Annotated in this window: 111 protein-coding genes, 3 tRNA genes, 1 rRNA gene and 2 pseudogenes (1 of these 117 running past the window's edge); 81 read left to right on the forward strand and 36 right to left on the reverse strand. The window is 46.8% G+C overall.

From position 1 onward, the window contains the following. The 3 genes from rrf to dkgB form a co-directional block, all read left to right on the forward strand. Positions 1-108, forward strand: a 5S ribosomal RNA gene (gene rrf, locus FHD02_RS13365); the annotation flags it as partial. A gap of 54 nt (positions 109-162) precedes the next feature. Beyond that, positions 163-239: transfer RNA gene (locus FHD02_RS13370), tRNA-Asp, on the forward strand. Positions 240-403: 164 nt separating this feature from the next. Further along, positions 404-1,207: a 2,5-didehydrogluconate reductase DkgB gene (gene dkgB, locus FHD02_RS13375; protein WP_137360612.1), complete on the forward strand. Its 804-nt coding sequence runs from the start codon at positions 404-406 to the stop codon at positions 1,205-1,207. Positions 1,208-1,228: 21 nt separating this feature from the next. On the opposite strand, the gene yafC is transcribed toward dkgB, so the two are convergent. After that, positions 1,229-2,143, reverse strand: a complete 915-nt coding sequence (gene yafC, locus FHD02_RS13380) for a DNA-binding transcriptional regulator YafC (protein WP_137360613.1) — start codon at positions 2,141-2,143, stop codon at positions 1,229-1,231. Between the two features lie 104 nt (positions 2,144-2,247). On the opposite strand from yafC, the gene FHD02_RS13385 reads away from it, so the two are divergent. The 3 genes from FHD02_RS13385 to FHD02_RS13395 all read left to right on the forward strand — a co-directional run bounded on the left by FHD02_RS13385 (position 2,248) and on the right by FHD02_RS13395 (position 5,202). Then, positions 2,248-3,423 (forward strand): MFS transporter, encoded by a 1,176-nt coding sequence (locus FHD02_RS13385; RefSeq protein WP_042310505.1) that lies wholly within the window; start codon positions 2,248-2,250, stop codon positions 3,421-3,423. A gap of 131 nt (positions 3,424-3,554) precedes the next feature. Then, on the forward strand, positions 3,555-4,355 hold the full coding sequence (locus tag FHD02_RS13390) for an endonuclease/exonuclease/phosphatase family protein (RefSeq protein WP_137360614.1): 801 nt from the start codon (positions 3,555-3,557) through the stop codon (positions 4,353-4,355). Positions 4,356-4,431: 76 nt separating this feature from the next. Next, positions 4,432-5,202, forward strand: a complete 771-nt coding sequence (locus FHD02_RS13395) for a class I SAM-dependent methyltransferase (RefSeq protein ID WP_220393957.1) — start codon at positions 4,432-4,434, stop codon at positions 5,200-5,202. 49 nt (positions 5,203-5,251) lie between these two features. Here the strand turns inward: FHD02_RS13395 and mltD are convergent, their stop codons facing one another. Together mltD and gloB are read right to left on the reverse strand one after the other, a co-directional pair. Beyond that, positions 5,252-6,610: a murein transglycosylase D gene (gene mltD / locus FHD02_RS13400; protein WP_220393958.1), complete on the reverse strand. Its 1,359-nt coding sequence runs from the start codon at positions 6,608-6,610 to the stop codon at positions 5,252-5,254. 71 nt (positions 6,611-6,681) lie between these two features. Continuing rightward, on the reverse strand, positions 6,682-7,437 hold the full coding sequence (gene gloB, locus FHD02_RS13405; protein WP_123269002.1) for a hydroxyacylglutathione hydrolase: 756 nt from the start codon (positions 7,435-7,437) through the stop codon (positions 6,682-6,684). 33 nt (positions 7,438-7,470) lie between these two features. Here gloB and FHD02_RS13410 point away from each other — a divergent pair, with 33 nt between their 5' ends. Further along, on the forward strand, positions 7,471-8,193 hold the full coding sequence (locus FHD02_RS13410) for a class I SAM-dependent methyltransferase (protein ID WP_220393959.1): 723 nt from the start codon (positions 7,471-7,473) through the stop codon (positions 8,191-8,193). Here the strand turns inward: FHD02_RS13410 and rnhA are convergent. Then, a complete protein-coding gene (rnhA, locus tag FHD02_RS13415) occupies positions 8,190-8,657 on the reverse strand; it encodes a ribonuclease HI (protein ID WP_063941989.1) in 468 nt (155 codons plus the stop codon). The genes FHD02_RS13410 and rnhA overlap by 4 nt on opposite strands. A gap of 64 nt (positions 8,658-8,721) precedes the next feature. On the opposite strand from rnhA, the gene dnaQ reads away from it, so the two are divergent. Continuing rightward, complete coding sequence (gene dnaQ / locus FHD02_RS13420) at positions 8,722-9,450, forward strand: DNA polymerase III subunit epsilon (RefSeq protein ID WP_095533177.1); 729 nt, start codon at positions 8,722-8,724, stop codon at positions 9,448-9,450. 133 nt (positions 9,451-9,583) lie between these two features. Continuing rightward, positions 9,584-9,660: transfer RNA gene (locus FHD02_RS13425), tRNA-Asp, on the forward strand. Positions 9,661-9,756: 96 nt separating this feature from the next. On the opposite strand, the gene FHD02_RS13430 is transcribed toward FHD02_RS13425, so the two are convergent. The 3 genes from FHD02_RS13430 to fadE all read right to left on the reverse strand — a co-directional run bounded on the left by FHD02_RS13430 (position 9,757) and on the right by fadE (position 13,669). After that, the gene (locus tag FHD02_RS13430) at positions 9,757-10,167 is read right to left on the reverse strand and encodes a Spy/CpxP family protein refolding chaperone (RefSeq protein ID WP_220393960.1); all 411 of its coding nucleotides are present in this window, start codon (positions 10,165-10,167) and stop codon (positions 9,757-9,759) included. A gap of 179 nt (positions 10,168-10,346) precedes the next feature. Next, a complete protein-coding gene (locus FHD02_RS13435; protein ID WP_220393961.1) occupies positions 10,347-11,114 on the reverse strand; it encodes an amidohydrolase in 768 nt (255 codons plus the stop codon). 110 nt (positions 11,115-11,224) lie between these two features. Then, positions 11,225-13,669, reverse strand: a complete 2,445-nt coding sequence (gene fadE / locus FHD02_RS13440) for an acyl-CoA dehydrogenase FadE (protein WP_042310469.1) — start codon at positions 13,667-13,669, stop codon at positions 11,225-11,227. 239 nt (positions 13,670-13,908) lie between these two features. On the opposite strand from fadE, the gene lpcA reads away from it, so the two are divergent. Both lpcA and FHD02_RS13450 read left to right on the forward strand, forming a co-directional pair. Continuing rightward, positions 13,909-14,490, forward strand: coding sequence for a D-sedoheptulose 7-phosphate isomerase (gene lpcA / locus FHD02_RS13445; protein WP_016149592.1), 582 nt, complete (start codon positions 13,909-13,911; stop codon positions 14,488-14,490). A 111-nt stretch (positions 14,491-14,601) separates the two neighbouring features. Beyond that, positions 14,602-15,369, forward strand: a complete 768-nt coding sequence (locus FHD02_RS13450; RefSeq protein WP_137360623.1) for a class II glutamine amidotransferase — start codon at positions 14,602-14,604, stop codon at positions 15,367-15,369. Here the strand turns inward: FHD02_RS13450 and dpaA are convergent. Then, a complete protein-coding gene (dpaA, locus tag FHD02_RS13455; protein WP_042310464.1) occupies positions 15,340-16,080 on the reverse strand; it encodes a peptidoglycan meso-diaminopimelic acid protein amidase in 741 nt (246 codons plus the stop codon). The genes FHD02_RS13450 and dpaA overlap by 30 nt on opposite strands. 349 nt (positions 16,081-16,429) lie before the next feature. Between dpaA and FHD02_RS13460 the strand changes: the two genes are divergently transcribed. Continuing rightward, positions 16,430-17,191, forward strand: a complete 762-nt coding sequence (locus FHD02_RS13460) for a C40 family peptidase (protein ID WP_137360624.1) — start codon at positions 16,430-16,432, stop codon at positions 17,189-17,191. Positions 17,192-17,228: 37 nt separating this feature from the next. Here FHD02_RS13460 and flhA read toward each other — a convergent pair whose 3' ends face one another. From flhA to FHD02_RS13495, 7 genes are read right to left on the reverse strand one after another with little or no spacing between them, the layout of a single operon-like run. Next, positions 17,229-19,322 (reverse strand): flagellar biosynthesis protein FlhA, encoded by a 2,094-nt coding sequence (gene flhA, locus FHD02_RS13465; protein WP_220393962.1) that lies wholly within the window; start codon positions 19,320-19,322, stop codon positions 17,229-17,231. Beyond that, on the reverse strand, positions 19,306-20,445 hold the full coding sequence (gene flhB, locus FHD02_RS13470) for a flagellar biosynthesis protein FlhB (RefSeq protein ID WP_220393963.1): 1,140 nt from the start codon (positions 20,443-20,445) through the stop codon (positions 19,306-19,308). Before flhB ends, flhA begins: the two co-directional genes overlap by 17 nt. Continuing rightward, on the reverse strand, positions 20,435-21,217 hold the full coding sequence (gene fliR, locus FHD02_RS13475) for a flagellar biosynthetic protein FliR (protein WP_137349244.1): 783 nt from the start codon (positions 21,215-21,217) through the stop codon (positions 20,435-20,437). Before fliR ends, flhB begins: the two co-directional genes overlap by 11 nt. A gap of 1 nt (position 21,218) precedes the next feature. Next, positions 21,219-21,491, reverse strand: a complete 273-nt coding sequence (locus FHD02_RS13480) for a flagellar biosynthetic protein FliQ (RefSeq protein WP_003838859.1) — start codon at positions 21,489-21,491, stop codon at positions 21,219-21,221. A 12-nt stretch (positions 21,492-21,503) separates the two neighbouring features. Further along, on the reverse strand, positions 21,504-22,262 hold the full coding sequence (gene fliP, locus FHD02_RS13485; protein WP_137370326.1) for a flagellar type III secretion system pore protein FliP: 759 nt from the start codon (positions 22,260-22,262) through the stop codon (positions 21,504-21,506). Beyond that, positions 22,259-22,630 carry a FliM/FliN family flagellar motor switch protein gene (locus tag FHD02_RS13490; RefSeq protein ID WP_003838856.1) on the reverse strand — a complete coding sequence of 124 codons (372 nt, stop codon included), beginning with the start codon at positions 22,628-22,630 and terminating at the stop codon, positions 22,259-22,261. Before FHD02_RS13490 ends, fliP begins: the two co-directional genes overlap by 4 nt. Beyond that, positions 22,623-23,486 carry a FliM/FliN family flagellar motor switch protein gene (locus FHD02_RS13495; protein ID WP_220393964.1) on the reverse strand — a complete coding sequence of 288 codons (864 nt, stop codon included), beginning with the start codon at positions 23,484-23,486 and terminating at the stop codon, positions 22,623-22,625. Before FHD02_RS13495 ends, FHD02_RS13490 begins: the two co-directional genes overlap by 8 nt. Before the next feature lie 593 nt (positions 23,487-24,079). Here FHD02_RS13495 and FHD02_RS13500 point away from each other — a divergent pair. Genes FHD02_RS13500 through FHD02_RS13540 form a run of 9 tightly spaced genes read left to right on the forward strand, consistent with a single transcriptional unit; the run spans position 24,080 to position 32,307 of the window. Further along, positions 24,080-25,066, forward strand: coding sequence for a sigma-54-dependent Fis family transcriptional regulator (locus FHD02_RS13500; RefSeq protein ID WP_042310449.1), 987 nt, complete (start codon positions 24,080-24,082; stop codon positions 25,064-25,066). Between the two features lie 47 nt (positions 25,067-25,113). Then, positions 25,114-25,467: a flagellar hook-basal body complex protein FliE gene (locus FHD02_RS13505; RefSeq protein WP_042310447.1), complete on the forward strand. Its 354-nt coding sequence runs from the start codon at positions 25,114-25,116 to the stop codon at positions 25,465-25,467. A gap of 4 nt (positions 25,468-25,471) precedes the next feature. Further along, a complete protein-coding gene (fliF, locus tag FHD02_RS13510) occupies positions 25,472-27,151 on the forward strand; it encodes a flagellar basal-body MS-ring/collar protein FliF (RefSeq protein WP_137366060.1) in 1,680 nt (559 codons plus the stop codon). Continuing rightward, complete coding sequence (locus FHD02_RS13515; RefSeq protein WP_006685955.1) at positions 27,129-28,145, forward strand: flagellar motor switch protein FliG; 1,017 nt, start codon at positions 27,129-27,131, stop codon at positions 28,143-28,145. Before fliF ends, FHD02_RS13515 begins: the two co-directional genes overlap by 23 nt. Before the next feature lie 3 nt (positions 28,146-28,148). Further along, the gene (gene fliH, locus FHD02_RS13520; protein WP_137360629.1) at positions 28,149-28,859 is read left to right on the forward strand and encodes a flagellar assembly protein FliH; all 711 of its coding nucleotides are present in this window, start codon (positions 28,149-28,151) and stop codon (positions 28,857-28,859) included. Then, positions 28,852-30,192 carry a flagellar protein export ATPase FliI gene (fliI, locus tag FHD02_RS13525; protein ID WP_200008041.1) on the forward strand — a complete coding sequence of 447 codons (1,341 nt, stop codon included), beginning with the start codon at positions 28,852-28,854 and terminating at the stop codon, positions 30,190-30,192. The genes fliH and fliI overlap by 8 nt, the downstream gene beginning before the upstream one ends. 2 nt (positions 30,193-30,194) lie before the next feature. Beyond that, a complete protein-coding gene (gene fliJ, locus FHD02_RS13530; protein WP_042310438.1) occupies positions 30,195-30,638 on the forward strand; it encodes a flagellar export protein FliJ in 444 nt (147 codons plus the stop codon). Further along, positions 30,635-31,102: an adenylyltransferase/cytidyltransferase family protein gene (locus FHD02_RS13535; protein WP_249935969.1), complete on the forward strand. Its 468-nt coding sequence runs from the start codon at positions 30,635-30,637 to the stop codon at positions 31,100-31,102. The genes fliJ and FHD02_RS13535 overlap by 4 nt, the downstream gene beginning before the upstream one ends. A gap of 11 nt (positions 31,103-31,113) precedes the next feature. Next, positions 31,114-32,307, forward strand: coding sequence for a sulfatase-like hydrolase/transferase (locus tag FHD02_RS13540; protein ID WP_170972919.1), 1,194 nt, complete (start codon positions 31,114-31,116; stop codon positions 32,305-32,307). Positions 32,308-32,447: 140 nt separating this feature from the next. On the opposite strand, the gene FHD02_RS13545 is transcribed toward FHD02_RS13540, so the two are convergent. The 8 genes from FHD02_RS13545 to flgA form a co-directional block, all read right to left on the reverse strand. Further along, positions 32,448-33,716 (reverse strand): ATP-grasp domain-containing protein, encoded by a 1,269-nt coding sequence (locus FHD02_RS13545; protein WP_220393965.1) that lies wholly within the window; start codon positions 33,714-33,716, stop codon positions 32,448-32,450. Next, positions 33,713-34,828: a DegT/DnrJ/EryC1/StrS aminotransferase family protein gene (locus FHD02_RS13550; RefSeq protein ID WP_137360633.1), complete on the reverse strand. Its 1,116-nt coding sequence runs from the start codon at positions 34,826-34,828 to the stop codon at positions 33,713-33,715. The genes FHD02_RS13545 and FHD02_RS13550 overlap by 4 nt, the downstream gene beginning before the upstream one ends. After that, complete coding sequence (locus tag FHD02_RS13555; RefSeq protein WP_220393966.1) at positions 34,825-35,901, reverse strand: glycosyltransferase; 1,077 nt, start codon at positions 35,899-35,901, stop codon at positions 34,825-34,827. Before FHD02_RS13555 ends, FHD02_RS13550 begins: the two co-directional genes overlap by 4 nt. Before the next feature lie 30 nt (positions 35,902-35,931). Further along, positions 35,932-38,493, reverse strand: coding sequence for a glycosyltransferase (locus FHD02_RS13560; protein ID WP_220393967.1), 2,562 nt, complete (start codon positions 38,491-38,493; stop codon positions 35,932-35,934). Between the two features lie 56 nt (positions 38,494-38,549). Further along, positions 38,550-39,494 carry a lysine-N-methylase gene (locus FHD02_RS13565; RefSeq protein WP_137360636.1) on the reverse strand — a complete coding sequence of 315 codons (945 nt, stop codon included), beginning with the start codon at positions 39,492-39,494 and terminating at the stop codon, positions 38,550-38,552. Between the two features lie 134 nt (positions 39,495-39,628). Next, complete coding sequence (gene flgN, locus FHD02_RS13570; protein WP_137360637.1) at positions 39,629-40,057, reverse strand: flagellar protein FlgN; 429 nt, start codon at positions 40,055-40,057, stop codon at positions 39,629-39,631. A gap of 12 nt (positions 40,058-40,069) precedes the next feature. Further along, the gene (flgM, locus tag FHD02_RS13575; protein ID WP_137360638.1) at positions 40,070-40,357 is read right to left on the reverse strand and encodes a flagellar biosynthesis anti-sigma factor FlgM; all 288 of its coding nucleotides are present in this window, start codon (positions 40,355-40,357) and stop codon (positions 40,070-40,072) included. A gap of 99 nt (positions 40,358-40,456) precedes the next feature. Then, on the reverse strand, positions 40,457-41,224 hold the full coding sequence (gene flgA, locus FHD02_RS13580) for a flagellar basal body P-ring formation chaperone FlgA (RefSeq protein ID WP_220393968.1): 768 nt from the start codon (positions 41,222-41,224) through the stop codon (positions 40,457-40,459). 82 nt (positions 41,225-41,306) lie between these two features. Between flgA and FHD02_RS13585 the strand changes: the two genes are divergently transcribed. From FHD02_RS13585 to FHD02_RS13640, 12 genes are all read left to right on the forward strand, one after another. Continuing rightward, on the forward strand, positions 41,307-41,654 hold the full coding sequence (locus FHD02_RS13585) for a flagellar basal body protein (RefSeq protein WP_137360640.1): 348 nt from the start codon (positions 41,307-41,309) through the stop codon (positions 41,652-41,654). Positions 41,655-41,656: 2 nt separating this feature from the next. Continuing rightward, a complete protein-coding gene (gene flgC / locus FHD02_RS13590; protein ID WP_006685942.1) occupies positions 41,657-42,088 on the forward strand; it encodes a flagellar basal body rod protein FlgC in 432 nt (143 codons plus the stop codon). Then, entirely contained in the window at positions 42,088-42,957 is an 870-nt protein-coding gene (locus FHD02_RS13595; RefSeq protein ID WP_079225400.1) for a flagellar hook capping FlgD N-terminal domain-containing protein, read from the forward strand. Before flgC ends, FHD02_RS13595 begins: the two co-directional genes overlap by 1 nt. 26 nt (positions 42,958-42,983) lie before the next feature. Continuing rightward, positions 42,984-44,216: a flagellar hook protein FlgE gene (gene flgE / locus FHD02_RS13600; protein ID WP_137370313.1), complete on the forward strand. Its 1,233-nt coding sequence runs from the start codon at positions 42,984-42,986 to the stop codon at positions 44,214-44,216. A gap of 9 nt (positions 44,217-44,225) precedes the next feature. After that, positions 44,226-44,963, forward strand: coding sequence for a flagellar basal body rod protein FlgF (locus FHD02_RS13605; protein ID WP_042310418.1), 738 nt, complete (start codon positions 44,226-44,228; stop codon positions 44,961-44,963). A gap of 30 nt (positions 44,964-44,993) precedes the next feature. Then, positions 44,994-45,779, forward strand: coding sequence for a flagellar basal-body rod protein FlgG (gene flgG, locus FHD02_RS13610; RefSeq protein WP_042310416.1), 786 nt, complete (start codon positions 44,994-44,996; stop codon positions 45,777-45,779). A gap of 56 nt (positions 45,780-45,835) precedes the next feature. Beyond that, complete coding sequence (gene flgH, locus FHD02_RS13615) at positions 45,836-46,501, forward strand: flagellar basal body L-ring protein FlgH (RefSeq protein ID WP_038643004.1); 666 nt, start codon at positions 45,836-45,838, stop codon at positions 46,499-46,501. 14 nt (positions 46,502-46,515) lie between these two features. After that, complete coding sequence (locus FHD02_RS13620) at positions 46,516-47,637, forward strand: flagellar basal body P-ring protein FlgI (RefSeq protein WP_220393969.1); 1,122 nt, start codon at positions 46,516-46,518, stop codon at positions 47,635-47,637. An 8-nt stretch (positions 47,638-47,645) separates the two neighbouring features. Continuing rightward, positions 47,646-47,948, forward strand: coding sequence for a rod-binding protein (locus tag FHD02_RS13625; protein ID WP_094301070.1), 303 nt, complete (start codon positions 47,646-47,648; stop codon positions 47,946-47,948). Between the two features lie 98 nt (positions 47,949-48,046). Continuing rightward, positions 48,047-49,426, forward strand: coding sequence for a flagellar hook-associated protein FlgK (gene flgK / locus FHD02_RS13630; RefSeq protein ID WP_220393970.1), 1,380 nt, complete (start codon positions 48,047-48,049; stop codon positions 49,424-49,426). Positions 49,427-49,444: 18 nt separating this feature from the next. Continuing rightward, positions 49,445-50,374 (forward strand): flagellar hook-associated protein FlgL, encoded by a 930-nt coding sequence (flgL, locus tag FHD02_RS13635; protein WP_137360646.1) that lies wholly within the window; start codon positions 49,445-49,447, stop codon positions 50,372-50,374. A gap of 25 nt (positions 50,375-50,399) precedes the next feature. After that, positions 50,400-51,401 carry a flagellar hook-associated protein gene (locus tag FHD02_RS13640; protein WP_137360647.1) on the forward strand — a complete coding sequence of 334 codons (1,002 nt, stop codon included), beginning with the start codon at positions 50,400-50,402 and terminating at the stop codon, positions 51,399-51,401. Here FHD02_RS13640 and FHD02_RS13645 read toward each other — a convergent pair. Both FHD02_RS13645 and FHD02_RS13650 read right to left on the reverse strand, forming a co-directional pair. Then, the gene (locus tag FHD02_RS13645; RefSeq protein ID WP_137360648.1) at positions 51,398-51,877 is read right to left on the reverse strand and encodes a hypothetical protein; all 480 of its coding nucleotides are present in this window, start codon (positions 51,875-51,877) and stop codon (positions 51,398-51,400) included. The genes FHD02_RS13640 and FHD02_RS13645 overlap by 4 nt on opposite strands. Further along, positions 51,855-52,805 carry a transcriptional regulator gene (locus tag FHD02_RS13650; protein WP_137360649.1) on the reverse strand — a complete coding sequence of 317 codons (951 nt, stop codon included), beginning with the start codon at positions 52,803-52,805 and terminating at the stop codon, positions 51,855-51,857. Before FHD02_RS13650 ends, FHD02_RS13645 begins: the two co-directional genes overlap by 23 nt. Positions 52,806-53,357: 552 nt before the next feature. Between FHD02_RS13650 and lafA the strand changes: the two genes are divergently transcribed. The 11 genes from lafA (at position 53,358) to dinB (ending at position 62,640) form a co-directional block, all read left to right on the forward strand. Further along, positions 53,358-54,272, forward strand: coding sequence for a lateral flagellin LafA (gene lafA, locus FHD02_RS13655; RefSeq protein WP_137360650.1), 915 nt, complete (start codon positions 53,358-53,360; stop codon positions 54,270-54,272). Positions 54,273-54,467: 195 nt separating this feature from the next. Further along, positions 54,468-55,793 carry a flagellar filament capping protein FliD gene (gene fliD / locus FHD02_RS13660; protein WP_137360651.1) on the forward strand — a complete coding sequence of 442 codons (1,326 nt, stop codon included), beginning with the start codon at positions 54,468-54,470 and terminating at the stop codon, positions 55,791-55,793. A gap of 33 nt (positions 55,794-55,826) precedes the next feature. Continuing rightward, positions 55,827-56,219 carry a flagellar export chaperone FliS gene (fliS, locus tag FHD02_RS13665; protein WP_003843794.1) on the forward strand — a complete coding sequence of 131 codons (393 nt, stop codon included), beginning with the start codon at positions 55,827-55,829 and terminating at the stop codon, positions 56,217-56,219. 4 nt (positions 56,220-56,223) lie between these two features. Then, complete coding sequence (locus FHD02_RS13670) at positions 56,224-56,541, forward strand: flagellar protein FliT (protein WP_137360652.1); 318 nt, start codon at positions 56,224-56,226, stop codon at positions 56,539-56,541. Beyond that, the gene (locus tag FHD02_RS13675) at positions 56,538-57,710 is read left to right on the forward strand and encodes a flagellar hook-length control protein FliK (RefSeq protein WP_137360653.1); all 1,173 of its coding nucleotides are present in this window, start codon (positions 56,538-56,540) and stop codon (positions 57,708-57,710) included. The genes FHD02_RS13670 and FHD02_RS13675 overlap by 4 nt, the downstream gene beginning before the upstream one ends. Before the next feature lie 7 nt (positions 57,711-57,717). Next, positions 57,718-58,188: a flagellar basal body-associated protein FliL gene (gene fliL, locus FHD02_RS13680; protein ID WP_200007999.1), complete on the forward strand. Its 471-nt coding sequence runs from the start codon at positions 57,718-57,720 to the stop codon at positions 58,186-58,188. A gap of 20 nt (positions 58,189-58,208) precedes the next feature. Further along, complete coding sequence (locus FHD02_RS13685) at positions 58,209-58,925, forward strand: FliA/WhiG family RNA polymerase sigma factor (RefSeq protein ID WP_220393971.1); 717 nt, start codon at positions 58,209-58,211, stop codon at positions 58,923-58,925. Positions 58,926-58,954: 29 nt separating this feature from the next. Continuing rightward, positions 58,955-59,818, forward strand: a complete 864-nt coding sequence (gene motA / locus FHD02_RS13690; RefSeq protein ID WP_006685923.1) for a flagellar motor stator protein MotA — start codon at positions 58,955-58,957, stop codon at positions 59,816-59,818. 2 nt (positions 59,819-59,820) lie between these two features. Beyond that, positions 59,821-60,819, forward strand: a complete 999-nt coding sequence (gene lafU, locus FHD02_RS13695; protein ID WP_200007997.1) for a putative lateral flagellar export/assembly protein LafU — start codon at positions 59,821-59,823, stop codon at positions 60,817-60,819. 56 nt (positions 60,820-60,875) lie between these two features. Next, a complete protein-coding gene (locus FHD02_RS13700) occupies positions 60,876-61,517 on the forward strand; it encodes a DNA primase (RefSeq protein ID WP_220393972.1) in 642 nt (213 codons plus the stop codon). Positions 61,518-61,584: 67 nt separating this feature from the next. Continuing rightward, positions 61,585-62,640, forward strand: a complete 1,056-nt coding sequence (dinB, locus tag FHD02_RS13705) for a DNA polymerase IV (protein ID WP_137360657.1) — start codon at positions 61,585-61,587, stop codon at positions 62,638-62,640. A 102-nt stretch (positions 62,641-62,742) separates the two neighbouring features. Here dinB and pepD read toward each other — a convergent pair whose 3' ends face one another. Further along, positions 62,743-64,200 carry a cytosol nonspecific dipeptidase gene (pepD, locus tag FHD02_RS13710; protein WP_220393973.1) on the reverse strand — a complete coding sequence of 486 codons (1,458 nt, stop codon included), beginning with the start codon at positions 64,198-64,200 and terminating at the stop codon, positions 62,743-62,745. 261 nt (positions 64,201-64,461) lie between these two features. Here pepD and gpt point away from each other — a divergent pair, with 261 nt between their 5' ends. The 3 genes from gpt to crl all read left to right on the forward strand — a co-directional run bounded on the left by gpt (position 64,462) and on the right by crl (position 66,724). Continuing rightward, positions 64,462-64,920, forward strand: coding sequence for a xanthine phosphoribosyltransferase (gene gpt / locus FHD02_RS13715; RefSeq protein ID WP_003031380.1), 459 nt, complete (start codon positions 64,462-64,464; stop codon positions 64,918-64,920). A 100-nt stretch (positions 64,921-65,020) separates the two neighbouring features. Next, a complete protein-coding gene (gene frsA, locus FHD02_RS13720; RefSeq protein WP_137360659.1) occupies positions 65,021-66,265 on the forward strand; it encodes an esterase FrsA in 1,245 nt (414 codons plus the stop codon). Between the two features lie 57 nt (positions 66,266-66,322). After that, complete coding sequence (gene crl / locus FHD02_RS13725) at positions 66,323-66,724, forward strand: sigma factor-binding protein Crl (protein WP_061383058.1); 402 nt, start codon at positions 66,323-66,325, stop codon at positions 66,722-66,724. Between the two features lie 56 nt (positions 66,725-66,780). On the opposite strand, the gene phoE is transcribed toward crl, so the two are convergent. Then, positions 66,781-67,836 carry a phosphoporin PhoE gene (phoE, locus tag FHD02_RS13730; protein ID WP_042310379.1) on the reverse strand — a complete coding sequence of 352 codons (1,056 nt, stop codon included), beginning with the start codon at positions 67,834-67,836 and terminating at the stop codon, positions 66,781-66,783. A gap of 289 nt (positions 67,837-68,125) precedes the next feature. Between phoE and proB the strand changes: the two genes are divergently transcribed. The 17 genes and pseudogenes from proB to FHD02_RS13815 all read left to right on the forward strand — a co-directional run bounded on the left by proB (position 68,126) and on the right by FHD02_RS13815 (position 85,793). Continuing rightward, a complete protein-coding gene (proB, locus tag FHD02_RS13735; protein WP_003031373.1) occupies positions 68,126-69,229 on the forward strand; it encodes a glutamate 5-kinase in 1,104 nt (367 codons plus the stop codon). Between the two features lie 11 nt (positions 69,230-69,240). Next, positions 69,241-70,491: a glutamate-5-semialdehyde dehydrogenase gene (gene proA / locus FHD02_RS13740; protein ID WP_220393974.1), complete on the forward strand. Its 1,251-nt coding sequence runs from the start codon at positions 69,241-69,243 to the stop codon at positions 70,489-70,491. A gap of 280 nt (positions 70,492-70,771) precedes the next feature. After that, positions 70,772-71,491 carry a Crp/Fnr family transcriptional regulator gene (locus FHD02_RS13745; RefSeq protein ID WP_220393975.1) on the forward strand — a complete coding sequence of 240 codons (720 nt, stop codon included), beginning with the start codon at positions 70,772-70,774 and terminating at the stop codon, positions 71,489-71,491. Between the two features lie 594 nt (positions 71,492-72,085). After that, on the forward strand, positions 72,086-72,673 hold the full coding sequence (locus tag FHD02_RS13750; protein ID WP_042310373.1) for a common pilus major fimbrillin subunit EcpA: 588 nt from the start codon (positions 72,086-72,088) through the stop codon (positions 72,671-72,673). Positions 72,674-72,725: 52 nt separating this feature from the next. Continuing rightward, a complete protein-coding gene (locus FHD02_RS13755) occupies positions 72,726-73,403 on the forward strand; it encodes a hypothetical protein (protein ID WP_220393976.1) in 678 nt (225 codons plus the stop codon). Positions 73,404-73,461: 58 nt separating this feature from the next. Then, a complete protein-coding gene (locus FHD02_RS13760; RefSeq protein ID WP_220393977.1) occupies positions 73,462-75,954 on the forward strand; it encodes a CS1-pili formation C-terminal domain-containing protein in 2,493 nt (830 codons plus the stop codon). A 10-nt stretch (positions 75,955-75,964) separates the two neighbouring features. After that, on the forward strand, positions 75,965-77,572 hold the full coding sequence (locus tag FHD02_RS13765) for a hypothetical protein (RefSeq protein WP_042310368.1): 1,608 nt from the start codon (positions 75,965-75,967) through the stop codon (positions 77,570-77,572). Further along, entirely contained in the window at positions 77,569-78,264 is a 696-nt protein-coding gene (locus tag FHD02_RS13770) for a fimbria/pilus periplasmic chaperone (RefSeq protein WP_061383053.1), read from the forward strand. Before FHD02_RS13765 ends, FHD02_RS13770 begins: the two co-directional genes overlap by 4 nt. A 648-nt stretch (positions 78,265-78,912) precedes the next feature. Then, a pseudogene (locus FHD02_RS13775) lies at positions 78,913-80,360 on the forward strand (EAL domain-containing protein). 178 nt (positions 80,361-80,538) lie between these two features. Continuing rightward, positions 80,539-81,003: an isoprenylcysteine carboxylmethyltransferase family protein gene (locus tag FHD02_RS13780; protein ID WP_220394001.1), complete on the forward strand. Its 465-nt coding sequence runs from the start codon at positions 80,539-80,541 to the stop codon at positions 81,001-81,003. 165 nt (positions 81,004-81,168) lie between these two features. Next, a tRNA-Thr gene (locus FHD02_RS13785) sits at positions 81,169-81,244 on the forward strand. A 175-nt stretch (positions 81,245-81,419) separates the two neighbouring features. After that, positions 81,420-82,634, forward strand: coding sequence for an integrase arm-type DNA-binding domain-containing protein (locus FHD02_RS13790; RefSeq protein WP_129329191.1), 1,215 nt, complete (start codon positions 81,420-81,422; stop codon positions 82,632-82,634). 326 nt (positions 82,635-82,960) lie between these two features. Next, complete coding sequence (locus FHD02_RS13795; RefSeq protein ID WP_129329192.1) at positions 82,961-83,161, forward strand: AlpA family transcriptional regulator; 201 nt, start codon at positions 82,961-82,963, stop codon at positions 83,159-83,161. Positions 83,162-83,309: 148 nt separating this feature from the next. After that, a complete protein-coding gene (locus FHD02_RS13800; RefSeq protein WP_129329193.1) occupies positions 83,310-83,594 on the forward strand; it encodes a hypothetical protein in 285 nt (94 codons plus the stop codon). Positions 83,595-83,666: 72 nt separating this feature from the next. Then, positions 83,667-83,969: a hypothetical protein gene (locus tag FHD02_RS13805; protein WP_220393978.1), complete on the forward strand. Its 303-nt coding sequence runs from the start codon at positions 83,667-83,669 to the stop codon at positions 83,967-83,969. Between the two features lie 68 nt (positions 83,970-84,037). Continuing rightward, a complete protein-coding gene (locus tag FHD02_RS13810; protein ID WP_129329195.1) occupies positions 84,038-84,277 on the forward strand; it encodes a DNA-binding protein in 240 nt (79 codons plus the stop codon). Positions 84,278-85,025: 748 nt separating this feature from the next. Next, the gene (locus FHD02_RS13815; RefSeq protein WP_129329250.1) at positions 85,026-85,793 is read left to right on the forward strand and encodes a hypothetical protein; all 768 of its coding nucleotides are present in this window, start codon (positions 85,026-85,028) and stop codon (positions 85,791-85,793) included. 148 nt (positions 85,794-85,941) lie between these two features. Here the strand turns inward: FHD02_RS13815 and FHD02_RS13820 are convergent, their stop codons facing one another. Further along, positions 85,942-86,319: a hypothetical protein gene (locus tag FHD02_RS13820; RefSeq protein ID WP_129329196.1), complete on the reverse strand. Its 378-nt coding sequence runs from the start codon at positions 86,317-86,319 to the stop codon at positions 85,942-85,944. A gap of 633 nt (positions 86,320-86,952) precedes the next feature. Between FHD02_RS13820 and FHD02_RS13825 the strand changes: the two genes are divergently transcribed. From FHD02_RS13825 to FHD02_RS13840, 4 genes are all read left to right on the forward strand, one after another. Further along, the gene (locus tag FHD02_RS13825; protein WP_129329197.1) at positions 86,953-87,507 is read left to right on the forward strand and encodes a membrane lipoprotein lipid attachment site-containing protein; all 555 of its coding nucleotides are present in this window, start codon (positions 86,953-86,955) and stop codon (positions 87,505-87,507) included. Between the two features lie 16 nt (positions 87,508-87,523). Then, positions 87,524-88,174, forward strand: a complete 651-nt coding sequence (locus FHD02_RS13830) for a hypothetical protein (protein WP_220393979.1) — start codon at positions 87,524-87,526, stop codon at positions 88,172-88,174. An 872-nt stretch (positions 88,175-89,046) separates the two neighbouring features. After that, a complete protein-coding gene (locus tag FHD02_RS13835; RefSeq protein ID WP_220393980.1) occupies positions 89,047-89,991 on the forward strand; it encodes a hypothetical protein in 945 nt (314 codons plus the stop codon). 138 nt (positions 89,992-90,129) lie between these two features. Continuing rightward, positions 90,130-91,740, forward strand: coding sequence for a class I SAM-dependent methyltransferase (locus tag FHD02_RS13840; RefSeq protein ID WP_220393981.1), 1,611 nt, complete (start codon positions 90,130-90,132; stop codon positions 91,738-91,740). A gap of 129 nt (positions 91,741-91,869) precedes the next feature. On the opposite strand, the gene mobQ is transcribed toward FHD02_RS13840, so the two are convergent. Continuing rightward, a complete protein-coding gene (gene mobQ, locus FHD02_RS13845; RefSeq protein ID WP_220393982.1) occupies positions 91,870-93,285 on the reverse strand; it encodes a MobQ family relaxase in 1,416 nt (471 codons plus the stop codon). 725 nt (positions 93,286-94,010) lie between these two features. On the opposite strand from mobQ, the gene FHD02_RS13850 reads away from it, so the two are divergent. After that, a complete protein-coding gene (locus tag FHD02_RS13850; RefSeq protein WP_129329202.1) occupies positions 94,011-94,292 on the forward strand; it encodes a DUF3892 domain-containing protein in 282 nt (93 codons plus the stop codon). 26 nt (positions 94,293-94,318) lie between these two features. On the opposite strand, the gene FHD02_RS13855 is transcribed toward FHD02_RS13850, so the two are convergent. Beyond that, the gene (locus tag FHD02_RS13855; protein WP_129329203.1) at positions 94,319-94,501 is read right to left on the reverse strand and encodes a hypothetical protein; all 183 of its coding nucleotides are present in this window, start codon (positions 94,499-94,501) and stop codon (positions 94,319-94,321) included. A gap of 234 nt (positions 94,502-94,735) precedes the next feature. Between FHD02_RS13855 and FHD02_RS13860 the strand changes: the two genes are divergently transcribed. Next, positions 94,736-94,987: a hypothetical protein gene (locus tag FHD02_RS13860; RefSeq protein ID WP_220393983.1), complete on the forward strand. Its 252-nt coding sequence runs from the start codon at positions 94,736-94,738 to the stop codon at positions 94,985-94,987. Further along, positions 94,984-95,337 carry a conjugal transfer protein TraD gene (locus tag FHD02_RS13865; RefSeq protein WP_129329205.1) on the forward strand — a complete coding sequence of 118 codons (354 nt, stop codon included), beginning with the start codon at positions 94,984-94,986 and terminating at the stop codon, positions 95,335-95,337. Before FHD02_RS13860 ends, FHD02_RS13865 begins: the two co-directional genes overlap by 4 nt. 147 nt (positions 95,338-95,484) lie before the next feature. Here FHD02_RS13865 and FHD02_RS13870 read toward each other — a convergent pair whose 3' ends face one another. Then, complete coding sequence (locus FHD02_RS13870; protein ID WP_200030972.1) at positions 95,485-95,751, reverse strand: hypothetical protein; 267 nt, start codon at positions 95,749-95,751, stop codon at positions 95,485-95,487. Positions 95,752-95,809: 58 nt separating this feature from the next. Beyond that, positions 95,810-96,208 (reverse strand): H-NS family nucleoid-associated regulatory protein, encoded by a 399-nt coding sequence (locus FHD02_RS13875; protein WP_220394002.1) that lies wholly within the window; start codon positions 96,206-96,208, stop codon positions 95,810-95,812. Between the two features lie 214 nt (positions 96,209-96,422). Here FHD02_RS13875 and FHD02_RS13880 point away from each other — a divergent pair. Further along, positions 96,423-97,880 (forward strand): annotated as a pseudogene (locus tag FHD02_RS13880) (shufflon system plasmid conjugative transfer pilus tip adhesin PilV). A gap of 70 nt (positions 97,881-97,950) precedes the next feature. On the opposite strand, the gene FHD02_RS13885 reads toward FHD02_RS13880, so the two are convergent. Beyond that, entirely contained in the window at positions 97,951-100,299 is a 2,349-nt protein-coding gene (locus tag FHD02_RS13885; protein ID WP_220393984.1) for a restriction endonuclease, read from the reverse strand. A gap of 310 nt (positions 100,300-100,609) precedes the next feature. Between FHD02_RS13885 and FHD02_RS13890 the strand changes: the two genes are divergently transcribed. Next, positions 100,610-102,787 carry an AAA family ATPase gene (locus FHD02_RS13890; RefSeq protein ID WP_220393985.1) on the forward strand — a complete coding sequence of 726 codons (2,178 nt, stop codon included), beginning with the start codon at positions 100,610-100,612 and terminating at the stop codon, positions 102,785-102,787. Positions 102,788-103,450: 663 nt separating this feature from the next. On the opposite strand, the gene FHD02_RS13895 is transcribed toward FHD02_RS13890, so the two are convergent. Both FHD02_RS13895 and FHD02_RS13900 read right to left on the reverse strand, forming a co-directional pair. Beyond that, positions 103,451-103,843, reverse strand: a complete 393-nt coding sequence (locus FHD02_RS13895) for a VOC family protein (protein WP_204556056.1) — start codon at positions 103,841-103,843, stop codon at positions 103,451-103,453. Between the two features lie 82 nt (positions 103,844-103,925). Beyond that, positions 103,926-104,921 carry a LacI family DNA-binding transcriptional regulator gene (locus FHD02_RS13900; protein WP_042310361.1) on the reverse strand — a complete coding sequence of 332 codons (996 nt, stop codon included), beginning with the start codon at positions 104,919-104,921 and terminating at the stop codon, positions 103,926-103,928. Between the two features lie 265 nt (positions 104,922-105,186). Between FHD02_RS13900 and FHD02_RS13905 the strand changes: the two genes are divergently transcribed. From FHD02_RS13905 to FHD02_RS13930, 6 genes are all read left to right on the forward strand, one after another. Beyond that, a complete protein-coding gene (locus FHD02_RS13905) occupies positions 105,187-106,425 on the forward strand; it encodes an MFS transporter (RefSeq protein ID WP_042310359.1) in 1,239 nt (412 codons plus the stop codon). Between the two features lie 19 nt (positions 106,426-106,444). Then, positions 106,445-107,878: a glycoside hydrolase family 32 protein gene (locus tag FHD02_RS13910; RefSeq protein WP_220393986.1), complete on the forward strand. Its 1,434-nt coding sequence runs from the start codon at positions 106,445-106,447 to the stop codon at positions 107,876-107,878. Positions 107,879-107,976: 98 nt separating this feature from the next. Further along, positions 107,977-109,266 (forward strand): OmpG porin family protein, encoded by a 1,290-nt coding sequence (locus FHD02_RS13915; RefSeq protein WP_137349266.1) that lies wholly within the window; start codon positions 107,977-107,979, stop codon positions 109,264-109,266. Positions 109,267-109,280: 14 nt separating this feature from the next. After that, positions 109,281-110,774 (forward strand): glycoside hydrolase family 32 protein, encoded by a 1,494-nt coding sequence (locus FHD02_RS13920; RefSeq protein WP_079225365.1) that lies wholly within the window; start codon positions 109,281-109,283, stop codon positions 110,772-110,774. Between the two features lie 12 nt (positions 110,775-110,786). Then, the gene (locus FHD02_RS13925) at positions 110,787-111,800 is read left to right on the forward strand and encodes an OmpG porin family protein (protein ID WP_079225363.1); all 1,014 of its coding nucleotides are present in this window, start codon (positions 110,787-110,789) and stop codon (positions 111,798-111,800) included. Positions 111,801-111,845: 45 nt separating this feature from the next. Next, a complete protein-coding gene (locus FHD02_RS13930) occupies positions 111,846-112,796 on the forward strand; it encodes an aminoimidazole riboside kinase (protein ID WP_137371404.1) in 951 nt (316 codons plus the stop codon). Positions 112,797-113,015: 219 nt separating this feature from the next. Here the strand turns inward: FHD02_RS13930 and FHD02_RS13935 are convergent, their stop codons facing one another. Next, a complete protein-coding gene (locus FHD02_RS13935; protein ID WP_042310338.1) occupies positions 113,016-113,465 on the reverse strand; it encodes a GNAT family N-acetyltransferase in 450 nt (149 codons plus the stop codon). A gap of 124 nt (positions 113,466-113,589) precedes the next feature. On the opposite strand from FHD02_RS13935, the gene FHD02_RS13940 reads away from it, so the two are divergent. Further along, positions 113,590-115,059 (forward strand): PLP-dependent aminotransferase family protein, encoded by a 1,470-nt coding sequence (locus FHD02_RS13940; protein ID WP_220393987.1) that lies wholly within the window; start codon positions 113,590-113,592, stop codon positions 115,057-115,059. 188 nt (positions 115,060-115,247) lie between these two features. Continuing rightward, on the forward strand, positions 115,248-115,343 hold the beginning of the coding sequence (locus tag FHD02_RS13945) for a GNAT family N-acetyltransferase (protein WP_220393988.1). Its footprint extends 618 nt past the window's final position; the window shows 96 of its 714 coding nt (coding positions 1-96); the start codon lies at positions 115,248-115,250; the stop codon falls past the right edge of the window.

Below are 115,343 nucleotides of genomic sequence, written 5' to 3' on the forward strand. Positions count from 1 at the left end.
CTGTAGCGCGGTGGTCCCACCTGACCCCATGCCGAACTCAGAAGTGAAACGCCGTAGCGCCGATGGTAGTGTGGGGTCTCCCCATGCGAGAGTAGGGAACTGCCAGGCATCAAATTGCAGTAAACCGGGATGAAAATCCGGGTGGTGACAAAGAAATTCGGTGGAGCGGTAGTTCAGTTGGTTAGAATACCTGCCTGTCACGCAGGGGGTCGCGGGTTCGAGTCCCGTCCGTTCCGCCACTTATTAAGAGCCCTGAGCTAACGCTCAGGGCTTTTTTCTTTGCTTGTCATATGATTATTGCTGTTTTAGCAAAAATCCTCTGCTTTAATCGATCTTTTTCTCGATCCTCTCGTTCGTCATAATGATTCCAGTTAACCCATTTTGATAAATAAAGAGGAATTTCATGACTATCCCTGCATTCGGTTTAGGTACTTTTCGCCTGAAAGATGACGTGGTTATCGCTTCTGTTAAAACGGCGCTTGAACTGGGCTACCGTGCTGTCGACACCGCGCAAATCTATGATAATGAAGCGGCTGTTGGCCAGGCGATTGCTGAGAGCGGCGTACCACGTAGCGAGCTGTACATCACCACCAAGATTTGGATTGAAAACCTTAGCAAAGACAAGCTGATCCCAAGCCTGAAAGAGAGCCTGAAAAAACTTCGTACGGATTATGTCGATCTGACGCTGATCCACTGGCCATCTCCGGGGGATGCCGTGTCTGTCGAAGAATTTATGCAGGCATTGCTTGAAGCTAAAGAACAAGGGCTGACTCGCGAAATTGGTATTTCAAACTTCACCATTCCGCTGATGGAAAAAGCTATTGCTGCAGTGGGCGTGGAGAATATTGCCACTAACCAGATTGAACTGTCTCCATATTTGCAGAGCCGCAAGGTCGTTGACTGGGCGAAAGCGCACGGTATCCACATCACCTCTTACATGACGCTGGCTTACGGTAAAGCGCTGAAAGATGAAGTGATTGCACGCATCGCCGCAAAACACAATGCGACTCCGGCACAGGTTATCCTGGCATGGGCAATAGGTGAAGGTTACTCAGTAATTCCTTCTTCCACCAAGCGTGAAAACCTGGCAAGTAACCTACTGGCACTGGAACTGCATCTGGATGCCGAAGATAGAGCAGCGATCGCGGCACTGGATTGCAACGACCGCCTGGTTAGCCCGGAAGGCCTGGCCCCTGAGTGGGACTAATTGCCTGACCCTTTGTAGCCTTTAACCCTCTTTCACAGCTCCTTCGGGAGCTGTTTTTATATGTTCACTTAAGAAGTCGATAAATGCCCGAATACGTGTGCTGACGGCACGATCGCTGTAGTAAACGGCACTGAAAGGCATTTCTACCGGCAGACGTTTATCGGCCAGAAGTTCCACCAGTTCTCCCTGCTCGATCTCTTTGTCAATCATATAATCTGAAAGACATGCAATGCCGTTACCGCTCAGGCAAAGCTGTTTTAACGTTTCCCCGCTGTTGGACGAAATCCCACATTCGATCTCATGGAGCTGTCCGTCACTACAGGCTATCGGCCAGGTATTGAGCGAGATGGGTTCAGAAAACCCCAGGCACAGATGCTGTTTTAGCTCTTCAACGCTCTCAGGCTTGCCAAAGCGGGCAATATAGTCAGGTGAAGCGATAATCTTGCGATAGCTGGTAAATAACGGGCGTGCGCGCAGACTTGAATCTGTTAACGTGCCTGCGCGGATCGCAACATCCACTTTTCGTTCAATAAGATTGATGAACGTTTCTGAGGAGACAAGAGACAACGTCATCTCGGGATACCGCTCACGGAACGGTTTAATCAGCGGCATCAGGAAATGCAGCATTACCGGCGTTGCCGCATCGATACGCAGTAAGCCGCGCGGAGTATTACGCGACTCCATGATTTCCGTTTCTGCTGCGGCCATTTCTTGCAGTATCTGCTGCACACGCCTGAAGTATCGCTCTCCTTCTTCTGTCAGGCTCAGCTGTCGGGTCGTACGATTAAGCAGACTGACGCCGAGCTTCATCTCCAGCTTTTTAACTGCCCGACTGACAGCGGAATTGGCCTGTCCAAGCTGCTCTGCCGCCCGGCTGAAGCTGCCGCTTTCCACGACAGCGACAAAAATTGCAAGTTCTTCGGAGGTTGCTTTCATTTTTGCACCTGAAGCAAAATTAAATTGATATTTTGAATATTTTTGTCATTAAAACATCCAGGCATACTGCGTGTCATCTGATTACTGATGTTATGGAGTTATTTATGCCTCTCGCTTTATTTGCACTGACAATAAGTGCCTTCGCTATTGGCACGACTGAGTTTGTGATTGTCGGCCTGGTGCCGACCATTGCACAACAACTGGCGATCTCGTTACCTTCCGCCGGAATGTTGGTTTCAATCTATGCGCTGGGCGTGGCTATTGGCGCGCCGGTGCTGACTGCTCTGACCGGACGCCTGCCGCGTAAACAGTTACTGGTCGCGCTGATGGTCTTGTTTACGGCCGGAAATTTGCTGGCATGGCAGGCACCGGGCTATATGACATTAATCGTCGCCCGTCTGCTGACGGGGCTGGCGCACGGTGTGTTCTTCTCAATTGGCTCTACCATCGCGACAAGTCTGGTGCCGAAAGAGAAAGCGGCTTCCGCCATCGCCATTATGTTTGGCGGCTTAACGGTGGCGCTGGTAACCGGCGTACCGCTGGGTACGTTTATCGGTCAGCACTTTGGCTGGCGCGAGACTTTTCTTGCTGTATCACTGTTAGGAGTGATTGCACTGATTAGTAGCCAACTGCTGATCCCGGCCAACATCCCCGGTCGGGCTGCCGCCAGCATTCGTGACCAGGTGAAAGTGCTGACCCATCCTCGTCTGTTGCTGATTTACGCCGTTACGGCGCTGGGCTACGGCGGTGTATTCACGGCATTCACCTTCCTGGCGCCGATGATGCAGGATCTGGCTGGATTCTCCCCGGCAGCAGTGAGCTGGATCTTGCTGGGTTATGGCGTATCTGTGGCTATCGGCAATATCTGGGGCGGTAAACTGGCAGATAAGCATGGCGCCGTTCCTGCGCTGAAATTCATTTTCGCCGCGCTGTTTGTTCTGCTGATGGTCTTCCAGGTGACCGCGTCTACTCAGTACGCCGCACTGGTCACTATTCTGGTGATGGGGATCTTTGCCTTTGGCAACGTACCGGGTTTGCAGGTCTACGTTGTTCAGAAAGCCGAACAATTCACGCCTAATGCGGTAGATGTGGCATCAGGACTCAACATTGCAGCGTTTAACATTGGTATTGCATTGGGGTCAGTGATTGGCGGGCAAACGGTGGAGCATTACGGTTTGGCGCAGACGCCGTGGATTGGCGCCCTCATTGTTCTGGTGGCTTTCTTACTGATGGGCGTCAGCGGTCGTCTTGATAAACCTGTACGCATTGCTCTGGGGTAAATCATTGATGTAAGCGCCCACTTACAAAACAAACTGCAATTGTTCGTTGAAAGTGAGTGCTAAAATCCCTATAACAGAAGAACCAGTCCGGCTGCGGACTGGTTGACGTTACAGAGGTTTGAAAGTCTAAAGTGCGAAAAAACACCTATGCCATGCGTTATGTTGCCGGACAGCCGGTTGAGCGGATTTTACCGCCAGGCTCGTTTGCGCATATTGGCCAGGCATTACCCGCAGGCGCTCCGTTAAGTACTGAAGATCGTATTCGCGTGCTGGTTTGGAACATTTTTAAGCAGCAGCGTGCAGAATGGCAGTCGGTGCTGAAAAATTTTGGCAAAGACGCGCATCTGGTGTTATTGCAGGAAGCGCAAACCACGCCTGAACTGGTCCAGTTTGCGACCGCTAACTATCTCGCTGCCGACCAGGTACCCGCCTTTGTGCTGCCTCAGCACCCCTCTGGCGTTATGACGCTCTCCGCCGCCCATCCTGTTTACTGCTGTCCATTGCGCGAGCGTGAGCCTATTTTACGGCTGGCGAAATCAGCGTTGGTGACAGTTTACCCGTTGCCTGATACGCGTTTATTGATGGTGGTGAATATCCACGCGGTAAATTTCAGCCTTGGCGTTGATGTCTATAGTAAGCAGTTACTTCCTATTGGCGATCAGATTGCCCATCACAGCGGTCCGGTTATCATGGCTGGCGATTTCAATGCCTGGAGCCGTCGACGGATGAATGCGCTGTACCGCTTTGCGCGTGAAATGTCGCTGCGCCAGGTACGTTTTACTGACGATCAGCGCCGACGCGCGTTTGGTCGCCCTCTCGACTTTGTGTTCTATCGTGGTCTGAACGTGAGTGAAGCCTCTGTGCTGGTCACCCGCGCATCCGATCACAACCCGCTACTCGTTGAATTCAGTCCCGGCAAACCTGAACAATAACGGTGTGTCAGGTCTGCCGTAGGGCAGGCCTGTGATGGTTGCCCTTCCTATTTCACAACAACCGAAGGACAACACAATGACAACACGCTCTCACCATGACAACGTCGAAAAACAGTTTGGCTCTCAGGCTAATGCCTATTTAACCAGTACGGTGCACGCATCTGGCCGTGACTTGCAACGTCTGGGGGAAAGGTTGTCGGCATTTTCGCATGCCCACGTGTTAGATATGGGATGCGGAGCGGGGCACGCCAGCTTTGTCGCCGCGCAACACGTAAAGCAGGTTGTGGCTTATGATTTATCGTCGCAGATGCTTGAGGTGGTCGCAGAGGCGGCAAAAGACAGAGGCCTGGAGAATGTCGCCACACGTCAGGGGTATGCCGAAAGCCTGCCATTTGAAGATAACGAATTTGACGTGGTGATTAGCCGCTATTCTGCGCATCACTGGCATGATGTCGGGTGCGCGCTGCGGGAAGTGAACCGCGTTCTGAAGCCCGGCGGTGTATTGATTGTGATGGATGTGATGTCGCCTGGCCACCCAGTACGTGATATCTGGTTGCAAACCGTGGAGGCGTTACGCGACACCTCACACGTACGCAATTATTCCAGCGGAGAGTGGCTGTCGTTAATCAATGACGCCAATCTGATTGCTGATACCTTGTTAACCGATCGTCTGCCACTGGAGTTCAGTTCGTGGGTGGCGCGGATGCGCACGCCTGCAGCGTTGATGGACGCGATTCGTGCATACCAACAAAGTGCTTCTGCACAAGTGAAAGACTACTTTGCGTTACAGGAAGATGGCTCGTTTACCAGCGACACGATAATGGTTGAGGCACATAAAGCGGGATAAATAAAAAAGGCACTGGGGGGAAACCAGTGCCTTCATTTCTACGATGCTATCAGGAGTCCGGCATGCCGTTGTTTTTTACAAACAACGTTAGCTGATCGCCTGGCTGTAGATTGTTCGTATCGCTGTTCCAGCGCATCACATCCTTGATGTTAACCCCGTGGCGTTTGGCAATGCTCGACAGCGAGTCGCCTTTACGTACACGATAGGTGATGCTATCGCTGTTGTTCGCCAGACGCTGTGCGCTGCTACCTGCGCCCACGGTCAGATTCTGGCCTACTTTCAGCGACGACCCGCGCAGATTATTCCACTGCTTAAGGTCATTGATGCTCACGCCAAGACGTGAAGCGACGCCAGAAAGCGTATCGCCAGAGCGAACTTTGTAGCTACGGCTGTTCAGCGGCGTGTTATCCGCGACCAGCGTTGACTGCACGGCTGCAATTTCGCCTGAAGCCAGAGACTCACGCAGCTTCTCTGCATGCTTCTTTGGCACCATCACATATTGCGGGCCACTGGCACCCAACGTGGAGCCTTTCACGCCTGCATTGAAGGTCTTCAGCTTGCTGACGGAAATACCCGCCATATCGGCAACCTGAGCCATCTCAACCGGGCTACTCAGGCGAACACGTGCCAATGCGCGGCTTTCGTCTGTTGTTGGCAGACGCACGCCATAGCGTTTGCTGTTTTTGAGTATATCGCTCAATGCCAGCATTTTGGGCACGTATAGCTTCGTTTCCTGAGGCAATGGCAACGACCAGAAGTCAGTGGGTTTACCACGAGCTTTGTTCGTTTTGATTGCCTTCATGACACGACCTTCACCGCTATTATAAGCAGCAACGGTCAACAGCCAGTCGCCATCAAACATCTTGTTCAGACGCTGCATCATGTCCAGCGCGGCGGTGGTGGAAGCCACAACGTCGCGACGTGCATCATAACTGCGGGTCTGTTTTAAACCATAATTGCGCCCCGTGCTCGGAATGATCTGCCAAATACCTGCGGCATTGGCGCCAGACGTTGCGTGAGGATCAAAAGCGCTCTCCACTATGGGTAGTAGTACCAGTTCCATAGGCATGTTACGTTTCTTAACCTGCCCGGCTATCCAGTACATATACGGCTCTGCCCGTAAAGTTACATCGTGGAGATAGCTCTTATTGCGTAAATACTTCTGTTTCTGTTCGCGAATCCGGTTGTTTTCCGGAATTCCCATCTTTAGCTCGTCACCAATGAAAGCCCACAAGTCTTGATCAGCAGCGATAGATGTTCCGTCGTCCATCCATCGCGCCTGACTTGTAAACTTTCCTGCTTCCCCTTGACCAGCTGCAGAAAGGCTCTGTGCGTGTTGTTGGACGTTACCAGTATTCTGGCACCCAACAAGCAGGACAGAGGCGAGTAATATCGCTTTTGCCTTCATGTGTGTGTCAATAGTTGCTTAAAAGACGACCGATCATAACGGCGAAGTTTTCAAAAGGCAACCCGGAATTGTCAGAACGTATCTTTCTTTGACCTTAACCAGGCAAAACGCTCTTCAGGTTGTTGCAATATTGTTTCTTTGTTGATTTCATTAATTAAATCAATATCTTCCGTTCTCAAAAAAAGATTATTTCGTCGCTCATTTTTCAGAATTACGGGTAGTGTCATTTGTTTTTTTACGCGTAACTCATTAACTTTACGATAATATTCATTTATGAACGAATCGTGCGGGAGAATGCTTAAGGCAAACTTCATGTTTGCTAATGTGTACTCATGTGCGCAACAAATTAATGTATCGTCAGGAAGGGCGTTAATTTTTTTAAGTGATTGATACATTTGGGTTGCTGTGCCTTCGAAAAGTCGACCGCAACCGCCAGAAAAGAGCGTGTCACCACAGAATAAGTAAGGGTGGCTAAAGTAACAGATATGTCCTAAAGTGTGACCCGGAGTAGCAATTACCCTAAATTCATGCCCCAAAACGAGTGCAATATCGCCATCTTCGACTACGTGTGTCGTTCCCTTATCTTGCGTTTCAGCCGGTCCGTATACCACTATTTGTGGGAAATGTTGCAGAAGCTCTTTCACACCGCCCACGTGATCCTGATGATGATGGGTTAGCAGAATGGCTTCCGGCACCCAGTTATGCTCTGCAATGGCTTTCAGAACAGGAGCCGCTTCACCCGGGTCCACAATCAGACAATGTTTGTCATTATTCGACAGGACCCAGATGTAATTGTCCTGAAATGCAGGAATACTGTTAAGATTCATATATTACCTCTTAATGCGTAACGGAAGGTTGTGATGAAACCGGCAAGGATCCCTCAAACTGTCGTAGCGCCCGTTAGCTGGGATGATTTGCCCTGGGGCGAACACTATCGTGAGGCGCTGGAGCATCAGCTTAACCCGTGGTTCGCAAAAATGTACGGTTTTCATCTGCTTAAGGTTGGTAATTTAAGCGCAGAAATCGATTCTGAAGCGTGCGCGGTTTCTCATCAGGTAAATGTTTCTTTGCAGGGTTCTCCCATGCAGGTGACGGCCGATCCTTTGCATCTTCCCTTTGCCGATAAGTCTGTGGATGTTTGTTTATTGGCCCATACGTTACCGTGGTGCTTTGATCCGCATCGCCTACTGCGTGAAGCCGATCGCGTGTTGATTGATGACGGCTGGTTGATTCTGAGCGGCTTTAACCCGGTAAGCCTGATGGGATTGCGTAAGCTGGTGCCCGTATTGCGTAAGACATCGCCCTATAACAGTCGGATGTTTACCCTCATGCGTCAACTGGACTGGCTATCATTACTGAATTTTGAAGTGCTGCACTATAGCCGTTTTCATGTTCTGCCCTGGAACAAGAAGGGCGGGAAAATGTTAAGCGCCCATATTCCCGCGCTGGGCTGTTTACAGCTGGTGGTTGCGCGCAAGCGAACCATTCCGCTTACGCTCAACCCGATGAAACAAAATAAAAGCAAAACGCCTATCCGTCATGCCGTTGGCGCGACCCGGCAATACCGTAAACCGGACGCTTAAGCCTCAGCCTGATACCCAATATCATCCTGAGTCGGGCTCATTGCCGCGGTGCGCGCAAGCTCATCGCAGCGTTCGTTTTCCGGATGGCCCGCATGGCCTTTGACCCATTCCCATTTGATTTGATGCGGCCCCAGCGCGGCATCGAGACGTTTCCACAGATCGACGTTCTTCACCGGTTTTTTATCTGCTGTTTTCCAGCCGCGCTTTTTCCAGTTGTGGATCCACTGCGTTATGCCCTGGCGCACATACTGGCTGTCCGTGCTGAGTATCACTTCACACTGTTCTTTCAGGGCTTCCAGCGCAACGATTGCGGCCATTAGCTCCATGCGATTATTAGTTGTAAGGTTGTAGCCTTCGCTAAAGGTTTTTTCGCGCCCGCGATAGCGTAAAATTGCCCCGTAACCACCTGGCCCAGGATTACCCAGGCAAGAACCATCGGTGAAAATTTCTACCTGTTTAAGCATCTCTGGTAGACTTCCTGTTTTAGCAAATCGAAATCAAACGATAAGTCTGACATAAATGACCGTTATGAGCACTGGAATTACACGACAGATCGTCCTCGATACCGAAACCACCGGTATGAACCAGATTGGCGCCCACTACGAAGGCCACAAGATCATTGAGATCGGTGCGGTTGAAGTGGTGAACCGCCGCCTGACCGGCAATAACTTCCACGTTTACCTGAAGCCGGATCGGCTGGTGGACCCGGAAGCGTTCGGCGTACACGGAATCGCAGACGAATTCCTGCTCGATAAACCTACGTTTGCCGATGTAGCCGACGAGTTTCTCGACTACATTCGCGGCGCGGAACTGGTCATCCATAACGCATCGTTCGATATCGGCTTTATGGATTACGAATTCGCGAAGCTCAAGCGTGATATTCCGAAGACGAATGAATTTTGCAAAATAACCGATAGCCTGGCGCTGGCGAGGAAAATGTTTCCTGGCAAGCGAAACAGCCTTGATGCGTTATGCTCGCGCTATGAGATAGACAACAGTAAACGAACCCTGCACGGCGCATTGCTCGATGCCCAGATTCTGGCCGACGTTTATCTGATGATGACCGGCGGGCAGACCACGATGGCGTTCTCAATGGAAGGCGACAGCCAGCAGCAGAATGACACGGGGATCCAGCGTATTGTGCGACAGTCCAGCAAACTACGCGTTGTTTTCGCCACTGATGAAGAGTTAGCGGCCCATGAGTCACGCCTTGACCTGGTGCAGAAGAAAGGCGGAAGTTGCCTCTGGCGGGCATAATTTGTACGTTTACCGTATGAAAATGGCCATTCGGGTGATTTTTGCAGCAAACGATTAAAAACGTGAGAAAAAGCGTTGACGAGGCGCGAGGCAATCCGTAGTATTCACTTCGTTCCCAAGTGGAACACAACGCGGAGTGGTAGTTCAGTTGGTTAGAATACCTGCCTGTCACGCAGGGGGTCGCGGGTTCGAGTCCCGTCCATTCCGCCACTATTCAGAAAGCCTGAATCAGAAATGATTCAGGCTTTCGTCGTTTCAGCCCGTAAAAAAAAGCCTGCAATAATGTTTCATTGCAGGCTCTGGCCATTACTCGCTCAGCGTCTGTGCGATATCTTTTTGCACCTGCTGGCGCTGTTCTGGGGTCAGCACTTTGTTCAGGTCAAAATAGTATTTCACGCGATAATAACGCGCCTGTTGTTCGATGTTGCTGAACGCGGAAAGCTGTTTTTTGACGGCAGCTTCATCCCATTTCCCTGACTTGATGACGTTAATCAACGCGCCGTCTTTTACATCTTTCACTGAAATCTGGCCGACGTTGGTTTCAAGCTGTTGGTGCAGTTTTTTAATCTGCGCAACCTGGTCAGTGCTCAACTTAAGATGTTGTACTATCGGATCCTGGGCTGGAGCCGGAACATTAGATGTCGTTGCTGCAAGCGTACTAAAAGAAGCACCAGCCACGGTAACTGCCAGCAAAGTCATGCGTACGAAGTTCTTCATTATTGAAATCCTGATAAGGAAATTATCGATATTGTCTGCCACTCGCTGGTTACGAGTGATTATCCTTTGCAGAATACGATGCCCGCAGCATGTCGCCACGCGAATTTGTTTTGCGGTTGGTTACGGAGTGAAACAATCCCGCCACGAAAAACGTTGTGCAGCGGGAGGGAAGGCGATAGTTATAGCGTGAACGGGTCAGCGTCCTGCCAGGCGGGAAACTTCTCGCGATACTCGCGCAGCGCTGAGAGAGACAGCTCGGCGTCAATGCGTGTGGCTTGATGCGGCTCGGCGGTGGCAATAATCTCACCCTGCGGATTAATCACCCGGCTGTCACCGCGATAATGATGCCCGTTACCGTCAGTGCCCACGCGGTTACATCCTGCTACATAAGTCAGGTTCTCAATTGCCCGTGCGGCAAGCAGAAGCTGCCAGTGCAGTGAACGCGGCGCAGGCCAATTGGCAACATACAACGCCAGGTCGTAATCATTGCGATTGCGCGACCATACCGGAAAACGCAGGTCATAACAGATCAACGGCAGAATACGCCAGCCGCGCCATTCAACAATAACTCGCGCGTCACCTGCCTGGTAATGCTGATGCTCATCCGCCATGCGGAACAGGTGGCGCTTGTCGTAGAAATGCACATTACCTTCGGGCTCAACCAAAAAAAAGCGGTTTACCGGGCCGCGTTCAGACTGGATAGCAGCGCTGCCCGCGATCAGGGCGTTGGTCTGTTGCGCCTTGACGCGCATCCAACTTACGACTTCTTCCTGCGGCAGCGATTTGTTTGCTGCTTCCATCGCAAATCCGCTGGTAAACATCTCGGGCAACACAATTACATCACGTCCGGTGACGGTTTCCAGTTGTCGGTCGAAATGGCGCAGGTTGGCCGGGCCATCCATCCAAATCAACGGTTGTTGCAGCAGAGTAATTTTCAAACCAGGCACGATCGAGGCTCCTCGTTGAACAACATTTTGACACTGTAGCATGAGCTTTAACGAAAATGTGGCAATAAAAAGCCCCGCATTAAGCGGGGCTAAATGTTATGCGTGTGTCGTTATGCCGCTTCGACTTTACGCACTTTCTCTGGCAGCTTTACCGGCTGAGTCGCCAGCTCCTCGGGTTCAAAGTCATCCACGTTGATACTGCGCAGACGGCTCGCTTCGGCTTTCACCAGAATCGCGGCTTCGTCTTTATCAATCAACCCTTTGGCCAGCGCGTTATGCGCCAGTTCGTCCAGGCGGGTAAACGGCAGGTTTTTACCCAACTCTTTGCAGATCCGCTGGTGGATAGGGTCGGCTGCAATCACGTCCAGCAGAGCCTCTTCCAGCAAACCGACCGGATTATGCTCGCTTGGCGTCAGGTATTGACCGCGACCAAGGCGAGAACGGGTGGCGCTCGGAACCTGCAAAATCTTCGCGACCTTATGATCCAGCTTGTCGGACGGTGCATGATAGTGGCGACCGGTCGGGAAGATAACCACACTCAGCAAACCGGCAACCAAACGGTTCGGGAAGTTTTTCAGCAGATCGTCCATCGCCTGTTCGGCTTTGTACAACGCATCCTGGACGCCCCAGTGAACCAACGGCAGGTCGGCTTCATTACGGCCTTCATCGTCATAACGCTTCAGCACCGCAGAGGCCAGGTACAGCTGGCTTAACACATCCCCCAGTCGCGCCGAGATACGTTCACGACGCTTCAGGCTACCGCCCAGAACAGCCATGGACACATCCGAAAGCAGTGCCAGGTTGGCGCTCAGACGGTTCAGGTGCTGATAGTAACGTTTGGTCGCATCGGCGGTTGGCGTGCTACTGGTTAAGCCACGCGTCAGGCCCAGCCAGAAACTGCGTACTTTATTGCTGCCAACGTGACCGATGTGTTTGAACAGCAACTTGTCGAACGCATTCACATCGTTATTCTGCGCCGCAGCCATCTCTTCCAGCACATACGGATGGCAGCGAATCGCACCCTGACCGAAGATCATCATACTACGGGTCAGAATGTTAGCGCCTTCAACGGTAATGGCGATAGGCGCCCCCTGATAAGCACGGGCGAGGAAGTTGCTTTCGCCAAGCATGATGCCTTTACCGCCAGTAATATCCATGGCATCGATGATTGATTGCTGCCCACGGTGGGTACAGTGATACTTCACGATAGCCGACAGTACCGCCGGTTTTTCACCCAACATAATGCCGTAGGTAATCAGCGACGCCGCAGCATCCATCACGTAGGCGTTACCGGCAATACGCGCCAACGGCTCTTCAATACCTTCCATCTTGCCGATAGAGATTTTGAACTGGCGACGAATATGCGCATACGCGCCGGTTGCCATTGCGACCGATTTCACGCCGCCCGTGGAGTTAGACGGCAGGGTAATACCGCGCCCCACAGACAGACATTCCACCAGCATACGCCAGCCCTGACCGGCCATTTTTGGGCCACCGATAATGTAATCAATCGGCACGAAGACATCTTTGCCCAGCGTCGGACCGTTCTGGAACGGCACGTTAAGCGGGAAGTGGCGACGGCCAATCTGTACGCCCGGGGTTGAGGTTGGGATCAGCGCACAGGTAATGCCGAGTTCCTCTTCCCCACCCAGCAGTTTTTCCGGGTCGGAGAGTTTAAATGCCAGACCCAATACGGTAGCGATAGGCGCCAGCGTGATATAACGTTTGTTCCAGGTCAGGCGCATCCCCAGCACCTGCTGACCCTGCCAGTCACCCATACAGACCACGCCGGTATCAGGGATCGCGCCTGCGTCGGAACCTGCTTCCGGGCTGGTCAGGGCGAAACATGGGATCTCCTGACCACGTGCCAGACGCGGCAGGTAATGATTCTTCTGCTCTTCGGTGCCGTAGTGCTGCAGCAGTTCGCCTGGGCCTAATGAGTTAGGTACGCCGACTGTGATTGCGAGGATCCCGGAGACGCCGGAGAGTTTCTGCAATACGCGAGCCTGAGCATACGCGGAGAATTCCAGCCCGCCGTACTCTTTCTTAATGATCATCGCGAAGAAGCGGTGTTCTTTCAGATACGCCCACAGTTCCGGCGGCAGATCCGCGAGTTCGTGGGTGATCTGGAAGTCATTCGCCATGCGGCATGCTTCTTCAACCGGACCATCAATAAACGCTTGTTCTTCAGCTGTCAGATGCGGCTGAGGATAGTTATGCAGTTTTTTCCAGTCAGGTTTCCCCTGGAACAGGTCGCCTTCCCACCAGGTAGTACCGGCATCAATCGCTTCTTTCTCTGTACGCGACATTGGCGGCATGACTTTACGGAAACCGCGGAACACCGGCGCAGAGATCATGGATTTGCGCATCGGCGTAAAGTTAAACGGTACGAGAATAATGGCCAGAGGAACCAGCAGCCAGACTGACCACAGACCTGCCACGCCAAGCGCAGCCGTCCAGGCGAGCAAAATTAAGCTGCTGAGGAATAAGCTCACGCGGTGATAGAACAATACGCCGAGCAGAACAACCGTAGCGATAATACTCAAAATCATCATAACGAAAAGCTCCCTTGCTTGTAGGAGGTCTGACCACTTGTGATGATATGGTTGTAGTGGATGTAAATTCTTTTAGCAATGTGTTTACAAAATAATTACAACAAAGCTCACATTGTTGGTGTTTTAACCGGCACAAAAAATCAAAAGCCGCGGCCATTCCTGTGGCTTGTACTTCTCGCTGGTAGCGCTATCCGGTACACTGCATCTTGTCATTTACATTCATGCTGAAGGATATCCTCATGTACCAGGATCTTATTCGTAACGAACTGAGCGAAGCGGCGGAAACGCTGGCTAATTTTCTTAAAGATGACGCCAATATTCACGCCATTCAGCGCGCGGCGGTCCTGTTGGCAGACAGCTTTAAAGCCGGTGGTAAGGTACTTTCTTGCGGTAACGGCGGTTCCCATTGCGACGCGATGCACTTCGCCGAAGAGCTGACCGGGCGCTATCGTGAAAACCGCCCTGGTTATCCGGCTATTGCTATCTCTGACGTTAGCCACATCTCCTGCGTCAGCAACGATTTCGGTTACGATTATGTGTTCTCCCGCTACGTTGAAGCGGTTGGCCGTGAAGGTGATGTCCTGTTAGGCATCTCGACGTCGGGTAATTCTGGTAACGTGATTAAAGCGATTGCCGCAGCGCGTGAGAAGGGGATGAAAGTCATCACCCTGACCGGTAAAGATGGCGGCAAAATGGCGGGCAGTGCGGATATCGAAATTCGTGTGCCGCACTTTGGCTACGCTGATCGTATTCAGGAAATTCATATCAAAGTGATTCATATCCTGATTCAGTTGATCGAAAAAGAGATGGTTAAATCATAAGAAGGCGATTGCCGGATGGCGGCTGAAGCCTTATCCGGCCTACATGAGCTCCACGTAGGCCTGATAAGCGCAGCGCCATCAGGCAGTTCACGGTTTTAAGGTAGGTGATGTATGTGCGAACTGCTCGGGATGAGCGCCAATGTGCCAACCGATATCTGCTTTAGCTTCACCGGGCTGGTTCAGCGCGGCGGAGGGACCGGGCCGCACAAAGACGGCTGGGGTATTACGTTTTATGAGGGTAAGGGTTGCCGTACGTTTAAAGATCCGCAACCCAGCTTTAATTCGCCTATCGCTAAACTGGTACAAGACTATCCCATCAAATCCTGTTCCGTAATTGCCCATATTCGTCAGGCGAATCGTGGAGAAGTGGCGCTGGAAAATACCCATCCATTTACCCGTGAACTATGGGGACGCAACTGGACGTATGCCCATAACGGGCAGCTCAGCGGTTATAAATCGTTGGAGACTGGTAATTTCCGCCCGGTCGGTGAAACCGACAGCGAAAAAGCCTTCTGCTGGCTGCTGAACAAGCTGACAGAGCGTTATCCACGCATGCCAGGTAATATGACAGCGGTGTTTAAATATATCGCGGCGCTGGCAGGAGAACTGCGGGAGAAGGGCGTCTTCAACATGCTGTTGTCTGACGGTCGTTATGTGATGGCTTTCTGCTCGACCAACCTGTTTTGGATCACCCGTCGAGCGCCATTTGGCGTAGCGACGCTGCTGGATCAGGATGTGGAAATTGATTTTAGCTCAGAGACCACACCCAATGATGTGGTCACCGTGATTGCCACTCAGCCGTTAACCGGCAATGAAACCTGGCAAAAGATTATGCCAGGCGAATGGGCATTATTTTGTCTCGGGGAGCGCGTAGTTTGATGCCAGCTGCGGTTGAACGACTTCGTGACTCAATGGCTTGCTGATAACGTAACGGCCATCGACGACGGAAACGGTCGGTGGCTTACGCGTTTGTTCAAAGTAATCGTATCCTGGCTTTAACTGGGCCCAGAAATCTTTGTAATACGAAAACTTATGACGCTGCATGTTGGCATCGGTCATGCGGAACGGGTAAATGCTCACCTGTACGCTGGATTGTCCGAACACCAGAGCGCCGGTGACAAACTGGAAAATCTCATCAATACCGTTGTCGGTCATCGCATAGCAGCCGACGGAAACGCAGGCGCCGTGGATCATCAGGTATTTACCTTCATAACCGTGTGCACGGTCGTAGGCGTTAGGGAAACCGATGTTAATCGCCTTATAGAAGCGGCTATCCGGTTTGAGCTGTCCGCGTTGTACGCTGTAAAACCCTTCCGGGCTTTTGAAATCGCCCTGACGCTGTTTCGGCCCTAAACCGCCGGAATAATTACAGATCTTATAACTGTCGAGCAATTGATACTGTTCGCCCATCTTGACGTACAGATCCAGCGTTCGCTCTTCTTTGAAGATCTGGATATAGACAGGGGAGCCCATTAACTGCTGCTTATATTCTTTGCTGACAGGCGTGGTCGGGCTGCTGCTGCTCAGCAAACCAGCAAATGAAACGCACGGCAATAAAAGCATCGCAAGAAAAAATGCGATTTTACGCATACTGCTTATTCCTTGATAAAACGATTACACACGCCAGGACGGCAAAAAGAGTCCCCAAATCGGATAAATCTGGATCTGGAGCGCTCACATTAGCACCAAGAGAGTTTTTCGCAAGTCTCTCGTGCGGCGTTTACACTTTAGTTTTTCTTTATACGGAAAATTGCGCTTAAAGGCAGTCAGACACTGGCTTGTTTTGCTGGTTAGCACACTGCATTACTTCTTATTAGTGAAGAATGTCTAATGTATTGAATTTAAAAAATTAATTATTTAATAATCGAATATTAAACAGGAACGATGAGCAATAGCGGTAAACTGCGGCGAACGTGTTTGACCAGGTATTCTTCTTTTCATGTTTTTTGTCTCTGCGCCCCGTTGCTTCTTGCCGGGCCTGCTGTCTTTGTGTGTTGTACTGTCATTACCGTCTGTCGCCAAAGTTCAGACCCACTTATCTGACGCCCATTTAAGCTATGCGGCGCAATTGCGGATGCGTAACCGCGCCCGGCTGCTGAAGCAGTATCACGCCCAGGTAAAAAAACAGGCAAGCTACGTGGTGGAAGGCAACGCAGAAAGTAAACGCGCGCTGCGCCAGCAGAATCGGACGCTGATTAAACAGCACCCGGAGTGGTTCCCTGGCCCACTAAAAGCCAGCGACCATCGCTGGCAGGAACTGGCTGAGAATGATCATTTTCTCAGTAGCGATCATCTGCACAACATCACTGAAGTGGCCATCCACCGACTTGAGCAACAGCTAGGTAAACCCTACTTGTGGGGAGGTACCGATCCTGATGAAGGGTTTGACTGTAGCGGGCTGATTTTTTATGCCTACAACAAAATCCTGGCGGCAAAATTGCCCCGGACGGCGAATGAAATGTATCACTACCGGCGGGCAACGATTGTCTCAAATCGAGATCTTCGCCGTGGTGATTTAGTGTTCTTTCATATTCACAGCCGGGATATTGCCGACCATATGGGCGTCTATTTGGGGCAGGGGCAATTTATTGAATCGCCGAGGACGGGAGAAACCATTCGGGTGAGCAATTTATCCGATGACTTCTGGCGGGATCATTATCTCGGTGCCCGTCGTATTCTTACGGAAAATACGATTCTGTAATCAAAAAGGCGGTGTAAACACACCGCCTCGCCAGGCGTTAACTCAACGCCCCCATGATCTTTAATTCCAGCTCATCCGGAACTTCGTTATAAGACAACACCTGTAGGCCCGGGGCAAACAGGCGCGCATAGCGCGCGAGCAGAGGACGTAACTGCGGCGCGACCAGCAGCACCGGCTCTTTCCCCGCCGCTTTCATCTGCTCTTTTATCTGCGGCATATTGGTCTGGAACTGATTCAGCATATTGGGATCGACCGGCACACTGTCCAGCACCACTTTTCCACTTTGCTGAGCCTGATTCACCACATTCGCCAGCAGATTCTCCAGTTCACTATTCAGCGTATATACCGCCAGCTCATCTTTGCGTACAAACGGGTGGGTAATGCTGCGACGTAGCGCCAGACGCACATCCGCCGTTAACAGAATATGATCTTTGGTCACGGCGCTACTGGCGACCAGTACGGTGGCTATGGTGACGATATCGCGCAATGACACACCTTCGATAAGCAGCGCCCGGTACACTTTCAACAGTTGGCTGTAATTCAGCGCTGTGCTCAAATCTTCCGCCAGACGTGGCGCCATAGAAGAGAGACGGTTATGCAACTGCGTAATGTCATCGTAATTAAACAGCTCTGGAATATAGTTACGAATGATCTTATTCACATGCGTCGCAATGACGCTGGCGCTATCAATAACCTGATACCCCATATTTAACGCTTTCGCTTTTTGCGCTGGGACAATCCAGGTGACCGGCATTCCGTAGGCCGGATCGTGACCTAAAACACCGTCGATCTCGCCATAGGTTTCACTGGAGGGCAGCGCCATCAGCTTATCTGCGGGAATGTCGGCCTCATCAGCCTTGATCCCATTGATAAAAATGGCGTACTGGGTCGGTTTGAGGCGGAAGTTTTCACGAATGCGAATTTCCGGTAACAACACGCCGTTGCTGTCTGAGATCACCTGCCGCACACCGCGAATACGTTGAGTGAGCGGATTCCCTTTGGATTTATCGACCAACGACACCAGCTTGTATCCCAGGCTCAGGCTGATAGGTTCAATTAAAGGGATGGTTTCCCAACTGACCTGCTGCTCGGTGGTTTCTGCGATGGTTTTGGTCAGCGTTTCGAGATTTTTCTCTTCGGTCTCCGCAACCTTGGGGCGCTTGCTCATGCGCCAGGCGGTGAATCCCAGCAGGGCGCTGAAAATCAGGAAGGGGAAATGAGGCATCCCCGGCACCACTGCCAGCACAAACATAATGCTGGTGGCGGTATACAGCACGGAGGGGCTGGCCAGCAGTTGGCTACGCACGTCTGTGGCAATATCGCCGCTGTCGCTTACACGGGTGACGATGATCGCTGCCGCGGTCGACAACAGCAGAGAAGGGATCTGGGCGACCAGGCCGTCACCGATGGTCATCAGTACGTATTGCTGGAATGCGGCTTCGGCGCTTAAATCGTATTTAAAGATCCCGATACAGACGCCGCCGATCAGGTTGATAGCCAGAATCATCATCCCGGCGATGGCATCGCCGCGTACGAACTTTGACGCACCATCCATCGCGCCATAGAAATCCGCTTCCCCCGCTACGTCTTTACGTCGCGCTTGCGCCTGCGCCTGATTAATCAGTCCTGCGTTGAGATCGGCGTCGATCGCCATCTGCTTACCGGGCATGGCGTCAAGCGTAAAGCGGGCAGAAACTTCGGAGATACGCTCCGCACCTTTGGTCACCACGATAAAGTTAATGATCATCAGAATGATGAACACCACGAAACCAACGACAAAGTTACCGCCGATCACCACCTGGCCGAAGGACTCAATCACCTTACCGGCAGCGCCTGCACCCATGTGACCGTGCAGTAATACCACGCGTGTTGACGCCACGTTCAGCGTCAATCGCATCAGGGTGGTGATCAGCAGAATGGTCGGGAACAAGCTGAATTCGAGCGGGCGTTTCGCTGAAACGGCCACTAACAGCACCATCACCGCCAGCACGATGTTAAAGGTGAACAGAATATCCAGCAGGGCCGGTGGTAACGGCAGGATCACCATGGCCAGGATACACAGTATAACCAGCGGAATGCCGATGTTACCGTTACGCAGCAGCGCCAGGAATTGTTTAGTTGTTTTCGGCATCCAGTTTAAGAACCTCTTTTGGAATGGAAATATGTCTGTTCAGCGAAGGACGTGCTTGTGAACCGTCACGCCAGTGCTTCATTTGCAGTACATAGGTCAGGACGTGTGCAATCGCCCGATACAGTTGAAATGGGATCTGCTGATTCACCTGGGTGGTGTAATAAACGGAGCGTGCCAGCTTAGGAAACTCAACAACTTCAATATTGCTTTCTGCCGCCACCTGGCGGATATACAGCGCGATTTCATCAGTGCCTTTAGCAACCACGAAAGGCGCTGCGGCGCGTGACTGGTCGTACTGTAGCGCCACGGCATAGTGGGTTGGGTTGGTGATCACCACATCGGCTTTTGGCACAACTTTGCGAATTTGCCCCATAGCCATTTGCCGTTGCAGGCGACGGATCCTGGCCTTAACCTCGGGTTTACCTTCCTGATTTTTATACTCTTCTTTCACTTCCTGTTTCGTCATCTTCAGCCCTTTGGTGAACATTTTTTTTGCCAGAGGGACATCGATCAACGCAAAGAAAACAAACAGGATGACAAAGTTGCGCATGATGCTGCTGTACAGCGCCAGGCCATCGCTGATGGCCTGTTTGAAATGAAGCTCTTGTAAGCCGAGGAATGCGGCAACGTTATTGCGTACGCTGAGCCATAGCATCACCAGCAGCACTATCGCTTTGAGCGTCATCTTGCCGGTATCGACCAGATGGTCGGTGGAAAACAGGCGACTAATCCCTTTGAGCGGGCTTAATTTGCTAAAGTCCGGCAATATTTTTTTCGGCAGGAATAGCCAGCCTCCCGGAATCAGTGAGGCAAACAGCGCGGCAACCGGCATGGGTAACAGCGTCAGGATGAATTTCCCCAGAATCAGCAGATGGTGCTCAAGGAACTGACCGATGATATCCGGGTCATTAATGTTCTGCGCGTACTGATGCACGCTGATAAAGCTTTCGCGCACGAAATCTTCGTACCAGGGAAAGCTGCTGGAGATCACCATAAACGCGGCAAACAGACTGGCGGCAAGCCCCATATCTTTTGAACGCGGTATTTGCCCCTCTTGTCTGGCCTTGCGAAGTTTTTGCGCCGAGGGTTTTTCTGTTTTTTCTTCGCTACTGTTATCCGCCATAGTGCCCCTTCAACGCGTCAAGCTGCTGTAAGACGAAATTCGCCAGGTGCAAATAGTGGTCGGGCAGGTTGTAAAGCAGAGTCGCAAAGCAGATCAGGCCCGCCAGCATGTTGATGGGAAAACCTAATGAGTACAGGTTGAGCGGTGGTGCAATACGGTTTAGCAGACCAAAGCAGCCCTGAACAATCAGCATGATGAAGGTTGTCGGCAGCGCCAGCAGCGTGGCGGCGGCGAATACCCAGCCCAGCGCCAGGGAAATCGTGCGCAGAGATTGCGGATGCAGAGCATTGCCAATCGGCCAGTAAGTAAAGCCTTTGAATAAAATACTCACCAGCAACAGATGTCCGTCCATGGCAAAAAACAGTATCACCGCGTAGATGTTGATCATTTCCGCCAGCACCGTCGTTGACGCGCCGCTGCTGGGGTCGTTCATTACCGCCATGCTCATCCCCATATTAAAAGAGAGGATCTGACCCGCCAGTTGCAGCGCTAAAAATAAAAACTGCAGCATCAGGCCAAAAAGCATCCCCCACAGAAACTGCTCTGCGGTCAAAATAATGCTGTTCATCGACAGCAGGCTGGTGGGCACCGGGTGGGGGATAAGCGGCGTAATGATAAAGGCCAACGCCAGTGACAAAATAATGCGTATCCGTATGGTGAGCGCGGCATTATCCAGTACCGGCGCGTAGTGAATAAACGCCATAATGCGCACGAAGGGAAACCACATACCCAGTATCAGATTACTTAACTGCGTAATATCTGTTTCGCGCATGTCAGTGCACCAGAATGGCGGCCTGAGTGAACAGATGCACGCAGAGATCGCTCAACTGGACGATCATCCATTTTCCGCAAATACCTAATACCGCGAGGGTGACGATCAGCCTGGGTAAAAAACTAAGCGTTTGTTCGTTAATCTGCGTCACAGCCTGAAAAATGCTGACCAGCATACCGACCAGCAGGCTGGGAACGACTAACACGCAGACTAAAATGATCACAACTTTTATACCGCTGGCGACGATGTCTGCGGCTACATCAATGGTAAGCATGTCCGATCTCCGTTAGCCCAGTCCCAGACCGCGAATGCTGGAGGTCAGCGTCCCAACGGTCAGCGCCCAGCCGTCAATAAGTACAAACAGCATCAGCTTAAAGGGCAGCGAAACGATCAGCGGTGACAGCATCATCATCCCCATCGCCATCAGTACGCTGGCGACGATCAGGTCGATCACGAGGAACGGAATGTAAATCATAAAACCTATCTGGAAGGCGGTTTTGAGTTCGCTTAGTACATAGGCGGGAACGATAATGGAAAGATCCTGATCAACGGCGTTCCCTTTCGCGTTGGCGATGGTCATTATCTGCGCAATCGCTTTTTTATTGGTCTGCGCCAGCATAAAGCGTTTCAATGGCGAAGCGGCTGTACTCAGGGCGTTGGGGAGCGTGATTTGATCGTTTTCAAAAGGGACCACGGCATGATCGTAAATGTTGATCCAAATTGGGCGCATCACCAGCATGGTTAACGACAGCGCAATGCCAATCAATATGCGGTTCGGCGGCGTTTGTTGCAGCCCCAACGCCTGACGCAGCAGGGAAAGAACAATAATAAAACGGGTAAAACAGGTCATCATCAGCACCAGGGTAGGCAGAATGCCCACCAGGGTCATAAGGATCAGTACCTGGATTTTTACGCTGTATTCCTGGCTATTTCCGTGTGAAACCACATTCAGCAACGGGATATCTCCCCCTTGCGCGCAGGCAAAGGGAGAAAGGATGAGTAACGAGATACCCAGTAAGAGTGTGAGTGTTGGCGCGCGTTTCATGGTGCCAGGTCGTTGATTTCATGCGTGTTGAATTCAAGGACGCGCAGGCCATATTTTTCGTTGACCACAACCACTTCAGCCTTACCTAGCAGGATATTATTGACCTTGATATCCAGCGGTTCACCGGCGAGTTTATCCATCTCAATGACGGTGTCGTCATCGATGTTCAGCAGATCGGCCAGCATCACCTCTACGGATGAAACTTCCAGCGTTAGCGTGACCGGAATACGTTTGAGTAATGACATCGACTCGGAAAAACGGTCTTCTAAACGCGCCACCAGCTTTTCAGTGACAGACGGTGCGGGTGGCGTAGTCGCTTCGGGGGCTAACTCGAAGCCTTGCTCTAAAATATCTTCTGGCTTACTCATAGGATTTCTCCGTCTTGCTCGTTAATTCGGACAAAAACAGTTTGTCTTTATCCTCTACGATCAGGGCATTAAATAATTCGGATTTCCCGATATAAACAGGGAAAGTATCAGGCATCGCAATCGGTAAAATATCGCCGGGTTTAATCGTTGTCAGGTCGGCAACATTGAGAGGGATTTCCGCAATCTTGACGTTCATGGTTAGCGGCAACGTATGAATGATTTCTTTGATTAGCGTTTTTTTACGTGTCTCAGCGCTAACTTTATCAATCTGCTTTTTCTTCTCGCCGTGCTCGCTACGGCGGATTAAATTCAGAATGTAATCGGTATGGGAGTCATCCAGTAAGATGCGGAAACTGCAATTCTCCTCATCACCTAAAATAAACGTAAGTTGATAAGCCCAGTGGGTTTGTACGGTGCTACTGTCGGGTTTAAGCGTCAGTGGAATACCGGATATATTTTTATTAAAAATGATATTGCAAATATCCAGTGCCAGTCTGCTTCGCAGCCGGGTTTCTGTTTTGGTCGGTAAATCATCTTCTGACTTTTCGTCTGCAAGCGATGAAGTCAGACCATAAAAGTTGCCCAGCAACATTAACAATAGCGCACGATCGATATCAAAAGCCAAATGCCCAACCTGCGAGACTAATAACTCGGCACTTTTATTGATAACATCCATCTCACAGTGTATTTTTTTTAGTGTTATATTTGTGCGATGTTTTTTCAGGAAATAGTTTCCAAGATGTGATTCAATTGTATCAAAACTTCCCGTAAACATAGTCGGCAGACGATGATATGGACGTCCAAGCCGGTTTCCTTCAAGTTTAAAGATTCCGGGCGTTTGACTATATTTCAGCATGGTACGCTTTCTCAGCTGTAATTTCTGGGGCGGATGAGTTGATATCAAATTCCGCGGTTATCAAAGAAAATACAAATCCATTTAATTTACTGTTCATCCTTGACGCTATTCTCATAGTGTTGAAGTCCATTAGATACGAAATGCAGTACCTACTCACGTCTATGGAGTAGGGCTGGATATTAGATATTTTACCCCTCTCCTCTGCAAGTTATTAATGGTGATGAACTATAATTAAAAAATAATTAATTACGCATCCGTGATGTTGCCCACTTACTGCCTGTCGCTGCTTAGGCTTATCATTATGTCTGTTTTTTACGCGATTTTTCTTATATGTTGATGTTTTTAAAGGAATAATATTTTTATTATCTTTTAATTTAAGATTGTTAATGTTACTGGTGATAGTATTTTTTTAGGAAAATCCCTATATGGAAATAGTCTCCGATAGGGCTGCCCTGTGAAAGGGCGGTAAAACATGAGCAAGGATGAGATTAAGACATGGCACGGGCGATATCTATTATTCGATGATTGTGCTTTGGAATGATTTGTATATTTCTCGTAACGGATGTTAACTTTACTTCTAAGTGTAAATAATCATGTTTGAACTTATTGCCGAAGCAGCCTCCAGCATTAACGTCTTTTCAATGGCCAGGCGTATTGCTGCTTTTAATGTTCCTGTACTTATCCATGGCGAAACCGGTACTGGTAAAGAATGTATCGCCAAATTTATTCACTCGATTGCATTTGCGCAGGAGGCGTCGGCGCCTTATATCGGTGTGAACTGCGCCGCTATTCCTGAAAACATGCTTGAAGCAACGCTCTTTGGTTATGATAAAGGGGCGTTTACTGGAGCGGTGGCCACCGTACCGGGAAAGATGGAATTAGCCAATAACGGTACATTACTGCTGGATGAGATCGGCGATATGCCTTTGGCACTACAGGCCAAAATACTACGTGTATTACAGGAACAACAGGTTGAGCGTTTAGGAAGTAACCGTCTCATCAAATTAAATTTTCGTTTAATTGCCTGCACCAATAAAAATCTTGAAGAAGAGGTTGCGGCAGGACGCTTCAGAGAAGATCTCTATTATCGCATGTCAGTGATTCCATTGACCATGCCGCCTTTGCGCGAGCGTATGGAAGATATTATCCCTCTGGCGGAATCCTTTATTAAAAAATACTCCACGGTGCTGGTAAAAAATATCAAGCTTTCTGAATCGTCACGCCGGGCGTTACTGAGCTATGCGTGGCCGGGTAATGTGCGCCAACTGGAGAACGCCATTCAACGAGGAATGATCCTGAATCGTGATGGCGTCATTTATCCCGATACGTTAGGCCTGCCATCCATTGAGTCCGATTCCTGGAGCGAGCCGCAATGGCAACCTAAACCCAGCGCGCAGATCACCACCAGCGACAATCTGGGCCAGCATGGTCGCAGCGCACAGTATCAATATATCGCTGACCTGATGCGCAAATATCAGGGTAATAAAACCAAAATCGCTGATTTATTAGGAATAACCCCACGTGCGCTTCGTTATCGTCTGGCATCAATGCGAAAACAGGGAATAGAAATCTTTTCCTGAATCAGTCTGTGGTACCGAGAACGCTTTTCTAATTTTAAGAGTAGGTCATGAGCATAAATACGATAGCCCCAGCCAGTACCATGCAGACGCAAATGATGCAGGACATGCAGCAGATGAAAGCGGTCGCGCAAGCGCCCGTCCTTTCGCCGATGCAGGTAAACCCCCAGTTGGCATCATCTCCGGTTTCGTTCGACCGGGTTATGCAGGGGGCGCTGAATCATGTTGATCGGTTCCAGCAGGTTGCGGAACAAAAACAAACGGCCATTGAGATGGGGAAAAGCGACGACCTGGCGGGGGCGATGATCGCCAGTCAGCAGGCATCGTTATCGTTTTCCGCGCTGGTGCAGGTACGTAATAAAGTCGCTTCCGGATTCAATGACCTGATGAGCATGTCAGTCTAACGCTATGAATGAACTAATAAAAAAAGTAACTCAGTTTTTACCCTCGTTCTCTTTCAGGCTGGATGGTAAAAAACGCCTGGCGTTACTGGCGGCAGCGGCTATTGCGGCTACCGCCATTATTGTCAGCGTGCTGTGGAATGGCAACCACGGCTATGTTTCGCTGTACGGTAGCCAGGAGAATATCCCGGTTTCGCAGATAGTCACCGTGCTGGATGGTGAAAAACTGGAATACCGCATCGATCCGCAAAGCGGACAAATTCTGGTTCCGGAAGAGGCTTTGTCCAAAACGCGAATGACGCTGGCGGCGAAAGGCGTTCAGGCCATGCTGCCCAGCGGCTATGAGCTGATGGACAAAGATGAAGTGCTGGGTGCCAGCCAGTTTGTGCAGAACATTCGCTATAAGCGGAGCCTGGAAGGCGAACTGGCGCAAAGCATTATGACGCTGGATGCGGTTGAGAGCGCCCGCGTGCATCTGGCGCTCAATGAAGAGAGTTCTTTTGTCGTCAGCGACGAGCCGCAAAACAGCGCCTCGGTGGTGGTGCGTCTGCATTATGGCAGCAAGCTGGATCTCGATCAGGTGAATGCCATCGTGCACCTGGTATCCGGCAGTGTGCCTGATTTGAAAGCTTCGCAGGTCAGCGTTGTCGACCAGGCGGGGAATTTGCTGTCCGATGGTATTGGCGCGGGTGAAGCGGTTTCTGCGGCGACGCGTAAGCGCGACCAAATCCTCAAAGATATCCAGGATAAGACCCGCGCCAGTCTCGCAAATGTTCTCGACTCGCTGGTAGGAAGCGGTAACTACCGGGTGAGCGTGATGCCGGATCTCGATCTGAGCAATATCGACGAAACCCAGGAGCATTACGGCGATACGCCAAAGGTTAATCGTGAAGAAACGGTACTCGATAGCGATACCAACCAAATCGCCATGGGGATCCCCGGCTCGCTGAGTAACCGTCCTCCATTGGCGGCAAATCAGGTGACGAATGGTGCCAATGGAACCGCGCCAGAAGAGCCTCGCCAGCCTGCTGCGTTGTCAAAGCATAGCGAGAACAAACGCGACTACTCCTGGGACCGTAGCGTTGAACATATTCAGCATCCTGGTTTCGACATTAAACGTTTAAATGTGGCCGTGGTACTTAACCAGAGCGCGCCTGCGTTGAAGAACTGGAAACCGGAACAAACCACGCAATTGACGGCGCTGTTGAATAACGCCGCCGGGATTGATGCTAAGCGTGGCGACAATCTGTCCTTATCGCTGCTTAATTTTGTGCCGCAGTCGATCCCCGTCGAGCCGGTGGTCCCCTTATGGAAGGATGACAACATTCTGGCCTGGGTGCGTCTGATTGGTTGCGGCCTGCTGGCTCTGCTGTTGCTGCTGTTTGTTGTTCGTCCGGTCATGAAACGGCTGACCGCCGAACGTCGCCGGACGTCGACACCAGAGCTGGCGCTGGACGCCGCACCGATCGCGATTCCTGCGGACAAACCTCATTTTGCGGCCGCTGAAGATGAACGCAAAAACATTGAACTGCCTTCTTTCCCTGGTGACGACAGCCTGCCTTCGCAGAGCTCCGGTCTGGAAGTGAAGCTGGAGTTCCTGCAAAAACTGGCGATGAGCGACACCGATCGCGTAGCTGAAGTTCTCAGACAATGGATTACCAGCAATGAGCGAATTGACAATAAATAACGGCAGCAACAACAGCTACCTGGAACAGGCCGCAATTTTATTGCTGTGTCTGGGCGAGGAGGCGGCTGCCACGGTGATGCAAAAACTCAGCCGTGAAGAGGTGGTTCGTCTGAGTGAAAACATGGCGCGTCTGTCTGGGGTAAAAACCAGCATGGCAAAAAAAGTGATCAATAACTTTTTTGATGAATTCCGCGAGCAGAGCGGTATCAACGGCGCATCGCGTTCCATGCTGCAAGGGATCCTCAATAAAGCGCTGGGCACAGAAATCGCCAGCAGCGTGATCAACGGTATTTATGGCGACGAAATTCGTTCGCGGATGGCGCGTTTACAGTGGGTGGAACCGCGCCAGTTGGCGATTCTGATCTCAGAAGAGCATTTGCAGCTACAGGCCGTATTTCTTGCCTTCCTGACGCCAGAGATCTCGGCCACGGTACTGTCTTACATGAATGAGTCAGTGCAAAACGAGATCCTCTATCGGGTTGCCAAACTGAACGATGTGAACCGGGATGTGGTGGATGAGCTGGATCGTTTGATCGAGCGTGGGCTGTCAGTGCTCTCCGAACATGGTTCGAAAGTGAAAGGGATCAAGCAGGCTGCGGATATCGTTAACCGCTTCCAGGGGAACCAACAGGTGATCCTCGATCAGCTGCGCGAGCGCGATGAAGATGTGCTCGAACAGTTGCAGGATGAAATGTACGACTTCTTTATTCTGAGCCGCCAAACTGACGAAGTGCGTCGTCGACTGCTGGACGAAGTGCCGATGGAAGACTGGGCTGTGGCGCTGAAAGGTACCGAAGCGCTGTTACGCCGCTCGATTTATGCCGTGATGCCTAAGCGCCAGGTACAACAACTGGAGGCGATAACCTCACGTCTTGGTCCGGTTCCGGTGAGCCGTATTGAACAGATTCGCCGTGAAATCATGGGAATTGCCCGCGAGCTTGAGGAAGCGGGTGAAATTCAGCTACAGCTGTTTGCTGAACAGACGGCGGAGTAACACATGGCGATTGAAACCATTCGTGGTCGTTACCGGCTGCACCGTTTTCCTCCTCGCCAGCGCCATCTCCAGGCTGAACAGCTCACGCCGGGTATTACCCCGGCGGATTATCAGCGCCAGCTGATGGACGGCTTCCAGGAAGGGCTGCAAAAAGGTTTTGAGCAGGGGATGACCGAAGGCCAGGAGCAGGGCTTTCAGGAAGGTCATCAGAAGGGGCACGATGAAGGTCGTCGTCAGGGATACACTGAAGGCAGCCTGGCCGGACAGCAGGAAGGGCGCAAGCAGTTTGAACGGGCCGCGCAGCCGCTGGAAGCCATCTCTGGCAAAGTGAATGATTATCTGGCGCACATCCAGCGTAAACAGCGGGAAGACCTGTTGCAGCTGGTTGAAAAGGTGACCCGCCAGGTGATTCGTTGTGAGCTGGCGCTGCAACCGACGCAGCTATTATCGCTGGTCGAAGAGGCGATTTCGGCCTTTCCGGCGATGCCTGAATCGCTACAGGTGCTGCTGAGTAACGAAGAATTTAACCGTATCAAAGATGTCGCGCCTGAGAAGGTCACTGCATGGGGACTGACGCCATCTGCCGATCTGCAGGCGGGCGAGTGCCGGGTGATTACCGATAAATCCGAGCTGGATATTGGCTGCGAGCATCGACTCGAGCAATGTATGTCGGCACTCAAAGAGTCGCTGCTGCCGGAGCCGACGGGTGAGTGACCTTTCCAGCTTCGACAACGCGCTGCGTTCCATTGAGTCGATTCCTTTAGCCCGGGTAGCCGGGCGACTGGTGCGCGTGAACGGCATTTTGCTGGAGAGCGTGGGCTGTCCGCTGGTGACCGGCCAGTTGTGCCGCGTGGAAAGTGCCAACCATACGCTGATTGACGCGCAGGCGGTGGGATTTAATCGTGATATCACCTACCTGATGCCCTTCAAACACCCCGTCGGACTGATGGCGGGCGCGCGCGTATTCCCCGAAGAAAAAGCCCAGGAAATCCTGATTAGCGAAAGCTGGCTGGGGCGGGTGGTCAATGGTCTGGGCGAACCGCTGGATGCCAAAGGCCGTCTGACCGGCAATGATGTGCTACCGCCGCAGGCGCCGTCTATCAACCCCCTCACGCGTCGGTCGGTGAACCAACCGCTGGATGTGGGTGTAAAAGCAATCAACGGGTTGTTAACTATCGGCAAGGGCCAGCGCGTGGGATTGATGGCCGGCAGCGGCGTGGGAAAAAGCGTGCTGTTGGGGATGATCACCCGCCAGACCAAGGCCGACATCGTGGTGGTGGGGTTAATTGGCGAGCGTGGCCGCGAGGTGAAAGAGTTTATCGATCATTCACTGGGTGCGGAAGGGTTAGCAAAATCCATTATTGTGGCGGCTCCGGCGGATGAGTCGCCGTTAATGCGTTTGAAAGCCACCGAGCTGTGCCACTCTATCGCCGCCTGGTTTCGCGATCGTGGGCATCACGTTTTACTGCTGGTGGATTCGTTAACCCGTTATGCCATGGCGCAGCGTGAGATTGCGTTGTCATTGGGGGAACCTCCGGCGACGAAAGGTTATCCGCCATCGGCGTTCGGCATGATCCCTAAGCTTGTGGAAAGCGCCGGCAACAGCGAAAGCGAAGGCTCAATGACCGCCATTTACACGGTGCTGGCGGAAGGGGACGACCAACAGGATCCGATCGTCGACTGCGCGCGCGCGGTGTTGGATGGACACATCGTTCTGACCCGTAAGCTGGCGGAAGCCGGGCATTATCCAGCCATCGATATTGGGCAATCGATCAGTCGATGCATGACGCAGGTTACGCCCAATGAGCACCAACAGTCGGCCCGTCTGCTAAAACAAAACTACGCCGCCTATATGGAAATTAAGCCGCTGATCCCGTTGGGGGGCTATGTTGCCGGAGCCGATCCCAGCGTCGATAAAGCCGTCAAAGTGTTTCCCGCCATTGAGCGTTTTCTGCGTCAGGAGGTGAGTGAACCCGCCTCACTTGAGCTGGTGCAAAGTCGCTTACAGGCCCTTTTCCCACAGGCAAAGAAAGCGGAAGGTAAATAATCATGCGGCAAATTATTGATACCCTGGCGCAGTTGCAGCGCCTGCGGGATAAATCAGTAAAGGACATGACGGTCCAACTGGCTAAACAGCAGCAGGTCTGTACCGGCTTTGACAATAACATCAAAGCGCTGGGCTACCTTATTCAGAAAACTGGCACCGGCGTTGACACCCCTTCCGTTGAATCACTTAAAAACGTCACGGGTTACAAAGGTACGCTGCGCACGGTGATTGCCTGGCAAGAACAGGAAAAAACGCTGGCTAAAATCAAAGAGCAGCGTATTCAAAAAAATCTGGTTGCCGCGGCCTGCGAAGAGAAAATTGTTGCCATGACGTTGGCAGATAAGCGTTACGCGCTGAGCAATGAGGCGCAGGTAAAAGAGCAAAAAGCCGTAGATGAAATCGCCGCGCAATGCTGGCTAAGACAGAAGACGCTGGGCCTGGTATGAAAACGATCATTACTTTCGGCACATTTGATGTTTTTCATATTGGACATTTGCGTATTCTTGAACGCGCCAGGCAGTTGGGTGAGCGACTGATTGTCGGTGTCTCTTCGGATGCGCTAAATATGCAGAAAAAAGGCCGGATGCCGGTTTATAGCCAAAGCGATCGCATGGGGATTGTTGCCGGGCTGAAATGTGTGGACTGCGTGTTTCTTGAAGAGTCGCTGGAGAAAAAAGCCGACTATATTCGCCAGTTTAACGCCGATACGCTGGTGATGGGGGATGACTGGGCTGGACGCTTTGATAGTTTGTCGTACCTGTGTGAAGTGGTCTATTTTCCCCGAACACCATCGATATCCACCACCTCGATTATTGAGGTGGTAAAAAATGGGGCATGTATTACTACTAGTACTGAATGTTATGTTTTTCCTTATAATTCAGGTGTTATCGAAATACGCTTGCTTGAATAATGGGTGATTTAATGCGTAAAAATATTGTCTTCCTCCATATGGAAAGCCTTAATCAGCAGGTTTTTGCAAATAGGCAGTGGTTTCCAGCGATTAATTTAATATATGGGAGATCTCTGCGGTTGACTCGTTTTATTTCGAGCGCTACATCAACTTTTATGGCCTTGAGTGACATGTTGCATGGGGATGATATGTTGCTGGAGCATAATGAAAGCTACGATGATGATATGACTTTAAATAAAACTTGTCGAAGTATCTTTGATATACTTGAAGAGAATGGATATGAAACTCTGGGGACGGAGTCTCCTACTGGATGGGATAAGTTTAATCACATCTGGAATGATCATAACGATAAAAAACAGCAATGGGATGATGTTTGTCATGACATGATGGAGAAAATTGAAGATAAACTAAAAAATTTAAAAGCTCCATTTGGGCTTTATTTTTGGAACCCCACTAGCCATATTTGTTGTTATGATAAATATAAGTTTGCTGAACATGGTTTTGATTATTGGCGAAGAGGATGGTCTAATCTTGATCGTTCAGTAAATGAATTGATTAGACTCCTTTCAAAATACAATCAACTTTCGAATACTATTATTGTAGCATTTGGCGACCATGGCGATGATTTTTGGACACATGACAGTAATGGCGGGTTTGCTCATGCGATTGAGCCATATATACCTTTAATTCATACACCTGCATTCATTTTTGGAACAGGTATGCCGGCAAATGATATTAACCATTTGGTTAGTCTTATTGATCTAAAAAAAATAACACTTCAACTGCTTAATATACCAGATGATGATTTCGTTTCTTCTCCAACATATACATTGAGTGGTGGGCGAAAATATTGCTTTAGTAGAAATATATCTGCGGCACAAAGAGATAGCAAAAAAAATGATCTAAGAAAAGGATATAGCATAACGTCTGATTATTTTCATATGATGAAGGCAAGAGGTAAATATAAAATGTTTTCATGGACTTTAGATCCTGGTAATCATTTTAATCTCCTTGATCTTTTTTCGGAAAATAAAAGCGGTCAAATAATGTACACACCTGATAAATATATGAAAAAATCTCATTCTAATTGCCATGTACATTATAAAAGCATCATTTACCCTACTACTATAAATTTCATTATAGAGAGCTATAGTAAAATGAAGCAAGAGTTGGATTCCTTTATAGAAAGAAAAAATAAATATTAATTTGAAGATGGTGTGATGTATTTTATTGGGTGCAATGCTAATGATAAATTATGGTGAGTGCTCATAATAAAACTGGTGAATGGTAATTTATTTATGATAAACCCATCTCTCTTCACTTTGATGAGGGATGGGTTGTGATTTTATTTAAGGATGAGCATTTCAATCATGCTATTATCAAAAATAGCAATTTTTTTCCTATTAAAAACTTCTAACCTTTCTGCAAAACTATCATCAATAAATATAGCACTTATTTCGCTAATGTAATCACTTTTCTTATCATTATTATTCAAATGAAATATATTATCAAAAATATTTAAAATACGTCTTTTCTTTAATTCCTGAATTATATTTCCTGCATGACGTGTGATAAGATGTACTTTAATTCCATTGTTTATGCATTGATATAAGAAAGTGATTATTGGCAAGCATAATTTATCCTTAATAACAATGGTATCATCATAATCAATATAAACATGCTCGAATTTTATGTTGTGTGTGTATTTGTTTGACAAGCTTCGAGTTATTCTTAGATTTTTATTGGTTGGCAGGATTTTAATATCTTTCCGCATACTTTCGTAAATAGTGAGTATCGAAAAATTTATACCGGCAACCCTATTAAGAGCCATTGTTCCCGCAATACGCGGGGCTACTTCAAGTAACGTCATTACACCGCCGGAAGATCGTTTTAATTGAAAAAACCATGCCCCATACAGGTGTAAATTTTTAGCAATTGAATGAGCATAAGCTTCAACTCCAGGAATTGATACCAGCTCTGAACTCATAGCAATACCAGAGCGAATGCGTGAACGTATTCTTGGTTGACAGAATAATAGCCCTTTCTCTCTGTCAGAAAAACAATCGACAGTATATTCCTCACCACTTAAATATTCACAAATGATGAGTCCTTTTTCTTGTGCGCGTAGCGACAATAACATTTCTTGAGTATCAATACGCATGGCTCCTTGAGCTCCTTGCCCACGGTCAGGTTTTACAAATACTGGCCATTGCGTAATTTCATCTATTTCATTATATACAGTTGGAACAGGTATTATATTTTTAAGTAATTGATATGTTTTCTTTTTTGAGCGTGTAATTCTGCATGTTTGCTTAGGCGGACACAGTACTGTGGCGGATAGGTCTGTACGGTTTTCCGATAAAAACATTAATGCTTCATCATGAGCCGGAAAAATATAATCAATTTTTTCTTGCGAAATTAATAGTTGTAATTCTTTTAAGCATGAATTATCTGTTACATCAGGAAGGATAAAATACTTATTGTTATAATAGCGCGCATGGCTATCATAGTCAGAGCCTGCTAGAATAACGCTTATATTTTTTTCGTATTGCAGAGAAAGATAAATTTCTCTTCCAATTTCTGTTCCCGCAGGGAAAATTAATATTTTAATCATGCTGTGATAATCTCGATTATAGTACTGACTTCCTCAGATGTCATATCTGGATAGATAGGCAAACATAGGACTTGCTCTGAAACTAGATTCGCAACGGGGAGGTTTTCTTTATTAGCACCAACTATGTTTTGGTACATATTAAGATTGGAAAGTAATGGATAGAAATAACGGCGAGTCAATATGTTATTGCCTTTTAAATGGTTGTAAAGGCTATCACGAGTCATTTTATAATCTGGTTTTATAAGGATAGGGAAATAGCTATAATTGTTTTTTGTGTTTGTACAGTTATCAGGAATGAATATTCCTGGCGTATTTGCGAGGCGAGTACGATAAAGTTGAGCTATTTTTTTTCTTTTAGTAATGGCTTCATCAACATATTCTAATTGCAGGAGGCCAAAAGCAGCTTGAACTTCATTCATTTTTCCATTGATACCAGGGGCAACAACGGTTAACTCGTCAGCAATACCAAAGTTTTTCAGGTAATCGATTCGTTGTTTTGTTTTTTTATCGTAGCTAACAATGGCACCACCCTCAAAAGTATTGAACACTTTAGTTGCATGGAAGCTCAGTACCGAAAGATCGCCATGGCGAAGGATGCTCCCGCCACAATCTTCTACGGCAAAAGCATGTGCTGCATCATAAATAACGGGAATGCCGTAATTATTAGATATTTTTTCTATTTCATTGGTATTGCAACTTTGGCCGTAGACATGTACCGGCATGATTAACCCTGTTTTTGGAGTAATAGCAGATTCAATTAGATGCGGGTTGATGTTGAAACTGTGTGGATCAATATCAACAAATACTGGCGTTAATTGATTCCAGAGGATGCTATGCGTAGTGGCAACAAAAGAGTAAGGGGTAGTAATGACCTCACCCTTAATTCGTAGCGTTTGCATCGCAGCAATTAAAGCGATTGTCGCATTACAAAACAGCGAGATATAAGGTACGTTTAAATAAGACGCTAACCTCTCCTCTAGCAGTTGATGCATGGTGCCGTTATTTGTTAACTGCTTACTTGACCAGATCTCTCGTAGATATGGTATAAATTCTTCTAGCGGAGGCAAGAAGGGCTTAGTGACTGTGATAAGGTTGTGAGCATTATTTTTCATTGCTGAAGGTCCTGGGGGGATTTTTCACTAATCTGTTGATATTGTTCTGGTAACCTGGTTTTTAAACTGGTCAGAAGTGTGCTTCTGATCTTGTTGTCAGTAATGCTTTTTAATGCAACTAAATATAATTGAGGTAATATCTCAAGGCGACTATCACAGTAGATGATGGCCTGTACAATATGATATTTTGCTTTGCTTACATCTTTATGGTGAATGGCCACGATAAAACCCTGGAAATGTAGCAATGGGTCGGTTGGCCGTTGAAGCAACAGTTCGTCAATATCTTCTTTGATCAGCATATGATCGGGATGAGCATATTGTTTCCAGCGGTTGTTCATTGCCTCTACCCAGGCGTCTTCATGTTTCCACTGATTAAGGATCATCATCCTGTTTTGGTACATTAATTTGCTGTTATCTTTTCTGTACCAGGTGTTATTGTCATGGCGACGGTAGTAGGCAACTAAACGCTGGGATGAAATAAAATGCCCCTGGCGGGAAAGTTTCAGAAACATATCCCAGTCTTCCTGTACCAGTTCTGGCTCGGAACGCTCTATCTTCAAGTACGCCTCACGGCGGATTAACGATCCGATATAAAGACTAAGATTTCCGGAAACCAGCAGATGATGAAAAACATCGCCATCAAGAAATAAATCGCTGTAAGGAAAACGTGAGCCATCAGGCATGATGACCTCAATTGCGCTATAGCACATTACGCAATATGGATTTTTCTCCAGAATATTAACCTGATGGGAGATTTTTGTGCTGACGATAAGATCATCAGAGTCAACGACAGCAATATATTTACCCGAGGCCATATTCATTGCCTCGATGATCGGTTTATCACCAATTTTATTTTTTTGCGAATAATAGTTAGTTTCGCGTAGAATTGTTTTGCAATTATATTTCCGCTGATATTTTTTAATGATATCAACAGACCGATCGGTAGACGCATCATCGACGATAATCACTTCGATATTTTTCCACGTCTGGTTAAAGACGCTATCCAGCGCCTCTTCAAGGAAAGCATCGTGGTTATAACTGGTGACGATAATACTCACTAAAGGTGTTGGCATAGATTCATCTCTGGCGAAAATTATTTTTTATTAACTAAATAACTTCTTTTGCAGGCTAAGCAGCAGCGTATTGCTGTGCTGTTGGGATGAAGCATCGATGAGGTTCGCTATTTCCAGCGCTGCCCTTTGCCCTGCCTGTCCATCCATAAACGCATCACAATAGTGGTGGCGAATCTCAGCTAACGGCGTTTCAAGTACAGCCCAGTCAAATGTGTCGGAGAGCGCGTTGCGTAACGCCTGTATATCCTGAGCCACCGGGAGAATGTCACAGATGCGTTGATCGGCACTTTCAGGGGTAGAGAAGCTTAGATGGCCATCCAATAGCGAGGCCATATCTGGCCAGCTCAGTAAAATGACGCGTTTATTCATATGAATAGCATCAAAAATAAAGCCGCTGCTGTCCGTCAGGATGTAATCTGCTTGGGCAATAAGCGCCAGCAGATGCTGTGGGTCGTCGAGTCTGTTCTTTAAATACCGCTGCGCCAGCGCCAGAGAGGCGGTTTCTTCCGGTCTGTGAAGGGTGCCATGATGCAATTTAGTGACGATATTATATTCATGGCTTAACCGACCGAGCTGTTCCGCCCAATGGGGCAGAGAGCTTAGCGCGCCATAGGTTGGGGCATACAGAATGGTTTGTTTTTTCGCATTGAGCTTCAGGCTGTTTGGCAACGTGTTATCAAAAGTGTGGTTGTGCCACTCATCGAAGCGGGGATTGCCGACCACTTTTGCACTGCCGCCAATATCAAGCGCGTGCTGGCTATAGTGGCTGTAGCACAGGATGCGATGATAAAAAGCATTCCACCAGGCATGGTTCCACTCTTCTTTCGCCAGACCATACATGGCACGCACATGGGTATCCGCCAGTCCGTTTAGCAACGGCGTGTAGTAAGGGCTGACCAGACATTTGAAACGCTGGCGTTGCTCAATGACCGTAGAAAGACGTGTTCCACCCAGCGCGGGGTCGTTAATGGTTTTAATCGTTGCCGTCATTTCATCCAGAAACGATTTATGGATTTTGTCACTCACCAACAACGAGCAAGTATGGCCCATCGCCTGCAGTGCGGTAATGATGGGGCGGTACACCGCGTAATGCAGCGACGTTTCCATATAGAAGCCAATCCTATCGCTATTTGACAAAACTGGGAGAGCTTGTGAACTAACTGGATTTGATTGGCGTATAGGTTTTTTATTAATTTTATTGAAGTAAAAACCTATATTATCGGTCTCTTTCTTCTCTATATCACTGTAACCAGGTCGTTGATAGCAAATGCTTGGATAGCAGGCGAGCCATTTACCTTTATGTATTAATGCCTGCCATTGTTCTTCGACTACATGTGAAAGGTCGCTTTCCATTTGTTTGGACAATGTTGAATAATAATGACTATTTACCAGATATGCGCATACTTTATTACAGTCACGCGCATGAATCATGCCGTTAAGGCTTTTGAGTACATTCCCTCGCTTAATTTCCCCACCGAAAATAATAACTTCCCATGGAAAGGTAGGCAGAGCATTGAGTAGAGAATTCAGTACCCGGATATGCTTTTCTTGTTTCAGAATAACGCTATCGTCTTCCAGTAGCAGATAGTTTTTCCAGCCCTGCCGTTGAGCCAGTTTGAGTGCCTTCAGATGAGACTGACGTCGGCCTAACTGGCCATTTTCGGTTTCACATGCTGCCAGACGGGTTATTTTTTCTGCAGGAATATTGAGTTGCGCGAGTTCTTGCTGAATGAGTGTCAAGCGATCTGTGCGTGAATTCATATTCACGACTACGACTTGATCAATGTTGTCCCAGCGGATCGGTTGATTATGGGTAGCATTATGCAGACTTTGGTACCAGTTTTTCAGCATAGGATCTGCGATAGACTGGGCCAGGGTCGTTTTAAGTGGTTCACTTGCCCCCAGTACAAAATCTTTATCAAATGTATTTTGGCTGTGCGAGATACAGATGATGGTGCGCTCGCCCGGCAATTGCAGTGGATTCACGGTGAATTGATTGGTGAATCCTTCTTCTTCGCCTAAGTTACATTCATCATCGTAACGGTGCTTTTTCAAATAATTGCGATGGTAGCAAAAGGTGCCGTTGAGGATGTTTTGCGGGCCAAAGCTGCGGCTTTTAAACAAGCGGTTGATATGGCTATACCAGATGGGAATTTGATCGGAACCCGAAATTAACGCCCGGTGTCGCTGCATCATCTCAATGGTGTAAGAGATCTTATCCGCCGGATAATAGTCATCGTCATCCATACACAGAATATATTCACCTAACGCCAGCTCATTGAGCATATTGCGTTTTCTGCCCAGGTCGAGTTTTTCCGGATGATAGATATAGCGAATATTAAATTTCTCAGGGTGGTTTTGCGTCAGCCTGTCGATGATCGATTGATGGTTCTGCGGGGAATCATCGAGGATCACCAGCTCCCGACGGTCGGCAGGGTAATCCTGGTAGCGGAACATATACAGTAAATACGGTAAGAAAGCGGCGCGGTTCCATGTTGGGGTAACGACGCTGACAAACGGTTTTTCACGACCAGTATCCAGCGTTTTGACAATGCCGGTCAGGGCGGAGCGAGCTTTAGAGGTTTCAGGCATAGTGGTGTGTATTCGCGGTTTGAAAAAGGACCGGGCATTCACCCGGTCAACAGGCACTAACGTGTAATCAGGGAAAACGCCGAGAGCAGAGGCTCTCCAGGCATGATGCTCAGAATGTATTCACGTAGATATGCGGCATCATTACTGCTACGCCACTCTTCAAACACGGCAAAAAGCGCATAAATATCCTCATGGCTCAGTATGGAGTCATCCATCGTCCACAGGCAAAGCATGGTTCGGATCATAAAGAAGTCGCAGACAAGCTCGAAATAGCGCTGGATGACACCTTCGCTGTCATGTTGCGGGAACATGTCATGATAAAGTCGGTATATCAGATAGTTACTGAAAATCCATGCTTCCTGCACGAAGTACGTTTCATGCGTATTACACCACTGATCATGCAATTGCTGCTGGAGCAAGGCTTCACTGTTCGCATCCTGTAGCATCAGCAGGCTGACCTGGAGAGGTAATGTGAGTTTACGCGTACTTTCCGGCAGCAGATCCCAATTGAATTCACAACTGCCCATACGGGTAATTAATTCACGCTGTAGCTGGGGCAGGCTTGGTAATTGTGCAAACTGATCCTGCAGTTTTCCTTCCTGTACATGGCCTGCGAGGATCTGCGGCAATGATGCCAGTTTTTCCAGTACCGCTTCGCTATTGCCTGGGCATTTTTCGGAAAAAGAGAGCGTGATCCCCAGCGCATACAGGCGCAGCTCCGGCGATAAACCTGGAAGGGTGATGGTATTCAGAGCGGATTGATTCAAGACCTGATCGCGTGGGGATAACGCCGGGCTGTCAGGGTCGGCCGCACATTTTGAATGATGCAAGACAAAGGCATTGGGATCGCCTAATGCAGCCTGGCAGCTGGCTGGATCGGTTAAGACCAGACTCTGACGAACTTCCGTTTTCCAGCGCATGTTGACCAGTAAAGCGGAATCCGGGTGGTGGGATAAAAACAACCGGACAAAGTCAGGCTCATAACAATCAATCATACTCATAATGTGTTCTCAGTAATCCCAATATTCAAAATCTGGCTCTAACAGTGCAATATCCATGCCTGAATTTTAATTGTAATTATATCAATTGGTTATGCGAGGCGCGGAAAGTCGGTTTCCGCGTCAGGAAGGAAGTTTTAGCGTTGGTAAATAAAATCTGGCTCAGTGCCTAAAAAAGCCTGAATAAATTCATACTGACGGATCAGCAGATCGCCATTCTTTTCGTTGTACATCTTGCAGCGTGTCGCTTTTTGCTCAAGGCTTTGCCACCAGCCCTCTGCGGCACTTTTCTGCACGCCCGGCAGCCAGCTAAAGACCTGTTCCATTCCTGCACGATTGACGCTTACGCCCAGCAATTGCAGGATCGAGCGGCGCTGTTGGCTGCTGTTTTGCAACTGCTCATAATGCTGTTGAATAAGTTCATTGACGGCCAGTAGCTCGTCGCTGTCGCGACGGATCATACACAGACGTTGTTGTTCCAACTGGTGTCTGAGCGCGTCATACCGCGTCCCGTCCTCACGGATGCCCTGAAGCAGAGTTTTCACCTGCTGTAGCCTGGTGCTCACTGTTGTCGCCTCTTATTTCTGGAAAAAGCTGAGCATGTCCCCAGCCAATTGATCGGAATCAACCTGCAAGTCGCCTGAGGCCAGCATGGCCTGCATTTGCGCCACTTTGTCGTAATCAACGTCACTTTGCGCATCACTGTTCAGCGTTTGCTGCGCCGTTTGCAATCCCGCCTGAGTAATGTCATCAGCGGAAAGCGATGCGGAACTGGACGCGCTCGCCTGCACGCTGCTCTTGTCTGCACGCGCCTGTTCGGTTGTCGAAGCAGGGCGATTGCCTGGCAGAGTTGGGGTAATTTTCATAGCAACCTCGTACATATTTCGTTGGGTTGGTTATCTGTTATTGGCTAAAAGCGACGGCAATAGAGGAAAACTTTAATTCCATCACAAAAAATCCCCGCACTACTGCGCCATCAGCGTGGTGACCACACCGGTATCATCCACCACACCGCTAATGATCCGCTGGCTGCTGCTGTTGCGAATTTTTATCACATCCCCTTTACGACCATTTTTCAATGCCACGCCCGGCATCGAGGCGGTAATCCCAGCCGTATGGGAGACAATCATTACCGGCTGGTCGCGTTTAACCAATACGGGCTGAACCAGCTCGCTACGGGTGATCGGTTTACCCGGTTGCAGGGCGCGCTTGCTGGTGAGACCAATCGCTTCATCCATATTTGTCATCAACCCTTCCCGCTGGTTGCTGATATTAAATTTTTTAAGCAGCAGGTCGTCGGCGGTGATGACCGTATCGCGTGTAATCAACGACTTTGGCATCACTACCGGCACCGACACGTCGGGGCGCACTGCAACGTTATATTTCCAGCCGGCGCTGCCCGGACAACTCACCACAAAGTTCATTCGTGTCAGGGCCATTTCCGGGGAGGTGCTGGAGGTGATCTGTGGCGCCGACGCGCATAGCGCGCTGGTGCTCACGGCGGAGGGGATATAGATATTGAACGTGTAGCGATAGTCCTGCCACTGCTGTTTGCGCGCCAGCGCGTCAATTTCATGACTGGCGGCATCGAGAACCCGCGCGTTGATCTGTTCCCGGGCGCTGTGCTGAATGGGATGGACGGCGGCATGTACGGGTAAGCCACAGCATACAGCCAGCATCATTTCCACGGCAAAGCGGAAAGAGGACTTCCTTCTGTGAGGAGGTGTTTTCATAAAGTCATTTCTCATCAATCACTTAAAAGTTGGCATACATATTGCTAATAACAGCGATATCTACGCAGGAGTGATGCAAGAAATGGGAATCAGTTTTCAGCAGGCATTGGGTGTACATCCGCAGGCAGTGAAGTTACGTCTTGAGAGGACCGAGCTACTGACAGCGAATCTGGCAAACGTCGATACACCAAATTTCAAAGCCAAAGATATTGATTTTGCCGCTGAGATGCAACGGGCAAGTCGCACAAATGTTCCACCCGAGGTGGACGTGAAGTACCGGGTGCCGATGCAGCCTTCAGAGGATGGCAATACCGTAGAGCTGAATACCGAGCAGGCCCGGTTTTCACAAAATAGTATGGATTATCAAAGCAGTCTGACCTTTTTGAACCTGCAACTTAGCGGTATCAAAGAGGCCATTGAAGGAAAATAACCATGTCGTTTACTGATATTTACCAGATTTCCGGCTCGGCGATGACGGCGCAAACCATCCGTCTGAATACCGTCGCCAGCAACATGGCGAATGCGGAATCTCCTGCCAGCAGCGAGGCGCAGGCCTATAAGGCGCGCAGTCCGGTTTTTGCCGCGGTTTACAACAATAGCCTGATAGGTGGACATAACCGTCACGCCATTGATGGCGCCAGCGTACAGGTACAGGACGTCATGCAAAGCGGCGGGGCGGTGAAACGTTATGAGCCGCACCACCCAATGGCGGACCAGAATGGTTTTGTCTGGTACCCGGACGTCAACGTGGTCGAGCAAATGGCTGACATGATGTCAGCGTCACGTGATTTTGAAACCGACGTTGATGTGCTGAATAACGTCAAAAGTATGCAGCAAAGCTTACTCAAACTGGGAGAAGTGTAATGAATACCCTGGCTCTGTATGCCCAATCTCAGGCGCTGGCTTCTTCTCAGGAGAAGCCGACGGCCGTTGCTGAAAATAACGTCGGCGCCACAGCGCAAAGCTCTAATGTGGGAGACAGCAGTTCTTCTGCCACGTCGTCAACGACGGATACCAGCGACACGACTAATACCCCAACGACGACGGTATCGACGGAAACCTCAGGGGTGGAAACCTTCCTGACCTTATTTGTTGCGGAAATCGAAAATCAGGATCCAACCGATCCCACCGATCCTACGGCCTATATCGATCAGCTCTCCTCAATGGCGCAGGTCGCCATGATGGAAGAGATGAGCGTCCAGGCCAACACCAACGCCGTGCTGATGAGCAACATTCAGGTGATGGCGCTGGGGAATATGGTCGGCGACGACATCATGGTGCAAACCACCTCGCTGGATATCGAAGATAACAGCAAGGAGATTCAGGGGCGCGTCACGCTGGATGACAGCTGTACCGATGTGGATTTGCACTTTACCGATGAAGCGGGTGATGACTACACCGTGTCGCTGATCCCGGAAGGTGAAACCTCCGTCGGACCCGGCCAGGTGGACTTCGACATCAATCCTGCGGATTACGGCATCCCGCCGGGCGATTACAGCGTATCCGTGGTGACCAATACCGGGGAAGAGGAAGTGCCGATTGAGGTGACAGGCAAGGTAGAAGATGTGCGTATTCCGCTCGATGGCAGCACGCCGGTGCTCAACGTTGACGGCGTTGGTGAAGTGCCATTCACCATGATCACCCAGTTTGGCGTACCGGATAGCACTGATGACACCACGCCGCCAGATACTAACGACGGCAGCGATAACGCCAACAGCAATACAGTGCTCTGATTTAGTTTACATTACAGGAAGAAACAATGAGTTATGAAATTGCAGCGACGGGGCTAAACGCCGTCAACGAACAACTGGACGGTATCAGTAACAATATCGCTAACTCCGGGACGGTCGGTTATAAATCAATGACTACCCAGTTCTCCGCCATGTACGCCGGGACACAGGCGATGGGCGTAAGCGTGGCAGGTTCCGCACAAAGTATCTCCACCGGTGGTTCGATGGTTTCCACCGGCAATGCGCTGGATTTGGCCATTAACGATGATGGCTTTTTCGTCATGTGCGACAGCGCAGGGAACATCTCCTATACCCGCGCCGGTTCTTTTGTGACGGATAAAAACGGTTATATCGTCAATGCGTCCGGTGATTACCTGCAAGGTTATCCGGTTGATGACAGCGGCACGCTGCAAACCGGTACCGTCACTGATATCCAGATTAAAACCGGCAACATCCCGGCGCAGGCCACCGACAGCATGACCTTCACGGCAAACTTTGATGCCAGTGATGAGATTATTGATCGTGATGGCGATCCTTCGGCGACCCCCCCAGTAGATGGGGTCAAATTTGACCCAAACAACAGCGACACCTACACCGACAGCTACACCACCACCGTGTATGACTCGCTGGGTAATGAGCACTCGGTTAGCCAGTATTTTACTAAAACCGCAGATAACACCTGGGAAGTGCAGTACACCTTTGATGGTGAGGCGCAGAGCGGCGTACCGCCGACCACACTGACCTTTGATCAGAATACCGGTAAGCTGACATCGCCAACAACGCCGCAAACCATCACGTTCACTACTGATGAAGCTGCGCCGATTTCAATGACCGTCGATTATTCAGACTGTACTCAGTACGGCTCTGATTTCTCGGTGACGACCAACTCCGCCACCGGTTATGCCTCCGCGACGCAAAACGGCGTACAGGTTGATGACGACGGTAAAGTTTACGCCACCTACAGCAACGGCGAACGCATGCTGCAGGGTCAGGTCGTGCTCGCGACCTTCCCGGATGAGAACGGGCTGGAAGCGGTAAGCGGTACAGCCTGGGTACAGACGGGCGAATCCGGCACGCCGCTGATTGGCACACCTGGCTCCGGCTCTTGCGGCACGCTCTCCTCCGGCATGCTCGAAAGCTCCAACGTGGATATCACCAACGAACTGGTCAATCTCATGACCGCCCAGCGTAATTACCAGGCGAACACCAAGGTGATTTCGACCAGTACGCAGTTGGATCAGGCTCTCTTCCAGGCGATGTAAGGCTAAGAAATGGATCGGTTGATTTATACCGCACTGAGCGGCGCCACCCAGACGCTGCTGGAGCAGCAAATTAGCGCCAATAACCTCGCCAACGTTAACACCAATGGTTTTCGCGCGGATATGGCGATGGCGAGCAATGACAAAGTAAAAGGCGGTGGTTTCGATACGCGTTTTATGGCGAAGGAGAGTCCCAGCGGCGTCAATGATAGCACCGGCGTGGCGGAAAAAACCGAACGCCCGCTTGATGTTGCTATTCAGGGATCCGGCTATATCGCCGTGCAGGATAAAGCCGGAAACGAGGTATACACCCGTAACGGCAATATTCAGCAGGACGATCAGGGGCAACTGACCATCGACGGTAACGTGGTGCTCGGGGATAACGGCCCGATTATTTTACCGCCAAATGCGATTGCCTCTTTCGGCAGCGACGGCACGCTCTCGGTCACCCCTGACGATGGTGATGTTACCGCCACGATGGATATTGATCGCCTGAAGCTGGTGGATATTCCGGTCGCCAACCTGGCGAAAAATAGCGAAGGGATGCTGGTAACGGCGGACGGCGTACCGGCACAGCGCGATGAGAACATCAAAGTGAGCGGCGGCTTTCTGGAAGGCAGTAACGTGTCTGCGGTGAGCGAAATGATGTCATCTATCGCGATGAACCGTCAGTTCGAAGCGCAAATCAAGATGATGAAAACGGCTGAAGATCTCAGCGACTCGGGCAACAGGCTGCTACGCGGCTCCTGAGTCGTAGCCTTTAATCAGGGATAAAGTTTTATGAACGCAGCGTTATGGATCAGTAAAACCGGCCTGTCGGCGCAGGATGCTGAGATGAGTGCGATTGCCAACAACATCGCCAACGTCAATACCACGGGCTTTAAGCGCGACCGCGTGATGTTCCAGGATCTGTTTTATCAGACTCAGGAAGCGCCGGGCGCCATGCTCGATCAAAACAACATCATGCCGACCGGAATGCAGTTCGGTAGCGGTGTTCGTATTGTGGGAACGCAAAAAACCTTCACCGAAGGGAATGTTGAAACCACCGACAATACGATGAACGTGGCCATCATGGGGCAGGGGTTCTGGCAGGTGCAAAAAGCCAATGGGGATATCGCATATACCCGTGACGGCAATATGCAGGTTAACGCCGACGGCGTGCTAACCAACGCCCAGGGATTGCCGCTACAGCCAGAAATTGATGTACCTGCAGGGGCCACCCAAGTCGCTTTTTCACCTGACGGCACCGTGACGGCAATCCTGCCCGGCGACAGTGACCCTACCGAACTGGGGCAACTGACGCTGGTGAATTTCGCCAACCCGGCCGGGCTTTCAGCCGAAGGCGACAACCTGTATCTGGAAACGGCGGCCAGCGGTCAACCGACGGAAGGTATTCCGGGGGAAGATGGCCTGGGAACGTTACAGGATAAAGCGCTGGAAGGCTCGAACGTGGACATCGTCAACGAAATGGTGGCGATGATCACCGTACAGCGCGCCTATGAGATGAACGCCAAAATGGTCTCTGCGGCAGACGATATGCTGCAGTTTATTAGTCAGACACTGTAACCCAAGAATGTGAAATGCCGGATGGTACAGTTCCATCCGGCAGAAATAGGCAGAACGTGAAAAATTATCTCTGGCTGATGGTACTGCTTCCCTTGTTAAGCGGGTGCGAATCGCAGGCCCTACTGGTCAAAAAAAATGACGAATTCTTTGCTCCTCCCAAAACGGAAGCGCCGCCAACGGCGGATGGCCGAGCGGGGGGCGTGTTTGAAACGGGGTATAACTGGTCGCTGACGGCGGACCGCCGCGCCTATCGGGTGGGCGATATCCTGACCGTGATGCTGGAGGAATCTACCCAGTCGAGCAAACAGGCGAAAACCAATTTCGGGAAAAACAATACCGTCGATATCGGCGCGCCGACGCTTTTCGGACATACCAAAGATAACCTTTCCGCTTCCGTGGATGCCAATCGCGATTTCAACGGGACGGCGACCTCGCAGCAGCAAAACAGTTTGCGCGGCGAAATTACGGTGTCGGTACACTCGGTGCAGTCGAACGGCATTCTGGAAATTCGCGGCGAAAAATGGCTCACCCTTAACCAGGGCGATGAGTACATTCGCCTGAGCGGTCTGGTGCGCGCCGATGACATTCAGAACGACAACTCCGTCTCATCGCAGCGTATTGCCGATGCGCGTATCTCCTATGCGGGTCGTGGCGCATTGAGCGATGCCAATGCGGCGGGCTGGCTGACGCGTCTGTTTAACCATCCTCTCTTCCCGATCTAATGCAGGATTTTGATATGCAACACTTAAGCGGGCGCTGGATGAAGGCGTTAAACGGCATCGTTATCGCCCTGAGCCTGGCGCTACCTGGCGCGGTGCAGGCGCAATCTCTGGAGTCGCTGGTTAATGTCCAGGGGGTCAGGGAAAACCAACTCGTCGGCTACAGTCTGGTGGTCGGTCTGGATGGAACCGGGGATAAAAACCAGGTCAAATTTACCAACCAGACAATTACCAACATGCTGCGCCAGTTTGGCGTACAACTGCCGGGCAAAATCGATCCGAAGGTGAAGAACGTTGCGGCGGTGGCGGTCAGCGCGACGTTGCCGCCCATGTACTCGCGTGGGCAGACCATTGACGTCACGGTTTCGTCGATTGGCGATGCCAAAAGCCTGCGCGGCGGCACATTATTACTCACCCAATTACACGGCGCGGACGGAGAGGTCTACGCCCTTGCGCAAGGGAGCGTGGTGGTCGGCGGGATGAACGCGACCGGGGCCAGCGGCTCCAGCGTCACCGTGAATACCCCCACCGCCGGGCTGATACCGAACGGCGCGTCGGTAGAGCGTGAAATTCCCAGCGATTTCCAGATGGGCGATACCATCACGCTTAACCTGAAACGTCCCTCTTTCAAAGATGCCAATAATATTGCGGCGGCGATCAACGCGTCGTTTGGCGGCATTGCGACGGCACAAAGCTCAACCAACGTTATCGTCCGCGCGCCAACCAGCCCCGGGGCGCGCGTTGCCTTTATGTCTCAGTTGGATGACGTTCAGGTACAGGCGGAAAAAGTCCGCGCTCGGGTGGTGTTTAACTCGCGTACCGGTACGGTGGTTATGGGCGATGGTATCGCCCTGCATGCGGCGGCGGTATCGCATGGCAGCCTGACGGTGTCCATCAATGAAAGCAGCAACGTCAGCCAGCCGAATGCATTTGCCGGTGGTCGTACGGCGGTGACGCCGCAAAGCAACATTTCGGTGAATCATGCCCGCCCGGGAATGATCAGTTTGCCAGAGTCCAGCAGTCTGAAAACGCTGGTCAACGCGCTCAATAGCCTGGGGGCTACGCCGGACGACATTATGTCCATTTTACAGGCCCTGCATGAAGCCGGCGCGCTGGATGCCGATCTGGAGGTGATTTAATGGCCGACATCAAGGTGAATCACAGCGGGGGCATTGACGGCAGCGATGCGTTAATGGGTCCAAAAATCAAAGATAACGATTTGCAGAAAGCGGCCCAGCAGTTTGAAGCCATTTTCTTACGCAACATGCTGAAAGAGATGCGTAAAACCAATGAGATCTTCGACTCAAAAGATAACCCGTTTAACAGCGACTCGGTACGCATGATGCAGGGATTTTATGACGATCAACTGTGCAACAGTCTTGCCCAGCAGCACGGCATTGGCATTGCGGAGATGATCGTCAAACAACTCTCCCCTCATCACAAAGGATAAAGGTTGCGCGGTGGCTTAAGAACTGCGGTTTTTTCGCCGCTCTTAATCGGCAAGGTTGTTAACGACAGACCGGGTAACTGACCGGCGAGGATGCTTTGATGGATATGATTAACATTGGCTACAGCGGCGCATCGACTGCGCAGGTGGAGCTTAACGTAACGGCGCAAAACACGGCCAACGCCATGACTGACGGTTACACCCGGCAGGTTGCTATGACCAGTACCATAGGCGCCAGCTCCGGTTCGGCGAACAGCGCGGGTAACGGGGTGCAGGTCGACAGTATTCGCCGGGTCTCAAACCAGTATCAGGTTAACCAGGTCTGGTATGCCGCCAGCGATTATGGCTATTACAACACCCAGCAAGAGTATTTAACGCAGTTGGAAACCGTCCTCAGTGATGATAACAGTAGCCTGAGCGGGGGTTTTGATAACTTTTTTGCGGCGCTAAATGAAGCCACCACCAGCCCGGATGATTCCGCCCTGCGTGAACAGGTGATCAGCGAGTCCGGCGCGCTGGCGCTGCGTGTGGATAACACCCTCGATTATATCGACTCGCAAAGCAGTGAGATCGTCAGCCAGGAGCAGGCGATGGTGGCGCAGGTGAACACCCTGACCAGCGGCATTGCCAGCTATAACCAGCAAATTGCGCAAGCTGAAGCCAACGGTGATAACGCGTCGGCGCTGTATGACGCCCGCGATCAGATGGTCGAACAACTCAGCGGTATCATGGACGTTCAGGTCAATATCGATGATGAAGGCAACTATAACGTCACGCTGCAAAATGGTCAGCCATTGGTCAGCGGGCAGGTGAGTTCCACCATCGAACTGGATACCAATGCCGACGGCACGCAGAGTATGTCGCTGACGTTTGCCGGAACCACATCTTCTATGAACACCGATACCGGCGGCTCGCTGGGCGCGTTGTTTGATTATCAGAATGAAATACTGACGCCGTTGACCGGAACGATTAACAGCATGGCTGAGCAGTTTGCCGATGCGGTGAACACGCAACTGGCGCAGGGCTACGATCTGAGCGGCCAACACCCCGATCAACCGCTGTTTATTTATGATGAAAACTCATCAGATGGCCCGCTGGAAGTGAATCCCAAAATCACCGCCGATGAGCTGGCATTTTCCAGTTCGCCTGACGAAAGCGGTAACAGCGACAACCTGCAGGCGCTGATCAACATCTCTACTGAACCGCTGGAAATCGAAGGCCTCGGCAGCGTAACCGTAGGCGAAGCTTGTTCATCGATCATCAGTAACATCGGTATCTACAGCCAGCAAAACCAGACGGAAGCTGAAGCCGCAGCGAACGTGTACTCCGAGGCACAGAACCAGCAGAGCAGCGTGAGCGGCGTCAGCATGGATGAAGAAGCGGTAAACCTCATTACCTATCAGCAGATTTATGAGGCCAACCTCAAAGTCATCTCCACGGGCGCAGATATTTTCGACTCTGTGCTGGAAATGTGTAGCTAACCGGAAGGGGAATGAAAAATGCGAGTAACTGCACAGCAGTCTTATGTGTCCATGACGCAGAGTTTTAACGACCTTTCCAGCGATCTTTCTCACGTCGTCACGCAGATGGCGACGGGGAAAAGCATTCTGTTGCCGTCTGACGATCCGATTGCGGCGACCCGTATCACCCAGCTTAACCGCCAGCAATCGGCTCTCGACCAGTACCAAACGAATATTGATTCCGCGACGGCCGGGATGAGCCAGCAGGAATCTATTCTCGATGGCGTCAATAACGATCTGTTGGCTATTCGCGACGATCTGTTAGAAGCCGCGAACGGCACCAATACCGCCGAGTCATTATCCAGCCTGGGGCAGGATATCCAGTCGATGACTGAAGCGATGGTGGCGGCGCTCAATTACCAGGATGAAGACGGGCATTATGTGTTTGGTGGGACGGTGAACGATCGGCCGCCGATTGTCGCTGTTGATGATGACGGAGATGGCGTGACTGATAGCTATACCTACCAGGGTAATAGCGAGCATCGCCAGACCACGGTTTCCAATGGTGTCGAGGTGGATACCAATGTGGCCGTCAGCGACTTCTTCGGCGATAGCCTGGATGTGCTGAACACCTTAACGTCATTATCGAAAGAGCTGCAGGATCCATCGATAGACCCCGCCGATCCGCAGGTGCAAAGCGATATTCAGAATGCCATCGACACGGTAGACGTGGCCTCTGATGAACTCAATGCCTCCATCGCCACCATTGGTGAAACGCAGAATACAATGACCATGCTGAGCGGTGCTCAGACGGATATCTCAACGTCCAACGATCAGCTTATCAGCCAGTTGAGCGATCTGGATTACGGTCCAGCCTCCATTACCTTTACCGGACTGGAAATGGCGATGGAAGCCACCTTAAAAACCTACTCTAAAGTGAGTGAGTTGAACCTTTTCAGTGTGATTTAACAGTGAGCACTAACTCAGGAATAGTATGCAGGTCGGTTTAAATACAACATCACTCTCCGGTAGCGGAGCGCTTAATCCTTCTGTGCAGCAGCATACCGTTGCGCAGAATGCCCCTGTCCGTCAAAAGTTACCCGCAACGGCGAGTGATTACCCGGCCTCACCGCTTATTACCACCCGGCCTCAGCGTTACAGCGTGCAGCTTAACGATCAGCTCACCACGCTGCAGCAGGCCGATCACTATCTGGGGCAACTGGAACAGCATTTGCTGGATTATCGCCATGCCTCGCGCCGTGGCGGGCAGACGCAGCAGCAAAAGGGCGCCGAGCTTACTCAGTGGCTGGACAAAAGAACGGCGTTATCCGGCGGCGCGGTGGACAGGCAACTGCGTCCGGTTTTGCAAGGCGAGGCGCGAGTGAATTTTCACGCGCCTGAACTGGCGCAGATGCTGCAAAAAGATGCCATAAGCTCACGCATGTTTAGTGTTTCCGACGGGCGGCAAACGCAGCACTCTGCGGTGGTGGTTGGTGAGGATATGGATCCAGGTCAGTACAAAATGATGATGAACAACGCGCTGCGTCGCGTCGGCGTACAGGTGCACGATCGGCAGGGCGCGTTAACGTTCTCCACCACCGAAAAGCAGTGGACGCAGATCCAACAGACCCTGAGCGTACGCGATGTTGACGCGAAGTCGTCAGCATTTACTCCACTGAAAACATTTGCCGATCCCTCACGTTCAGAGGAGCTTCAACAGCATATAGCGCAGGGCGGCACCCGAACTCAGGACGGATTACAGCAGGCGTTGGATATTATTGGCGATCAGCGTGCGCAAATGGCTGCCCAGCAGGAGAAGGCCCGGCAACTGATTGACGGTATGGCGCGTTTTCCACAGGCGGAAAGTGCGGTGAAAGCCTCTGAATCACTGGGGGGAGTATTGGATCATGCTAATCACAATTATCAGGTATTAGCACAGGCGGTAAACGGACAAGCCCGGCTTTCCAGCCAGACTGTCCGTAGTTTATTAAGTTAATTCTGCTGACATGCATTTGTTGAGAAGTTAAATGCAGCGGGGTCTGTGATTAACAGACCTCCAACATCCCGTGTAAAAAGCAAATTTTGCTGTGGGTTTAAATGAAGCCACCACGTATGCAGGTTGTGCTCAGAGACAAATACCCCGAAATTAGCCAGCCGGGAATCGTTTTGATCGGTTTTGGTGGCGCTAAAGTGAAACTCCCCCTCTTTAGATGAACCTGCATAATGATTTATACACGATGCAATCTTAAACGTGGATGGCATTTTGTTATTTTGCTCCAACGGGACGAGAGTGACAGTTGTGTTTTTATTCAGAGGACTGGCGATAAGTTCATAATGTGCGTTTTTACCAGTAGTAAGATCGTAATTGGCAATAACCGTGTTTTCAATGTGAGCATACACGATGAAAGTGAAAAATAGCGTTAAAACAGACAGGCCAGGGAAAAAGAAATTATTTGCATTTTGGCATTTCATTTAACATTTTCTCCACTTCTTTAATTAAAATACCATTCATTTCGTTATCTTTATTTAGCCAGTGATCGAAACTCAGTGCTAACTGCCATTTGTCATTGCATTGATTACTAAGCACAATATCAAGGGCGAGTTTGTTCAGTGAGATTCGATAATACATGGTCATCGAGGCGTTATGGCTTAGCAACAGTGGGTTGAGCTGCTCTATACCAGGAAGAATATGCGGTGAAACAAGCGATGACGATTTCTTATTCTCACCTGGGTCGTAAAGTTGATATACCGTAACACGGTTGAGATTTTCCAGCGTCTCTTTAACCAGTTGCGGAGCTTCTTCCATTTTAGTGGCAGATGGTGCTTTAAAATAAGAGATTAAAATAAACAACGACAGCGCGATAACGATAACGGGTAAGGTAATCAACACGGCTCGGTACGGATGTCGCCTGAAGGTTGTTTTTTTCTGGTTTCTTACTGATAGTTGACTGTTAAGTAAGGTTATTTTTTCATGGGTGGTTGATGAAAGCGTTTCATCAACTGCAAGGGCCTCAACAACCTCGGCATGCGTTTCGGCTTCATCAATAGTACTGTCATCAGCCACAATTTCATTATGGTCAATAGTTTCAATCAGGTACTTTTTATTAAATAAATACCCTTTTTTTGGAATGGTTTTTATAATTTCCTGCTGCTTGCCGTCATCGTCGATAGCAACACGTAGGGCATGAATGGCTGTCGGCAGGCTATTTCCACCAACGATGCGATTCTTCCACACTGCGCTCATTAAATACGACCGAGATAAAACGACATCGGCATTTTTAGCTAATGTCTCTAACAGAATAAAATGGTATTCGCCCAGGCGACGTATCTCGCCTGTTTCACAATGGATTAACGCATTAAGCGAGGAATCCATCCGCCAGTTGTTGACTACGATACTCATCGATTTGTATACCTGTGCAAGATTTTATATCCCTGGTGTCACACCGTTAAAAATCAGTGCATTAAAATTCTGGAGAAATTGAAATGTCTTTCTGGCTATGAGGCTACAGCCGAATCGCTATTGAGTGTTTTTTATGCTGTCCAAAAATGGACTCGAAATGTAACGAAAGTGCTTGCGACTCACAATATAAAAATAGAGGCTATTTGCAACCAAATGTAAAATAAAGTCTGGGTACAGTGGTTTAACGCATTTTCGATTAAGGATAATCTTATCATTATCATTAAGTTAACCCTGGAGGTGCGTAATCAATCAACCCATGATTAGATATTTCTAATAATCTTTTAATTAAATCATGGGTGAGTTCTTGATTAAATGATGACTTTTGAGTGCTAAAGCACGGAAAGCTAAAATAGCGCTGTGGTTCTTGTGTCTCTCCTCGATAAGGAAGTTGTGGGCTTATAATTTTTTTTCGCCGCGCTTTAAGTTTTCCGAACGGGTGGTCGTTTTTACAGAGTATCGAAACGAAAACGATTATTCCCAAGGAGCAGTACCATGTTATCGATTAATACTAATACCGCATCAATGGCAGCTGTAAATGCTATCAACAAAAGCAGCGCATCCCTGTCTACTTCCATGGAACGTCTGGCGACAGGTAACCGTATTAACTCTTCTGCGGATGATGCTGCGGGCAAACAGATTGCCAATCGCCTGACTGCGCAGTCCAGCGGTATGGGCGTTGCGCTGAGCAATATCCAGGACGCAACGGCGATGCTGCAGACTGCGGATAGCATGTTCGACGAAATGACCGACGTACTGGGTCGCATGAAAGATCTGGCAACACAGGCAGCGAACGGAACGTACAGCGACGAAGACCTGCAATCCATGCAGGATGAGTATGACGAACTGGGTCAGCAGATGTCCGATATGCTGCAGAATACCACCTACGGTGGCACTAACCTGTTCGGTGTCTCCAACACCAGCAATACCAAAACTGACGGTTTGTTCCAGAGTTCTGTTACCTTCCAGGTCGGGGCTGAATCCTCCGATACCATGACGGTGAATATTTCTGATCAGCTAGAAACGCTTGTTGGTCATTTATCAGATATCAGCACATCTTTCCGTTATGATCAAAATGATCCTACAGGTAAAGCAGATATGACGGGCGGTACCGAACTAACAGTCTCCGGTTCTGCAAATAATATGATCTCAAGCATTTCAACTGCAATGGATGACGTGTCTAAGATCCAGTCCAAACTGGGTGCATCCATCAACCGTCTGAACGACACTGCGGCTAACCTGACCAGCATGCAGGACAACACGGAAGTGGCGATCGGTAACATTATGGATACCGACTACGCGACGGAAGCGTCCAACATGACCCAGCAACAGGTGCTGATGCAAACGGGTATCACCATGCTGAAGCAGTCCAACAGCATGTCCAGCATGGTTTCCAGCCTGCTGCAGTAATTCCTGACGTGATGTCATGCACAACACCGCCACCCGGCGGTGTTGTGCTTTCAGCGACCGGGCCTTTACCTGGAAACCTTCCTGAAGAAGGGAAAATTCATTTCCGCTACTAAGATAACCTACTGAATATAAATAATAAAAATATTGGCATGTATTTTGCTATCACATAAATAACGTTGCACGGAGTCACTGATTATGAGCTTTACGAGTCCGATCCAAAAATTAGCACAAGAATTTGCCTACGCAGATATTGCCACCCAGGCGGCAAACTTGCAGAACGAACAGGCTGAGCTGGATGCAGAGAGTAACGGCCTGGACTCGTTAAGTTCGGCGCTCACTGACTTTCAGTCAGCAATAGACGCGCTTAACAGCGACACTGACGGCCCGCTGACGTTTTCTGCCACCTCGAATAATGAGGCGAATACGGTGTCAGCGAACTCGCAGGCGCAGGCGGGGACCTATTCATTCTATGTCACAAAACTGGCAGAGGCGCAGCAGACGACCTTCAGCATGAGCGATGACACGTTTAGCGCATCCGGCACGTTTGAGCTAACGATGGATGACGGCACGACCATGGATATCGATCTCGCGGCTGCCGATGAAGATGGCGACAGCTTTATTGATGCCAACGAACTGGTTGATGCCATTAATGACTCGGATGATAACCCCGGCGTGTCGGCGGCGTTGGTCAAAACCGATGGGACAACCACCATTATGCTGACGTCCGATACCACGGGGGCGCAAAGCGGATTCTCTATAAATGTCTCGGGAAACGACACATTCCTTGATGAGGTCACAGCCAGCAAAAATAACGTCACGGATGCGCAGGACGCAGAAATTCATCTCGGAAGTCAAACAGGTCCTGCAATCACCAGTAGCACCAACACTTTTGATGATGTGATCCCCGGCGTAACCATGACCTTCACCGAGGCCAGCGATCCTAATGATCCTGACGATTTGACCACTTTTACCATTGCTGAAGACTCCAGTGGTTCTCAGGCAAAAGTGCAAACCTTCGTAGATGCCTATAACACGCTGATCGACACCATCGATTCTCTCACCAGCTATGGCGATGACGACACCGCTGCCGGGGTCTTTGCCGGTGATGCCGGGATGAATTCGCTGGCAAATCAGATGGATGATATCGCTCACGCTTCATACGGCGGCGTATCGATTGTGGATTACGGCATCACGCTGGATTCCGACGGTCACTTACAAATTGACTCCACCCAGTTCAGCGAAGAAATGGAAGAGAACCCGGACGGGTTGACCTCAATCTTTGTCGGCGATGACAGCATGGTCGCGCAAATGGACGACCTGATGGACAGCTATCTGGATTCCAGCAACGGCATCATTGCTATGCGCCAGGAGAACATTGATGACCAGCAGGACAAGATTTCGGATGAAGGCGATCAGCTAACGCAGACATATAACACGAACTATGAGCGCTATGTGGAAGAGTACACCAATACGCTGGTTGAGGTGAACACCATGAAAGTAAGTATGGCCGCGTTTATGTAACCGGCTGATTTAAAATAAGGATTAAAAACCAATATGTACGACACGCAGGATGGTTATTCGCAATATAAAGAGATGGATCTTGCTGCGCGTACGGCAGCAGCATCGCCGTTAGAGCTGGTGCTGGTGCTGTTTTCGGGACTGATGGACGAACTGGAACGCGCGAAAAGTCACATTGAGAACAAACGCTACGAGCGTAAAGCGCAAAGCATCAATAAATGCATCGATATTCTTAACGCCTTAACCAGTTCGCTGGAGTTTGAAACCGGCGGCGAGCTGGTGGTGAACCTGTCCCGGCTTTATGACCACTGCGTCTACCGACTGTATGAAGCCAGCGGCGAATTGTCGTTAGAAAAAATTGATGAAGTGATCCTCATCCTGACGAATCTGCGCACAGGCTGGGAAGGTCTGTCGGCAAAACTTGGATAAGGCGATGGAAAGAGAGCGTCAGCAACAGCAACTTTATGCCCTGGTGGCGGCGATGAACGATGCCCTGGATCAAAAACGGTGGCGGCGCTTGCCCGGACTGCATCAGCAGGTGATGCGTGATTTTCATACTTATGCGACCTGGGAAACTGACGACGCCGCGCTGGGTGAGGTGAAACGCAAAATGCTTACGGCGTTTGAGGCGCTGATTGAACGACGCACGCAGCGTGCGGAAGAACTCAAAACGAGCATGGAGAAACATCAGCAAAACCAGGAAGGAATGTTGGCGTATTCAATGGTTAATTTAATTTCGGAGAAGGCATGAATCCTGTATTACTGGCCTCGGTCAGTGCGTCGACAGAGGCCACACCGGAAAAGGCGACTATTTCGGCGTCGGCGGCCTCTGCAAGCAGCGGCACATTTTCTTTACCTCAGTCGGGGCTTAACGCCGCGGTTGAGCGGCTGATTGGCGCAAAACTGAGTCATCAGCAGACATCGGCGGCTGCACATAAACAAGACGATGCGAATCCGGCAGCCATGCAAGCATTGCTGGCTATGCTACTGGCGCAACCGACTCAGGCAGCTCCGGCCGATTTACAAAAGCAGCCTGATGGTGAAATGCTGAAAATGCTGGCGCAGGTACAAACCACCCATTCGGGGTCATCACTGCTGCGCCAACTGGCGAGCGCCATGGCCCAGCCGGAAAACACGTCCACGCCATCGGCTGAGCAGCACACAACTGACTTATCGTCACTGCCGCCTAAGCTGCAAACGTTATTGGCGTCACTCAGCGAGGATTTGCCGTCAGCAACGCCGGATCAGCAGGCTAAGCTGGCGACGTTTTCCGCTCAGGATCTGCGTGCGATTGCGCCGGAGCCTGCGTCACTCTCGACCACCCAACAAATTTCTGCTCGGGTGAAAGCAACCCAGAACGCCGGTCCTCGCACGGTGGTTGAGAGAAAAACCGCTGGCGTGACGGTTAACCCAGCGCCCTCTACGCAAAGTTTGCTCAATACCGCGGCGCAGGGAAATCAGCCGGTGAATCCGCTGACTGACCATAACATCGTGTCGACGCAAGCGTCCTCGCCGGTGGCGATGTCAACGGAGGAACTTGGGGAAAAACTTACTGCGCTGCTCAAAGACAGAATTCAGTTCCAGATTGGTCAGCAACAGCAGGTGTCGACCATTCGTCTTGATCCTCCTTCGCTGGGCAAACTGGAAATCGCCGTGCAACTGGATGCAGGCAAGCTGATGGTTCACATCGGCGCAAATCAGAGCGATGTCTGCCGCTCATTGCAACAATTTAGCGACAACCTACGCCAGCACCTGACGGCGCAGAACTTCATGGAAGTCAATGTTCAGGTCTCTTCCGAGGGACAATCGCAGCAGCAAAAACAGCAGTCAGGTCATCAACAGGATGAGGTGACGTCGGCGTTAACGCTTAACGACGAACCTCAATTTCAACAAAACGAATCCATTCTGATCAAAGTGTAAGAGCAAGATGAAGAAAATTGTTATCGCGTGTGTGATCAGCTCCGTCGTCGCTTTGGCTATTGCAGGGGGCGCCGGATGGGGCATTTATCATTCTATGAATAAGGGAACCACGGCTGCAGCAGCGACTCCCGCTCATGAAGCGGAAGACAGCCAGGATGAATCCAGCAGTATTTTTGTCTCCCTGCCAGAAACGGTGGTTACGCTGCATGATGATGAAGGGGGCGATCGCTATATGGTCGCTGAGCTGGTAATGGTCGTTGATTCAGAGAAAGACGCTGAAAAAATTAAGAAGGACGAACCGCTTTATCAAAGTATTACCGTAGATGAGCTCTCGAATATGAAATATGAAGATATTCGGGCGCTGAAGATCTCCGATATCAGAAAGAAAGTATTTGAGAATCTGAAAGTCGAATTAGCGAAACGCAAAATGGCGACACCTTATAAGGACATTTTGGTGAAAAAAGTCGTGTTCCAATAAGCGACAAGCCAGGAAATAACATGATACAGGATGCTTACGAGTCAGAAGACTTTAATGCGACGCCCGTGCTCACGCCAAAGCAAGAGAGCCATTATTTACAGGCTTATCTACCTTTGGTGCGTAAAGTGGTGCGTCAACTTGCGCCGCAATGTACCTGCGTTATGGACAGGCAGGATATGGAACAAACGGCGCTGATGGGATTGCTGAACGCGATTCGCCGCTACGGTCAGCCAGACGAAGGTTTTGCCGGTTATGCCGTCCACCGCATACGCGGCGCAATTCTGGATGAGCTGCGCAGCCTCGACTGGCGGCCTCGCCAGCTACGGCAAAAATACCATCAGATTAAAGATTTGATTCGTGATGCGCGCACACAGCTTGGGCATGAGCCTTCATGGGAGGAGTTGTCCCGGCTGGGATTATCGTCTGAGGATTATCAGGAATATCAACAATTGGAAGGCGCCGAAACGCTGGCCAGTCTGGATGAATTACTGAATGGCGATATGCCGATTGCACTGCTCGAAGGGCGGGGGCTTGAGGAGCAATTCGTCACCCAGGAGATGTTGAGTTACGCCCTGAGCCAACTCAGCGAAAAAGAGGGCCTCGTGCTCTCAATGTATTACCAACACGATATGAATTTAAAAGAGATCGCGCTGGTATTAGGGCTGACCGAAGCCCGAATTTGTCAAATGAATAAAAAAATCACGCACAAGATTCGTGATTGTTTATATCCAGACTAACAATTCCGAATCAACATGCGGAGGACGTAATGCAAAAGATTTTTGGTTTATTAGTGGTTTTGGGCTGCGTATTTGGCGGCTACTTTGAGGCTGGTGGGCAGTTAATTGCTATTTGGCAGCCAGCAGAAATTATTATTATCGTCGGTGCTGGTCTGGGGGCGATGATTATTGGTAACCCGGTACATGTCCTGAAAGAGATCGCCCACCAGATCAAAGGGGTGATCAGTAAAAAGAAAATGGGACCGGAGTTTCAGCGTCAGCTACTGATGTGCCTGTATGAGCTGCTGGAAATGGTGCAGAACGGTGGTCTGCGTATGCTGGATCAGCATATCGAGCAGCCGGAAGAAAGCACCATTTTCCAGAAATACCCGCTGGTGCTGACTCAGAAGCGACTGGTGACATTTATCGCCGATAACTTCCGTCTGATGGCGATGGGGAAAATCGATGCCCATGAACTGGAAGGGATCCTCGATCAGGAACTGGATACCGCCGAAGAGTCTTTGTTAACCCCTTCGCGCTCCTTGCAGCGTACCGCCGAGGCGATGCCCGGATTCGGCATTTGTGCTGCGGTACTGGGCATTATCATCACCATGCAGTCTATCGATGGCTCCATTGCGCTTATCGGTTTGAAAGTGGCGGCGGCGTTAGTGGGGACATTCTTAGGGGTGTTCATCTGTTATTGCCTGATGGACCCGCTGGCAAACGCCATGGAACAGCAGGCGCGGGCAGAGCATTCGCTGCTCGAATGCGTTCGTACCGTGCTGGTGGCGCAAGCGGGCGGTAAACCGACGCTACTGGCGGTCGATGCTGGCCGTAAACTTCTCCATCTGGCCTCTAAACCCACTTTCGCCAATCTGGATGCGTGGGTTAATGCGATGCTGGAGCAGGAATAAGCATGAGGAAGGGGCCAAATCGTCGCGATCGCGGCGCGAAAACCACCATTATCCGCCGACAAATTAAAAAGAACCATGCAGGTCATCATGGCGGGGCGTGGAAGGTCGCCTTTGCTGATTTTACGCTGGCGATGATGGCGCTGTTTATGACGCTGTGGATTGTGAACAGCGTCAGCAAGGCTGACCGCGAAAATATCGTGGCGGCGCTGCATGGTCAGTCAATCTTTAACGGTGGCGGTATGGCGCCGTTGAACAAGCTGGGCAAGCAGCCGATAGCGCCAGGCGCGCAGAAGAAAAACGTCACGCGCAACAAGCTTGATAAAACCGTGAATCCACAGGAGACGGCGAGGATCACGGAAGAGAACGCGAAAAAGGCGCTGGACGTGAACGAGAAAACGGCGTTACTGAAACAAAAATCAGCCCAGGAGCTAGGCGAGCTGGCGACCGACATTAACGTCATTGCCCGCAATGCGCATATGGAGACCAACCTTGAAATGGAGATTGTTCCTCAGGGGTTGCGCGTACTGATTAAAGATGATCAGAACCGTAATATGTTCGAACGCGGTAGCGCCAAAATTATGCCGTTCTTTAAATCGCTGCTGGTTGAGCTGGCCCCTGTGTTTGACTCGCTGGACAACAAGATCATCATTACCGGGCATACGGACGCGATGAGCTATAAGAGTAACATTTACAACAACTGGAACCTGTCAGGCGACCGCGCATTGTCGGCCCGTCGTGTGCTGGAAGATGCCGGAATGCCGCAGGATAAAGTTATGCAGGTCAGCGCTATGGCCGACCAAATGCTGCTGGATGCGAAAAATCCGGAAAGCGCCGGCAACCGTCGCATTGAGATTATGGTATTGACGCAAAGCGCTTCCGATACGCTGTATCAATATTTTGGTCAGCATGGCGAGAAGGTGGTACAGCCGCTGGTTGATAAGCTCGACAAACAAAAGCAGGTGACTTCTTTACGCCAACATTCTGCTCCCGTCACGCATTAATTCGGTTCCCCGTCCCCCACGCAACGTGGGGGCAAATTATCCCGCAGGGAGGCAATGTGATAGATGTAACCCATATTATTCCATTGGATATTCATACTGATAACGTCACGGATGTGGCCTGTCAGGGCGCGCATTTCGACAAAGTTTCCGGGATCTGGTACACCGAACCCCATGAGCTAAACGAGGCGCTTCGTGACTATGTCTACAACACCGACAGTTTTAACATCGTCGCGCCGTACTATCTGGTGATTACCTCGAAGATGCACTGCTGGAACTGCCACCAGCTCACCCATATTCACGGAGTGATGTTTACCCGCTTTATCAGAAAAGATCAGGATGGCAAAGGCTGGCAATCTATTCGACGGAATACCTTTCTGTTCCACATTAATTCTCTGCCTGAAGAGATAAAAAAGAACATCAAAGCCAGCAATTACTATCTGGATAAAAGTAAAACTACCGGGCTACGTTACTGGATGAATCATTGTGAAATTTGTGGAGAGCGTCTGGGCGACTACGAGCTTTTCTGCGTGGAAAATGATGCCTTTCGCCTGATGACGATCGAAAAATTGTTGCGGGCAAAGATTCGCAAAGTGAATAAACTTTTTGTCAGTACGGCGGGTAATCCCGCAGAGCATAAGGCCACGGACATCGTGCGTTATCTGTGCGATGCGCGCTTCGTTATGAATGGTCCAGCGTAAGGCATAATCATACTTCTCACACCATAAAAATACTGTATACTTAAACAGTATTGTGGGGAGGCGAGTGATGCGCAAAATCATACATGTTGATATGGACTGTTTTTTCGCGGCGGTGGAAATGCGTGATAATCCAGCCCTACGCGACATTCCCATCGCTATCGGCGGCAGTCGTGAACGCCGGGGGGTTATCAGCACTGCCAATTACCCGGCGCGTAAATTTGGCGTGCGTAGCGCAATGCCGACCGGAATGGCGTTAAAACTGTGTCCGCATCTCACGTTATTGCCTGGTCGATACGAGGCTTATAAAGAAGCCTCCCGCCAGATTCAGGCGATCTTCTCCCGTTATACCTCACTGATTGAACCTCTTTCGCTGGACGAAGCCTATCTGGATGTAACCGACAGCGCTCACTGTCACGGTTCCGCCACGCTGATAGCGCAGGAGATCCGCCAGACGATTTTCAACGAGCTACAGTTAACCGCCTCCGCCGGGATTGCGCCGGTCAAGTTTCTGGCAAAAATAGCCTCCGATCTCAATAAGCCCAATGGGCAATATGTCATTACCCCCGCCGATGTTCCTGAATTTCTCAGAACGCTGCCGTTAGGGAAAATACCCGGCGTTGGCAAAGTTTCTGCCGCTAAGCTGGAAGCGATGGGGTTGCGTACCTGCGAGGATGTTCAAAAATACGACCTGGCCATGTTGCTCAAACGTTTTGGTAAGTTTGGTCGCGTGTTGTGGGAACGCAGCCAGGGCATTGATGAGCGTGACGTCAACAATGACAGACTGCGCAAATCAGTCGGCGTCGAGCGTACGCTGGCAGAAGATATTCATGAATGGGCTGAATGTGAGGAGATCATTGAGCGGCTTTATCCTGAACTGGAACGACGTCTGGCAAAGGTAAAACCGGATCTGTTGATCGCCCGGCAGGGAGTAAAACTCAAGTTTAATGATTTTCAGCAAACCACGCAGGAGCACGTCTGGCCGCGCTTAAGTAAAGATGACTTAATTGCGACGGCGCGCAAAACCTGGGATGAACGTCGGGGAGGGCGGGGCGTGAGGCTGGTGGGATTACACGTTACGCTGCTGGATCCACAGCTGGAAAGACAGCTACTGCTGGGGATTTGACTCTGATGTATTGCCGGATGGCGGCATAAACGCCTTATCCGGCCTACAAATCAGCATGTAGGCCGGATAAGCGCAGTGCCATCCGGCATTTATTACAGAGACTTACTTCGCCGGAATCGACTTCAGCAGTTCAGTGAGAAGCGTCCAGTAGTGGCCGACGCTTTCAATATGAACTTGCTCATCCGGGGAGTGCGGACCGGTGATGGTTGGCCCGATGGACACCATGTCCATCTCCGGATACGGTTTCTTGAACAGGCCACATTCCAGACCGGCGTGGATAATCTGGATGTTCGGCGTTTTGTTGAACAGACGCTGATAGGTTTCGCGAACCAGGTGCATTACCGGAGAGTTAGCATCCGGCTGCCAGCCAGGATAGGCGCCTTTGGCTTCGGTTTTGGCGCCGGCGAGCTTGCCCAGTGAATCCAGCATGCTTACCACGTAGTCTTTACCGCTGTCGATCAGCGAGCGAACCAGGCAGTGGATCTGTACATTATCGTCAGTCATGGTCACGACACCGACGTTCAGGGAGGTTTCCACCACGCCTTTCGCCACGTCGGAATTGCGGATCACGCCGTTTGGAGTGGCGTTCAGCAGACGAACAAAGCTATCGCGAGACTGCGCGGTCAGCGCGGCTTTATCGTTGGCGACAGCATCCAGAAGCAGAGCCAGATTCTTCTCTTTGGCTTCCAGTTCGTTTTTCAGGATCTCCTGGTAAGTGTTAACCAGCGCTTTTAACGCATCAACCTTATCAGCAGCCACGGCGAGGGTCGCAAAGGCTTCACGCGGAATCGCGTTGCGCAGCGTACCGCCATTGAAATCAATCAGACGCAGATCCAGCTCTTCAGCGTGGCCCGCCAGGAAGCGTACCAACAGCTTATTCGCGTTACCGAGACCCACGTGGATTTCGCCGCCGGAGTGACCGCCTTTCAGACCTTTTAAGGTCAGTTTAAAGCTCTGGAAACCAGCCGGAACCGCTTCACGGGACAGCGGCAGATTTGAGGTAAAGTCGATACCCCCTGCGCAACCCATGTAGATCTCACCTTCTTCTTCAGAGTCGGTGTTGATCAGGATATCTGCTTGCAGCCAGTTTGCCTGCAGACCGAACGCGCCATCCATACCCGCTTCTTCGGTCATGGTTAGCAACACTTCCAGCGGACCGTGTACCACGTTGTCATCCGCCAGGACGGCCAGCGCGGACGCCATACCGATGCCGTTATCCGCACCCAGCGTGGTGCCACGAGCTTTCACCCAGTCGCCATCAATATAAGGCTGGATAGGATCTTTGGTGAAGTCGTGCACGGTGTCGTTGTTTTTCTGCAGGACCATATCCAGGTGCGCCTGCAGAACAACCGGTTTGCGGTTTTCCATGCCAGCAGTGGCAGGTTTGCGAATCAGGATGTTACCGACCTGGTCGCGCTCGACGTGAAAACCTTTCTCCTGGGCCCAGCTCAGAATGTGTTCAGCGAGTTGCTCTTCATGGTAGGACGGATGAGGAATAGAACAGATTTTGGCAAAAATATCCCACAGCGGTTGCGGGGATAATTGAGACAGTTCAGACACGTTGAGTCTCCTTGGCGATGTCCTACAAAACTTGCTTGCAGGGCACGGGGTTAGCTGAATAAAAAACACCACAAGTCAGGCTTGCGCGATGCGATTGAGAATACCACTTTCTCCGCTGACGGCTAGCATAAAGCATGCAAAAAGAGGCGTGGATTCCGCGAAACACTAGTTTTTAGTGCGTCAGATCTCTATAATCTCGCGCAACCTGGTTCACCCTCAATTTATTAATTAGCCGTAGATAAACAGGCTGGGACACTTCACATGAGCGAAAAATACGTCGTCACCTGGGACATGTTGCAGATCCATGCACGTAAACTGGCAAGCCGCCTGATGCCTTCTGAACAATGGAAAGGCATTATTGCCGTTAGCCGTGGTGGTCTGGTGCCGGGCGCATTGCTGGCGCGTGAATTAGGTATTCGTCATGTCGATACCGTATGCATCTCCAGCTACGATCACGACAACCAGCGCGAGCTGAAAGTGCTTAAGCGTGCTGAAGGCGACGGTGAAGGTTTTATCGTCATCGATGACCTGGTTGACACCGGCGGCACCGCAGTTGCGATCCGCGAAATGTATCCTAAAGCGCATTTCGTCACTATTTTCGCAAAACCGGCAGGACGTCCGCTGGTAAATGATTATGTTGTTGATATCCCTCAGGATACCTGGATTGAGCAGCCGTGGGATATGGGCGTAGTATTTGTCCCGCCGATCTCTGGTCGTTAATCAACACCGTTTTCAACGCCTGGCTATGCCGGGCGTTGTTCTTTATTAATCCCCATCAGGTTACACTATGCCTTAATGAGTATTCATGGAGGCTGCAAGAATGTCACAAGCTAACCTCAGCGAAGTCCTGTTCAAACCCCGCTTCAAACACCCTGAAACGTCTACGCTGGTTCGTCGTTTTAATCACGGCGCGCAGCCGTCCGTACAATCTGCCCTGGATGGCAAAACAATCCCGCACTGGTATCGCATGGTGAATCGCCTGATGTGGATCTGGCGCGGCATCGATCCGCGTGAAATCCTCGAAGTGCAGGCGCGTATCGTGATGAGCGAAGCCGAACGCACGGATAAAGAGCTCTATGACACGGTCATTGGCTATCGTGGCGGGAACTGGATCTATGAGTGGGCAAAGCAGGCGATGGTATGGCAACAGAAAGCGTCTATGGAGGAGGATCCGCAGGTGAGCGGGCGCCACTGGCTGCATGCCTCCACGCTGTACAACATTGCCGCTTATCCGCACCTGAAAGGCGATGAGCTGGCAGAGCAGGCGCAGGCTCTGGCCAATCGCGCCTATGAAGAAGCCGCTCAACGGCTGCCGGGCACGCTGCGTGAGATGGAATTCGCGGTCGCTGGCGGCGCGCCGATAACCGGCTTCCTGCATATGCCAAAAGGCGATGGTCCGTTCCCAACGGTACTGATGTGCGGCGGTCTCGATTCCATGCAAACGGACTACTACACCCTGTATGAGCGCTACTTTGCTCCGCGCGGTATTGCCATGTTGACGCTGGATATGCCGTCGGTCGGATTCTCATCAAAATGGAAACTGACTCAGGATTCCAGCCTGCTGCATCAGCATGTATTAAAGGCGCTGCCGAATGTTCCGTGGGTGGATCACACCCGCGTGGCGGCCTTCGGTTTCCGTTTTGGCGCTAACGTGGCGGTACGCCTGGCGTATCTGGAGTCGTCACGGCTGAAGGCGGTGGCCTGCCTGGGACCGGTTGTGCATGCGCTGTTGAGTGACCCGCAGCGTCAGGCAAGCGTCCCGGAAATGTATCTTGACGTTCTGGCCAGCCGCCTGGGGATGCATGACGCTTCCGATGAAGCGCTGCGCGTTGAGCTTAATCGCTATTCATTAAAAGTGCAGGGGCTGCTGGGGCGACGCTGCCCGACGCCAATGCTGTCGGGGTTCTGGAAAAATGATCCGTTTAGCCCGGAAGAGGAGTCGCGTTTAATCACCTCGTCATCTTCTGACGGTAAGCTGCTGGAGATTCCATTCAACCCGGTGTATCGCAATTTTGACAAAGGACTGCAAGAAATAACCAAGTGGATCAATCAGAGATTGTGTTAAAAGTTTGCTAAATTTTATCGATTTGGTAAAACAGGAGCTTCACCTAAGGAGATCGTAATGACGTTACCGAGTGGGCATCCGAAAAGTAGATTGATCAAGAAATTCACCGCGCTTGGCCCGTACATCCGGGAAGGGCAGTGCGAAGACAATCGCTTTTTTTTCGATTGTTTGGCTGTTTGCGTCAACGTGAAACCCGCCCCTGAGAAACGCGAGTTCTGGGGCTGGTGGATGGAGCTTGAGGCGCAGGAAAAACGCTTTACCTACAGCTATCAATTTGGTTTGTTTGATAAAGATGGCAACTGGACGGCGGTGCCGGTGAAAGAGACTGAAGTGGTAGAGCGACTGGAATACACCTTACGTGAGTTTCATGAAAAATTACGTGGGTTGTTAACGTCGCTGGATTTGGCGCTGGAGCCTGCTGACGATTTTAAGGATGAGCCGGTTAAATTAACCGCATAATGAGCAGTAAAATGCCGGATGGCGGCGCAACCCCATCCGGCATTTTTTATCCTAAATCAGAACTGATAAACCATACCGACAGCAACGATATCATCATCGTTGATGCCCAGTTTATTGTCGCTATCCAGCTGGTTGATTTTATAATCGACAAACGCGGACATATTTTTGTTGAAATAATACGTAGCGCCAACGTCGATATAATTCACCAGATCCTCATTGCCGACGCCTTCAATATCTTTACCTTTTGACAGCACATAACCCAGTGACGGACGCAGACCAAAGTCAAATTGGTACTGAACAACCGCTTCGAAGTTCTGTGTTTTATTGGCGAAGCCGCCGGAAATCGGCGTCATATTGCGCGTTTCAGAATAGAACGTCGCAATATAGATATCGTTAGCATCATATTTTAAACCCGTTGCCCAGGCTTCTGCTTTATCGCCTGTACCGCGAGTTTGCAGATTCTGCTGATTGGTACGATCGGAGTTGGTATAAGCGCCGCTTACGGCGAAATCGCTACCGCCAAAGTCATAGGTAACGGATGTACCAAAACCATCGCCGTTCTGTTTTTTCACATCGCGATCCTGGTTTTTACCCTGATATTGCAGGGTCAGATCCAGTCCATCCACGACGCCGAAGAAGTCGGTGTTACGGTAAGTCGCCAGGCCGCTGGCGCGTTTGGTCATAAAGTTATCGGTCTGCGCAGATGAATCGCCGCCGAATTCCGGGAACATATCGGTCCACGCTTCTACATCGTACAGCGCGCCCAGGTTACGACCATAATCAAACGAGCCAAGATTTTTTAATTTCAGACCGGCAAAGGCCAGACGTGTTTTTTGCTGGTTGGAATCACTTTCAGCTTTATTGCCAGCGAACTCTGCTTCCCAGCGACCGTAACCCGTCAGTTCATCATTAATTTGCGTTTCGCCCTTAAAACCTAAACGGATATAGCTTTGGTCGCCGTCCTTGCTGTCATAATCCGTCATGTAATGCATGGCTTTCACTTTGCCATACAGATCCAGTTTATTGCCGTTCTTGTTATACACTTCAGCTGCCTGTACGGATGCCGACGCCACAATCCCCATCACCACTAATGCCAGAGTGCTCTTTTTCATTTTCATTCCTGATTAAAAGTACGCGCTAATATTCACTGGGTGTGATCCCCGTTAAAAGACAGGAAGGTTTTTAACGTCTGGCAATGAACGTTTTATGACAAAGTAAGAATATTTTTAAAAAAGAGTGTTTTTATGTTTCTGTAATCAATGCGTCAAAATCTGCCGCTACGCTTGCTGATCCTGCGCAATAAAATTTCATGCTTTGTGCGCTGGCTGTTGGCAACCGGGACCAGTCCTGCTAAAACGTTCGTTTGATATCATTTTTCCCAATTTTGAATGGCAGAGAATCATGAGTGACAGCCAGACGCTGGTGGTAAAACTTGGCACCAGTGTGTTAACGGGCGGATCGCGCCGCCTGAACCGTGCCCATATCGTAGAACTGGTTCGCCAGTGCGCGCAGCTTCATGCCGCAGGGCATCGTATTGTTATCGTTACCTCAGGCGCGATCGCCGCCGGGCGTGAGCATCTTGGTTACCCTGAGCTCCCGGCGACGATAGCCTCGAAACAGCTGTTGGCGGCGGTAGGGCAGAGCCGATTGATTCAACTGTGGGAACAGCTGTTCTCCATTTACGGTATCCATATCGGGCAGATGCTGCTGACGCGTGCGGATATGGAAGACAGAGAGCGCTTTCTTAATGCCCGCGATACCTTGCGCGCGCTGCTGGACAACAACATCGTTCCTGTCATCAATGAGAATGACGCGGTGGCGACCGCCGAAATTAAAGTCGGCGATAATGACAATCTCTCGGCGCTGGCGGCGATTCTGGCCGGAGCCGATAAGCTGCTGCTGCTGACCGATCAGCAGGGACTGTTCACCGCCGATCCGCGTACCAATCCGCAGGCGGAGCTGATTAAAGACGTTCACGGTATTGACGATGCGTTGCGCGCCATTGCCGGCGACAGCGTTTCTGGCCTGGGAACGGGCGGCATGGGCACTAAATTGCAGGCCGCAGATGTCGCGTGCCGCGCCGGAATCGACACTATTATTGCCGCGGGCAGCAAGCCGGGCGTGATTGGTGATGTGATGGAAGGTGTTTCCGTTGGGACGCGTTTTCATGCTCAGGCCTCTCCGCTGGAAAACCGTAAACGCTGGATTTTCGGCGCGCCGCCTGCCGGGGAAATTACCGTCGATGAGGGGGCTACCGCTGCGATCCTGGAACGCGGCAGTTCATTACTGCCAAAAGGCATTAAAAGCGTGACAGGCAACTTTTCTCGTGGTGAAGTGATTCGTATCTGCAATCTCGAAGGGCGTGATATCGCCCACGGCGTGACCCGCTATAACAGCGACGCGCTTCGCCGTATTGCCGGACACCACTCACAGCAGATTGACACCATCCTTGGCTATGAATACGGCCCGGTTGCTGTCCATCGCGACGACATGATTACCCGTTAAGGAACAGGCATATGCTGGAACAAATGGGCATTGCTGCCAAAGCTGCGTCATACAAGCTGGCGCTGCTCTCCAGCCGCGAAAAAAATCGCGTGCTGGAAAAAATAGCCGATGAGCTGGAAGCGCAAATGGAAAGCATCCTTAGCGCTAACAAGCAGGATGTAGAACAGGCGCGTGAAAATGGTCTGAGCGAAGCGATGCTCGACCGCCTGGCGCTGACCCCTGCGCGCCTGAAAGCGATTGCTGACGATGTGCGTCAGGTGTGTAATCTTGCTGATCCGGTCGGGCAGGTGATTGACGGGGGCCTGCTGGATAGCGGACTGCGTCTTGAACGTCGTCGCGTCCCGCTGGGCGTGATTGGCGTGATTTATGAAGCGCGTCCTAACGTTACCGTTGATGTTGCCTCCCTGTGCTTGAAAACCGGTAATGCGGCGATCCTGCGCGGCGGGAAAGAGACTTACCGGACTAACGCCGCGACCGTGGCGGTGATCCAAAAGGCGCTGGAAGCCTGCGGTTTACCCGCAGCAGCGGTGCAGTCGATCGACAACCCGGATCGCGCGCTGGTCACTGAAATGCTGCGTATGGATAAGTACATCGATATGCTGATCCCACGCGGTGGCGCGGGCCTGCACAAGCTGTGTCGTGAGCAGTCGACTATCCCGGTCATCACCGGCGGCATAGGCGTGTGTCATATTTATGTGGATGATTCTGCTGAAATCGCTCCAGCGCTGAAGATTATCGTCAACGCCAAAACCCAGCGTCCGAGCACCTGTAATACCGTGGAGACCTTGCTGGTGCATCAGGATATCGCTGAGCATTTCCTGCCTGCGTTAAGCCAAAAGATGGCGGAAAGCGGTGTTACGCTGCACGGCGACGAAATCGTGATGCAGGTACTGCATGGCCCGGCCAAACTGGTGCCGCTGAAACCGGAAGAGCTGGATAACGAGTTTCTGTCTTTGGATCTGAACGTTGTGGTGGTCGAAAATATGGATGGTGCTATCGCGCACATTCGCGAACACGGCACCCAGCACTCAGACGCTATCCTGACGCGCACGCTCAGCAACGCCAACCGTTTCGTGAATGAAGTTGATTCTTCTGCCGTGTACGTGAATGCTTCCACCCGTTTTACCGATGGCGCCCAGTTTGGACTGGGAGCTGAAGTGGCGGTGAGTACGCAAAAACTGCACGCGCGTGGCCCAATGGGACTTGAAGCACTGACCACCTATAAGTGGATTGGCTTCGGCGACGACACGATTCGTGCGTAATTGAAACCGGGTGATGCAAAACAGGCGTTTAATTCGCAAAGCCATACAAGCATCACCCGGTTTGTTTTAACCTTCTTCGCCGTATCCGCGTTTGTTTTCAGCTCTGCGTTTTTAATCATCCGCAGCAGACCCGATTTACTTATATTCTCGTTTGCGCCAGAAAAGCGAACTATCACAGAATTTTCCCTGTCAGGCATGAATTTTCCTGGTCTGCGGTTCACGTATTGTTCCCAACGCTTGTTCTATTAGAATCAGTCTCATTTTTATGAGGAGTTATTGCGTGAAATCGGATATTCACAAGCTTAGTATTCCTGTTGTGCCGCTCGGCAATCCGTTCCCACCCCGCCATTGTTCGCTGTGTCCAAAGGGAACGGCTATTGATCGTGATAATGAGTACAAGTTAATAGACAAAAGAAGGAAGTTTAAAGCAGGTGAGATTCTCGCTCGGCAGGATGAAGCCGCAGAGATGCTTTTTGTGATTCATGAGGGGTATTGCAAGTCCAGCGTGGAATGTGGCGATAACGTTTTTATCAGCCGCTTTTATGTTCCAGGGGATATCATGGCGCTGGATGCTGTCGAAGGGAGAACGTATCTGACCACCATCAGGGCTGCAACGACTGCGGAAGTTTGCCATATCGACATCGCGCGGTTGTTCAAGGTCGCAGAGAAGGATCCTTCAGTTGCCGCAGCAGTCATCAAGTTTCTGTGCAGAGATAATGGGTTCATTGTTGAGAAATTGCGGCGTTATGCGAATAAACACGCGGAGGCCAGAATCGCCGCTTTCCTGGTGGAGTTTTACGAGATGCATTTGCGTATTGGCAGACCGGAAACGACGCTTCGATTGCCTTTTTCCCGGGAAGAAATTGCCAGTTATCTCGACCTTAAAATTGAAACCGTCAGCCGCTCATTAAAATCACTCGAACAACAGGATTTGATTACCATACATCGGGTACGTACGGTAACACTTAATAGTTACCTTGGTTTGAAAAGCTTCATCTAATTCTCTCCTTTATGCACATAATTTTTATCTGGTAATACCAGGAATATTCTTTTTATATGGAAAATTCTTGGTATTACTTGTGTGAAATAATTATCAATTCGAATATTAATCCTCCAGACTTGTGCTTTGTTTATAAGAATATTCCCCTTCAAACGAAAGTTTTATGAGAATTTTCTTGTGAAGGATAAATTTTAGCAAAATTGCAACAAAGAATAAGCATTCTGGATGAAATATGGATGTTTTGATTATCTTTATGTTTTGTAAGGATTTTGGTATGAATTTATTTGTATGACATTTTTGATAAATATCAAAAACATAAAAAAGATGAATTGATTGCTGTGACTTATTTGTTTGGGTGATAATTCTGGAGCGAGGCTTGTTTTGAGTAAATATCTCTTAGGAAACTTCTTAGAGGTCTTTTTTTGTGGGAAAATTCTTAGTCTTTTATAATTTCTGCGTTTCAGGGTTTGTTGAGATGTTACTTAATTCAAATGATAATTTTGGGGCGCGGCAATTCTGGCTCGCAATAATGGAACCGCTGGAGTGACTTAATAATAAGACTCGGTGGTGAGTTTGTTCTTAGGAGAAGATAAAATGAAAAAATTATTATTAGTGACCTCTCTGGCTTCTGTATTTGTTGCGGCAAATGCAATGGCGGATGTTACTGCTTCTGCAACAGCCTCGTGGGATGCGACGGCAACAAAAGATACCTCCAGCATGTTGGTTGTCACCCCGCTGAATTCTTTAACCTTTCAGTATGCGGAAGGTCTGAATGGCTTCAACTCCCAGGATGGCGCATTTGATGTGACCATTCAAGGCCAGGAGACCGCCACTGATTTTGAACTGACTGCTCAGATTGTTAGCAATACTCTGACTAACGCCAGTGGCGATGCTTCTACCCTGAACGTCGGGGTGGCATGGAATGGCACCCCGCTGACTAATTCATCAGATACCGTCCTGGTCAACTCCAGCTCGACTTCTGGTCTTGAAAGCCTGATGGCTGATGGCGCTTATAATGGTGCTGCTCGTGTCAGCGATCAATCCAACTTCAAATTCACCATCGCGTCAGCGACTTCTGATGGTACCCAGGCAGTAACGGATTACTCTGCCCTGCCGGACGGCTATTGGACTGGCGATGTAAAAGTACAGTTCAATGCAACCTGGACGACTCCGTCTGCCTAAGCAATAAAGATTCGGGAGAATATTTTCTCCCGAATTTATCAGGAATGGTGTCATGAAAAAATATTTACCGGCAGCAATGTTGGTAGGGTTAGTAACATCTTTTTCCAGTTGGGCAATTAATGTCGGTGAGATTACATCGATAATGACTTCTGCTGAGAGTTCATTATCGAAAGAAATTGCCAATACGACAGATTCGGCACGTTATGTCAGTGTTTCGGTAAAACAATTGTCATCACCTTTGGCGAGTGGTATCGAAATAAAGCCTGTTAATTCTGGAGAGTTACTTTCTACACCTGCCAATCTTATTCTGCCTGGTCAGGCGAAGGATGTATTTCGTTTCTTCTATAAAGGACCTGCAGATGATGTCGAGCGTTATTATCGTCTGCAATGGATTGATGAACCGGTCACCGAGAGCGCAGAAACCCGGGCCAATAAAATGGCTGTTGCGACAGCATCCGCTGAAATTGGCACTATTTTGGTGGTGGCGCCGCGAAAGGAGCGTTTTGAATATAGCCGACATGGCGATGTTATTACCAATACCGGCAATGTTTCGTTTCGTGTGATCGCCTATGGAGCATGTAAGGATAAGGCCCGCGATCGGGGACGAGGCTGTCGCGAACGTTATTACATTATGCCGGGTACGAAAATAAAATTACAGTTTACCGACATTAGCAATAGCCGTTCACGGATCGGTATCTGGCACGGTAAACAGTTTATTACAGTGAAGTGATGGTCGATTGCAGCCATCTGTACGGGATAAATAAAAATACCGGAATGTAAGGATGCATATGACAACAAATAATATTGTCGGCGGTAGCTTTTGTCTTTTTCTTGCGCTGACACCAGGATTTTCACATGCAGCCCCAGTAAAAGTGGGTAATTACGTTATTCCCAGCGCTTTCGCCCGTTCACTGGAGCAGGGAATGACGGTGCCGGTATATATTCGTTACAACGAGACTGACGAGAAAAGTCAGCAAAAAATTGCCGATGCGGTTATTGCGCTTGTTGATGGCAATATTACCGTTAAAGCCCTGACGCTTGCTGAATTGCCCAATAATGCGGTGCTCTCTGAGAAAACCCGCGCGATGGTGGAAAAAATTCGTGATGTGAAATTTCATGACAACACGAATATTGAACTGTCAGATGATGTGCGCCTGCAACTCAATGTCTCTTCATTTCACCTGGAGATGATCGTCAGCAAAGATGCGTTAACTGAAGCGATTGTCGCACGCAGCAGTCTGCTCGGGCCTTCCAGCGTGGAGACGCTCTCCAACATCCTGAATTATAACTTCGGCACTTACTACAACGACTATCGTAACGGCAGTAGCACCCGCAGTTATCTGACGATGGACAATACAACATCGCTACGTGAACACCACATCAACATTAACGGTTCGTTTTACGGCATAGGCGATAGCAATAGTACCAGTAAACTCTATCGGGCGATGTATGAGCGCGATTATAACGGGTATCGACTGGCGCTCGGGATGCTTGACACCTGGAATGTCCAGTCTATTGCCAGCCTGAATGCGTTGAATGGCGGTAAAATTTACGGCGTGAGCTACGGAAACAAAGGAAATACGGTGGTTGAAAACACCGCGCTTTCACTCACGCCGATTACCGTATTTTTGCCAGCAGCTGGCGAGGTTCATGTCTTTCGTGACGGGCGATTGCTCAGCGTGCAGAACTTTAATATGGGCAGCTATGAAATTGATACCAGTCGTTTTCCGTATGGAGTTTATGACGTCACGGTAGATATCGTGGTCAATGGCCGGACGATTAATAGTCGTATCAGCCGGGTTAATAAAATCTTTGCCCGCCAGCAGGCTGCTGGAATTGATCAGCTCTCGTGGCAGTTTTTTGGCGGCTCACTGGATTATGATCGGGTGAGCTATAAGCGTAACCATTATCGTGATTTGGGCAGCGAGCAGACATGGATTGCCGGCGGGGCCGCATCGGTAACGCTGGCGATATTGTCGGGGTTAGGTCTGAAGTCGACGATCTACGGTTTTGACAACAATGCGGTCAATGAAACGGATGTCACACTCAATGTGAATGAATACGTCAGCATTGGCGCTCAGACGCTGGTAGCGAACGATTCGTCATGGCGAAACATCAGTAACATTAATCTCAATGTGCCTGAGGGGTATGGTTCTCTTTGGGCATCTCGTGAAGACAGTAAAATTGGCGATCGTCTGCCGGTGCAGGAACGTGACAATTATTCTATTGGCGGCACGCTGAACCTCGGAAAGTTTATTCCTCATGGCGGTTCGCTCACCGTGAGTCAGACGGAGAATCGTTATTCCGGCAATAAATACCGTAACCTTGATTACAGCACTACTCTATATTCTGGCAGGTATGCCTCGGTTGGACTGCGTGCTGGGATCCAGCGTTATTACTACAACAACCGAAATGACGATGGGAGACAGGAACGTTATGTCAGCCTGGATTTATCGTTGCCGTTGGCTTCCTGGCTGAGCATGGGGGTCTCCCGGGATCGCTATGGCAGCACCCAGGGGAATCTCAGCGCGCGCAAGCAGTATGCTGAAGGTCCCATTAAATCGGTCGGCCTGGCGGCGTCAACCCGTCTGAGTGGTGAACAATATTACGACAACAATTATTCGATAAATGGCAATCTGAGTTATGACACGAAATATAACGCCGGTACCGTATCGGTAACGCGTTCCGCGGATAACTCCACCAATATGAACTTCTCTTCTCAAGGCTCTCTGGCGTGGGCTGGCAAAGACTTCGGTCTGAGTAAAGAGAGGCAGCGGTCTGGTGTCATCGTGAAAACAGATTTGACCGGCGAGGGGAAACTGGCTGCGAAGATTAATAATCGTAATTATCTTCTCAGCGGTAAATCCAATTTCATTGCACTCCCGCCCTATGCTCAATACAAGCTGGAGATCCTCAATGATAAGAACTCTGAGGACAGCTTCGATATTGTTTCAGGACGCAAACAGGAACTGACGCTTTATCCGGGGAACGTTGGCGTTATTAACCCTGAAATTAAAAGCATGGTCACCGTGTTCGGGCGTATTCGCTACCCTGATGGGCAATTGGCTGCAAATACCGATATTCATAACCATATTGGTAAAACGCGCACGGATGAAAAGGGTGAGTTTGCTATCGATATTGATAAAAAATATCCGGTCATCACGTTAATTTCAGCCAATGGCAGCGTATGTGAAGCTGATCTTGATCTGGAAAAAGCACGCGGCGCGGCGTGGGTTGGCGAGGTGAAATGTGCAACGCAAACCACCATGGCACAACGATAAGGTATTAATAATGAATAAATCTCTGTCTCTTATTCTCGGGAGTGTCTTCGTTGCGTTATCCCCCTCGGCATGGGCGCTTTCTGCGTCCACTCAGGCGGCTGTGAACAACAATTATTTATTTATAGAAAACAACGTTGATAACGAATATTTTATTACTCCTTCTTCCCTCGATCCCCGTATTAGCGGCTCGAATACTTGGGTAAAATATGGAAATGACCAGGATAGCCTTGGATACATTGGTATCGTTGGTTGGGTAGCTAATACTACATACTACAAGGATATGTGGATTGATAATTCGCCAATCAGCGAACCATTCCGTGGTATTCGTTGCACAACTGGCGCTAATTGTCCGGCATCTGGCTACATACCTGCAGAACTAACCGATCAATTTGGTTTTTATCATACCAAAGCAACCGGAGCGGGGATTGCCGGTGGATACTATGGTTTTGCATCGCTGACTGACTCGGCGTATGAATATTTTCGCAATATGTCAGTCGGTGGCTCAGAGACCTACAATCTCAATTTTTGCAGAACAACGATTGACTATGATTATGCGGCTGGACAACGTTGCAAAGACCAGAGTAGTGGTAATTGGTACATCAGACCCTATACATTAAACAAAAGAGGCCATTTATCTTTAGTTTCTACCAACGCATTTCAGGAGTTGTGGGTCGCCAGCGATGGAACGCCGAGCATCACCAAAGACTCTGGTTATTGTGAACTTGGCGTGGTAGGCGGCACCGATGGTGTGATTTGCAAGATGGTAAGCTATAACCTGCAACAAACGGCTAATCTGACCGCCTCTCTGACGTTTCGAGCTTATGTTGACACAGCAATGCTTGGTTTTACGCCGGGTTCGACTACGGTGAAATACTCCGGGAATGGTTCAAACTGGTATAACTATGGTACTTCAACAGCGTATTACAACGTTTTCACAACGTCTGGGGAATATATTTATATTTTTCTGTCGAAAGCATTTCTGAAAAATCTCGTCGATTCAGGAATCAGCATTACTAATAGTCAACCGTTTACTTTTGGTTTTTATAATGGATTAACACCAGAGTCTGGATATTACCAGTTTACACCTTCACTACAGCTTAATATTGTGCCGAAGGAGTATGGGATCAGTATTATCTCTGCGAATAATACTACTTCTGCAAGCGGCAGCGGTACGATTGGCGATGCCGCTCCGATTGAGATGGATTACACCGTGACTGTCTCCGGACCCCGTCAGGCCGATAGCATTACCGCCCAGGTTATTGGGGATAGTACAACGATAAACAATGTGCCTTATTGCCTGTTTACCTCTACGCAAGGAGGGCTATCCGTCCCAATTCCCGCCTTTCTTCAGTACAACAGTCAGTCGGGGGGCGTGGTACAGAAACGAAACAGCTGTAGTGAGGCGGCAATCAACATGAGTGATGCGCAGTGGCAACAGACGCCCTGGGACGCAAATAACAACGATGATGGAAGCTATTATGCAACTGATTTGAAACTGCTTTTCCCAATGAATGATTCACGTTCGCTGTTAACCGTTTCTGGTGCGGACTGGGAAGGTGTCGTCAGTGCCAGTGGAGAGATAAAAGTCACGGCGAATTGGGTGGGAGTCACGCCATGAATCGCTGCCATTTGGCACTTAGATGGGTATTTGTCTTGCTGTCTGCGCTGACTGCATGCTCTGTACAGGCTGTTTATCTGGAGTCGACTATTTATGAGATGCCATCGGATAAATCGTTTATCAGTAAACGAATCTATAACGATAGCCAGAAACAGAATTTGTACAGTATTAGCGCAGTAAAAATTGATAAACCGGGGCCAGGTGGTGAAAACAGAAGCGCTATTGCCGAAGGCGAACTTTTATTTACACCACTGAATTTTTCACTGGCACCGCAGGCGAGCGAATTTTTTAAGATTTTCTACCGTGGTCCACAGGATGATAAGGAACGTTATTATCGAATTCTGTTTCGCGAAATGCCGATAACGCTGCTTACCCAGCGCAATCAAGGGAAAGGCGGAGCGGCGCTCCCGGTAATCGCCATGGATACTATACTGGTTGTTCGTCCGAGAAAAATCAATCTGGCATACTCGGTTGATGAGAGAAACGGGACACTGAAAAACACCGGGAATACTTTTTTTAAGGTCATCGTACACCGGGGGTGCCATTCAACAGATGATGAAGCCATCATGCGTTATGTGTTACCCGGGGAGACCTGGCATAGTAGTGAACTAAAAACACAAAACAGAAAATTTATAGTTGCCTTGCAGAAATATTTACCTGTGGGGCAGGGGTGCTTCAAACTCAATCGTTAGTATGTATCTTTATAAAATACAGTCATAAGCTCAGAATAGATGAAATTTTTCATACGTACTCAATATTACGGTATTTAAGAGTCAGATTGCATGGGGTGTATAATTAATGATCAGGTTGAGTGTGATTCCACCAGAAAAGCCTGAAGCAGCGTGATATCAAAGATTCGTCGTGCGGCTATCGTCAAAAAATTAAATGATAATGTTCCTGATGATATTACTGAGTAGCTCATGTTAAGCCAGTTTTTTTTCTAATGAAATGTGATCCATATCGCTGGAAATGGTTATGGGATAAGAAATTTATGACATGTGTTCATGGTTTGTCTGGCAGAATAATTTTTTTAGTTACATATGTTGTCGTTTTTTGATTTTATGGTTTTATATTTTGACTTGCTGTCAACGTGAGCGATTTTATTTGTGCTGCTTAGGAATCAGGAATATTCCTTTTTCAACTTTTAAAAGGCCTTACTATTTTACGGGGATACTCATATGGACAGTTGTGATTATAAATTCCTAACCTGCATGAGATAACTTATGGAAAAAGTTAACTCACGCGCCGCCTTATAATTATTGGAGGTTGAAGGTGTTGTACATGCTCTCGTGTATAAAACGAGGGGCCTGCTATGCCATAAATTAAAGTTGGTGATAACTATGAATACGAAAAAGGTTTTTCTTCTCAGTTATGATATTTTCCTTTTCTCAGGAATAAAATCGTGGTTGCCAAATCTGGTGCTGGTTGATGCGCGATCATTTATTTCTGGTACTCAGTCAATTATTCCACGGTATCCATCCTGTTTGCTGATTATCGATAATCGGTTACCATTGTTTCTGGTCAGGAAATGGTTTCAAAGAAATAGTACACAATTTATCAATATAAACTGTATTGTTCTGCGAATGAATGAAACGCGTTCTGTTAATCGAGGGTACGAAGAGTATGCTTTCATTAATGGACGGGAATTATCGGAACAGTTGATTTTTCAGCTAAGAGCCAATTTGATGGCACCCATTGAGGTTGTGGAAGTCACTAAAGGTTCAACGATGTTTACTTTTCATTTGTCTGAATTTGAGGAGGAAATGCTGTATGCATCATTTACAAAAGAAAAATTGCACGATTTTTGTATTGCTAACTCGCTAACCATTAAATCAGTGTATAGATACCGGGAACGAATTACCGCTCGTCTGGGTTTTTCACATTTTAATGAAACTATCATTTTTTAACCAGAAATAATTTATTGCATGATGGTTGTCCGACGAACAGTCATTCTGGTGAGAATGTAATATACGGCGATGCATATGATATCTCAGATTCTGGTCGACTGAGTATGGCAATAAGGAATGAAGAAATCATTCCTTATTTTCAACCCATCGTAAATATCAATGGAGATGTCTGTGGTGTTGAGGTTTTAGCTCGCTGGCCACATGGGCATAACTATGCAATTTCTCAACGTGAGTTTATACCACTGGCTGAAAAAAGTGGCTTAATGAATGAGTTAACGAGCTATTTAATGACTACCGTCGCGCGTAATCTGGTCGATGGAAGTGAGGATATCAATAAAACTCTATTTGTCTCTTTTAATGTCAGCCCATCAGGTTTAAGTAATCCCGTTTTCTATTGGGAATGCCTTAACTTTATGGAGATAACACAAAGGCTACCGATTAAATTGATGATTGAAATAACCGAAAACCAGACGCTCACTATTACTCCTGCCATCAAAGAGCTGATACGATCGCTGCGAAACAAAGGGGTTTTGTTTGCTTTAGATGATTTTGGGACGGGATATGCTAACCTTTGCTATCTCAATGAGTTAGACCTGGATGTTATAAAAATTGATAAAACTTTCATCAAGGCTATTAAAGATGTTGAGCAACATATCCCTATGCTCGAGTCAATCATTCACCTTTCTGGACTCCTGGGATTACGTATGGTGGCGGAGGGGGTTGAACATGGTTATCAGCAGCAATGGTTAGGAAAAAATAATGTTGATTACCTACAGGGTTATCAATTTTTACCGCCAGTGATGTTTGATGATTTTATGCGTTTTTACAAGCAGTCGGTAGGTCTATTTGAATCAGCGCCGGATTCCACTTTCTCATCATGAAACCTGACGGGAACATCAGGGGCGTATGCCTCTGATGCCAGTATTTTTGCCGAAGTTAGTACTACAGAGTCTGCCTGGTGAAGGCGATAGCCTGTTGTGAGTGAAACATCGTTTGTCTATGTGTTTTTTACAGGGTATTTATAGCGGTATCAGCGTTCATCAAGCCGGTTCAGTCGTTATGCGTCATTTCCTGCGAAAATTAAGAGTCTGGTTTCCGCCACCACTCATCTTAGTACTTTTCCTCGCAGCGGATGCGATGACGGCGAGTCCACGTTTCATATTCGGTGCGGTGAATATCGTGATCAGCGCATTACTGACCAGCGTCAGTCTGTGGGTGATACTGCATACCGCGTGGCAAATGCTAATGAAACGCACGACGCTGAACCCGCTTCATACGGAAAGAACGACCACGCTTGTTACCGAAGGTTGTTACGCCTGGAGCCGCAACCCTATTTACCTTGGAATGAGCGGACTCCAGTTGGCCTTCGCTTTCTGCGTCGGCAGCCTCGCCGGGATACTGGCTGTACCATTATTTATGCTGGTGATAGCCAGATTGCATATCGATTTTGAAGAAGAACAGTTGCGAAAACATTTCGGGCCGGAATGGGAACGCTATGAGCAACGGGTTCGTCGTTGGCTATAGTCATAACCAACCGTGTACAAGCGTTCTTGTGTTGACACGATTCGTGCGTAATTGAAAGCGGATGATGCAAAAATAGGCGTTTGATTCACAAGGCCATTGACGCATCGCCCGGTTAGTTTTAACCTTCTACCCCGTGTTCACATTCGTGGACATGTCCTTTTCAGGGCCGATATAGCTCAGTTGGTAGAGCAGCGCATTCGTAATGCGAAGGTCGTAGGTTCGACTCCTATTATCGGCACCATCCTCCCTATTTTAACGTCTCCCTAAGTCTACTCAAACACCCTTTAAACCCTTATAATACGCGATTTAACGGCCCTTATTGTCTCTGCTCGTCTACTCACGTTCATAGAAATCTACGGTGAGTTGGGGGTATCAATGGGGGTATTCGCTGTTCGGTTTAAAGGAGATACCCCCAGATGAAGCTCAATGCCAGACAGGTGGAGACTGCCAAACCCAAAGAGAAACCCTACAAGATGGCTGATGGTGGTGGCCTCTACTTATTGGTTAAAACCAACGGGTCACGCTACTGGCGTTTAAAGTATCGTATCGATGGAAAGGAAAAGTTATTGGCGCTGGGGGTATATCCCGATGTGTCCTTGGCTGATGCCAGAGCAAAACGTGATGAAGCTCGAAAGGGTATTGCTGGGGGTATCGATCCTTTAGAGGTGAAAAAAGAACAAAAAGTTGAGCGTGAAGCGCAGGTCAAAAACACCTTTCAAGAAATTGCGCTCGAATGGCACAACATGAAAGTGAAGAAATGGTCTGCAGGGTATGCCTCTGACATTCTTGAAGCGTTCAACAAAGATGTTTTCCCGTTCATTGGTCAACGCCCTATCGCAGACATCAAGCCGTTGGAACTGCTAAACGTGCTGAAAAAGATGGAAGACCGAGGCGCGACTGAGAAAGCCAAGAAAGTGCGTCAACGCTGCGGCGAAGTGTTTCGCTACGCTATCGTCACAGGCAGAGCCGAGTATAATCCCGCGCCTGATCTCACCAGTGCCATGCAGGGGCATGAGTCTACACATTATCCGTTCCTGACAACTGAAGAGCTTCCTGCTTTCTTTAAAGCCCTTGCTGGCTACTCTGGTAGTGAACTGATGGTGCTGGCAGCAAGATTGCTGATCATTACTGGCCTGAGAACAGGTGAATTGCGCGGTGCGTTATGGTCAGAAATCGATACCAAGAAAGCGCTATGGGAAATTTCCGCTGAACGCATGAAAATGCGCCGTCCCCATATCATCCCGCTCTCTACCCAAGCCTTAGCCATCATCGAACAGATCAGAGCGATGACGGGGCAATTTCCTTTACTGTTTCCGGGACGCAATGATCCCAGTAAGACCATGAGCGAAGCCAGTATCAATCAGGTATTTAAGCGAATTGGTTATACAGGCCGGGTTACGGGTCACGGCTTCCGTCATACCATGAGCACAGTTCTTCACGAACAGGGCTACAACACCGCGTGGATTGAAACCCAATTGGCGCATGTTGATAAGAATGCTGTCCGTGGCACCTACAACCATGCGCAATATCTCGATGGTAGACGCGAGATGCTGCAATGGTATGCCGACTATATGGATAGCCTTGAGAAAGGTTTCAATGTGACGCAGGGAACGTTTAATCGGCTTGGGTAAGGATAACTGCTGATGAATGAAGGGCTATGTCTTAACGGGCATAGCCCTTTTTCTTGGCTAAAGCAGATAAGAATTAAGTCAGAATTTAAACTGATATTTATTAACTAATTGATTAATATGAAAATTATAAAATACCTTAAAACAGGAAAAAAAATAGCACTTTTTGCCAAATCACTCTATACCCCGCCCAGTGACAGCTCTCCCACCATTTCATCCGTTTTTGTTTAAAAAACACTCAATTCAGGTTCAATTCTGATTTTTCGAGGGTTGAACGTCATAAGCGATCTGCAGATACTACATTCATCAAAACAACAACGGAGAAATATATGACAACAAGAAGACTTATTCGCCTGCCGGAAGTGATGAATAAAACAGGATATAGCAAAGCATGGATTTATCGACTTATTAGCAGGGGCGTATTCCCAGAACCGATAAAGATTGGCATAAGAGCCAGAGCTTTTGTTGAAAGTGAAATCGATGAATGGATTGAGAATATTATTCATTTTTCACGTAAACACGCTGATTAATGAACAATACACTATTAATGCGATGAGGAGGTTTTATGTAAAACGTTAAATGCTGTGTTTTTTACAATACTATAAAATAAAAACCAAAATATTTATGCATTAATAATGCAGGGTATTTTACACTATAAACAAAGAAAAGGAAAAATATATGAATAAGAAAAATAATGGTTTTGATAGGATCGCTACTGAGATGTTTCTATTATCAGCGATGAAAGAGTATTACCGTATTTATTGGGATATAGTCAAAAAAGGGCCCAAAGAGGCATTTAACTTACTTACTGATAATCATCATATGGAAACAGTCTATGACCAAGTAATCGAACGAGCTAAAAAGAGTGTGGCAAAAAATAAGCGCTATCTTATCGATTTCGAAGGGGTGAGAATGGAGGTAATGACGCTGCATACCAAAGCATTAGTGTTAGCCTATATGTAAATCTATTTGGCCCCTCCTTGGGGCTGAAAATAAACTAAATATTAAATAATCATATAAAAGTGAGGGTTAATTATGTCTAAAAATAATAAAGTTAAAAACAAATCTACAAAACTGTTCCTTGATCTTGCTAAAAGATCTTTTGAGGCAAGTTGGATCAGTTTACAAAATGATCACGATGGAGATATAAGAGAGTGTATTCGTGATCATGATTTTATGAGTGCAACTATCATGTGCGTGATAATGCATATTAAAAATAACTTTGAGAGTTTAACACAGAGAGAAGGAAATAATGTGAATATTGACGAGGTTGATCTTAAGGTTATCGCTAATCTGTTGGTAAGGCATTCGTATTTATTTGTTCATAAATCTTTATAGTTTCCTTTGAAGATATATTTGCCCCGTAAGGGGCAGATAAAAACACTTATGACAATAGGAGAAAACTGATGATTGATGAGTTCCACGTTATGTTTATGTATAAAAAAATCCAAGCTGAAGCCGCTACTACTGATATGAAAACACTGAATCAACTATTGAATAATTTTCGAAAAGTGGTAGAGGAACGGCGTGAGGAGTATTATCAGGAAATTGGTGAAAATAAGGTGCGTAAGCTAAAGATGAAAAGACTCCTCAAGTTGATGGCGCGTGATGGTATTTCACCACAGGAACTATGTGACTGGCAGTAGCCAGTCTATAAAAAATATGCTCATTAAGTTCTATCGAAAATTAGTAAGATCGGTGTTTGCGAAAGTTTGATAGTTATTAATATGTAAGTTTTTCATTTGGTTATAAGTGGCTATCGCCACGATCATTAATGAAAAATCCATCATTAGCAGGGGCAAGCCCTGTCCAGCAAAGTGATTGTTGGCGACAATCACCAAGTGCTGCTTTGATAAATGGCTTTTGATCCAATAGGAAAAATATTTGTATATCAGCATTAGGGCGTAGCCGTGCGTCAGCACATGAGCGTTAGCTCATAGATGGTGGGGATTTTCAAAAAAAAGATTTTAGTTAAATAGAAAGGAATAATTAGCAATAAATTATTAGAAACCCTGTATGGCGATCATAAAAATCGCCCGGTTTCTTTTAATCCTCTTAAGTATTATCTCTTACTTCTTGCAAAATTAAGTTAAGACAAAAACGGCCTGTAGCCCTTGGGGAATAAGGCTTGTGTTGGAAAACAACGACTGACTATACGGTCAGTATTACTGACTCTATGGTCAGCATTACTGGCTGCACAGTAAGTTTTCCTGACTCTGTAGTCAGTTCTTATATCATTTTTACGCTAAAAAATGACAGTTATTTAAATCATCGTCACGGGAAAACTTGCGATTTATAAAATATTTTCGCAAAAAAATATGCAAAAAACTTGATATCTGTTTCATGCATGGTATTTACTTTATTATAAATAAAATAATAAGAGGTGATAATATGATTAAAGAAATGGAAGTTGACTTGGATTTGGGCTTAAATCCATTCTGCTTTGAGACAGAACTAAAGATTGAGACAAGAAAGAAAAATCTGACTGTTTCAAGGGGAACTGAACTTATCGAAAGAAAAGATGCCAGTCGAAGCTACTTTGCTAATATTGTGCATACACAAGAGGTTGATAAAGAAGAGTTCATCAAACTCTATACATCACAAATAAAAGCCTACTTTGATCTCACGAAAACAGCATACAAAGTATTCTTTATCTTTTTACGGATATATCAGGATGCGATAGGTAAAGATCATTTTTACCTGAGCTGTAAAAAGGCAATGTCTCTTGCGGAAAAGATAGATCATTTTGTCTTATCTGAATCTATCTTTTACCGGGGGATAAAGGAACTCATCGAGAAACGTATTATTGCTAAAACTAATGAAAAAAACTGGTATTTCATAAATCCTGCGATTGTTTTCAACGGTGATCGTGCTCGTTTTGTTTCAGAGATTAGAAAAAAGAAAGAGACGATAGAAATTGAACGAGACGAAAGCGTGATTGATAGCGGAGGAAACTATACTAATAATGAAGGTCAGCTTAGGTCTATTGAGTCAGTCATTCAAGATGTAAATAATCAAGAAGACATCGATGTGTTAATCGACAGATTACAGGCTAAAAAGTCGCAGGGATTCGCTAAGCACGGAAGTATAAAAGTCAGCACCTCAGTTGAAAACATAAGTCTTGTGCCACCAGATGAACCATTAGATTGGGATGATATTTAGGAAAACGATTGATTTAAAATAAGGGTGAAAAACTAATAAATCAATACGACACATGAAAAAATAATATAGTAATAATAACAGTTAGTTCTTTTCAGATAGTGCCGTCAATCGGATGACGGCCTATTAATTATTTATCTGCTTTGCAAAATCAATCCAACAACCCACGCGATACCTTACTTGCCGTCTGGCTGAAATTATATCGGTCAACAACATTTCCCTTGAACCAGATCTCAAGGGAGTTCATGTGAGCCGTGTTGCTGTTCTTAAGCAAGGCCAGACCGGGAATGTAGTTTGAGATCTGACTCTCACCTGACATGCTGGAGTAGGACCACATTTCCTGACCATCATTGGTCGCGCGCGTTTGTGGCTCCCCGAATGCATTAATAACATCTTGATGGGTCGTTTTCCCTTTAACGATTTTGGTTTTTACGGTTTGTTGGGATTCGTCTTTAAGGGATTTGTTGCCATAGGTGGTGCAAGCGGTAAGAGGCAGGATCACCAACGCAGCGATAAACAGTTTTTTCATGTTAACTCCATATAAATAGTAAACGAAAAAATAAGCGTAAAGGAGCCTGAGCCAGCGTAGTGCCGCATCTGGCTATTAAGACTCATGTAAATCAATAGTGAAGAAAGCCGCTTATCAGAAGCCTATGAGTTTTTCTACTTAATCAGCTAACGGCATCCCTCATGATTGTTTTCCCTGATGTTGCATGAATAAAGGCCAAGGAAGGGCCATAGGGCAGTGCTGGCTGTTGGTCATTAGATTTGACGTTCTATACCCATAAACCAACCCACAAACGGTCCAGTGATCCTTCTGTTCACTTTATCCAGTAACGATTCATCTAGCAAGAAAATGATCGGTATATCAGATCGATAAATTAATATTGATAGTTTATATCGATTAATAATGTTTTTTCGATCGGTAATTTAATTGTTTTAATCGATCGATATGTATCTAATGATAGGCAAAAACTATCATTATTTTGATTTTGATCGTTACAAACGATATGACGGCCCACAAAAATAATTGAATCCTATCAATTGGTTAATCAAGTGGTTTTGCTGCGTTATGCCAGTAAGAACAAGCTTTAACGACTACAGGTGCGCAGCAGACAACCTCTACATAACAGCATTTTTGATTATCAGGATGGATAGGAAGATGAAGAAGATTTTACTCGTTGCTGGTGCCGCTCTTGTTCTGGCGGGATGCGGTGAAAAAGGCGATTTTGAGAAAGCGATCAACGCAAAAATATCACAATCAAAGCTGTGCTACTCCCTGCAGGACAACGACATTGTATTCAACAAAGGTTTTCCGATTAAGGTTAACCGTGGCTACCGTTCTGCCGGATACAGTGCCAGTGATGAAATCCTGAAAGGACTTGCTGAACAAGGGCTGCTCACTGTTTCGCAACAGGCAAATGGCTTTAGCAGTGTTGATGTTCTGGAAGTAACAGATAAAGGCCAAGAAGTTGAGTTTTGGGACCGTGAGAAAGGGGCCTGTGTCGGTCATCGGAAAGTTTTAGAGGTTAAAAACTGGACTGAACCAAGTGAGGGTAATGGCGTTAAAATGACGCAAGTGACCTATACGTGGAAACTGGATGGCGTGCCGGGCTGGGTTGATAAAAATGCCTTCTCTGGCGTGAAAGGAATGTCTGAACCAGAAGAAGCCAAAATTGTTCTGGTGAAAACCAATAACGGCTGGACCGCACGGTAATTACAGGAAAAAAGCTATGAACTCGATCTCTTGGGTGATTTTCATGGGGCTGCTGGTAAACATACCATCACTGGCTCCTGTGCTGTTTCTGAGGAAGACACAAAAAGACGCAAAGGTATCGATGGCTGTCAGTCTTTTTCTGCTTAATACTTTCTTGGTGCTGTCGTTACTGACGTTATCGCAGAACACCACGCAAAAATACGGGCTGTTTCCTGTATGGCTGGTCGTTGTTTCTATTGGGCTAATTTTGGTCACATTGCTTCCAACGGTGAAAATCATGCGTAAGCATTTAACCGTAGGTAAAAGCAGGGCTGTTATCCTCTCATCATTTTTGATTGTCTATGTCGTCCGATTTCATGGTTTGTTTTCAAATGTGGATGGAAGTGGATATACGATTAACGGCCATAATACAGTATGGACATTCTTTTTCCTGTTTGCTTGCCTGTTGGCTTACATCGGTTGTTCTAAGAATGGGAAATACTATGGGATATATATCCCCACAGCCACTTCGCAGCCTAATGGTTATAAGGCCTATGCTCCCCAATCAGAGATTGATGCCGATATTGCTGTGAAAGGATCAAGTGTGTTATTTGATCCAAATCTGGATATTGTGGAACAACAGCGTTATCGTGATGCAATTGAAAAGCGAAATAATGATAGCTGGTAAGCTTTTTTAATCTGTAATCTTTAATTCATATAGCCCTGTTTGATACAGGGCTTATTATATTTAATAATATGTCAAATTAATGCAATATTGATAATTTTCAAATGATTATCAAATAATAATTATGTTTATTCTCGTATGTGTTGTACTAAATGTGAAACAATCAAAGAGATAATGATGAGCAATAAAAAAGATGATGTTTTATGTGAGGTGGTTAATGTCGCAGGGGATGTTGAATAAAGAAGCACTACTAGATATAGAATTAATAAATATCCCCAGAAGATTTAATAAATATCCTTGTTAGGATTTTGACGTCGCCAAAAAAATCCCTTTTCAAAGGAAACTTTGAATGATGTGAAGGTTCACATGATGATGAAGCAATTAAATGGTTTTGTGATACTTGGCCCTTTTCCCTATGACTCTTGTTAAATCTAGCAATGGCTGGAAGCTAACTAGAGGAGCTATAATGGAAAACAATCAATCCAGTGCCCTTTTTACCCAAAAGAGAGCATGCACAATTTTCACGTTTGTACTGTCTGTAAGACGAATTTTTTATATGGAATCTATCCGAAGTGATATACGCATGTGATCATCTGCCTACTAATTCTGATAGGGATGTCTATAAGTATAGCTAGTGCTACTATCAGTTTTCTTGATATTGGCAGTGCCTGCTTTTGTCGCAGAGAAGGCTATCTTTTTAGATAATATTGTTCTCAAGCAATCATGTGGTATTAACTTTATGAGATGTAGAACCTATTGTGATGTATAATATTTTTCATAATGCTCAATGCTGAGTGAGTATTGTTATCAATAATATTTATTGATGAAATCTAAGTGATATGATATGCAAATGTATAACATAAAGAGAGTTAGCTATGATACATGTTTATGAACCATCTATCGAGGCTCCAACAGATAAGTCTCCTGATTGGTATAAAAATTATCATAATATCTTCAATATTTGTCATTTGACAAATGTTTTGCTTTTATCATATATGAAATCTTATATCCAAAGGTTCGAATATGATGTATTTCTAGAAGAAAATAAAGAGTTTCTAATTAAAGAAGGAAAATTAATTGAAAAGGATTTTTTGGGTAAAGTAGTTACAGTAGTCAATGACGAAGATGTTTTTAATTTGGCAGTAAAGTCATTCTTAGAGGAAATAATTCAAAATAATGTTCTCAGAGCAGGTGAAATAAAAAATCATTATTCAGTAATGGGAGTGAATGTTGGCGAGTATTTTCAAAAGAATGTAAATGTAAATTTGAATGAACTATTAAAATCTCTTCCAACAGACAATTGGTATTTGGTCGTAACGGGGTTTTTAAATGTTTGGGAATTCATGTTTCTTTTTAGTACAATCGAAAGTAATCTCAAGGAAATCTTAAATTCCCGAGGTGTTCAAGGGCGACTATATACCAATGAACTAATACAAAAGATTGGTGATGAATATCCAGATGTTTTAGAATCAATGAGGGAAGTTCATCACTTTTCTAAAGATGTGTCTTTAGATATCTGGATACTTTATACTGAGATAAGAAATATATATGCTCACACGCATGGAATACTAAATGATAAGAATATACGTGATTTAAAAAAGAAAATTAAGTATGTTAGACGTAGTTATCGAAAGTCTTTTAAAGAAATAAATTCAGTATCAGATCTTATTTTTAGTGATCTTGTTAATGAAGCGGATGAACTGTTTGAATCATCCACATTGATTAGCGGGAAGTTTTATCTTATTCCGGATAATGAATTGAATATTTTTAGGAATTTTACTTCTAAATTTATGACATTACTAAGTTATTCAGATAAATGAATTAAGAACTCTAGGCTGTGTCCCCTCATTTTTTGAAGCATAGTTCAATGTATTGTAGAAACAGATAGTCACTATAGCTCAGGAGATTAAGGGACACAGCCTAATATCATAGTAAAAAGCGTAATCTTGGAGGTCTAAATGTACAACGAAGCTCAGAAGGAAATAGCTAGAAAACAGGTTCTTCATTCCGCAATTGAAAAATTGACAGCAAAAAGATCTGATTCAACTTTATGTCCTAAGGATTACATAAGACGAGTTAAATCATTTTATAAACGTAAAACTAATGACGAGAGAGCGTTCCTTGTAGATGAGCTGTCTGATGAAACAATTAAAAGGTGGGAGGGGTTTTATAGTTCAATAATCCATGAAAAGGCAGCGTCCAGCTTAAAGGTCGCTTATTTATCAGGTCCAAATCCTGAAAATGATATTAATGAAATGACTAACCTAGGGATACTGCCGGAAAATATTTGGGCCTTCGAAAGTGATGCCAAAATATATAATGAGGCTGTTATTTCTGCACTATCTTCGCAGTTTCCTTTTATAAAATTAATTAAATCAAATATCGGTGATTTTTTTGAGATATCCCCACAGAAATTCGACATTATTTACCTTGATTTTTGTGGTCCTTTACCGAGTAAAAAAGACGGGCAAAAAACATTAAAAACAATTACTGCCATATTAAAGTATCATGCGCTTACTCCTTTAGGAGTATTGATTACGAATGTTAGTCTTCCATCTGAAAAACAAAATGAAGAGGATCATGGTAATCTAGCAAAATTAGTTGCTGACTATTTATACCCTAAGTCATTCTTAGAAACAAATGACCCTAAATGGAATTGCATGGAGGGGGCGATTTCTAATGGCTTCGATCCAGATGGGTGGCGGAATAAGGTGGCTGATAATATAGAGGATTATTACGGGCAATATATTACAAGGCTGTTAATTGATACGATCTCTGTTATATCTCCTTATGAAAACTTTTTATCATCTCACTCACTTTTCAAATATATGTTTAAATTAGGTGATAAAAAACAATTACAAAATAAAATAGATTCATTATATCATTTTGATTGCAATGATAATGGAGGGGATGTAATTACGGATACATCATTTTATCCAATAATGTGGACGTTTGCAGCTATAAATGCAAATGTTAACAAAAATGATGGAAATTATCCTCAGCATATTTATACTAACTCATCATACAGTAATTTTTGTTTATCATTTCTATCTCAGTTAAGTATAGATAATGATGCTAACTCATTAATAAAAAGTATATCCACAATGCATTTTCTTATGGGAGAAGGTTGGGGGGAGAAAGATTATTACAATGAATCTTTGACCGAGTTATCAAGATATAATTGGCATCAATCACTATATCCATTCTGTGATTTGTTTTTATTCCATCAAGTTAAGGAGGTTTTATTTAGGCAGTTATCAGTACCTTATCATGTCAATATTGAACAAACTCAGCGATGGACTTACAAGGCCAAAGATACTCAAATGTATATGGATTTATTTGTTTTGGATGAGTGTCGTTATTTATATGATTGGATGCCATCTTTCGATATGTTCTATTCAGGCATGCAAGATGTTGAAAGGCAATATAGCTTTAGATTTATATTGGATGCCGTTGCGAAACATAGAATGATTTATAATAATGAATTCTTCTTCGGAACAGCATCCGTTAGTCGATTGGAGGACGGGTTCTTAGAGAAAATTTTAAAAGTTAGAGATGAAATTCTTTAGTTTTATTAAATTGTTTAATTTGTCGCTTGTAGGGGCTTGATAATACGTGGTGTTATGCAAGCTCCAATAATTCGGTTTGAGGTGTAAATCAAACTTTATTTTTCTATTGTGACTCCTTAACCTGTAATCTCACAATCTATTTTTATTAAGCCCCGGCGGCTTTAACGATGGATGTTTCTTGTCTTTTACTGATACTAGCGGCGGAGTAAGGGTATAGTCCTGATTGTTATCGCACTTATGCTGTTCTTGTTTAGGTCGACTTGGAAAACGCCTGATCTCATCTTTGGTTGGACTATAAGTGTCACTGTTAAATCTGGCTCTTCTCTCATGTTCAGCGCGTGGCACATAGATACCCTGAACCTCATCGAAGACATAGTTTTCAGCAATACGCTTATCATGTTCAGCATCAACTGAAACAGGGGAAGGTTTTCTTCTGGCCCAGACAAATTTTTCTTTTATATACCTGACGACCAACAGCGTGAAACGTTTGAACACGCCAGTTTGACGAGGTTCAACCTGTTTCCTCTTAGCTTTAACAGGAGCGCGTTTATACGCTCTTGACGTTGGAGAGGATTGGGTTTTCAGTGTAGTGCGTGTATGAGGTGCAGGGGAAACCAGAACAGGTTTTTGCGAGTCTGAAGATGATGCTCTCCCGGTATTATCAGGCATAACAATTTCTTCAGGTTCAGCCAGTGCATGCACCGTAAAGCTGGCAACATCAACAACGATGTCTAATGGTAAATCCTTAAAGGCAAAGTAGGCTTCAACAGCTTCTGTTTTCAGCTCATCACGTATGGCTTGCTCTGCAGCACGTTGTTCCTGAGCGGCTACAGTACCCCAGCGATCACGAGGGATATGAAGTATTGGATCGCGGTTCGTCTCAATAGCTTTAGCCAGCCAGATTGCTTTCTCTTCATTGGTAGCGGCAACAGTAGCCTGTTCAAGGGCTTCTTCATACTGAACCCTGATAGAACGGTGATCAACGCGTTCATCATGACCATACAGCTCAAGGAACTCATTACAGATGTTCTGCCAGCCTTTACGCCAGCTATCAAGCATTTCAGGTTTATCCCACTCACGGACCTTTTTGCCAAAGCCGGTAGAAAGAACCTCACGGGTTGTTCCCATGATATGGATATGCGGGTTATGACCCTTGATATCGTGGATAACAACATCTGCGATGATGCCTTGCTTGGTAAAGTGCTCAAGAACAAAAGCTGCAGTGAGTTCAATGTTCTGTTCTGGTGTTAGCTCGGCAGGGAGGGCAATTTTAAACTCTTTGGCAAGACGGGCATCTTTTCTCTTCTCTGAGGCTTCAACAGCATTCCAGAGTGTTTCACTGTCAACAATAAGGTCAGGTGGCGTATTTTCAGGTGCAAAAATCTGCGCAAAGGCAAGGTCCTTTTTATGTGCTGTTTTGCGACCACAAACTTCACCTGTTCTGTTATCGAAGAAAACTTTACGGTGACGATATGCAGCAGAGTTAACCGAAGACTGACCTTCGCCTCTGCTGATGTTCTCCATTTTAAAACTGTATATCGCCATCCAAGTATTCCTCAATGCTAAATGCTGCTTTTCGTTTTACGTAAGGAAAACGTTGGGGTTGACGTTGACCTTGATTTTGTTTCCGAAGGAAACGGTTTTAGCCTGCGGCGGCAACCGTCGGTAGACCCCACGGCATTAGAGCGAAGCGATAATGCGTAAGTGGGCATTGCTTTATTTTCTATCGCCATAAATGGCTCAAAAATAACGACAATGTATAAGGCCTGCCTTTATTAATTAATACTAAATATATGAATGGCTGTAAAACAAACCGCCGAATTAAGCGGCTCAATATGGATGAAAGGGCGAAGTATTCCACGATATTACATAAATGGGTTTTTGATGGCGTCCGAAGGACAAAAAGAGTGTTAATTTATCCCGCCGTAAGACGGGAAACACTAAAATACATAAAATATAACAAATACTGGTGATTTCCCCTGTTGCACAATTCACAGGTTAGGATAAGAAATTAGAGTGGAAAATCGAAGGTGAAATTAAAATTACATATAAACAAAAATAAGTAACGTGGAGAGTATCAGATATTTTAAGTTAGTAGTTGCTATCACTTGTGTTACACAAATTACAAAGTGCGTGATTTAGTTTTTTGTTGACTGGAAATCGTGAGGATATGACCTAAGCTCAGTGTGCATCATTTCTTAAAGCAATTTGATGCAATGAGAATGATGATCAGTTTATTAATTACATGCAGCAATTATAATGAGGCTAAAATGTCCGAACATCAAGTATTATGTATCAATAAAAGCAATCGCCAGAGTGCTCATGAAAGGATAACTCATATAGGTGGTAAGAATGCTGATGACACCAGATGGAAGCTAACACAGCAAGAGGCTATAAGCGGAATAGAATCTGGGAAATGGAGGTTTTATGTTAATGCAGGAGGGCATTCAGTGTGGGTGATTGTTGCTGTTAGCGCTTCTGGTAACAAATACTTAAAAACACAAAATGATGGCGAACAGCCTAATAACCTTTTGAGTCTTCCTGAGTGCTAAAGAAAGGGCCTTTTGGCCCTTTCTTACTATTTACGACGATTATCAACTTCTTTAGCTACACCTTTGAATGGTTTCCCATCTTGTTTTTGGTCCATAAATTGACCGCTGTCAGTATCCCGTTTCGTATAATTACCATTCTTGGGATTTTGAACTTGAGTACGATCTCGTACTGAACCTTTTCTTGAATCATTTCCTGTGTTTGTAGCCATGCTTATTTCCATAGAATAGGGCCACATCAAATGATGCATCGTCATTATTCTCCCTTATAGCTACACTGACAATAAAAATCAATTATCATTTTTAAGAATAATGAATTATAGTTATATGTTAAAAAATTATTAGCTGAACATGAAATGGATAATGTTAATTAATATCCCCCATGCTATTGATTATTTTATTAATTGTGATAATGAGTAATAAGGAAATTAATACAAGGAGGTTTTATGTATAAAAATAACGATGAAGCTATCGATCTTGAAGCAAAACGATTACTTGATAATGGAATCTATACCGATCTTGAACAAGCATATAGTGAAGCAGAAAAGATAATAACAGAGGTACGAGTTGAATTTAAAAAGAAGCAGGAAATACAACAATTCCGATCTCGGATTAAATCAATCAAGCGAATACTTTCAGATGATGAGTTTGGAAGCAATATTCCTTATAATCATAGAAATCAGTGGAGAAAAGAATGAATGATGAAGAAATAAAAAACACCTATCTAATAGGTAAAATTTTTCAGAGTGATATAAGTAGACCGGAAATAAAGAAAACACTTGAGCAGAAAATTGCGGGTGCACAAAACAAGCTCAATTATCTTAAAGCAAAAGAGAAGAGAGACAATAAAAAAGAAAATACACGACAAAAAATAATTCTCGGTGCAGAGGTTGCCAAGGTTTTAAACTGTGATATAAGTGAGGTAGATAAACAATTACTCTTTGGTTTGTTGTTAGAAGTTCCATCCTTACATACGAACGATATCGAAAGGTATAAAGTAAATGGACAAATCTACATTGAAAGAGTCCTCAAAAAATTCAGACCATAAAATCCTTTCACGTCCGAACAGCTCTCCTGCTTAAAACTTGTTTTAGGCTGGGGAGCTGTTGACCAAGCCCCAGAGGGCGCGGTAGTCAATTTAACAATTGATGTCATATAATGCATGACATACATTATTAAATAATACCCGGAACGATTAACTTTTTTCTACACCGCGATGTAAAGGGTTATATGCATCCAGTGATTGAAGTATCGGTAGACTAAGCTCATTTGGGAGCATGAACCATACAGGATTACCAAATGTTTTTGGATAACCCTTGTCCTCGCCTTCACCATTCCATCTCATAGCGAGGCGCTTAGTCCCATTCTCCCAGATCCCCCATGCAACGGAGAATCCGTTTAAATCATAAATAATTTCCAATACTTTGAAATTATGCGGATTCACTTCTCTTGGTGATGGCATATTGTTTCCTTTATAAGGGTATTCACGATGCCCGGATTAAAGAATGTATGGAATGTATTTAGATAGCAAAATCTTCTAAAACCTTACCACCTTCCAGTGCAGCAGCAATCGCTTTTGGTGTACGACCCTGACCTGTCCATGTCTTTTCATCACCATTTTCATCAATATATTTGTATTTAGCAGGACGAGGCTCACGAACCGCAGTCGGACGAGACGATTTAGGATTAGCCAGCAGTTCGGACGGGTCAATACCATCTTCAAGCAGTTGTGCACGCAGCGCTTCGATTTTGGCCTGACGTTCAGCATTTTGTTGCTTTACGATTGTTTCTTCTTGACGTCTGTCTTCGACAATAGCAGTTAATTTTTCCAGTATTTCTTCCAGTGTAGCCAAATCTGTTTCTCGTGCTTGAGCGCGTAGGGTTCGAATGTTATTAAGTGCTTTAATATCGTCAGTTATTATCTTTTATCCTGAGTGTTTAAGGTTATGAGCAGGATAACATACAAAAGACGATAATTGATAAATTTACCCCTCCTGAAATTTATTGTTAAGTGTTTTTTATGGATTGTATCTTAACCAGTATTGACCTCTTTTTTATTTTTGTTAATTGATATGTACGTGAAACAAAAAGGACGATGAAAATGAAAAAACAAATAAGAAAGGGTTCTCATTACTGGAACTCATTTTGGTGCTGGGTGTCGGTAGTATGATGGCTTTTATGCGTTTTCAGGATATGAAAAATGAACAGGAAACGGTTATAGCTAAGGCTGTTGGTCAACAAATGAAGCAGTAGGTGAGGCGGTTAATCGTTATATCAGCATTCGCTATGACAAGCTTTCAACGCTCTCATCCAGTAGCAGCCAGAGCAGTGATCCGGGTCCAAGAACCTGTTCGGCTAATGGCTGTGAAATTACGTATCAGACGTTGGTTAATGAAGGTTTGCTACCTGCCAGCTATACCGGCATTAACGTGCAGAAATCTTCTTACAAGATCTTGTTAAAACGCGCTGGAACAACACCTAACTAAGCTATCAATGGACTCGTTATTACAACCTTACCTTGGACCGAAGGAAGCCGTGTTCGCTATGACTTGTTAGGCCGAGCTATGCAAGCGGCTGGTATCGATAGCGGTATGACGCAATCAGCTTCTGTTGCATCAGGCTCTGGTGGTCAATGGACCGAGAACCAAAATAACTATAGTGGGATTAACGCGGCGGGGAGCAGGTCAGAACTACCGTGTAGGATACGATTCCTCAATGTATTCTGTTTACCTGCGTCGTGATGGCACATTACCCATGATGGGCGATCTGAACATGGGAGGCAAAAGCATCAAAAACGCCAAAGACATTACCGCGTCAGGTGATGTCAACGCAGTTTCATTCAATGGTTCCTATGGGTGCTTTGCCAAGAACGTCAGCGTTTCATAAGATTTGACGGTGACTGGCTTCTCTACTTTTGGCAAAAATGTATCAATGAACAGCTATCTGACCGTTAAAAATGGCGTGGATTCGGATAGCTATGTCGCGGCTAAAACCAATAGCAGCCGTCTGCAAATTGGCGGCGGTGGTTCCAGTAATCAGAATGCGGTGCTGATTAACGTATCAGGTGGAGCGGGTGATGGTTATCTTTCCCTCAATGGTGATAACAACTCCTCTATTAAGCTAGACGTTTGGGGAAGTCAAAAGCTACGTGGTGATCTTGCTTTGTCTGCATCAAATGATGGTAAAACTACGGGGGCTATAACAGCTTCTGGAAACATTAACTCATCAGGGATCGTTTCGGGGCAATACTTACAGCCAGCTTCAACTGTTTTGGTTGGAGGAGATTGTTCGTCAAACGGTCTGATGAGTAAAAATAGTGAGGGTTTAATTTTATCCTGCCAGAATGGGATATGGAAGAATGCCTTTAATTCATCAGAGGTTTATTACTCTCCCGATGGAGGTAATACAGCATGGTTGGGACAGAATCTTGGTCAGCATAATTTTTGTGCGTTGAGGTCTATCAGTATTCCAGTTATTGCTGACAGAAGTGGTGGAACACAATGTTCATTAAATCAGGATGTAAGTGGAAACTGGTTATTAAATCAGATATCTGGGTATTCCATTGTGGTCTGTAAGGCTGTTTGTTTCTGATATAAATATAGTTTTTTTTCATAAGGTATTCTTTATCTAATGATGTTGAAATTATCACCATAATTAATAATTAACGCTCAATTAAACTTTTGAACAATTTATCAATATCCATGTCGTTGCTGGAAATATTCTCATACCGATGACTTTCACCTATAATAGTATTATCATTTTCTTCCTCATCTGTTTTTTCGAATATTTTACTTTCCAATGTCATAATTTCAGTATCTAGATTAATGTTCAATTTCTTTGCAATGTTTTTTACACCTTCAATTTCTTCTTCTAATTCTGAAACATTTAACTGGTTTAGGCTTATATAATCAAAAGATGACTTAACAACACTCAGGATTGCATTTGTTAGATCTTCGGATAAAGGTAGGGGATATAATGTTAATGTCTCAATGAGCTTATCTATCGAGTTTTTATCAGTCAAGTAAGCATCATCCTCGTTCAATAACTCCAATACACAAGTGCGTAAATTAAACTGAGAAGTTGTAATATCACTATCACTCCACCCACTAGAGTTTAAGATCCATTTTTGAAGTGAGTATATATAATAAACTTCTGCTTGTCTGTACGGAATGGAAGATAAGATTTCTCTCCATCCTTGCTTCGTCATAACATGAAGGTATCCCTCATTTTTTCGCTGATCACTGACGTTTATTTTTTTCTCTAATTTAAGTAATGTTAAAATCACAGATGCTTTTCTGCACTCATTGAGAACCCATGTTTTTATAGCAGTGTCTTCATTGTACAAAATAAAATTTAAGATTCTTCCCGAGAACTTATCTTGACAATCAATAAATTGCACTTTTAAGTTATTAAAAAATTCATCAAAAGTAAAATTAATCCTTTCAGATAAATCTAATAATTTTTCAATCTGTTCATAAACAACACATACATCAATTAAACTTAAAAGTGTGGAGTATTCTTTCGCTAATGATTCTATAAATTCCTCGACAGATGGGTTTTGAAATTGGATTATAATATATTCTTTTTTTCTATTAACACCCTTAAATCGATTGCTTAAAATGAAATTTCCATCAAGTTGACGAATTGCATCACTAAAGTCCATATCAACTTCATAGCCATTACTTTTAGGATAAAAGAGTGCAACTGCTTGTTTTAGTGTATTTATTTCAACTTTTCCATCGAAGGACCAAAGCGCTAGCAGAATTTTCTGCGCCATTGGGCTAATCTCTTGCTTGAATGGATGTGCCCATAGAGTGATGGGGTTATCAAATTCTTTTTTAAAAAAAGCTATAAACTCATCTACTGATAATGCTCTGCTATTAGCATAATTACACACAATTTCAACAACTCTTGGGTTAAATGAGTTATGTGTGATTACATCCCTATAAGCTTTTGTTTCAATGAGTTTTTTTAATCTTTCGTCCGGGAGATCAGAAAAATATAAATGATTAAATAAAATTTGAGCTCTTTCACTGCGTGCATATTCATCTAACGATAAGGTGTATTTTACAAGTTCGTTAGCTCTATCATCGAAAGAGCCATGCATTCTTTTAGCATCTTCTAGAATATATTCCCTTGTGGTTAAAATTAATCGAATATTAGAAAGGTTTGATACGTAATCAATCAATGCAAGGAGTGCTCTATCTTCATTTTTTTCAAATTTTTCAGAATTGAACCGCAATCGACCTAAAAAATCATCATAAACAATTATTAAACGTTGTTCTGAAGCCTTTTCTGAATGAATTAACGACCATACATCCTCTATGTTATTAAAAAGCCAGACAGGTTCAAAACCGTCTTCCATATAGTGACACATGATCATTTTAGCCAGTGTTGTCTTTCCTATTCCGGGATTTCCAACTATTAATATATGGTGGTTTTTTTGTAAAAGCTCGATCGCAATGTTTAATCCAGAGTGAGCTACTAATTTACTAGAATGACGACGTGTCTGTTCTAAACTTGCATCAGTTTGGGAGAAAATACGAGCGTTTAATATTTTTTCTAAAACAGCGGTGCTGGATATCCAGAGTTTAAAATGTGCTCTTTCAATCTCAGGAAAATCACGAATAAGTTTATTAAGATCTGCAGGGCTATAAATATCATCATTAGACTTAACCCACGGGGTTAGGATTTTAATTAAATCTTGCTTGTTTTTTGGTGAAAGAGCTACCGATGTTGCTATGATATATCGATTTGGTTGCAGTTTGTTTAAATTTATCAGTTCTGAACTCAAACTACGTTTGAGCTCAGAGAATTTATGAACAGCATAGCGTTTACACTGTACTATCAGATCACCAGAACCTTCTGACGAGAGAGAATGACGTAAATCAATGCCTGAATCTTTGCCCTCTTTGAAAGATTCAAGGCGTACCCCCAAGCTTTTGGAAAGCAAATCACATACCAATTGTTCAAAATCATATGGAGAAAGCATCATGAAGTCATAGTTCACTTGATTGCCTCTTAACGCAGATGAGAACTAATGTTAACTAATTATGATTTAAAATCAGATAGTTATACAATATCTATAGTTGATACTTGCGAAAAAATATCTTATCACACAACAATCTATCTATACTAATTATCTCCTACGTATTTCTTTCTAATCGGGTTGAAATCGTGATATATATCATCAAATTACACATTTCAAAATATGTTTTTTTAACCCATATCAATAAATAGTTACTCTTAAGATGCATGATCACTAAGATTAGATAATATGTATCTCAATGCTGACAACGATTATAATTAATAGAGGGCTCATGAATAAGCTGCGAATTAACTTTGAAAATTGTTATGGTATAAGATCGTTAGAGTATGATTTTTATTTTAATGATCCCAGAAAAATAAATGCTTATGCGGTTTATGCTCCAAATGGACTTATGAAAACATCCTTCTCTAGAACGTTTGAGAAAATATCTCACGGGGAAATGCCTTGTGAGGAACGTTACCAACGTCCTTGTAATTGTGCTGTTTTGGTAGATGAAGGTCCTATAAATCAAGATGATATATATGTGCTGAAATCTGAAATTGATATTAACTCAGATAGTCCAGCGATAACAAATATTCTAGTTAATCCTGATTACAAAGCTCGCTATGATGAGATGCTTGTTGGGCTTGAAAAGCAAAAGAGTAAACTACTAAATTATTTAAATAAAATCTCTGGAGTAAAGAAAGCTGATTTGGAGCAAACAATACTTAATGATTGTCAGGCTATTAATTTTTCTCATTGTATTTCAGAATTACTCGGATTGCCTCAGCAGTACGAATTCGAGCACTTTAGATACGCTACAATATTTGATCAGAAAGCTATTGACGTCTTAACAAGCCCAGAGTTTGTATCCAAAGCTAATGAATTTAATGAACGTTATCAAGAGCTTTTTGAAAATTCTGGTTCTATATATCAAAAAGGTGTTTTCAACCCAGCTAAAGCCGATATATCATTTTTAACATTAGATAAACAAGGTTTTTTTGCAGGTGGGCATCGTGTTCATTTAAAAGGTGAAGATACCTCAATTGATAAAGAACAGCTTGAAATAAAACTTCAAGAGATACATGCAAGAATTGATAGTGATCAGACACTAAAATCGTTGCGGATTAGCCTCGCTAAAAATGCTCAGACTCAATCTCTTGTTGAACTTATAGAAAATATTCCTGCAACAGAAGTAGAACTTCTACTACAAAAAATTAAACCTGCAAACATACCGGAATTTAGAAAAGAATTATGGGTTCATTATATAAAAAATAGTTCTGATGCCGTTGAATATGTTTCCCTATATGGGGATAGTAAAGATGAAATATCTAGCATCGAAACTGAAGCTGCTCAGATAGCGCCACGCTGGGCGAGTGCGGTTGAACGTTTTAATGATAGATTTGTTGATATGCCTTTTACGCTTTCAGTTGAAAATCAACAGCAAGCTGCATTAGGCAGAGAGCAGGCGAAGCTCAAGTTTGTTTTCAATGATGGTGTCGATGAAGTTAAATATTCTCGCGGCGAAATAAAAAACCTTAGTCAGGGAGAAAAAAGAGCGCTTTATTTATTGAATTTTATATTTGATGTTGAGTATAGAAAACAAAATAATAAGAAAACGCTATTTATAATAGATGATGTGGCAGATTCTTTCGATTATAAAAATAAACATGCAATCATTCAATATTTGGAAGATCTTAATCAAACGACCGATTTCTATCAAATCATATTGACTCATAATTTTGATTTTTTTCGCACGTTAGCTAATAATTTTGTACATCGTGATAGATGCTTGATGGCTAATCGTAATGCTACTTCGATATCCTTAACTAAAGCTGAGGGCATAAAAAACTATTTCATAGGAAAATGGAAAGATCATATCATTGATAATGAATGCATTTTATGTGCCACAATTCCATTTTCTAGAAATCTGATAGAATATACTAAAGGAGATAACGATCCTGATTATCTTAAACTTACTAGCCTTCTACACTGGAAACCAGATACTGGACAAATAACAGTCGCAGATTATTATAGTATTTATAATTTGACATTTAATACAAATCATCCCCTTACTGATAACCGTTTTTTAAAAAATATTCTTTTCGATAAAGCCGATGAAATAAGTCTGCGCGTTGAACATGATGGTTTAAATCTTGAGGACAAAGTTTTGCTTTCTATTGCCATAAGATTGCAAGCTGAAATTTTTCTTACTAACGAACTACGTAACTTGAAGAATGATATTAATTATTGGTGCCAGTCTAAAAATCAATTTGGCAGCTTGGCAAAGGAATTTAAAATTAACGCTCCCTCGCGATCTGAGAATAGAATAATTGAAAAAGTCAGTATCACTGTTAGCTCTAATATTCACCTGAATTCTTTTATGTATGAACCAATTCTTGACCTCACAATTGAACATCTAATACGTTTGTATCTGGAAGTGAAAGGGATGGGGCAAGTGGCTGTTTAATTTAAATTTATATTAAATTAATCGAGGCGCGATGTTATATCAATGTTGTGCCTCATGTAAAATTTATTAGGAAGGGAAATAAGTGGTTTTATGTTGAGGCCTTCATCAAGGGAAGGGCTGATTTTAAAATGAATGCTGTGAGTGCATTACTAAAATATTATATTCTTTCACTATAACACTTTGGATTTTTTATATTGGAGCGTCATTATTGTTTATTGGAGCGTTATTTATGGTTTTTACTAAATTGCTGGGCATACCTGTCATTTAGTCGCTTCTACCAGACATGTTCGAGTGAGGCATGACAAGCCAGCAGTAGTGTCACATGATAGAGAAAATATCCTGCTCCTCCGTTCTCGCAAGGGCTAGCCAAAAGCGAAACTCTACTCCATTCAGCTTTACATAAAATCCATTGGGGGTATCTTTGGGGGTATCACCATAGATGAAACATGTAATTTACATTATAAATCAATGAAATATTTGGTAGGTATTGTTCCTATTATCGCACCATTTCAAGTCATTACGTCCTCCGGCCTTTAAGAAAACCACGTTTCTCCTCTCGCGCCGCACTCATGCTTTTTCGACTCGGGTAAAGATTTGAACTGCTTTTGGGTTCTGAGCCTGTCGAGTTCACGCCGATAACAGAATTACCGGATAAAGACTTCTTCAGGCTACGTTCGCGTAATAGATAAACGCGAGCTTGTTGCCGTCCGGATCGCGTACGTAGGCGCTGTAAAATCCCTGACCATACTGCGGCCTATGACCCGGCGCGCCTTCATCTGTGCCGCCCAGGCTGAGCGCGAGGGTGTGCAACTGCTCAATATGTTCGACGGAACGCGCATTCAGCGCCACCATCGTGCCATTACCAACGCTGGCAGGTTGTCGATCAAAGGGGCTGCCGATGCACAGCCCAACGGTGTGGTTGCTGTTGAATGTTCCCCACGACGCCCCTTCTTCATTACGCCCGGCCTGCGGTTGCCCAAGCAGTTTCATTAGCGGATCATAAAACTGAATAGCGCGCGGGAGATTGTTGGTACCTAACATAATGTAAGAAAACATACTTTCCCTCATATTCATGATGCCAGGAGGCTCAGTGGTTATCCCGTCTTGGTAACATAGATGGAATAACCTGTTGGCATGTTCAGAATGATTCGCGTAACAGCCAGGGACTGTCGACCAAAACTTTCTCCCGGTGGCTGTCGCCGTTGATAATGTGCAACGTACTTAAACGCCCAATCTCATAATGCGGTAACTGGACTGTGGAAAGCGGGGGTAAGAACAAATTTCCGATCCCAACGAGATTATCATACCCAAGAACAGCAATGTCCTGTGGGATGCGAATCCCCTGTGTTAACAGCGTTTGATATACCATAAATGCGATACGGTCATTGCCACAAATTACTGAATCAAATTGCGGCATCCCCCGATCAATATATCTCAGCAAAATGTCCGGAATATCACGATAGTGTTCATCTCCATATTGCATATAGCAGTGTTCGAGCGCGTCAGGATTAATATTGGCTTCACGGCAGGCGCGATCGAGCCCCTGACGGCGGCGTCGCGTCGCCAGATGGTTGACAGGTAAATGCAGGCAAAGAGGGCGACGGTATCCCGCTGCTAATAGCGCCTGCACTGCCGTATATTGCCCTTGTTCATCATTGGGAATATAGCTGGCAACTGCTTCTCCCTTGTTCTCGCAGTTGGCCAGAACGCAAGGGTGCTTCAGTAGCCTGGAAGGGACGTTCACCTCACGCAATCCCATCGTGGTGAAAATGATCCCTCCGGGTCGGTGTGCGAGCAGCAGATCGACAATATCGTCAGGATTATCATCGGCAAACATGTTAACCACGAAGCTATTCCAGCCGTAGGCGCGCGCGGTTTCCTCGATAGACAACGTAATGTCGACTGAAAAAGGGGTTGTGACAGTATCCAACGCGAGCACGCCAATCGTTTTATTTCTGGAACCGACACGACGAACCTGCCGGGCAGAGAGGTCCGGCACGTAATTTAGCTGTAAAATAGCCTCCTGTACCCGGGACAGGGTTTCAGGCTTCACACGTTTCGGATCGTTCAGCACCCGAGACACGGTCATTAGTGATACATTGGCCAGTCTGGCCACATCTTTTAAAGATGCCATAGTCTTCCATTAAAGAAACTAACTACCCAATCCAGATATTGTACGCAATCCATCTATTAACGGGTTGTGAACAAAGACAAATATTTATTCCAGACATCGAATCCCAATGAATGGCAAGCGACGATAAAAAATGTGATCTTGATCCGAGCATAAAAATGTTAACGTTAACTTTTGTGATTAACATCGATTATCGCGTCAAAATCAAGTGTACAGGCAAAATGTTAACGTTACCATCTTGGCATGTCATTTCCCTGAGATTACGTAGATGAATAAAAGATCTTCTCGCAGCTATCTGCTGCTCAGCGCGCTGCTGTTCTTTTTCTTTGTGACCTGGTCCTCATCAAGTTCACTTCTCTCTATTTGGCTGCATCAGGAAGTGGGACTAAAGGCGTCGGAAACCGGAATTATCTTTTCCGTGCTATCCGTCTCCGCGCTGTTTGCTCAGGTTTGTTATGGCTTTATTCAGGACCGACTTGGCTTGCGTAAACATCTGTTGTGGTGCATCACCGCGCTTTTGATCCTTTCCGGACCCGCTTATTTGTTATTTAGCTATTTGCTGAGTATTAATATTTTGCTGGGAAGTGTGTTCGGCGGTTTGTTTATCGGTCTGACATTTAACGGCGGTATCGGCGTTTTGGAGTCCTACACCGAGCGAGTTGCGCGTCAGAGTACCTTTGAGTTTGGTCGGGCACGCATGTGGGGGTCTCTGGGCTGGGCTGTGGCTACCTTTTTTGCCGGGCTACTGTTTAACATTAACCCTGACCTTAATTTCCTGGTGGCCTCTTGCTCCGGGATTATCTTCTTCTGTCTGTTGGCCCGTTTAAAAGTCGCGGCTCCGGCAAGCATGGAAAAACTCGAAATCGGCGCTAAAAAAGTTTCTCTGGAAGATGCGCTGAATTTGCTTACTCTGCCACGTTTCTGGGCGTTGATATTCTTCGTGGTCGGTACCTGCATTTACGGCGTTTACGATCAGCAATTCCCAGTCTATTTCTCTTCACAGTTCCCGTCATTAAGAGAAGGGAATGAGATGTTTGGCTATTTAAACTCTTTCCAGGTTTTTCTGGAGGCGGCAGGCATGTTTTGTGCGCCCTGGTTGGTTAATCGCATTGGCGCTAAAAATGGTCTGATATTCGCCGGAATGGTGATGGCGATGCGTATGATCGCTTCCGGGCTGGTGGAAGGACCGCTACTTATTTCCATTACTAAATTACTTCACGCTGTCGAACTACCGATATTGTTAGTCGCTATTTTTAAATACAACAGTCTGAATTTTGACAAGCGTTTGTCCTCCACGATTTATCTGGTGGGATTCGCCTGCACCAGTTCCATTATTGGCACCGTTTTATCCCCGCTGGCAGGCTTTAGCTATGAGAAATTTGGCTTCGCCCAGTCCTATCTAATCATGGGCATTATGGTGTTCTGCACCACGTTCATTTCAATTTTCCTTTTGCGCTCAAATAAGTCTTCATCTGAGCCATCCTTTCTGCAGCAAAATGCTGTGTAATGTACTGAGAGTAAAGACGATGACATCCTTATTAGAACAAGCCGAACAGACGCTTGAAAAAGCACAATCCAGTATTAATCCGCGATGGTATCCACGGTATCACCTCGCTGCTCGCGCAGGCTGGATGAACGACCCTAACGGCCTGGTTTGGTTTGACGGTTGGTACCACGCGTTTTATCAACATCACCCTTATTCTCCTGAATGGGGGCCAATGCACTGGGGACATGCCCGCAGCAAAGATTTGGTGCACTGGGAGCATCTGCCAGTCGCGCTGGCGCCAGAAGGTCCGGCGGATGTGGATGGCTGTTTCTCCGGCTCCGCCGTGGTGGATGGCGATATGCTGGCGCTGATTTATACCGGACATAAATTTCACGGTTCGCCAGACACAGACGACAATCTCTACCAGGTGCAGTGTCTGGCCACCAGTCGTGACGGTATCCATTTTGAGCGGCATGGGATGGTGATTGATACGCCCCCTGGACTGCATCATTTTCGTGACCCGAAGGTATGGCGTGAAGGGGAATGCTGGTACATGGTGGTCGGTTCCCGTGTAGAGAATACGGGGCAAGTGCGTCTGTATAGTTCATCCGATCTCCGCAAATGGCAAGACGAAGGGATATTCGCTGAGGCTGATGAGGGGAAGGGCTATATGTGGGAATGTCCTGATTTCTTTACTCTGGGAGGGAAGCAGATCCTGATGTTTTCTCCGCAAGGGATCGCGGCGAAAGGTTATCACCATCGCAACCTTTTTCAGAGTGGCTATTTACTCGGGGAATGGCAGCCCGGTCAACAATTCACCCATGACGGACAATTCATTGAACTGGACCATGGCCACGACTTTTATGCTCCGCAAAGTTTTCTGACCCCGGATAATCGCCGCATTATTATCGGTTGGTTGGATATGTGGGAATCACCGATGCCCGAACAGCAGGACGGCTGGGCAGGCATGCTGTCTCTCCCGCGCGAACTGAGCCTTGGTGACGACCATCGGGTGAGGATGAAACCCGCTGACGAAGTCTCTGCGCTGCGTGGCAGCTATTATCCAACGCCTGCTTGTTGCCTGCGGAATCAGAAAGTCCTTATGACGGCTGATGCCGAAGCGGTCGAGGTGCAACTGCTATGGGATCTAAACGCCTCTACAGCGGAACAGTTTGGTATGTCATTAGGGGATGGGCTGAGAATTTACGTCGATAATCAGGCCCAACGTCTGATAGTGGAGCGTCGTTATCCAGAATATTCGCTGGAAGGAACTCGCAGTATTTCGTTGCCAGCACACGGTGTACTGTCATTACGCATTTTTATCGACCGCTCATCAGTAGAGGTTTTTGTGAATGAGGGTGAGGCATGCTTAAGTAGCCGAATTTATCCTCATCCGGCGCAGCGCGATCTTTCGCTGTTTGCGAATCATGGTGTTGCCTCATTTCAGGAAGCCGGATATTGGTCTTTGGAGTAATAATTTAGTCCTGATTCGCCTTACCTCTTACCTAGTGAGCTTTTATTTCTGCCAGTCTTAGGCTGGCATGTTATTGCCTGGAATAATGAGATAATGAAATGGATGAAATATTAATACCTCACTATCGCGTAACCGCGATAAACATCAAAAAATTTGTTTTAAAACAAAAAATCCTGGCCTGTATGATAACGTCAGTTACGGCATTTCCCGCTATTGCAGAGGATAATACCGAACAACCAGCTACCTATATCGGTAGTTATCAAAGCTATTTTTCTGATGAATATGATACGCCACAAGAGAATATTGGCCAGCCAACAAAAGGAGGTGAACAATCGACCAATCGCGTCACTGCTCCTCCTGTTACTACAGGGGCAGAAAATAAACTGGCAACTTCGTCGATGCCGACAGCCTCGCATCGAGAAACTGAAAATAAAACAACTGAGGTGAAAAAGAGTAATACTTTAGATAAGTCTGATGATGTCAGCGTGTTGCGTTTAAGACAGGAAGATCCTCCTGTTCACTGGGACAGTATTGGTCGTAATATGGAGGCTGGTGGCCTGCATGGAAACATCAGCACTCAGATAGAAATTGATGATGTTCGTTGGAGTGATAATAAGAAAAATAGCGGGAAATTTAAACTCGCCACCATTCAGGCTTTTTTAAGGCATGATGAGCTACCAAACTGGTACTTTGGCTTCTGGAATGCCCGCGAGGATAGCTATAAAGGACAATTTAGTAATCAGGATTACAAAGGCACAAATACGATCAATGAGTTTTTTGTCGGCCATATTTTTGAAACCTGGCGCGGTAATATCGGTACGGAGGTCATGGTTGGTTCGGAAACAGCAACTAAACGTTGGAAAAACAGGTACAAAATCTGGCAAGACCTGCGACTAACCAACAAATGGAGCCTGGCCGGTTACGCCTATGGCGAATATCAGCCGCAGGGTAATGAACCGGGAAATGGCGATCTCGAGCAGTACATTTTTGAAATTGAACCCGCCATTCAATACCGTGTGAATCCCGATCTCGGTCTGTATTTGCGGCCTTATTATTACTATAACCGTCAGGAACGTGAGAGCTGGGGCGACATTGTAGAAGAAGAATGGAAGGTGACGGCTGGACTCTGGCGAAACTGGTATCCTCTGTTAACCTCCCTGTATTTAGGCTTCGGTCAGGACAAAATAGATAACGCCAGCAATGGCAAAGAAGTTTTCTATGATGGTCGTTATAAATTCATTGGTGGCACAATTAGTTATCCAGTTTTTGGTGAAGTTAGATTATATGGTGAGTTCAAAGCACAATTCACGAAAGAAACCGGGCTCTGGACTTCTAGCGGCCATTCGTGGAATCCCTTTACCGTGGTTGGCGTGAATTATAACTTCTGATATTCAGGTGTAACATGAAAAAAATAATATTAGTGGTATCTGCCGCTCTGTTGGCACTTTCGTTTATCAATATGCCAGCCTGGTCGCAGCCTTCTAAAGAAACATTACACAATAAAAGTATTCGCTATATTAATGATTTTTTTCCCCGGGTGGAGGGATCATTTATTGGTGACCCAATGCCGGTCTATAACGATGGTGAATTTGATATTTTTTATCTCAATGATGTGCGCGGCGGTAGCGATTTAGGCGTACATGCTATTCATTTATTATCGAGCACCAATTTATATAACTACCAGAACCATTCTGAAGTGATTCCCTACGTTAACGACGTTGACGATCCTGAACTGTTATTGGGAACCGGCTCGATTATTAAAGTCGGCAATACCTGGCATGCTTGGTATACCGCGCACAATGAAAATGTGTTCCCGGTTGAGTCCATTATGCACGCGACCAGTAAAGATCGTCTTCACTGGGTAAAACACCCGCAGGATACGATTCTGCCAGGTGATAATTATCGCGGTAATGACTTCCGGGATCCTCATGTTGTTTGGGTTGCAGAAAAGAAAGAGTACTGGATGTTAATTACCACGCGTAGTGAGGGGCGCGGTGTCATAGCCCGGTACAGTTCAACCGATTTAAAGAACTGGGAAGACCGTGGTGTATTTTTTGATAATGACACGATTACCAGTAACTCTAACCTGGAATGCCCAACGCTGGTTTTCTTTAATGGACGTTGGTATCTCAGCTTTAGCGACCAATGGCCGCTACGCCTGACCCAGTACCGGGTTGCGGATAATCCGGATGGACCGTGGCGAAAGATGGACAATTATGTGGTTGATGGCTCGGGGTTTTACGCAGGAAAACTTGTACTTAAAAACGATCGCCTGTTTGTTTTTGGTTGGATCCCAACCAAAGCAGGAAGCAGTGACAATGGTAATATTGACTGGGCAGGAAATCTGGTTGCTCATGAGCTCATCGCGGATAAGCAGGGGCAGCTTAGCAGCATCCTTTCACAGGAACTTCAGACGGTCATTAATGATAACCCCGGTCCGGTGACCAGCTTAACAAGCAGTAAAATGATAAAAACAGCCACACAGTTTGGTCCATTACAGTCTGTTGTGTATCCACCTCTGCCCAAACGAGGTGAGTTAAGTGCAACTGTAGATATCCCTTCTGCCGGAATGGTGATGAGTTTTGGTCTGACTGACGACAGAGTAAGCGATGCAAAGCTTAACGTTGTGTTCAATAAGAGCAAAGGCAAGGTCTACTTTTTCAATGCGCCACTCGCATCTATTCACCATGCGAATGCGGAATCATGGGTAAATGTTCCTCTGGATGAAAAAATTGAGTTACGTGTGCTGATTCAAAACTCAATTGCTGTTTTTTATATAAATAATAAAGCCGCATTCAGTACCCGAATGTATTCCATGCCGGAGAAACCATGGAGTATCAGCTTGCCACAAAATGATAATTTTCACGCCACATTGAAAATAAAAGAAATAATATAACGAGATATCACTATGAAAAACTATCATGCCCTGTCTGTTATTTTTGTTCTTCTTTTTCCGGCGCTGGCGAATGCGAGCATGAGCATCATGAAAGATGTATCTGGAAAGGTGATTGCTGTAGATCCGTGGTCATATCTGGATGAAGACGTAATGTGGACCTCAACCCGTTCCTCAAATCCTGCTGGCGGTCGTGTTCATGGTCAACTGAAAATGAAATATGCTATCGAGGATAATAACTGGCGTAACAGCCATTTTCATAACGGAAATGATTCACTGACATTTGTACAAGGGGTGATGCGTCATGATGCGTTACCCGGTTGGTATTTGGCATTTTCTGAGGGCCGAACTACCAACTATAACGGGACATGGGAGGATCAAACATACCTCAGCCAAAATCAGTGGACTCAGTTGATTGTTGGTCATGAATATTTCTACAAGCGTCTACGTTATGGTTGGGACGTGATGGGCGGAAGTTCATCACTTGATGACCGTTGGCAGGGGCGCGTCAAGTTCTTTACCGATTTGCGTGTTACGGACAACTTCTCGTTCTTTAACTATCTGTATCAGCAGATTGATCATCGCCGTAATGGTGGTTCACAAAATGACCGGGATAGACGTTCATTTCAGATTGAACCCGGCGTTCAATACATTATTAACAATACCACTGGAGCCTGGTTCCGCCAGCAATTCGCTTCTGCAATTTTAGACCGCGCGCAATGGGGAGATATTGATGAAAAAAGTTGGACAACATCACTTGGCGTCTGGCACAACTGGGGGAAATTATCCACGACATTCAGCGGTGGATATGGGCATTACAAAAAGAATAATGCGCGAGTTGAAGATGGCGAGGTATTCCAGAATACCCGTAACCGCTTTCTTAAATTATCAGCAAATTATCCATTAACTTCTCGTTTTACGGTATCCGGGGAAATAACCGGTTCGTTAATAAACCAGAGTGGCAGTTGGGTCACTAATGGTGATGCCATAACCACCGACTATAAGCTGATGCTGGATTATAACTTTTAACCGTCACGTTTAAATAAATGCGTTAATTACCATTGAGGAAATGTCATGAATATCTGGACGCTTGGCGATGCGGTGGTTGATCTTTTGCCGCTTTCAGACATGCAATATCAAGCTTGTGCAGGAGGAGCGCCATTCAATGTGGCAATTGGTACTGCGCGTTTACACAGGAAAAGTGGTTTTATTGGTCGGGTAGGTGATGACGACTTTGGCCACTTTCTAAAAAAGACGCTGTCTGATGCAGGCGTCTCAACTGCAAGCCTTCAGATGGATAATCAGCACAGAACCAGTACGGTGCTGGTCTCGCTGGGTAACGGTGGCGAACGTGGATTTACATTTTTAACCAATCCCTCCGCGGATCAATTTTTAACATCTGCCGCGCTACCAGATTTTAGCGACGATATTCTGCACTTCTGTTCTCTGGCTCTGGTGGCTGAAGGTTGCCGTGATACATTGGCTTCTGCCATCGCTCAGGTTAAACAACGGGGCGGATTACTGAGTTTCGATGTAAATTTACGCGAGCAAATGTGGCCCGATAAGAAAGAAATGCTCAAAGTGGTACGCCACTATTCTTTACAGGCTGACATTCTTAAGCTTTCGGAAGAAGAGTGGTACTGGATGACCGGTACACACGATTTTGCCCATGCGCTTGACGGCCTTAAAGCGCTCCCTGCACAACTGAAAGTAGTAACCTACGGAGCGCAGGGCGCGATGGTACTTTGGCAGGATAATGTGATCCATTTCAACGGCTATACCGTCGACAGTATTGATACGACTGGGGCGGGGGATGCTTTTGTCGCCGGTTTGCTGGCCTGGCTGGCAGACAACCGGATGCCGGAGTGTGTTGAACAGCTTCGCCAGGCTATCGCCTGGGCCAGTGGCTGCGGTGCGCTCGCGACAACCCGCAAGGGCGCGCTGACTGCACTGCCGGATATCGAAACGCTGAATGCTTTTATTATGCAATGTCATCTACCGGACTACGAAATAAAAGACCTTTAAGCATGATAACGGCGAGCTAAATAATTTTAGCTCTCTGTGATTTTTGTGAATGTCCCCGCATCCTCATCGGATGGCGGGGATTTTTACTTTATCGTTGCCATACCGGCTCTGTACCTTTTTGATGCTTGATAGATACAGCCTTTGAGTATATCTACTCAGAGGCTAATCTTTGATTTTTTAAAACTGAATGATTAACGTCTGTTCGAAGTGTTATTTCGCTCACATACGATATTCAATCATCCCGCTCTTTTTGGCCACCCAGTCATACAGTCGTTGTCCACGCAGATTGGTTTCATGCGTGTGCCAGTATAATCTTGATGCGTGGTTTTTTTGGGCTTGTTGTTGTACATATTCGATAAGCTGTTTACCGATATGTTGACCGCGTACATCTTCGCTAACAAATAGATCTTCGAGATAGCAATAATTTGATTCTGCCCAGGTTGAACGGTGAAAGAGATAATGCACCAGTCCCACTATTTTTCCATCATATTTGGCAACTGCACAATAAACAGGTTCGCCAGGCGTCAGAAAACGCTCCCACGTTAATTTTGTTACTTCATCTGAAATTTTAGTGCGATAAAATGTCTGGTAGTTTTTCCATAAAGGAAGCCAGCTGGCGTAATCTTTTTGTTCTGCACTTTCAATAGCAACGTCATTCATGTTAATCATATATATCCTGATATTTTATACGAATAGTGTGTTAGTATGATGATACTAAGAATTTTATAAATTCTCGTAAAGAGACACTTTCGATATATTGATAGGATCCACTTTTAGTATAAAGGTTAATACAATGAAGAAAAACAATGCGCCTTTATTTCAAGGATTTGTTTTAGGAAAAGGTGCGGTTAAGGAGCAGGTCTACCACATCCTCCGCGATCACATCCTCGAAGGGCGATTGCCGCCAGGAACAAAAATGCCGTCAACCCGGGCGTTGTCCGAGATGATGTCAATTTCACGAAATTCAGTGATTGCCGGTTATGACCGGTTATTAGATGAAGGGTATATTCTGACCCGGAAAGGGTCTGGAACCTATGTTGCGCATCATATTCCGGATCGAAGTATCAGCAATTGCTATCCAATAATGGTGCCGGAGAAAGTCGTCACGCCTGATGAACAGCTAAACAGCCAAAATAATCCTGTGCGCGATTTATGGTCGAATGAGTATGAAGGGCGCGGTATGAACCGTCTGTTTGCGGTTGGCGTTGGCTGTACGGATCTTTTCCCGCACGCACTATGGGGCAAATTACTGCAACGAGTCTGGAGACAATCCCGGCATCAACTGGGAGCACACACTCACCCTTGCGGATACCTTCCTTTGAGAAAAGCGGTTTGTCGTTACATCAAAACAACGCGTGGCGTGAACTGTAACGAAGATCAGATAATCATCGTAAATGGTATTCAACAGGCATTGAACATTACCGCACGAGCGTTGCTGTCGCCAGGAAGTGACGTTTGGCTGGACGAGCCGGGTTACAAAGGTGCCCGCGGAGCCTTCTTGTCTGTTGGCGCGATGGTAAGGCCGGTACCGGTAGACAGCGAAGGAATGAACGTCCGCTATGGTATTGAGCATTTCCCTGACGCTAAGCTGGCCTATGTTGTCCCGTCGGATCAATATCCATTAAGTGGAACGTTGAGTTTATGCCGGCGTTTTGAGCTGCTGGAATGGGCGAAGTCGAATCAGGCATGGATATTTGAAGATGACTATAATAGCGAGTTCCGCTATGCCGACCGTTCCTTACAGGCATTGCAGGGATTAGATCACAATCATCGGGTTATTTATGCTGGTACATTTTCGAAAATGATGTATCCAGAATTTCGTTTAGGTTTTTTAGTTGTCCCGCCCGGTTTACAAGAACAGATTATGGTGACGAAATATTTTACAGATCTCGGTACCAGTTATCTTGAGCAGGCCGTGATGGCGAATTTTATTGAGGATGGGCACTATGCCAGTCATGTACGCCGAGTTCGTAAGGCGTGTTATGAAAGAAGAGCTGCGCTGGTCAATGCTATTCAAGAATACCTTGCTGATAAAATGATTGTTCAGCCTTCTGACTCTGGCGTTCATATTGTGTGCTGGCTACAAAACGGATTGACCGGAAATGAAGTCGAGGAAAAAGCCAGGGTACTTGGGATGGGAATATTATCACTGGGCCGTTATTACCAGGGAGATATCACCCGACAGGGGATTTTGATTGGTTTTGCAAATCATCCTGCTGAGGCAATTGTTGATGGGATACGCCGTCTGGCCCAGGTTATTTAAAGAATATTTTATTCAGCTCTTATCATTAATGCTGCAATACGCTTGTTTGGTTCCGTCTAAGATATTATGCCTTTTTTGTACAATGAAAAGCTGTGGATCCGTAAAAAACACGCATTGTGGTTCTTTTGATCTGGTTAGTTTGATCATACCCTGCGCGGGTTTAGTCCTGTTTTGTCAGAGGTACGGATATGTCGGGCATCTTTAATCAATTCCATCAACCCGTAGGTATGTCTTTGTCGGACTGGAAAGGCGCCCCCTTTCCACAGGCTCAGCAAATTACAGGT

It is taken from the genome of Citrobacter sp. EC_71, assembly GCF_019584005.1.
Classification (GTDB): Bacteria; Pseudomonadota; Gammaproteobacteria; order Enterobacterales; family Enterobacteriaceae; genus Citrobacter; species Citrobacter werkmanii.

Bases quoted from the DNA above. Each gene is read 5' to 3' on its own strand.
- dkgB (WP_137360612.1), top strand. From the start codon at position 404: ATGACTATCCCTGCATTCGGTTTAGGTACTTTTCGCCTGAAAGATGAC.
- yafC (WP_137360613.1), bottom strand. From the start codon at position 2,143: ATGAAAGCAACCTCCGAAGAACTTGCAATTTTTGTCGCTGTCGTGGAA.
- FHD02_RS13385 (WP_042310505.1), top strand. From the start codon at position 2,248: ATGCCTCTCGCTTTATTTGCACTGACAATAAGTGCCTTCGCTATTGGC.
- FHD02_RS13395 (WP_220393957.1), top strand. From the start codon at position 4,432: ATGACAACACGCTCTCACCATGACAACGTCGAAAAACAGTTTGGCTCT.
- mltD (WP_220393958.1), bottom strand. From the start codon at position 6,610: ATGAAGGCAAAAGCGATATTACTCGCCTCTGTCCTGCTTGTTGGGTGC.
- gloB (WP_123269002.1), bottom strand. From the start codon at position 7,437: ATGAATCTTAACAGTATTCCTGCATTTCAGGACAATTACATCTGGGTC.
- FHD02_RS13410 (WP_220393959.1), top strand. From the start codon at position 7,471: ATGAAACCGGCAAGGATCCCTCAAACTGTCGTAGCGCCCGTTAGCTGG.
- rnhA (WP_063941989.1), bottom strand. From the start codon at position 8,657: ATGCTTAAACAGGTAGAAATTTTCACCGATGGTTCTTGCCTGGGTAAT.
- dnaQ (WP_095533177.1), top strand. From the start codon at position 8,722: ATGAGCACTGGAATTACACGACAGATCGTCCTCGATACCGAAACCACC.
- FHD02_RS13430 (WP_220393960.1), bottom strand. From the start codon at position 10,167: ATGAAGAACTTCGTACGCATGACTTTGCTGGCAGTTACCGTGGCTGGT.
- fadE (WP_042310469.1), bottom strand. From the start codon at position 13,669: ATGATGATTTTGAGTATTATCGCTACGGTTGTTCTGCTCGGCGTATTG.
- lpcA (WP_016149592.1), top strand. From the start codon at position 13,909: ATGTACCAGGATCTTATTCGTAACGAACTGAGCGAAGCGGCGGAAACG.
- FHD02_RS13450 (WP_137360623.1), top strand. From the start codon at position 14,602: ATGTGCGAACTGCTCGGGATGAGCGCCAATGTGCCAACCGATATCTGC.
- dpaA (WP_042310464.1), bottom strand. From the start codon at position 16,080: ATGCGTAAAATCGCATTTTTTCTTGCGATGCTTTTATTGCCGTGCGTT.
- FHD02_RS13460 (WP_137360624.1), top strand. From the start codon at position 16,430: ATGTTTTTTGTCTCTGCGCCCCGTTGCTTCTTGCCGGGCCTGCTGTCT.
- flhA (WP_220393962.1), bottom strand. From the start codon at position 19,322: ATGCCGAAAACAACTAAACAATTCCTGGCGCTGCTGCGTAACGGTAAC.
- flhB (WP_220393963.1), bottom strand. From the start codon at position 20,445: ATGGCGGATAACAGTAGCGAAGAAAAAACAGAAAAACCCTCGGCGCAA.
- fliR (WP_137349244.1), bottom strand. From the start codon at position 21,217: ATGCGCGAAACAGATATTACGCAGTTAAGTAATCTGATACTGGGTATG.
- FHD02_RS13480 (WP_003838859.1), bottom strand. From the start codon at position 21,491: ATGCTTACCATTGATGTAGCCGCAGACATCGTCGCCAGCGGTATAAAA.
- fliP (WP_137370326.1), bottom strand. From the start codon at position 22,262: ATGAAACGCGCGCCAACACTCACACTCTTACTGGGTATCTCGTTACTC.
- FHD02_RS13490 (WP_003838856.1), bottom strand. From the start codon at position 22,630: ATGAGTAAGCCAGAAGATATTTTAGAGCAAGGCTTCGAGTTAGCCCCC.
- FHD02_RS13495 (WP_220393964.1), bottom strand. From the start codon at position 23,486: ATGCTGAAATATAGTCAAACGCCCGGAATCTTTAAACTTGAAGGAAAC.
- FHD02_RS13500 (WP_042310449.1), top strand. From the start codon at position 24,080: ATGTTTGAACTTATTGCCGAAGCAGCCTCCAGCATTAACGTCTTTTCA.
- FHD02_RS13505 (WP_042310447.1), top strand. From the start codon at position 25,114: ATGAGCATAAATACGATAGCCCCAGCCAGTACCATGCAGACGCAAATG.
- fliF (WP_137366060.1), top strand. From the start codon at position 25,472: ATGAATGAACTAATAAAAAAAGTAACTCAGTTTTTACCCTCGTTCTCT.
- FHD02_RS13515 (WP_006685955.1), top strand. From the start codon at position 27,129: ATGAGCGAATTGACAATAAATAACGGCAGCAACAACAGCTACCTGGAA.
- fliH (WP_137360629.1), top strand. From the start codon at position 28,149: ATGGCGATTGAAACCATTCGTGGTCGTTACCGGCTGCACCGTTTTCCT.
- fliJ (WP_042310438.1), top strand. From the start codon at position 30,195: ATGCGGCAAATTATTGATACCCTGGCGCAGTTGCAGCGCCTGCGGGAT.
- FHD02_RS13535 (WP_249935969.1), top strand. From the start codon at position 30,635: ATGAAAACGATCATTACTTTCGGCACATTTGATGTTTTTCATATTGGA.
- FHD02_RS13540 (WP_170972919.1), top strand. From the start codon at position 31,114: ATGCGTAAAAATATTGTCTTCCTCCATATGGAAAGCCTTAATCAGCAG.
- FHD02_RS13545 (WP_220393965.1), bottom strand. From the start codon at position 33,716: ATGATTAAAATATTAATTTTCCCTGCGGGAACAGAAATTGGAAGAGAA.
- FHD02_RS13550 (WP_137360633.1), bottom strand. From the start codon at position 34,828: ATGAAAAATAATGCTCACAACCTTATCACAGTCACTAAGCCCTTCTTG.
- FHD02_RS13555 (WP_220393966.1), bottom strand. From the start codon at position 35,901: ATGCCAACACCTTTAGTGAGTATTATCGTCACCAGTTATAACCACGAT.
- FHD02_RS13560 (WP_220393967.1), bottom strand. From the start codon at position 38,493: ATGCCTGAAACCTCTAAAGCTCGCTCCGCCCTGACCGGCATTGTCAAA.
- FHD02_RS13565 (WP_137360636.1), bottom strand. From the start codon at position 39,494: ATGAGTATGATTGATTGTTATGAGCCTGACTTTGTCCGGTTGTTTTTA.
- flgM (WP_137360638.1), bottom strand. From the start codon at position 40,357: ATGAAAATTACCCCAACTCTGCCAGGCAATCGCCCTGCTTCGACAACC.
- flgA (WP_220393968.1), bottom strand. From the start codon at position 41,224: ATGAAAACACCTCCTCACAGAAGGAAGTCCTCTTTCCGCTTTGCCGTG.
- FHD02_RS13585 (WP_137360640.1), top strand. From the start codon at position 41,307: ATGGGAATCAGTTTTCAGCAGGCATTGGGTGTACATCCGCAGGCAGTG.
- flgC (WP_006685942.1), top strand. From the start codon at position 41,657: ATGTCGTTTACTGATATTTACCAGATTTCCGGCTCGGCGATGACGGCG.
- FHD02_RS13595 (WP_079225400.1), top strand. From the start codon at position 42,088: ATGAATACCCTGGCTCTGTATGCCCAATCTCAGGCGCTGGCTTCTTCT.
- flgE (WP_137370313.1), top strand. From the start codon at position 42,984: ATGAGTTATGAAATTGCAGCGACGGGGCTAAACGCCGTCAACGAACAA.
- FHD02_RS13605 (WP_042310418.1), top strand. From the start codon at position 44,226: ATGGATCGGTTGATTTATACCGCACTGAGCGGCGCCACCCAGACGCTG.
- flgG (WP_042310416.1), top strand. From the start codon at position 44,994: ATGAACGCAGCGTTATGGATCAGTAAAACCGGCCTGTCGGCGCAGGAT.
- FHD02_RS13620 (WP_220393969.1), top strand. From the start codon at position 46,516: ATGCAACACTTAAGCGGGCGCTGGATGAAGGCGTTAAACGGCATCGTT.
- flgK (WP_220393970.1), top strand. From the start codon at position 48,047: ATGGATATGATTAACATTGGCTACAGCGGCGCATCGACTGCGCAGGTG.
- flgL (WP_137360646.1), top strand. From the start codon at position 49,445: ATGCGAGTAACTGCACAGCAGTCTTATGTGTCCATGACGCAGAGTTTT.
- FHD02_RS13640 (WP_137360647.1), top strand. From the start codon at position 50,400: ATGCAGGTCGGTTTAAATACAACATCACTCTCCGGTAGCGGAGCGCTT.
- FHD02_RS13645 (WP_137360648.1), bottom strand. From the start codon at position 51,877: ATGAAATGCCAAAATGCAAATAATTTCTTTTTCCCTGGCCTGTCTGTT.
- FHD02_RS13650 (WP_137360649.1), bottom strand. From the start codon at position 52,805: ATGAGTATCGTAGTCAACAACTGGCGGATGGATTCCTCGCTTAATGCG.
- lafA (WP_137360650.1), top strand. From the start codon at position 53,358: ATGTTATCGATTAATACTAATACCGCATCAATGGCAGCTGTAAATGCT.
- fliD (WP_137360651.1), top strand. From the start codon at position 54,468: ATGAGCTTTACGAGTCCGATCCAAAAATTAGCACAAGAATTTGCCTAC.
- fliS (WP_003843794.1), top strand. From the start codon at position 55,827: ATGTACGACACGCAGGATGGTTATTCGCAATATAAAGAGATGGATCTT.
- FHD02_RS13670 (WP_137360652.1), top strand. From the start codon at position 56,224: ATGGAAAGAGAGCGTCAGCAACAGCAACTTTATGCCCTGGTGGCGGCG.
- FHD02_RS13675 (WP_137360653.1), top strand. From the start codon at position 56,538: ATGAATCCTGTATTACTGGCCTCGGTCAGTGCGTCGACAGAGGCCACA.
- fliL (WP_200007999.1), top strand. From the start codon at position 57,718: ATGAAGAAAATTGTTATCGCGTGTGTGATCAGCTCCGTCGTCGCTTTG.
- FHD02_RS13685 (WP_220393971.1), top strand. From the start codon at position 58,209: ATGATACAGGATGCTTACGAGTCAGAAGACTTTAATGCGACGCCCGTG.
- motA (WP_006685923.1), top strand. From the start codon at position 58,955: ATGCAAAAGATTTTTGGTTTATTAGTGGTTTTGGGCTGCGTATTTGGC.
- lafU (WP_200007997.1), top strand. From the start codon at position 59,821: ATGAGGAAGGGGCCAAATCGTCGCGATCGCGGCGCGAAAACCACCATT.
- dinB (WP_137360657.1), top strand. From the start codon at position 61,585: ATGCGCAAAATCATACATGTTGATATGGACTGTTTTTTCGCGGCGGTG.
- gpt (WP_003031380.1), top strand. From the start codon at position 64,462: ATGAGCGAAAAATACGTCGTCACCTGGGACATGTTGCAGATCCATGCA.
- frsA (WP_137360659.1), top strand. From the start codon at position 65,021: ATGTCACAAGCTAACCTCAGCGAAGTCCTGTTCAAACCCCGCTTCAAA.
- crl (WP_061383058.1), top strand. From the start codon at position 66,323: ATGACGTTACCGAGTGGGCATCCGAAAAGTAGATTGATCAAGAAATTC.
- phoE (WP_042310379.1), bottom strand. From the start codon at position 67,836: ATGAAAAAGAGCACTCTGGCATTAGTGGTGATGGGGATTGTGGCGTCG.
- proB (WP_003031373.1), top strand. From the start codon at position 68,126: ATGAGTGACAGCCAGACGCTGGTGGTAAAACTTGGCACCAGTGTGTTA.
- proA (WP_220393974.1), top strand. From the start codon at position 69,241: ATGCTGGAACAAATGGGCATTGCTGCCAAAGCTGCGTCATACAAGCTG.
- FHD02_RS13750 (WP_042310373.1), top strand. From the start codon at position 72,086: ATGAAAAAATTATTATTAGTGACCTCTCTGGCTTCTGTATTTGTTGCG.
- FHD02_RS13755 (WP_220393976.1), top strand. From the start codon at position 72,726: ATGAAAAAATATTTACCGGCAGCAATGTTGGTAGGGTTAGTAACATCT.
- FHD02_RS13760 (WP_220393977.1), top strand. From the start codon at position 73,462: ATGACAACAAATAATATTGTCGGCGGTAGCTTTTGTCTTTTTCTTGCG.
- FHD02_RS13765 (WP_042310368.1), top strand. From the start codon at position 75,965: ATGAATAAATCTCTGTCTCTTATTCTCGGGAGTGTCTTCGTTGCGTTA.
- FHD02_RS13770 (WP_061383053.1), top strand. From the start codon at position 77,569: ATGAATCGCTGCCATTTGGCACTTAGATGGGTATTTGTCTTGCTGTCT.
- FHD02_RS13780 (WP_220394001.1), top strand. From the start codon at position 80,539: ATGCGTCATTTCCTGCGAAAATTAAGAGTCTGGTTTCCGCCACCACTC.
- FHD02_RS13790 (WP_129329191.1), top strand. From the start codon at position 81,420: ATGAAGCTCAATGCCAGACAGGTGGAGACTGCCAAACCCAAAGAGAAA.
- FHD02_RS13795 (WP_129329192.1), top strand. From the start codon at position 82,961: ATGACAACAAGAAGACTTATTCGCCTGCCGGAAGTGATGAATAAAACA.
- FHD02_RS13800 (WP_129329193.1), top strand. From the start codon at position 83,310: ATGAATAAGAAAAATAATGGTTTTGATAGGATCGCTACTGAGATGTTT.
- FHD02_RS13805 (WP_220393978.1), top strand. From the start codon at position 83,667: ATGTCTAAAAATAATAAAGTTAAAAACAAATCTACAAAACTGTTCCTT.
- FHD02_RS13810 (WP_129329195.1), top strand. From the start codon at position 84,038: ATGATTGATGAGTTCCACGTTATGTTTATGTATAAAAAAATCCAAGCT.
- FHD02_RS13820 (WP_129329196.1), bottom strand. From the start codon at position 86,319: ATGAAAAAACTGTTTATCGCTGCGTTGGTGATCCTGCCTCTTACCGCT.
- FHD02_RS13825 (WP_129329197.1), top strand. From the start codon at position 86,953: ATGAAGAAGATTTTACTCGTTGCTGGTGCCGCTCTTGTTCTGGCGGGA.
- FHD02_RS13830 (WP_220393979.1), top strand. From the start codon at position 87,524: ATGAACTCGATCTCTTGGGTGATTTTCATGGGGCTGCTGGTAAACATA.
- FHD02_RS13835 (WP_220393980.1), top strand. From the start codon at position 89,047: ATGATACATGTTTATGAACCATCTATCGAGGCTCCAACAGATAAGTCT.
- FHD02_RS13840 (WP_220393981.1), top strand. From the start codon at position 90,130: ATGTACAACGAAGCTCAGAAGGAAATAGCTAGAAAACAGGTTCTTCAT.
- mobQ (WP_220393982.1), bottom strand. From the start codon at position 93,285: ATGGCGATATACAGTTTTAAAATGGAGAACATCAGCAGAGGCGAAGGT.
- FHD02_RS13850 (WP_129329202.1), top strand. From the start codon at position 94,011: ATGTCCGAACATCAAGTATTATGTATCAATAAAAGCAATCGCCAGAGT.
- FHD02_RS13855 (WP_129329203.1), bottom strand. From the start codon at position 94,501: ATGGCTACAAACACAGGAAATGATTCAAGAAAAGGTTCAGTACGAGAT.
- FHD02_RS13860 (WP_220393983.1), top strand. From the start codon at position 94,736: ATGTATAAAAATAACGATGAAGCTATCGATCTTGAAGCAAAACGATTA.
- FHD02_RS13865 (WP_129329205.1), top strand. From the start codon at position 94,984: ATGAATGATGAAGAAATAAAAAACACCTATCTAATAGGTAAAATTTTT.
- FHD02_RS13870 (WP_200030972.1), bottom strand. From the start codon at position 95,751: ATGCCATCACCAAGAGAAGTGAATCCGCATAATTTCAAAGTATTGGAA.
- FHD02_RS13890 (WP_220393985.1), top strand. From the start codon at position 100,610: ATGAATAAGCTGCGAATTAACTTTGAAAATTGTTATGGTATAAGATCG.
- FHD02_RS13895 (WP_204556056.1), bottom strand. From the start codon at position 103,843: ATGTTTTCTTACATTATGTTAGGTACCAACAATCTCCCGCGCGCTATT.
- FHD02_RS13900 (WP_042310361.1), bottom strand. From the start codon at position 104,921: ATGGCATCTTTAAAAGATGTGGCCAGACTGGCCAATGTATCACTAATG.
- FHD02_RS13905 (WP_042310359.1), top strand. From the start codon at position 105,187: ATGAATAAAAGATCTTCTCGCAGCTATCTGCTGCTCAGCGCGCTGCTG.
- FHD02_RS13910 (WP_220393986.1), top strand. From the start codon at position 106,445: ATGACATCCTTATTAGAACAAGCCGAACAGACGCTTGAAAAAGCACAA.
- FHD02_RS13915 (WP_137349266.1), top strand. From the start codon at position 107,977: ATGGATGAAATATTAATACCTCACTATCGCGTAACCGCGATAAACATC.
- FHD02_RS13920 (WP_079225365.1), top strand. From the start codon at position 109,281: ATGAAAAAAATAATATTAGTGGTATCTGCCGCTCTGTTGGCACTTTCG.
- FHD02_RS13925 (WP_079225363.1), top strand. From the start codon at position 110,787: ATGAAAAACTATCATGCCCTGTCTGTTATTTTTGTTCTTCTTTTTCCG.
- FHD02_RS13930 (WP_137371404.1), top strand. From the start codon at position 111,846: ATGAATATCTGGACGCTTGGCGATGCGGTGGTTGATCTTTTGCCGCTT.
- FHD02_RS13935 (WP_042310338.1), bottom strand. From the start codon at position 113,465: ATGATTAACATGAATGACGTTGCTATTGAAAGTGCAGAACAAAAAGAT.
- FHD02_RS13940 (WP_220393987.1), top strand. From the start codon at position 113,590: ATGAAGAAAAACAATGCGCCTTTATTTCAAGGATTTGTTTTAGGAAAA.